The organism is Gymnodinialimonas sp. (genome assembly GCF_059726805.1).
Window position 1 is genome coordinate 3,479,312 of record NZ_AP041059.1, and the last position, 115,343, is coordinate 3,594,654.

94 protein-coding genes and 2 pseudogenes (2 of these 96 running past the window's edge) are annotated in these 115,343 nt (G+C 60.0%); 46 read left to right on the plus strand and 50 right to left on the minus strand.

The genetic code is table 11. From position 1 onward, the window contains the following. From AC6I9R_RS16935 to AC6I9R_RS16975, 9 genes are all read left to right on the plus strand, one after another. A protein-coding gene (locus AC6I9R_RS16935) for an LBP/BPI/CETP family protein (protein WP_461427301.1) crosses the window boundary here: on the plus strand, positions 1–294 show its 3' end. 387 nt of this gene lie to the left of the window's left edge; only the last 294 of its 681 coding nucleotides appear in the window; its start codon lies off the left edge, out of view; it ends in the stop codon at positions 292–294. Positions 295–334: 40 nt separating this feature from the next. Continuing rightward, complete coding sequence (locus AC6I9R_RS16940) at positions 335–892, plus strand: papain-like cysteine protease family protein (RefSeq protein ID WP_461427300.1); 558 nt, start codon at positions 335–337, stop codon at positions 890–892. Next, on the plus strand, positions 889–2,259 hold the full coding sequence (locus AC6I9R_RS16945) for a hypothetical protein (RefSeq protein ID WP_461427299.1): 1,371 nt from the start codon (positions 889–891) through the stop codon (positions 2,257–2,259). The genes AC6I9R_RS16940 and AC6I9R_RS16945 overlap by 4 nt, the downstream gene beginning before the upstream one ends. 14 nt (positions 2,260–2,273) lie before the next feature. After that, positions 2,274–3,626: a hypothetical protein gene (locus AC6I9R_RS16950; RefSeq protein ID WP_461427298.1), complete on the plus strand. Its 1,353-nt coding sequence runs from the start codon at positions 2,274–2,276 to the stop codon at positions 3,624–3,626. A 12-nt stretch (positions 3,627–3,638) separates the two neighbouring features. Continuing rightward, entirely contained in the window at positions 3,639–4,700 is a 1,062-nt protein-coding gene (locus tag AC6I9R_RS16955; RefSeq protein ID WP_461427297.1) for a polyprenyl synthetase family protein, read from the plus strand. A 12-nt stretch (positions 4,701–4,712) separates the two neighbouring features. Next, a complete protein-coding gene (locus AC6I9R_RS16960) occupies positions 4,713–6,356 on the plus strand; it encodes a hypothetical protein (protein WP_461427296.1) in 1,644 nt (547 codons plus the stop codon). Between the two features lie 9 nt (positions 6,357–6,365). Continuing rightward, the gene (locus AC6I9R_RS16965) at positions 6,366–7,064 is read left to right on the plus strand and encodes a JHBP domain-containing protein (protein ID WP_461427295.1); all 699 of its coding nucleotides are present in this window, start codon (positions 6,366–6,368) and stop codon (positions 7,062–7,064) included. A 31-nt stretch (positions 7,065–7,095) separates the two neighbouring features. Beyond that, positions 7,096–7,884, plus strand: a complete 789-nt coding sequence (locus AC6I9R_RS16970) for a hypothetical protein (protein WP_461427294.1) — start codon at positions 7,096–7,098, stop codon at positions 7,882–7,884. A 62-nt stretch (positions 7,885–7,946) separates the two neighbouring features. Next, positions 7,947–11,846, plus strand: coding sequence for a hypothetical protein (locus AC6I9R_RS16975; protein ID WP_461427293.1), 3,900 nt, complete (start codon positions 7,947–7,949; stop codon positions 11,844–11,846). Between the two features lie 72 nt (positions 11,847–11,918). Here the strand turns inward: AC6I9R_RS16975 and AC6I9R_RS16980 are convergent, their stop codons facing one another. From AC6I9R_RS16980 to AC6I9R_RS17035, 12 genes are all read right to left on the minus strand, one after another. After that, a complete protein-coding gene (locus tag AC6I9R_RS16980) occupies positions 11,919–13,595 on the minus strand; it encodes a M14 family metallopeptidase (RefSeq protein WP_461427292.1) in 1,677 nt (558 codons plus the stop codon). A gap of 10 nt (positions 13,596–13,605) precedes the next feature. Next, on the minus strand, positions 13,606–13,959 hold the full coding sequence (locus tag AC6I9R_RS16985; RefSeq protein WP_461427291.1) for a hypothetical protein: 354 nt from the start codon (positions 13,957–13,959) through the stop codon (positions 13,606–13,608). After that, positions 13,956–14,645, minus strand: a complete 690-nt coding sequence (locus AC6I9R_RS16990) for an SDR family NAD(P)-dependent oxidoreductase (RefSeq protein ID WP_461427290.1) — start codon at positions 14,643–14,645, stop codon at positions 13,956–13,958. The genes AC6I9R_RS16985 and AC6I9R_RS16990 overlap by 4 nt, the downstream gene beginning before the upstream one ends. Continuing rightward, positions 14,645–15,727 carry a Gfo/Idh/MocA family protein gene (locus AC6I9R_RS16995; RefSeq protein WP_461427289.1) on the minus strand — a complete coding sequence of 361 codons (1,083 nt, stop codon included), beginning with the start codon at positions 15,725–15,727 and terminating at the stop codon, positions 14,645–14,647. The genes AC6I9R_RS16990 and AC6I9R_RS16995 overlap by 1 nt, the downstream gene beginning before the upstream one ends. Further along, on the minus strand, positions 15,724–16,764 hold the full coding sequence (locus tag AC6I9R_RS17000) for a Gfo/Idh/MocA family protein (RefSeq protein WP_461427288.1): 1,041 nt from the start codon (positions 16,762–16,764) through the stop codon (positions 15,724–15,726). Before AC6I9R_RS17000 ends, AC6I9R_RS16995 begins: the two co-directional genes overlap by 4 nt. Next, positions 16,761–17,690, minus strand: coding sequence for an NAD-dependent epimerase/dehydratase family protein (locus AC6I9R_RS17005; RefSeq protein ID WP_461427287.1), 930 nt, complete (start codon positions 17,688–17,690; stop codon positions 16,761–16,763). Before AC6I9R_RS17005 ends, AC6I9R_RS17000 begins: the two co-directional genes overlap by 4 nt. A gap of 124 nt (positions 17,691–17,814) precedes the next feature. Further along, complete coding sequence (locus AC6I9R_RS17010) at positions 17,815–18,300, minus strand: ureidoglycolate lyase (protein WP_461427286.1); 486 nt, start codon at positions 18,298–18,300, stop codon at positions 17,815–17,817. Beyond that, entirely contained in the window at positions 18,297–19,208 is a 912-nt protein-coding gene (locus AC6I9R_RS17015; RefSeq protein WP_461427285.1) for a polysaccharide deacetylase family protein, read from the minus strand. The genes AC6I9R_RS17010 and AC6I9R_RS17015 overlap by 4 nt, the downstream gene beginning before the upstream one ends. A gap of 15 nt (positions 19,209–19,223) precedes the next feature. Continuing rightward, positions 19,224–20,222: a succinylglutamate desuccinylase/aspartoacylase family protein gene (locus AC6I9R_RS17020; RefSeq protein ID WP_461427284.1), complete on the minus strand. Its 999-nt coding sequence runs from the start codon at positions 20,220–20,222 to the stop codon at positions 19,224–19,226. Then, positions 20,219–20,710 carry a VOC family protein gene (locus tag AC6I9R_RS17025; RefSeq protein ID WP_461427283.1) on the minus strand — a complete coding sequence of 164 codons (492 nt, stop codon included), beginning with the start codon at positions 20,708–20,710 and terminating at the stop codon, positions 20,219–20,221. Before AC6I9R_RS17025 ends, AC6I9R_RS17020 begins: the two co-directional genes overlap by 4 nt. A 10-nt stretch (positions 20,711–20,720) precedes the next feature. Further along, the gene (locus tag AC6I9R_RS17030) at positions 20,721–21,923 is read right to left on the minus strand and encodes a pyridoxal phosphate-dependent aminotransferase (RefSeq protein WP_461427282.1); all 1,203 of its coding nucleotides are present in this window, start codon (positions 21,921–21,923) and stop codon (positions 20,721–20,723) included. 13 nt (positions 21,924–21,936) lie between these two features. Further along, the gene (locus AC6I9R_RS17035) at positions 21,937–23,466 is read right to left on the minus strand and encodes a carboxypeptidase M32 (RefSeq protein WP_461427281.1); all 1,530 of its coding nucleotides are present in this window, start codon (positions 23,464–23,466) and stop codon (positions 21,937–21,939) included. A gap of 217 nt (positions 23,467–23,683) precedes the next feature. On the opposite strand from AC6I9R_RS17035, the gene AC6I9R_RS17040 reads away from it, so the two are divergent. The 8 genes from AC6I9R_RS17040 to AC6I9R_RS17075 are packed head-to-tail and all read left to right on the plus strand — an operon-like array spanning position 23,684 to position 32,890. After that, positions 23,684–24,547, plus strand: a complete 864-nt coding sequence (locus AC6I9R_RS17040; RefSeq protein WP_461427280.1) for a DUF4438 domain-containing protein — start codon at positions 23,684–23,686, stop codon at positions 24,545–24,547. 3 nt (positions 24,548–24,550) lie between these two features. Then, on the plus strand, positions 24,551–25,429 hold the full coding sequence (locus tag AC6I9R_RS17045) for a DUF4438 domain-containing protein (protein ID WP_461427279.1): 879 nt from the start codon (positions 24,551–24,553) through the stop codon (positions 25,427–25,429). A gap of 14 nt (positions 25,430–25,443) precedes the next feature. Next, positions 25,444–26,514 (plus strand): Ldh family oxidoreductase, encoded by a 1,071-nt coding sequence (locus tag AC6I9R_RS17050; RefSeq protein WP_461427278.1) that lies wholly within the window; start codon positions 25,444–25,446, stop codon positions 26,512–26,514. Next, on the plus strand, positions 26,511–27,662 hold the full coding sequence (locus AC6I9R_RS17055) for a M24 family metallopeptidase (protein WP_461427277.1): 1,152 nt from the start codon (positions 26,511–26,513) through the stop codon (positions 27,660–27,662). The genes AC6I9R_RS17050 and AC6I9R_RS17055 overlap by 4 nt, the downstream gene beginning before the upstream one ends. 12 nt (positions 27,663–27,674) lie before the next feature. Next, positions 27,675–28,901 carry an amidohydrolase family protein gene (locus tag AC6I9R_RS17060; protein ID WP_461427276.1) on the plus strand — a complete coding sequence of 409 codons (1,227 nt, stop codon included), beginning with the start codon at positions 27,675–27,677 and terminating at the stop codon, positions 28,899–28,901. Position 28,902: 1 nt separating this feature from the next. Further along, on the plus strand, positions 28,903–30,087 hold the full coding sequence (locus AC6I9R_RS17065) for a pyridoxal phosphate-dependent aminotransferase (RefSeq protein ID WP_461427275.1): 1,185 nt from the start codon (positions 28,903–28,905) through the stop codon (positions 30,085–30,087). Then, positions 30,084–31,505, plus strand: coding sequence for an alpha-amylase family protein (locus AC6I9R_RS17070; protein WP_461427274.1), 1,422 nt, complete (start codon positions 30,084–30,086; stop codon positions 31,503–31,505). Before AC6I9R_RS17065 ends, AC6I9R_RS17070 begins: the two co-directional genes overlap by 4 nt. Continuing rightward, positions 31,502–32,890 carry a dihydroorotase gene (locus tag AC6I9R_RS17075; RefSeq protein WP_461427273.1) on the plus strand — a complete coding sequence of 463 codons (1,389 nt, stop codon included), beginning with the start codon at positions 31,502–31,504 and terminating at the stop codon, positions 32,888–32,890. Before AC6I9R_RS17070 ends, AC6I9R_RS17075 begins: the two co-directional genes overlap by 4 nt. Here AC6I9R_RS17075 and AC6I9R_RS17080 read toward each other — a convergent pair. Further along, a complete protein-coding gene (locus AC6I9R_RS17080) occupies positions 32,887–33,825 on the minus strand; it encodes an ABC transporter permease (protein WP_461427272.1) in 939 nt (312 codons plus the stop codon). The two genes, AC6I9R_RS17075 and AC6I9R_RS17080, sit on opposite strands and share 4 nt — an antisense overlap. Positions 33,826–33,838: 13 nt before the next feature. Further along, positions 33,839–34,813, minus strand: a complete 975-nt coding sequence (locus AC6I9R_RS17085) for an ABC transporter permease (protein ID WP_461427271.1) — start codon at positions 34,811–34,813, stop codon at positions 33,839–33,841. 356 nt (positions 34,814–35,169) lie between these two features. Between AC6I9R_RS17085 and AC6I9R_RS17090 the strand changes: the two genes are divergently transcribed. The 6 genes from AC6I9R_RS17090 (at position 35,170) to AC6I9R_RS17115 (ending at position 43,108) form a co-directional block, all read left to right on the plus strand. Further along, entirely contained in the window at positions 35,170–36,204 is a 1,035-nt protein-coding gene (locus tag AC6I9R_RS17090; protein WP_461427270.1) for an ABC transporter ATP-binding protein, read from the plus strand. Continuing rightward, positions 36,201–37,175 carry an ABC transporter ATP-binding protein gene (locus tag AC6I9R_RS17095; RefSeq protein WP_461427269.1) on the plus strand — a complete coding sequence of 325 codons (975 nt, stop codon included), beginning with the start codon at positions 36,201–36,203 and terminating at the stop codon, positions 37,173–37,175. The genes AC6I9R_RS17090 and AC6I9R_RS17095 overlap by 4 nt, the downstream gene beginning before the upstream one ends. A 352-nt stretch (positions 37,176–37,527) precedes the next feature. Further along, the gene (locus AC6I9R_RS17100; protein ID WP_461427268.1) at positions 37,528–38,223 is read left to right on the plus strand and encodes a GntR family transcriptional regulator; all 696 of its coding nucleotides are present in this window, start codon (positions 37,528–37,530) and stop codon (positions 38,221–38,223) included. Positions 38,224–38,374: 151 nt separating this feature from the next. Further along, positions 38,375–39,907 carry an ABC transporter substrate-binding protein gene (locus AC6I9R_RS17105; RefSeq protein ID WP_461427267.1) on the plus strand — a complete coding sequence of 511 codons (1,533 nt, stop codon included), beginning with the start codon at positions 38,375–38,377 and terminating at the stop codon, positions 39,905–39,907. A 220-nt stretch (positions 39,908–40,127) separates the two neighbouring features. Next, positions 40,128–41,561, plus strand: coding sequence for an aldehyde dehydrogenase family protein (locus AC6I9R_RS17110; RefSeq protein ID WP_461427266.1), 1,434 nt, complete (start codon positions 40,128–40,130; stop codon positions 41,559–41,561). Next, positions 41,558–43,108, plus strand: a complete 1,551-nt coding sequence (locus tag AC6I9R_RS17115; protein WP_461427265.1) for an FAD-dependent monooxygenase — start codon at positions 41,558–41,560, stop codon at positions 43,106–43,108. Before AC6I9R_RS17110 ends, AC6I9R_RS17115 begins: the two co-directional genes overlap by 4 nt. Here the strand turns inward: AC6I9R_RS17115 and AC6I9R_RS17120 are convergent. The 4 genes from AC6I9R_RS17120 to AC6I9R_RS17135 form a co-directional block, all read right to left on the minus strand. Further along, on the minus strand, positions 43,105–44,295 hold the full coding sequence (locus AC6I9R_RS17120) for an OsmC family protein (protein WP_461427264.1): 1,191 nt from the start codon (positions 44,293–44,295) through the stop codon (positions 43,105–43,107). The two genes, AC6I9R_RS17115 and AC6I9R_RS17120, sit on opposite strands and share 4 nt — an antisense overlap. A 27-nt stretch (positions 44,296–44,322) precedes the next feature. After that, positions 44,323–45,627: a TRAP transporter large permease gene (locus AC6I9R_RS17125; RefSeq protein ID WP_461427263.1), complete on the minus strand. Its 1,305-nt coding sequence runs from the start codon at positions 45,625–45,627 to the stop codon at positions 44,323–44,325. Continuing rightward, positions 45,627–46,091, minus strand: coding sequence for a TRAP transporter small permease (locus tag AC6I9R_RS17130; RefSeq protein ID WP_461427262.1), 465 nt, complete (start codon positions 46,089–46,091; stop codon positions 45,627–45,629). Before AC6I9R_RS17130 ends, AC6I9R_RS17125 begins: the two co-directional genes overlap by 1 nt. Positions 46,092–46,163: 72 nt before the next feature. After that, positions 46,164–47,153, minus strand: a complete 990-nt coding sequence (locus AC6I9R_RS17135; RefSeq protein WP_461427261.1) for a TRAP transporter substrate-binding protein — start codon at positions 47,151–47,153, stop codon at positions 46,164–46,166. Between the two features lie 174 nt (positions 47,154–47,327). Between AC6I9R_RS17135 and AC6I9R_RS17140 the strand changes: the two genes are divergently transcribed. Genes AC6I9R_RS17140 through AC6I9R_RS17150 form a run of 3 tightly spaced genes read left to right on the plus strand, consistent with a single transcriptional unit; the run spans position 47,328 to position 49,588 of the window. Continuing rightward, a complete protein-coding gene (locus AC6I9R_RS17140) occupies positions 47,328–48,050 on the plus strand; it encodes a GntR family transcriptional regulator (protein ID WP_461427260.1) in 723 nt (240 codons plus the stop codon). Beyond that, positions 48,038–48,778: an SDR family NAD(P)-dependent oxidoreductase gene (locus tag AC6I9R_RS17145; RefSeq protein WP_461427259.1), complete on the plus strand. Its 741-nt coding sequence runs from the start codon at positions 48,038–48,040 to the stop codon at positions 48,776–48,778. The genes AC6I9R_RS17140 and AC6I9R_RS17145 overlap by 13 nt, the downstream gene beginning before the upstream one ends. 9 nt (positions 48,779–48,787) lie before the next feature. After that, complete coding sequence (locus AC6I9R_RS17150; protein WP_461427258.1) at positions 48,788–49,588, plus strand: nitroreductase family protein; 801 nt, start codon at positions 48,788–48,790, stop codon at positions 49,586–49,588. 87 nt (positions 49,589–49,675) lie between these two features. Here AC6I9R_RS17150 and AC6I9R_RS17155 read toward each other — a convergent pair whose 3' ends face one another. The 7 genes from AC6I9R_RS17155 to AC6I9R_RS17185 all read right to left on the minus strand — a co-directional run bounded on the left by AC6I9R_RS17155 (position 49,676) and on the right by AC6I9R_RS17185 (position 56,174). Next, complete coding sequence (locus AC6I9R_RS17155; RefSeq protein ID WP_461427257.1) at positions 49,676–50,014, minus strand: nitrile hydratase accessory protein; 339 nt, start codon at positions 50,012–50,014, stop codon at positions 49,676–49,678. Beyond that, the gene (gene nthB, locus AC6I9R_RS17160) at positions 50,001–50,660 is read right to left on the minus strand and encodes a nitrile hydratase subunit beta (RefSeq protein ID WP_461427256.1); all 660 of its coding nucleotides are present in this window, start codon (positions 50,658–50,660) and stop codon (positions 50,001–50,003) included. The genes AC6I9R_RS17155 and nthB overlap by 14 nt, the downstream gene beginning before the upstream one ends. A 6-nt stretch (positions 50,661–50,666) precedes the next feature. Beyond that, the gene (gene nthA, locus AC6I9R_RS17165; protein ID WP_461427255.1) at positions 50,667–51,281 is read right to left on the minus strand and encodes a nitrile hydratase subunit alpha; all 615 of its coding nucleotides are present in this window, start codon (positions 51,279–51,281) and stop codon (positions 50,667–50,669) included. A 149-nt stretch (positions 51,282–51,430) separates the two neighbouring features. Next, a complete protein-coding gene (locus AC6I9R_RS17170) occupies positions 51,431–52,105 on the minus strand; it encodes a hypothetical protein (protein WP_461427254.1) in 675 nt (224 codons plus the stop codon). 20 nt (positions 52,106–52,125) lie between these two features. Next, positions 52,126–53,454, minus strand: coding sequence for a cytochrome P450 (locus AC6I9R_RS17175; RefSeq protein WP_461427253.1), 1,329 nt, complete (start codon positions 53,452–53,454; stop codon positions 52,126–52,128). A gap of 75 nt (positions 53,455–53,529) precedes the next feature. Further along, on the minus strand, positions 53,530–55,761 hold the full coding sequence (locus AC6I9R_RS17180) for an MMPL family transporter (protein ID WP_461427252.1): 2,232 nt from the start codon (positions 55,759–55,761) through the stop codon (positions 53,530–53,532). Further along, a complete protein-coding gene (locus AC6I9R_RS17185) occupies positions 55,758–56,174 on the minus strand; it encodes a hypothetical protein (RefSeq protein WP_461427251.1) in 417 nt (138 codons plus the stop codon). The genes AC6I9R_RS17180 and AC6I9R_RS17185 overlap by 4 nt, the downstream gene beginning before the upstream one ends. A gap of 555 nt (positions 56,175–56,729) precedes the next feature. Here AC6I9R_RS17185 and AC6I9R_RS17190 point away from each other — a divergent pair. Continuing rightward, positions 56,730–57,548: a DUF2189 domain-containing protein gene (locus AC6I9R_RS17190; protein WP_461427250.1), complete on the plus strand. Its 819-nt coding sequence runs from the start codon at positions 56,730–56,732 to the stop codon at positions 57,546–57,548. 219 nt (positions 57,549–57,767) lie between these two features. Here AC6I9R_RS17190 and AC6I9R_RS17195 read toward each other — a convergent pair whose 3' ends face one another. Then, a complete protein-coding gene (locus AC6I9R_RS17195; protein ID WP_461427249.1) occupies positions 57,768–58,979 on the minus strand; it encodes a GTP-binding protein in 1,212 nt (403 codons plus the stop codon). Positions 58,980–59,082: 103 nt separating this feature from the next. Here AC6I9R_RS17195 and AC6I9R_RS17200 point away from each other — a divergent pair, with 103 nt between their 5' ends. The 5 genes from AC6I9R_RS17200 (at position 59,083) to AC6I9R_RS17220 (ending at position 68,277) form a co-directional block, all read left to right on the plus strand. Then, positions 59,083–59,517 carry an RrF2 family transcriptional regulator gene (locus tag AC6I9R_RS17200; RefSeq protein WP_461427248.1) on the plus strand — a complete coding sequence of 145 codons (435 nt, stop codon included), beginning with the start codon at positions 59,083–59,085 and terminating at the stop codon, positions 59,515–59,517. A gap of 187 nt (positions 59,518–59,704) precedes the next feature. After that, positions 59,705–60,553, plus strand: coding sequence for an oxygenase MpaB family protein (locus AC6I9R_RS17205; RefSeq protein ID WP_461427247.1), 849 nt, complete (start codon positions 59,705–59,707; stop codon positions 60,551–60,553). Positions 60,554–61,092: 539 nt separating this feature from the next. Continuing rightward, the gene (locus AC6I9R_RS17210; RefSeq protein WP_461427246.1) at positions 61,093–62,913 is read left to right on the plus strand and encodes a trypsin-like serine peptidase; all 1,821 of its coding nucleotides are present in this window, start codon (positions 61,093–61,095) and stop codon (positions 62,911–62,913) included. Beyond that, the gene (locus tag AC6I9R_RS17215) at positions 62,910–66,170 is read left to right on the plus strand and encodes an AAA family ATPase (protein ID WP_461427245.1); all 3,261 of its coding nucleotides are present in this window, start codon (positions 62,910–62,912) and stop codon (positions 66,168–66,170) included. Before AC6I9R_RS17210 ends, AC6I9R_RS17215 begins: the two co-directional genes overlap by 4 nt. Positions 66,171–66,240: 70 nt before the next feature. After that, entirely contained in the window at positions 66,241–68,277 is a 2,037-nt protein-coding gene (locus AC6I9R_RS17220; protein WP_461427244.1) for a DNA/RNA non-specific endonuclease, read from the plus strand. Between the two features lie 297 nt (positions 68,278–68,574). Here AC6I9R_RS17220 and AC6I9R_RS17225 read toward each other — a convergent pair whose 3' ends face one another. After that, a complete protein-coding gene (locus tag AC6I9R_RS17225; RefSeq protein ID WP_461427243.1) occupies positions 68,575–70,014 on the minus strand; it encodes an amidase in 1,440 nt (479 codons plus the stop codon). Between the two features lie 346 nt (positions 70,015–70,360). On the opposite strand from AC6I9R_RS17225, the gene AC6I9R_RS17230 reads away from it, so the two are divergent. From AC6I9R_RS17230 to AC6I9R_RS17250, 5 genes are read left to right on the plus strand one after another with little or no spacing between them, the layout of a single operon-like run. Continuing rightward, a complete protein-coding gene (locus AC6I9R_RS17230) occupies positions 70,361–71,065 on the plus strand; it encodes a GntR family transcriptional regulator (RefSeq protein ID WP_461427242.1) in 705 nt (234 codons plus the stop codon). Next, positions 71,055–71,963: a dihydrodipicolinate synthase family protein gene (locus AC6I9R_RS17235; protein ID WP_461427241.1), complete on the plus strand. Its 909-nt coding sequence runs from the start codon at positions 71,055–71,057 to the stop codon at positions 71,961–71,963. Before AC6I9R_RS17230 ends, AC6I9R_RS17235 begins: the two co-directional genes overlap by 11 nt. Further along, positions 71,960–73,438, plus strand: a complete 1,479-nt coding sequence (locus AC6I9R_RS17240; protein WP_461427240.1) for an aldehyde dehydrogenase — start codon at positions 71,960–71,962, stop codon at positions 73,436–73,438. Before AC6I9R_RS17235 ends, AC6I9R_RS17240 begins: the two co-directional genes overlap by 4 nt. Then, positions 73,435–74,985, plus strand: a complete 1,551-nt coding sequence (locus AC6I9R_RS17245; RefSeq protein ID WP_461427239.1) for a trimethylamine methyltransferase family protein — start codon at positions 73,435–73,437, stop codon at positions 74,983–74,985. Before AC6I9R_RS17240 ends, AC6I9R_RS17245 begins: the two co-directional genes overlap by 4 nt. Position 74,986: 1 nt before the next feature. Beyond that, the gene (locus AC6I9R_RS17250; protein ID WP_461427238.1) at positions 74,987–76,327 is read left to right on the plus strand and encodes an NAD(P)/FAD-dependent oxidoreductase; all 1,341 of its coding nucleotides are present in this window, start codon (positions 74,987–74,989) and stop codon (positions 76,325–76,327) included. Between the two features lie 337 nt (positions 76,328–76,664). Here the strand turns inward: AC6I9R_RS17250 and AC6I9R_RS17255 are convergent, their stop codons facing one another. The 4 genes from AC6I9R_RS17255 to AC6I9R_RS17270 form a co-directional block, all read right to left on the minus strand. Then, positions 76,665–77,165, minus strand: coding sequence for an SRPBCC family protein (locus AC6I9R_RS17255; protein ID WP_461427237.1), 501 nt, complete (start codon positions 77,163–77,165; stop codon positions 76,665–76,667). Positions 77,166–77,250: 85 nt separating this feature from the next. After that, a complete protein-coding gene (locus tag AC6I9R_RS17260) occupies positions 77,251–78,468 on the minus strand; it encodes an RNA polymerase sigma factor (protein WP_461427236.1) in 1,218 nt (405 codons plus the stop codon). Beyond that, a complete protein-coding gene (locus tag AC6I9R_RS17265) occupies positions 78,465–78,818 on the minus strand; it encodes a YciI family protein (protein ID WP_461427235.1) in 354 nt (117 codons plus the stop codon). The genes AC6I9R_RS17260 and AC6I9R_RS17265 overlap by 4 nt, the downstream gene beginning before the upstream one ends. Before the next feature lie 28 nt (positions 78,819–78,846). Then, the gene (locus AC6I9R_RS17270) at positions 78,847–79,359 is read right to left on the minus strand and encodes an SRPBCC family protein (protein WP_461427234.1); all 513 of its coding nucleotides are present in this window, start codon (positions 79,357–79,359) and stop codon (positions 78,847–78,849) included. 600 nt (positions 79,360–79,959) lie between these two features. Between AC6I9R_RS17270 and AC6I9R_RS17275 the strand changes: the two genes are divergently transcribed. The 4 genes from AC6I9R_RS17275 (at position 79,960) to AC6I9R_RS17290 (ending at position 84,166) form a co-directional block, all read left to right on the plus strand. Beyond that, positions 79,960–80,871, plus strand: coding sequence for a sulfotransferase family protein (locus tag AC6I9R_RS17275; RefSeq protein ID WP_461427233.1), 912 nt, complete (start codon positions 79,960–79,962; stop codon positions 80,869–80,871). A 304-nt stretch (positions 80,872–81,175) separates the two neighbouring features. Further along, on the plus strand, positions 81,176–81,865 hold the full coding sequence (locus AC6I9R_RS17280) for an SGNH/GDSL hydrolase family protein (protein ID WP_461427232.1): 690 nt from the start codon (positions 81,176–81,178) through the stop codon (positions 81,863–81,865). Further along, complete coding sequence (locus AC6I9R_RS17285) at positions 81,862–83,703, plus strand: carbamoyltransferase family protein (protein WP_461427231.1); 1,842 nt, start codon at positions 81,862–81,864, stop codon at positions 83,701–83,703. Before AC6I9R_RS17280 ends, AC6I9R_RS17285 begins: the two co-directional genes overlap by 4 nt. Continuing rightward, the gene (locus tag AC6I9R_RS17290) at positions 83,690–84,166 is read left to right on the plus strand and encodes a hypothetical protein (protein ID WP_461427230.1); all 477 of its coding nucleotides are present in this window, start codon (positions 83,690–83,692) and stop codon (positions 84,164–84,166) included. The genes AC6I9R_RS17285 and AC6I9R_RS17290 overlap by 14 nt, the downstream gene beginning before the upstream one ends. 106 nt (positions 84,167–84,272) lie before the next feature. Here AC6I9R_RS17290 and AC6I9R_RS17295 read toward each other — a convergent pair whose 3' ends face one another. The 10 genes and pseudogenes from AC6I9R_RS17295 to AC6I9R_RS17340 form a co-directional block, all read right to left on the minus strand. Then, a complete protein-coding gene (locus AC6I9R_RS17295; protein ID WP_461427229.1) occupies positions 84,273–85,268 on the minus strand; it encodes a hypothetical protein in 996 nt (331 codons plus the stop codon). Further along, on the minus strand, positions 85,265–86,263 hold the full coding sequence (locus tag AC6I9R_RS17300) for a hypothetical protein (RefSeq protein WP_461427228.1): 999 nt from the start codon (positions 86,261–86,263) through the stop codon (positions 85,265–85,267). The genes AC6I9R_RS17295 and AC6I9R_RS17300 overlap by 4 nt, the downstream gene beginning before the upstream one ends. A 736-nt stretch (positions 86,264–86,999) precedes the next feature. Next, on the minus strand, positions 87,000–88,697 hold the full coding sequence (locus tag AC6I9R_RS17305) for an asparagine synthase-related protein (RefSeq protein ID WP_461427227.1): 1,698 nt from the start codon (positions 88,695–88,697) through the stop codon (positions 87,000–87,002). After that, complete coding sequence (locus AC6I9R_RS17310; protein ID WP_497862966.1) at positions 88,697–88,837, minus strand: hypothetical protein; 141 nt, start codon at positions 88,835–88,837, stop codon at positions 88,697–88,699. The genes AC6I9R_RS17305 and AC6I9R_RS17310 overlap by 1 nt, the downstream gene beginning before the upstream one ends. Positions 88,838–89,251: 414 nt before the next feature. Beyond that, the gene (locus tag AC6I9R_RS17315; protein WP_461427226.1) at positions 89,252–89,389 is read right to left on the minus strand and encodes a hypothetical protein; all 138 of its coding nucleotides are present in this window, start codon (positions 89,387–89,389) and stop codon (positions 89,252–89,254) included. 181 nt (positions 89,390–89,570) lie between these two features. After that, positions 89,571–90,011, minus strand: coding sequence for a lasso peptide biosynthesis B2 protein (locus AC6I9R_RS17320; RefSeq protein ID WP_461427225.1), 441 nt, complete (start codon positions 90,009–90,011; stop codon positions 89,571–89,573). Positions 90,012–90,044: 33 nt separating this feature from the next. Continuing rightward, a complete protein-coding gene (locus tag AC6I9R_RS17325) occupies positions 90,045–90,341 on the minus strand; it encodes a hypothetical protein (RefSeq protein ID WP_461427224.1) in 297 nt (98 codons plus the stop codon). A 133-nt stretch (positions 90,342–90,474) separates the two neighbouring features. Continuing rightward, on the minus strand, positions 90,475–90,735 hold the full coding sequence (locus AC6I9R_RS17330) for a PqqD family protein (protein WP_461427223.1): 261 nt from the start codon (positions 90,733–90,735) through the stop codon (positions 90,475–90,477). A 324-nt stretch (positions 90,736–91,059) separates the two neighbouring features. After that, positions 91,060–91,764 (minus strand): annotated as a pseudogene (locus tag AC6I9R_RS17335) (DDE-type integrase/transposase/recombinase). Between the two features lie 183 nt (positions 91,765–91,947). Beyond that, positions 91,948–92,079, minus strand: a complete 132-nt coding sequence (locus AC6I9R_RS17340) for a hypothetical protein (RefSeq protein WP_497862967.1) — start codon at positions 92,077–92,079, stop codon at positions 91,948–91,950. A gap of 98 nt (positions 92,080–92,177) precedes the next feature. Here AC6I9R_RS17340 and AC6I9R_RS17345 point away from each other — a divergent pair, with 98 nt between their 5' ends. The 4 genes from AC6I9R_RS17345 (at position 92,178) to AC6I9R_RS17360 (ending at position 96,130) form a co-directional block, all read left to right on the plus strand. Beyond that, on the plus strand, positions 92,178–93,056 hold the full coding sequence (locus tag AC6I9R_RS17345) for a hypothetical protein (RefSeq protein WP_497862968.1): 879 nt from the start codon (positions 92,178–92,180) through the stop codon (positions 93,054–93,056). A 1-nt stretch (position 93,057) separates the two neighbouring features. Further along, positions 93,058–93,921 carry a sulfotransferase domain-containing protein gene (locus AC6I9R_RS17350; RefSeq protein ID WP_461427220.1) on the plus strand — a complete coding sequence of 288 codons (864 nt, stop codon included), beginning with the start codon at positions 93,058–93,060 and terminating at the stop codon, positions 93,919–93,921. Then, the gene (locus AC6I9R_RS17355) at positions 93,918–94,181 is read left to right on the plus strand and encodes a PqqD family protein (RefSeq protein ID WP_461427219.1); all 264 of its coding nucleotides are present in this window, start codon (positions 93,918–93,920) and stop codon (positions 94,179–94,181) included. Before AC6I9R_RS17350 ends, AC6I9R_RS17355 begins: the two co-directional genes overlap by 4 nt. Before the next feature lie 137 nt (positions 94,182–94,318). Next, positions 94,319–96,130, plus strand: a complete 1,812-nt coding sequence (locus tag AC6I9R_RS17360; RefSeq protein WP_497862969.1) for an asparagine synthase-related protein — start codon at positions 94,319–94,321, stop codon at positions 96,128–96,130. 226 nt (positions 96,131–96,356) lie between these two features. On the opposite strand, the pseudogene AC6I9R_RS17365 reads toward AC6I9R_RS17360, so the two are convergent. The 3 genes and pseudogenes from AC6I9R_RS17365 to AC6I9R_RS17375 form a co-directional block, all read right to left on the minus strand. Further along, positions 96,357–96,716, minus strand: a pseudogene (locus AC6I9R_RS17365) (DDE-type integrase/transposase/recombinase); the annotation flags it as partial. 105 nt (positions 96,717–96,821) lie between these two features. Next, positions 96,822–97,799, minus strand: a complete 978-nt coding sequence (locus tag AC6I9R_RS17370) for a hypothetical protein (RefSeq protein WP_461427217.1) — start codon at positions 97,797–97,799, stop codon at positions 96,822–96,824. Continuing rightward, positions 97,796–98,749, minus strand: coding sequence for a hypothetical protein (locus AC6I9R_RS17375; protein ID WP_461427216.1), 954 nt, complete (start codon positions 98,747–98,749; stop codon positions 97,796–97,798). Before AC6I9R_RS17375 ends, AC6I9R_RS17370 begins: the two co-directional genes overlap by 4 nt. Positions 98,750–98,805: 56 nt before the next feature. On the opposite strand from AC6I9R_RS17375, the gene AC6I9R_RS17380 reads away from it, so the two are divergent. After that, a complete protein-coding gene (locus tag AC6I9R_RS17380) occupies positions 98,806–101,307 on the plus strand; it encodes a hypothetical protein (RefSeq protein WP_461427215.1) in 2,502 nt (833 codons plus the stop codon). A gap of 90 nt (positions 101,308–101,397) precedes the next feature. On the opposite strand, the gene AC6I9R_RS17385 is transcribed toward AC6I9R_RS17380, so the two are convergent. The 6 genes from AC6I9R_RS17385 to AC6I9R_RS17410 all read right to left on the minus strand — a co-directional run. After that, the gene (locus tag AC6I9R_RS17385) at positions 101,398–103,755 is read right to left on the minus strand and encodes a coiled-coil domain-containing protein (protein WP_461427214.1); all 2,358 of its coding nucleotides are present in this window, start codon (positions 103,753–103,755) and stop codon (positions 101,398–101,400) included. A 41-nt stretch (positions 103,756–103,796) separates the two neighbouring features. Continuing rightward, complete coding sequence (locus tag AC6I9R_RS17390) at positions 103,797–107,105, minus strand: hypothetical protein (RefSeq protein WP_461427213.1); 3,309 nt, start codon at positions 107,103–107,105, stop codon at positions 103,797–103,799. Between the two features lies 1 nt (position 107,106). Then, positions 107,107–109,770 carry a penicillin-binding transpeptidase domain-containing protein gene (locus tag AC6I9R_RS17395; RefSeq protein WP_461427212.1) on the minus strand — a complete coding sequence of 888 codons (2,664 nt, stop codon included), beginning with the start codon at positions 109,768–109,770 and terminating at the stop codon, positions 107,107–107,109. A 179-nt stretch (positions 109,771–109,949) separates the two neighbouring features. Beyond that, entirely contained in the window at positions 109,950–111,200 is a 1,251-nt protein-coding gene (locus AC6I9R_RS17400) for a hypothetical protein (RefSeq protein ID WP_461427211.1), read from the minus strand. A gap of 265 nt (positions 111,201–111,465) precedes the next feature. Further along, positions 111,466–112,260 (minus strand): hypothetical protein, encoded by a 795-nt coding sequence (locus tag AC6I9R_RS17405; RefSeq protein WP_461427210.1) that lies wholly within the window; start codon positions 112,258–112,260, stop codon positions 111,466–111,468. Continuing rightward, positions 112,260–115,343, minus strand: the 3' portion of a protein-coding gene (locus tag AC6I9R_RS17410) for a hypothetical protein (RefSeq protein WP_461427209.1). 387 nt of this gene lie beyond the right edge of the window; the window shows 3,084 of its 3,471 coding nt (coding positions 388–3,471); its start codon lies beyond the right edge, outside the window; its stop codon occupies positions 112,260–112,262. The genes AC6I9R_RS17405 and AC6I9R_RS17410 overlap by 1 nt, the downstream gene beginning before the upstream one ends.

A 115,343-nucleotide genomic window follows, 5' to 3' on the forward strand; every position in this document is an offset into this window, starting at 1 on the left:
ACGGTCACGGTCAGCGGTGTCTCGGCCAGTGCGACCGGCACGTTCACCGCCGGGTTGGAAGGATCGAAGATTTGCCTGAACAAGGCGCGTCTGAACCAGCTTTCGATCAACTACACGGGCGCCAAGGTCGATATCGATGGGCTAGGGGTGTTCAACGTCCTGCTGCACCCGATTGAATCGCTGATCCTGGATGCGGCCAAGGGCGCGATCCGAGGGGCCGTCGTGCAGGCGGTGACGCCGGTGATCAACGGCGAGGTGAACTCGGTCCTGCCGATCTGCGGCAGCGTCACCTGAGGGGGCTGCAGGCTGCACCCCCGCACATAGGAGGCACGCCGTGAAGCTTCATGTCGAAAGTGACGGAGCGCGGGTGGCCAGCATTCCCGTTCAGGGCGGGCGGATGCCGTCGATTGCTGCGGACGGCACCGTTAACCTTGGCATCACGCTGCCGCTGCAGGCGCGATCGCATTGGTGTTGGGCCGCGATCGGCAGCACGCTGACAGAGTATTTCGGCGCGCCGCCACTGACCCAGGCGCAAGTCGCTGAGCGGATGACCGGCACGGACGGCGAGGGGTCCAACAAGAACCTGGAGTTGAACCGGGTGCTGGAACGCGTCGGCTGTCATGGTCACTGGAGCCCGGGCCGCCCGACGTTTGATCGGCTGGCCTACGAGATCAACCGAGGCCATCCGCTTGCGGTGCGGATCGAATGGCTGCGCGGTGACGCCCACTACGTGCTTGTCACCGGGTACAACGCGGCGCGGCACGACTTGGAAATCGCGGACTCCCTGCACGGGGCCTCGCGCCAAGCCTACGACGATTTCCCGCGGGGCTACCACAACGGTGGCGGCCTGTGGACCGAGACATTTTGGACCAATTACATGGGTGAAACATGACAGTTGCGGGAATAGTGGCGGGCATAACGGACGTCGGTCTGAACGGGGTACTGGCCGACCTGTTCAAAAATCCAACGGCGCAGCAGAAATTGTTCAACGGCAAGGTGACCAAGGACATCTCCAACCTTGGCAGCGTGACCGCCGAATATGGCGTGTTGGAAGAGCCCGTAGTCACTTTCGTACCACCGACCCAGGCGCAATGGGACGCCGCGCACAAGATCTCGCAGACCACGCCCAAACCCAACATGGACATGTACGGGCTGAGCCTGCCGAAGAACCATTTCAAGATGACCTCGCCAGGGGTGTCGACCCCGCTGGAAGCAACGGGCGCCATCACGGTCTACGGCACCTTCGCCCTGACCAAGGGGACGTTGTCACTGTCGCCCGTCGCGTTGGAGCTTGATGAGAGCGAATTCTCGAACGTGGACAAGTTCATCGTGAACGGGATCATCATTCCTCAGGTCCTGTCGATGGCGCAGAAAATGCTGGACGCGATCCCCCTGCCCGCCTTGCCGGATGTGGGCGGCGTCACGTTCCAGCCGCCGGTCGGGGCGATCATCGCGCAGAAATCCCTGGCGGTGGCGACGAACATGACCTCGGAGGCTGCGCCGTCGCTGGAGGGGTTCACGCCGCCGGACATGACGTTCTACGCCGTTGCGAGCACCGATGTCTTAAACGCCGTGCTCAAGGCTGAGTTGGTCGGCCAACCCTTCGATGAAGAGGACAAAACCGGGCCAGACGCCTGGTACGCGGCGGGCCGCATCAAGGGCAAAGTGCAATCGCTTTCGGTGGAGATTGCGGACGGCGGTGTGAGCGTCTCTGCCGGGCTGACGAACCTCTCGGGTTATGGAGAACTGGGGGGCACCGGTGTTGGTGTGGCCAAAGCGGTGATGTGCCCGATTGGGGCCGCAGCGGACGCGATTGCCAACCCCAAGGATTGGGACAAGGTGATCAGCGCGTTTGACGTCAGCTACAAACCCGATCCGCTTCCGATCCCCGTCAGTTTCAAGATCGCCGAAGGGACCGATCCCGAGACCCAAGAGCCCGCGCAGTTCCTGCGCCTGAGCGTCGGCGAGCTGAAAACCATCCAAGTGGTGGCCGCCCCGAAATGGTCTGGCTCGGTCACAGGAACGGTGCTTGCGCCCGCGGCGGCGGCCTTCATCGACCTGCTGTCGGTGATCTTCAAGGGCAAGATCGTCAATGCGATCCTGAAGAAGAACGCCCAGAACGTGCAGGTCTACATGCTGCCCCCGGTGGAGAAGACCGTGGAAGGCATCACCATCTCGCTGACTGTCCCGAACGGGACGGCGGCCACTCCCTTCGGCACTGCGGCCATCGTGCAGCAGTTCGGCGTCAGCTTTTCATAAGGAACGGGTTCGACATGGCATTGAACGACATTTTCGACACCAAAGAATTCACCGCCGCAATGGCCGCGCAGATCGGGCCGGGCAATGCGCTTCACCTGCACGACTTCGCCGAGTTTCCGCTGTCGCGCAACGTGGCGCTGCCCGAGGACATGCCGTTTGATCTGGGGCATGTGGGGATGGCCTTTCATCAGTTGGCGCTCGGGACCGACACACCTGTCACCGTGCGCCCCGATGGCGATGAAATCGAAGTAGAATTCGGACGTCTGACGCTGAGCGGCGTCTACCGATTGGCGGCAAAGAAGGCGATGAAGCTCGACATGGATACCGCTGGGACGCTTATGGATTTCCCCGAAGACGGGCCCGCCGCCGGTGCCGTCGATGCCGGGCTGACACCGCTGGATCCCGAACAGAACGCCGCGATGCTGGACCAGGCCCGCGCCCAGCGCACCAAGCTGCGCGAGACGCCCAATGGCCAGGCGATGGTTGACGTCTTCAACGAGCACAATGAGGCGTTCAACACCGTCTTCGTCAACAACAGCACGCTGCGCGACCTCTGGCGCGCGGGCGGCGCCACGCAGAACATGGCGGTCGACACCAGCGACGCGGTGAAGAACGACACCGTGGTGAACTCGTCCGAGGCCAAGTACAACAATGGCGTGTCGAATGTGACCTACAACGGCAACGCGTTCGTTCAGCAGATCAACGTCACGCTGGGGGCGATCCTCGAAGAGGGCGACCCCACGGACGAAAACTTCGAACCCGATCCGGACAGCCCTTTCACCAAGGCCGCTCTGGCGGCGCTGACGTTTGGCAACGCGGTGGGGGCCACCGGCAATGACAAGTCTGAAGTCAACGAATTGAATGCGACGGGCATTCACACGAAGGTCCAGACCGGCACAAAGCCACCCGAAGCCTCGTCCGCTCAGCTGGCAAACGCCATCGGACAGGGCCTGGCCCAAGGCGGCGGCGCGGCGGCGGCGGAAGCGCGGGAGCGCAACTGGCCGGTGCTGGATGAAGAGGACCGCGCCCATGTGCGCAAAGTGCTTTACCTGATGACGCGGGAGAAGTTCGAACGCGAAAACGCCCATCCCGAAGCCCTGTGGTCGGGCGCCTGCAGCGCAATCCTGGACGGCGTCACCGCGCGGCTGTCTTATGACAGCCGGGGCGCACTCAAAGCCGATGTCACGCTACCCGCGTTCCTGGTCGATCTGGACGACAGCCGTTGGCACGGTGAGACCGCCGATGTCATCCGCGAGCGCCTGCGTGACATGTATTTTGTCCGTCGCATGATGCAGGAAGGCATCCGCGCCGGGCTGCGTCGCCTGATCGAAGAAAGTGCCACAACGGCCCTTGGCGAAGACCGCTAGGCGCGGACACCCATGTCTGACGTCTATGAAATCGAGGATATCGGTCGCGGCACGCCGTTTTTTGAGGGGGGCCGGCAGGCCAATCCGATCGAAACGGCAACCACGACCCTTCTGAGCGGAGAGGTGCCGCGGTTCCAGCATTTCCTGGAGGAAGCGCTCAGACCGCAAGCCCGCTACCTGACCGAGACCGAGCTTGGCATCTACCAGCGCGGCAAGAAGATCCGCCCGCATCTTCTGATGCTGTCAGCCAAGCTGATCGCGCCCGACGCCCCTTGCAGTGACAAGGTGATCAAGGCTTCGGTTTCCCTAGAGATGCTGCATGTGGCCTCGCTGATCCATGACGACATCATTGATGACGCCTTGTTGCGGCGCGGGCTGCAATCGGTGAATGCATCACGCGGCACCAATGCGGCGATCCTGGTGGGCGATTTGCAGTTCCTTCAAGCGATCCGAAATTTCCTCAGCGCCATCGAGACCGAGCATGAAATGCATCTGGTCGGCTCCGTCCTGGACGCGGCATTCAACATCTGCACCGGCGAGTTGGACGAGATCGCGACCGAGCCCCATTGGGACACCGAGACGCTGATCAAACGCTACTTCAGCGTGATCGAGCGCAAGACCGCGATCATGTTCGGCCTGGCGTGCGAGACCGGCATCGCGCTGGTCGATGGCCGATCCTCGGACGCGCGCCGCCTGGGGTTTTACGGGCGCCGGATTGGGCGGGCGTTTCAGGTGATGGACGACATACTGGACTTCATGCAGTCCGATGAGGCCGCGGGGAAACGCGCGGGCATCGACCTGGAGATGCGACGCCTGACGCTACCCATCATCTTCGCGATGGACGCCCTTGGCCCGGACCACGTGGTCACAAAACACATACATGGCGACAGCGACGAGTTGGACATTTCGCAAGCCTTGGATGCCGTGCGCGAGACCGACGCGATCCCACGCAGCTACGCGATGGCGCGCGAAAGCGCGCTTGAGGCGCTGGATTATCTGGAGCCGTTCCCCCGCTCGCCCGCCCACGACATCCTCTCTGATCTGGCGATGTATATCGTCGACCGCGAATTCTAGAAGGAACGCACCATGGCGCTTTTGCTTTTCATTATGAACACGGCGATGGAATCGGCGAATAAGCCCGGCAGCAAACTGTTCCTGCCCACAAATCTTGCCAACATCAAAGGCGACAACTCGCAAGGCAAGTTGCTGCCACTGGAGGAAGACACGATCACCGTGGGCCCGATCACCGGCTCTACCGGGGGGACGATCACCCAGGCGTTCTCGTCCAACTGGCTGCTGCTGTACAAACCGCCTAACCCCAACCACGAGATTGCGATCCCAGATCCCAGCACACCCTATCCAGTCCTGACGCTTGGCAACATCCCGGGTGAGAAGGTGAGGATCAACGGGTTGAGCAATGTCTACGTCCGCTCTGTCACCCAGACCGGCCAGACGGCGGACAGCGCGACCTTCAAGATCGCCCTGGACTTCGGTTTCTGGAACAGCACCAACGGCGGCACGGGCATTCCGTCCCTGTCGGTTGTCGCGCCCTATTCCATGGCCCAGAAGCTGTGCCTGGCCCCGGCGGGCCAGAGCACTTGTTCCGGCACGGCATCGGTAGACATCAACGGTGACGGCACCGTGGATCTTGATATCTCGAACGCGCAGATCGTCACCGACGCAACGGTCTCTGTGTCCAAGGTCAACGGCAAGCGGATGCTGTCGGTGAGATTGTCCGACCTGACGATTTCCGGCGCAAAGGAAAACACCTCTCCTGTTCTGGATATCAAGGATCTGACCATCGGCGGCAAGGTTTCCAAGTGGCTGAAAGGCGCCTGGAAAGACCTGGCCACCTCCGCGCTTACCTCCCCTGATGCGTCCAGGGCGATCTTTGACAACATTCAGGCCCAGTTGAATTCGGCCAACAATATCAATGCGGTGTCACATCTGATCACGCAGCAATTGCAAGTTGTGATGGACGATCTTCTGGGCAAGGTGGACGGCACCCTGCCGCCCACCATCAACGAGGGCGGGCAAACCCAGGTCGACCTCTACCTGTTTGACCGGGTGTTCTATGCGATGAACACGCCGACCAGCAGCTGGTTCCTGCCGCGCACCCTGTGCAGCATGAGCAACCCCAAGATCGATCCTTATACCGCGGATCAGATCAGCCTTGGCGATCTGACGGTCGAGGGCATCACCTTTTCCAAGGCGCAGTTGACCAACGTCAAGGTGGAGGGCCTGTCCAACCTCGTGGCGCCAGCGAAGACCACCGTATTTGCCCCCGGCTCGATCAGCGTGGATGCCAACCTTGCGGCGCTCCAGCCGCCGCCCAAGCTGGATTGCTGCACGATCCCCGCCACCACGCAGGTTACGGCCAAATTCAGCGCCAATGGGGGCGGCGTTCAGTTGGACGCGGATCTGACGGTCAAGATCACTGCCGCAACGCTGAAGGTTACCGCCGACGCCGAAGGCAACACCACCGAGGAGCTGGACGTGAAGGTTGTCGCCATGAGCGTGGTGCTGGCGGATCTGTCGGATATGACCATCGTCGCCAAGATGCAGACCAACGGCTTCTTCCTGGAGCTGATCAACAAGATCCTCAACGGCGACGACGTGAAGTCCGAGATCCTCAAACAGATCAACGCCGAGCTGACCCATGTCCTGCCGCAGATCTCGCAGGCGGCCACAAACCTGGGCCGCTCCATCATCAAAAACAACGTCTCGTAGGAGAACCCCATGGCTGAAGATCCCGTCGTCAAACTGCTCATCGTGTTCCTCACGACGCCCAGCAGCAACTTCTATCTGTCCAAGCTTCTGGGGCAATCGACCTCGCCCAAGCTGGAGCCGCTGGCAGCGGGCAACATCTCGCTGGGATCACAACCGGTCGCGGGTATTCCCTTCGACATGTCGTTGAGCAACGTGGTGATCACCGGCCTGTCGAGCATCCAGGTGGCCAAGTCCGGCGGCGCGCCGGAGATCTCGGTAAGCGGCAGTCGGGTCGCGTTCACCGCCGAGCACCCCAACACCGAAGCCCCACCCCCCGGGGTGCCGTCGCAGCTGACCCTGGAGGGCAACTTTAAGGCCAGTGGCGCTGGCACCAAGCTGGACGGGACGTTCAAAGTGACCGTGGCCGACCTGACGATCAAAGGCGCATTTGACGCCACATCCAGCAACGGTCAGGCCTCGGGTGTCGTGGTGGATTTCAAGAGCCTTGATCTGAACGTTCCGGCGACAACCCAGAATGTGAAGATCACGTTGGGGCTGAATTCCAACTTCACCGCGTTCATCAATGAAATCCTCAATACGCCCGACATCATCGCGCAGATCATGGGCGCGGTGAAATCCGAACTGAGCTCACCCACCATTCTGTCCGGCCTCAGCCAAGCCGCAACGCAGGGTGCCCGGTCGGCACTTGCGGATTCTCCTTTGGGGTGACCCAGAAAAACGACACGAAAGGATAGCGGCCGTGTGTGATGATGAACCGACGAAGGAAGAGAAGTGGAAGAAGCAGGCGTGGTCCAAATTTAAGGGATTTCAGTTTCTTTGGATTGATCAAGGCGCTTCAAACGCGCTGAAAAGAGTCGATTCCTCGGGGGTCTGTTTTGCCCTGACCCGTGACTACGTCGACTGCTGCCGCACGTCCAAAACCGATGTTAAGGCTTTCACAGATGCCTTCAGAGCGGTCCAGCAAAAGGAAGATCCTGATACTGTTCCAGAGAAATACATCACGTTGCAGGCACAATACGTCGCCGCACTAAAAGCGGACAATCTGGCGGTTGGCGAGCTGTCCGACAAACTGGAAACAGCGGATGACACGACTAAGCCCACGAAGGCCGAACTCGTAGAGCAATTGAAGGCCATCAGACTGCGGAAATTTCGGATGCCAGCGACAGGCTACGGCGTCATCAAGAGTTCTTTGGTGGCGCTGGAGGATTCCATTCGCAACATCAAGGAAGCTGCGGCAGAGGGTCCCGCCTATTTCATGCTCAGTTTCTTCAAGCCAGGGAAAGGCGGACATGTGGTCGGTTTTGAGTACCGGCCGGACCTAACTGTGAACAAGCTTCTGCCGAAGCGCTTTACCTTCATCGACGCCAACCTGGGGCTCTATTTCTTCAAGGATTTCGAACAGATGCTCGACTTCTTTTACCTCGCAGTCTGGACCGAGATTTACAACATGAGAGACTACACCCGTTTCGAAATCGCCATGTTCGACAAAGGCAGTATCGCGCCGGACGAAACAGAAACGACCCAGTGATTGGGTATTGATCAGACTTCCCCATTCCCCCTGCTCCGCAGGCCAGCCGAAACGAGAGTGACATGGATATTCAGACCGTAAGGGACCGCCTTGGACTTGCCGCCGATGGAACTGTGAGCGGCGGCAAGATCACCATTGATGCCACCACGTTGCAGGCGCTGGACCCTGCGGGCGATGTCGCGACGCTCATGAAGGGCTCCTTTAGCGGCAAGGACATCGTGATCAGCGGGGCGGCGGGCAATGCTGCGGGGGCCGCGGACGTTGTGATAACCGGCACGGCAGCCTTCGTACTTGGGACCTATCCGGTCACCCTGACCGTCAGCCTGCCGACCGTGACGCAGGTGCTGCTGGTATTCAGCTTTGACGCCACCGCGACGAAGGATTGGGTGTTCTCGGACAGCTTCAAGTCGCTGCCCACGGTCTTCACTGAAAAGCTGATCGGAGAGACACAGAAATCGCTTCTCGACTACCTTGCGGTCAACAAGGGCGCCTTCGTGGTGGCCTCGGCCAAACCCACGACTGGGGATACGTCGCTGATCGCCGGGATCAATTTCCGCGGCGAGGTCACCGTGAACGCGGTCTTCGGTATCGTGCAGGATGTGGTCGACCAGCTTGGCGGTATTCCGATGTCGGGCACCATCACCCTGCCCGCCGATGATGCCAAATCCCCTGCCCTCGGCGACGGAGAGGTGCCCTGGGCCAGCGGCACGCCTGCGCCGGGGATCGATCTGTGGGTGGATATCGGCAAGTCCTTGAAACTGGGGACGACGGCCACCTTTGCCGTCGATGCGCTGCATATCTACAGCCCCGCGACCAAGAAGTGGCTGGCGGGCAACCCGACCTATCAGCCGATGGTCGCGCTGACAGGCTCGGTCGCTCTGCCGAAACTGGGCCGCACTGTTAACGTTGTCGCCGACATGCCCGTAGGTACCGGAGAGGCCGCGATCGGGCTGACGATGACGCCCCCGACCCTGCCCAGTTTCGCACAACTGGCCGATTTTTTTGGGGCCACCGACGTCAGCGGGACGGTCACCAAGGTGTTCGCAGATGTCGGCCCCTCAAGCGCCGGCAATCCGTTCTCGGACCTGCAGATCATCAAAGCCTCGATGCTCGTGGGCACCAAGAACAAGTTGCCCACTGTGCTGCGGGCCTCCGTTTCGGTCGGGATGCCGAACATGCATTGGGTGCTGTTCGACGAGAACCTGTTTGTGGCCGAAAGCATGTCGGTCTCGCTCACGGTCACCACGCCCTTTGACGGGCCTAAACTGACGCTTGTGGGCGACGGGTTGGTGAAGGTGGCCGGTGTGCCGATTGCGTTGGAAGCGCGGCGCGAGGACGCCCAGGTGTCCGTGGTGGCGAGCCTTGACGACAAGGTGAACCTGCCGATCAACAATCTTGTCGGGACCTATCTGCCGGGGATCACGCCCCCCAGCGATCTGACCATCGACAGCATGATCCTCACGATCCAGCCGGGCAAGCTGTACAGCTTCAGCCTGACCATGGCGCAGGAGCCCAACACCTGGAAGATCGACCTGGGTCCGACCGATATCGAGTTCAAGAACGTCTCGGTCCTGGCGTCGAAAGCAGCGGGCGGCACGGCCAGCGGATCGTTCTCGGCCGAGGCGCAGATCGGTCCGGTGCTTCTGAGCGCTGAGCTGGCAACACCGGGTGATTTCAAGGTGATGGGCACCCTGCCCGAGATCAAATTGAGCCAGATCGTCAACGGGCTGACCCACACGCAGCTGATGGCGCCGGACGGGTTTGATCTGAACTTCACCGACAGCTACGTGCTGATCGACAAGTCCGGCGCAGACTACCGCTTTGGCCTTGGAACCACGATCGAGGAAATCTCGACCCTCGTGTTTGTGGTGCAAAAAGGCGCCCAGGGCTGGGGCTTTGCGGCTGGCCTGAATGTCTCGGTGGCTGACGTGTCCAAGCTGGACGGCGGGGTCGCCCAGACGGTCGCGGACTTCGCCGAGTGGTTCCCGTTCCAGGACTTCACGCTGGCCGTGTCGACTATCACCGACACCTCGTTCAGCTTTCCCGCCGCCAAGACCTTCGGCGATGAGTTCAAGGACGCGCCGAACATCAAGCTGCCGGTGATTTCCAAAGGCATCCAGCCGGGCTTCTACCTTTACACGACAACAAAATTCACCCGCGAGAACAAGATCCTCAAGGCGCTTATCGATGTTCTGCAGATCCCCGAGGCGACAATCCTTCAGGCGATGCTGGCGTATCAAAAGACTGAAGGGTTGCAGTTGGGCGTCGCGCTAGAGACCTATCTGTCGCCGGTGGATAACGTTGCGGACCGGACCTATGCGGGCAAGCTTGGGTACGAAAACACCGCAATCCAGGGCATGATGACCATCGGGGTCGGCGGCTCAAACGGCTTTACGTTTGCGCTCGACGCCAAGCTGAAGACCCTGATCGATACCCATGAGGCCGAGTTCGAGGTCGTGCTGCAAGTGGTAGAGAACGGCATCCTTGTCGCCGGGTCGATGGACACGACGACGCCGCTGCAATTCGGGCCGGTTCAGGTCGGCCAGCTGGGTCTGGCCATCGGCATCACGTGGGAAGCGATCCCGGCCTTCGGCTTCGCCGCCTCGCTTGAGGTGGACGGCGCGTTCGACAGCTCTGTGGCGATCATGCTGGATACAACCAACCCCTCCAACAGCTTGCTGGCCGCATCGCTCAGCGATCTCAGCGTCGACGATGTGATCGTGCATATGCTGCCCGAGGACGTGTCCGCCGACATCCCGAGCGAGATCCGCTCCATCATGGACTCGATTGCAATCCGCGGGTATCCGGACTCCAACTTTGATGTGCCCGCGGCCGACACCGCTGACTTCATCGCGGCGTTGAACAGCTTCGACGGCAAGGTCATCTCAAAGGTGTTTGACAAAGCGGGCAACGTGGCGGGCTTCCCGACCACAAGCGAAGGCATGCAGCTGACGGTTGATCGCAAGAACACCGACGCCCTGAGTCATTGGTACATCACCCAACGCGGCGGCACCCCGTCGAACCCCACCGTAACCCATTGGCAGATCAAGAAAAGCGATGGCACAGTCACCGTCGGCAAAGAGGCGCAATTGTACGTTTCGCCGCCGGGCGGGGCAAGCATCGCCGGGTTGAACTATCCGGAAGGCGTGAAGGTCAGCGGCCAGTTGTCTGTGCTGTTCCTCAAGGTCTCGGCCGAGATTGTGGTGCTTACCGACAAGGGCCTCGTGGTCAACACCGAGATCGGCAGGATCCTTTTGGGCAAGATCTCGGAAGACAATTACATCTTCGCGCTGACCAGTGCGGACGGAAAAAGCGGGCCGCGCTTTTCGTTGGCCACGTTCGAGCAGCCTTCGAAGCCCACCGAGGCAGAACAAAGCCCCCACGTGCTGGTGGACGGCGACATGTCGATCCTCGGGATCAAACGGTCGAGCTTTTTGTCGATCAACAAGGGCGGCGCCCAGGTTGATATCAGCGGCTCTTTGATCCCCGGCATATCGGGGCGCATTGCGGGCACGATTGATGTCCATTCTGGTATTGATCTGCTGGCCGCGTTGGAGGTCGGGATCGGAACGCTCGATTTCGGCTCCCTCGGCAAGTTGAAGATCGAGACCGGCGTGGCCGGACAGGTGGAGATCTGGGCCAACAAGACCTCCATCGGGGCCAGCGTCACCATGGGCTTCAAGCTGGCAGGCAAGGTCTACAACCTGCCCAAGTTCGAGCTGGATCTGAAGTTCCAGGATCTGACGCATTTGGCCAAACTGCTGTTCGACAAGGTTTTCGCGTTCCTCAAACAGCTGTTCACGGACCCCAAGGCATGGGCCAAGATCGCCTCGGATGCGATGGGTTGGGCGACTGACAAGATCGAGGGCGCATTGACAAGCGTGTTCGGCCTGTCACCTGACGAGGCCAAGGCCGTGTTGGCTGTCATCTGCCCGATGTCGTTGGCGGTGACGTCGCTCTGAAGCGCGGGGCGTTGGCTGCGGCCTTGATCGCAATGGAGTGGCTCGGTTGGCTCACTGGAAAGGCGGGTGGCGTTAACCGCCGAGCGTCGCCGTCGTGCGATGCGTGCCGCCCTTCTCGGACGCTGCCGTGACCGTCACCTGTGCGCCGGGGCCGGAGGCCTTGACCAGCCATTCGATCTTCTTCGTCACCGGCGACCACTGCTGGCCCCAGTTGGAATAGGCGTAGCGCCGCTCGTTGCGCCCAGCGAGGTTGCTCAGCGCGACGTGGCCCGGGTTCATCACCAGGTCAGCGTTTACGCAGTCCAACGCCACCGTCACCGGCTTGGCCACCTTGTTCTGGATCGCGACATCCGAAAGGTTTGTCGGCAGGTATCCGTGGTTTGAAACCACTGCCGTGACCTTGTGCAGATCGCCGCCCAAGCCCTCGACCGATACCTCATCCACCAGCACCCGCGGTGCGGCGGCGGCGTGTTTGAGGTTGAACAGCACGTTGTTGTGGCAGATTTCTTCTAGAAGATTTCCGGGCGGATTCCGGTAACTCCAGATGTAGACCATGCCGCCAACTTCTACGGGTCCAAGCTGCGGATGGTCAAACGCGGTCCAGGGGCGGAACCCGTGATCTCCCACGTTCTCCACCACCCAAGTGTGGACCAACCGTTGCGTAGCCGCGTCGCGCGGCCCGAGGTTGTAATACCCTTCTTTCGGCACGCCGGCGGTCCGCTCCAGATCCCACAACTCCGTCCCGAAAGAGATGATCCCCATCTCTTCATAGGTCCAGTCGGTCAGCGTCCCGTGGCGCGCCTTGGACTTGTCGGGCGTGAACTCCTCATAGACCGAGATCGTGGGGTAGCCTGTTAGCCGCTCCCCAACCTCGCCCAGCGCCTTGTAAAGCGACAGGTCCGGCGGGCTCATCTCGCTATCGGGTTGCAGCATCGACGGGCGCAGGATGATACCGCCATGGGTGTGATAGGCGCACATGCCGGTGATATTGGGATGGGACAGGATCACATCGCGCATCCCTGCCGTTTCGGGTTCCGAGAACGGATATTCCCCTGCGCCGTATTCCTGCGGTGTCCAGTTGGTGGGGAAGTTGCGGTTCATGTTGCCGTCTTCCTGCATCTCGATATTGACATGCACGCCGTCGTAGTTGCGGATCATCCCCTCGGGATAAAGGCGGTAGTAGGTACCGCCCTCCTCCCCCGGTTCACGCTGCACCATGATATCCGGGTTCTCATCATCGCACTTCCACTCGCCCTTGGTATCGGGCACGCGCATCTGCACGATGTAGCCATCGCCGGTGATGTCCTGCGGGATCAGGCCTTCGATCCGGTCTTCCCCGGGAAGGAACCGCCCGTTACCGCACCAAGGATGATAGGGCGCGGTCATCGCATTCTCGGCGCCGTCGGGGTTAATGCGGGGAATGATGTAGAAGACCATCTGGTCCACGAGGCGCGTGACTTCCTCATCGCGCCCGTAGTTGTTCAGGAGGTAGGCGCAGGCATATAGCGCGGTGGCGCTGGTCGCATGTTCCTCCGCATGGATCTGCGCGTCGATGTAGAAGCCGGGTTTTTCGAGGGCCGGGCCAGTATCCGGGTTGGTGATCGTCATGAACCAGACATCGCGACCCTGATGGGATTTGGCGATGGAGGTCAGCGTGCAGAGCTTCGGATAGGCCTCCGCCAACGCGTGAAGATGCGCGGTCATCGCGTCATAGGTGTGGTAGGTGTCAAAGGCGATGTTGACGGTCATGTCGGGCTCCTTATGAGCGGCCAAAGTGGTCCGTGATGGCGGCGGCGTGTTTGTCGACGTGGATGTTCTCGTCCGGCGCATGAAGGTTGCAGCCGGGGTTGGCGAAGCCGGTCGGAACGCAGGGGATCCAGACGTGCTTCAGCATCGCGCCCTCGGCGGAGGCGCCATTCACAACCGGCGGGCCATTTTCGGGCTCATGGAGTTCCGTCGGAAGCCCGTCACGGTGGATCATATCGCGGATCCGAGTGCCACACTCGCACAAGCCGATACCCTGCGCGAACACCGAGGGTTGCTGCACGAAGGCTTGCAGATCGGCAACAAAGTCGTCGGCGTGGACGTCGATATAGGCATAGACGTCCTTCATAATGGATATTCCTGCGACAGGTCCCAGGCGTTCAGGCGCTGCCCGGAGAACGCGGGGTCGCGGGTGCTGGCGATATGGGCAAACGCGGGGGCAAGGCGCGTTGGGTCGATCCATTCCGCTTTCAATTCCGGTGGATAGTTCGCCTCCGACATCGGGGTGTGCATCGCCTTGCCGGGCGTGATGGTGCAGCTGATGATGCCATGGGCCTCCCCTTCCAGGGCGAGGCACTTGGAGAACCCTTCCAGCGCATGCTTGGCGGCGCAATAGGCGGTCTCGTCCACGAAGCCCTTGATACCCGATTGCGACGACACGAAAATCAGCGCGCCGCCGGTCTGTTTCATCTTGGGCCAGACGGCTTGCGACAGCTGGAACGCGGCCTGGATACCCACGTCCATCGTCTCCTGGAACGTCTTCAGGCTGACAGCCTCCAACGGCTCGGGCCGCAGGATCGCGGCGTTATGGATCAGCGTGTCGATGGGGCCGTTGAGCTGCGCAATGGCCTCGGTCGTGGCATCTGCATCGGACAGGTCCACCTCAACAAGGGTCCCAATATCGGACGTGTCAGACCGAACCCGGTCCATCAGGATCAACTCGGCGCCCTGGGCGGCTAAAACCCTCGCGGTGGCCGCCCCCAACCCTTGCGCCGCGCCGGTGATCAGGACTCGTTGTCGGGACAAGGGCACCATCAAACCGCGTCCGTCATATCAAGGTCTTCCCACCGACGGCTTTTGGTCGACGCGAACACCGCATCCACCACCATCTGATTGCGCAACCCGTCAACGAAGCTGGCACCCCTTTGTAGTTCACGATCTTCCTTGATTGCCGCGCAAAGCTCTTGCAAGGCGGCCAGGACTGAAACGTTCCAGATGCCCTTGTTCAGGCCGGGCAAGGCGGCGTTGGGGTCTTCGACGCTGATATCATTGAAACTTTCACCAGCCTTTGCGAAGTACAGCTTCTCGTCCGCATTACTCAGCGTGATCGTCCCTTTGGTGCCGAAAACCTGCGTCTCATTCCCCATGTTGGCCGCCGCCACTCCGCTCATGAAGACCTGTGCGAGCGCGCCGGATTGCATTTCCAGCGTCATATGCGACAGGTCATCGGAGGTTGCCGTCCACAGCTCTCCAGTGTGTTTGCAGACCCGATCCGGGACGATGGTCAGGGCCTGCCCGATGACCGAAGCAGGCTCCCCCAACCACCAGCGGAGCATATCAACCTGATGGCTGCCGTTGGCCCCCATCCGCCCGCCCCCCATTGCGGCGTCCGACCACCAATCGCCCTTGGGACGCGAGGCGGGGTTGGCCCAGGACGCGCCGATGTTGGTGATGTTCACATGGCGGATCTCGCCCAGATCGCCGCCGTGGATCAGCTCCGCAATGCGCACGCGGGTGGGGTTGAAGCGCAACTCATGGTCAATCATGTGCAGCCGGTCCGCCTTGCGCGCCGCGTCCAGCATCTGCCGCGCCTCTCCCGCATTCATCGCCGTGGGCTTTTCGCACAGCACAGGCGCGCCCTTGCCGAGCGCCGCGAGCGTCATGGGTGCGTGCATGATCGTGGGCGTCGCAATGCACACCAGATCCAATCGATGCGCGTCCAGCATTTCTTCCCAGTCGTCATAGACCGCCTTGATGCCGTAGGGCGCGGCTGCGGCCTGTGCGCTTTCCATGCGGCTTGACGCCAATGCCACGACCTCCGCATCGTTTATGTGCGCAAAAGCAGGTAGATACGCGTCGCGTGCGAAACTGGCGCCGATGATGCCGACATTGATCATGGGGTCTCCTTTGGGTTTGCAAACGCGCGGATCTCGTCGATCTCGACGGTCGCGCGGCGGTCAGAGGCGCGGATGCAGGCCTCCAACATGAACAGCGATTGCAGGTGGTCGCGGCCGGTGCATTCCGGCGGTGCAGTGCCGCGCAGGGTATCGACAAAGCTGCGCAAAAGCGCTTCGGCGTCGGTGATCCATGCCTCGTGTGGCGGCAAATGGACGGGCGTCAGTTCAGGCGCCCTCCGCTTGGCCCAGGCCAGATCCCCGAACATGGCACGCTGCTCGACGATTCCTTCGGAGCCATCGGTGCGCCATTTGAAGTTCATCGGCTCGTGACCCGCCTGCCAGGTGCCCTGATAGACGACGCTCATCCCGCCCTTGAAGGCGATCAGGGCGGAGACGTTCGTGTCCCCTTGGTACATCGTCCAAGAGGGGTTGAAGGTATGAGCTTGGATGGACGCAGGCTCTGCATCGTAGACGTACCGCATCAGATCGAAGTGGTGGATCGACTGCTCCCACAACATCGGGTGGTCCATCGTCAGCGGGTAAGAGTTCAGCCAGTCCTGAGTGCCATCGCGCCACCGCTCGTAGATGAAGCGGCCGAACTCGGGCGTGCCAATGGCGCCATTTGTCAGCAAGCGCTTCATTTCCTGCGTCACGGCGAGGTAACGGAAGTTGAGCCCGACGATCAAATGCACGCCTGCATCCTCGGCCAATCTCACTAACCGCGCCGCCGTCGCGACGCAATCGGACAGCGGTTTCTCGGCAAGGATCGCAAGGCCCGCTTTGCACGCCGCCTTGATCTGCGCCTCGCGCCTGCCCGGAGGTGTGGCGAGCAGAACCGCATCTGCGTCCGTGTCGATGATCTCGGCGACATCTGCGCCGATGGGCAGATCGGGGAAGGCGCTCGCCGCACGGGCACGGGCAGCAGGATCAGGGTCGCACAGCGCCACGATCTGAAGATCCGGGTTGGCTTGCACCACCTTCAACCAGGTCTGCGCCCGCGCGCCGAGACCCACGATGATCAAGCGCAGCGCGGTCACAAGGCGACCTCCGCCGCGATCAGCGTGTCGAGCGCTTTGTCCATCGCCGTCCATTGGACATGGGCAAGGGCAGGATGATCGCTCGCCATGGGCGGGCGGGTCGACGTCTGGGGCGGCGAGGCAAGGCGAAGCGTGGTGCCGGGCAAACGATCAGCCACGGCACGGGCAAGGGAAAGGTCGCTTGTTACGGGCGGCGATCCGGCGTGCAGGACCGAGGGGCCGTCCCACGAGGCGGAGGTAACAAGTTCGGCAATCGCGTCCGCCAGATCCGGCAACCAGGCCCATTCGCGCATCGCGACGGGCGTTTGGACGGTGATCACCCGGCTCGCGCGTGCCTCGGCAATCATGCGCGACACAAGGCAAAGGAACTGCCTTGTCTCCCGCACCGCCTCATAGGGCCCGAAGATGTTGCCGAGGCGCAAGGATTGCGTGGCAAAGCCGTCTTCCGCCGCAGCCGTCGTAAGCAATTCACCCGCGTGCTTCGCGGCGCAGTAGGTGCAATTGGCGGTGGGTATTGTGGCTTCTGTGAACGTGCCATCCTTCACGGGCGTATCGACCGGCTCGAACACCCCCATCGAGCTGATGAACAGGAAACGCGTCGCCCCGGCCTTGCGGGCATGATCGAGCGTGGCGGTCAGCAGATCCATGTTTCGCCGTATGTGCGCCGCTTGCGAAATCCCGAGCCTTTCCGGAGAAGCCGTGATCGCTGCGCCGTGGATCACGGCTGAAAACGGCCCCGGCGCGCGTGGAAGGACGTCGAGCAAATCCCCTTCGATCCGCTTCATCGCGGCCAAACGCTCGGACGTGGCGGCATCAAAGGCCTTGTCCGTCGCCACAACATCGCACCCGGACCTTTGCAGGGCCAAGGCGATTTCGGAACAGACGAACCCGCCTGCCCCGGTGACGAGGATTGGCGCGCCTGTCATGCCGGGCCTTGCGCCAAGGGTCCCGACAGGCCTGTCGGGCGGGAGCCCTGGGCGCAGAGGAACGAAGAAATCTGGCGTGTGGTCATGGCGGGGGTTCTTTCAGGCTGCATGGGAGGAAGCAGGCTCAAGTGGGATTGATCAGGGTCAGCGGCGCAATTGTTCGGAATTCGTCATCTTGCAAAGGCCCCCCACGCCACATCAGCACGGTGAAGTGGCCCGGGCGGTCCAGCACCGTGGCCCCCAGGTGCCAGACGCCGGGGTTGAAGATCACACCCATCGTGCCGGGCATCAGGAAGGCCAGTGCCTGCTCCGGGCGCGGCGCGCCTCTGTCGTCAGAAGGCATCACCACGACCACGTACCGCGCGACGTCGATGGGAAAGAAGCACTGCGCAGCGTGGGGGTGACGCTCGATCCCGGTGACCTCAATAGGGATGGATTGCGGCAGGACATGATTGACGTGCAGGACCGGCGCGCTGGCATTGGGCCGCTGGTGCAACGTATCGCTGTAGAACTGCCGTTTTCCCGGCGCGCTTGGCGGCATCACGAGATGACCATAGGGCGCGAAGGCGTCCGGGTCAGGGGGCTGAAGCGCGACGGTCTGACCTGTCATCCGGCCGCCCCCGGCGGGACCGTCTTGCGCCAAAAGTCAGCAATCTGATCGCGACCGCAGACCCAGATGTCTGCGTGCTGAGCGATATGGTCCATGAAACGGATCAGCCCCGCCAATCGGCCCGGATGGCCGATGATCCGGCTGTGCAACCCGATGGACATCATCCGCGGTTTGGTCTGCGCTTCCGCGCGCAACACATCGAACCCGTCGATCAGGTAGTCGGAAAAATCGCGCGCAGAAAACACGTCCCCTGACAGGAATTTGGCGTCATTGTTGACCATCGTGTAGGGCACGACGAGATGCGGCGCGCCGCCCACGTCGGTCCAATAGGGCAGGTCATCGTTGTAAGCGTCACTGTCGTAGTCATAGCCACCGTGGGCCGCGATTAGCCCGCGCGTGGCGGTGGAGGCGGAGTAGCGGCAATACCACCCGCGCGGCGCGCGGCCTGTGGTTTTCAACAAGCTTTCATGGGCCATGGCGATGGCTTGCGCCTCCACCTCGGGCGACAGGTGGTAGTGCTCTACCCAGCGGTAGCCGTGGGCACAGATGTCCCAATCGGTGGCGGCAATAGCCGCCGCGACATCGGGTGTGCGTTCCAGGGCAAGGGCGCTGGCGAAGATGGTCAGGGGAAGGTCTCGCGCGCGAAAGAGGTCGTGAATGCGCCAGAATCCAACGCGGCTTCCATATTCATACATCGATTCCGCGGCCAGATCCCGCGCGCCCTGGGGCACGCGCGAGGCCCGCACCTCGCTCAGCGCGCTCTCGGACCGGCCATCGCCATCGCCGATGGAGTATTCCGAGCCCTCTTCGACATTCAGCACGAAATTCACGGCCAGGCCCGCGCCGTTCGGCCACCGAATATTGGGCGGATTGGCCCCATATCCCGCCAGGTCACGCAAGCGATTCATGCCCTGGCCCCTGCTTCAGTCACGGGGACCCTCCACCTTGTTGAAGAAGCAGCACCAGTCGCCTCGGTTCACATTGGGCAACGCGCGCAGGCCAAAAAACATACCATCGGCGGGCGCGTGCAACGCGCCAACCTCATCCCCGAAGATGTTGATAATGCGGGCAATCTTGGTGCCCTTTTTCATCATCGTCAGGAAATCGACCTCTGGTTCCGGCAGGAAGATGCCGGAGGCTGGAGCTAGAAGCGCCTCTTGCTGGCCGATGGTGGCGTCACTCGGGTAGGTCGCCTGCCCGTCGAGCATGTCATAGTGGTAGCAGATGTTGAGGATGGATTTCGCCAACTCCTCCCCCACATAGCGGAACCGCTCAGGCGAGGTGTAGCTGCGCCCGCCAAGTTCCACGGTGATGCCCACTTTGCCTGCGTTGTTCATCGCGGCCATCGGGCTGCCGGCCTTGGTGAAGTTGGACATGATACAGCCCCAACCCTCTCCCATGGCCTTGGCAAGCTCCACGCTTTCAGGGCGTTCATCCACGAAGATCGCCTTGTCGAGGAAACTGTGCGCACCGCCGGAATGGATAGAGATCTCCAGATCGGCCGCATCCTTCATCGCCTGCCAATGGGCGTCCGCGACCCGGTCACTGAAATAGCCATCGGGCTTGCCCGGGTAGATGCGGTTCATGTCGTAGGTGAAGGTATCGAGCGGGTTGCCCCGCTCAGCGGCAGAGAATGCCAGCGGGTTGACACAAGGCACCATGACGACGGCGCCGCGCAGCTTGGCGGGGTCGATCTGCTTGGCGGCGAGCGCGCAGGCCAGCGGGCCCTCGGGCTCATCCCCGTGGATCGCGGCGTTGACCCAGAACGTGGGCCCCGCCCCTGCCCCATTGATCACCACAACTGGGATGTCGACCTTCACGCCGCCTGCCAGATCGCCTGCCGGGATCGCGCCGCGCACGGCCTCTCCCGGGGCTGCCGTCGCGGTGCCGACGGTAACGCTTTCTCCTGCCAAGGTGCTCATACCGCCTCCGCCGCGCTGTCTTCCCAGGCCTTCAGCTGCTCGGGCGTGTAGACCTGCATGAACTCGATCTCGATCCCGCCCGCGTCATTGTCGAGGAAGGCGACCCAGCCTTCGGGATGGGCGTGGGATCCGTAAACACCGCAGGCCTGGCAGATCCTAAGTTCTGCCCCCTGCGATTTCGCGTGGGCCAGCGCGTCGTCGATGTTATCGACTTCGTAGCAGATGTGGTGCAGCCCCTCGGCGCCGCGCTCCTTGATCCACGTCGCGAAGCGGCCGTTCGGGTCGGTGGATTGGCAAAGCTGGTATTCGATCCCGCCCAGATAGAACAACGCGACCTTGTTGCCGGACTTCTTGAAGTGCGTGATTTCAGTGTCTTTGGGGACATGCAGGAACTGCGCATAGGCGCCCAGAGCTTTCTCGGCATCGTTCACCGCAAAGGCCATGTGCTTGATGCTTTTGATGTTCGGGTTGTCTGATTTCACGCTCATGTCAGGGTCCTCATTCAGCGGGCTGTTTGTGCTCGGCGCGGAAGCTTTCGACGACAGCGGCCATGCGTTGCATGGCGATCTCGATCCGGTCCACGGGTTGCGTCATCGACATGCGCACGAAGTCATCGGTGTGATCGCCGTAGATCGTGCCGGGGTACATCATGACCTGCCCCTCGGCCAAAAGACGTTCGCAAAACGCGCCGGCGGTGATCCCGAGCCCTAGGGACGCCACATTGGCATAAACGTAGAAGGCGCCCTGCGGCTCAGCATAGCCCATGCCCATGGCATCGAGGCCCTTGCAAATCGCTGTGCGGCGGGCGTCGTAGGTCTGGCGCATCTCCTCCACGCAATCCTGGCTGCCGGTCATCGCGGCCAGGGCGGCGTGTTGCGACACGGCGGCGGTGGAAATGGCGAAGGCATGATTGACCTCGGACATCGGCATGATCAGGTCGCGCGGACCTGCCAGGTAGCCGATGCGCCAGCCGGTCATCGCGTAAGCCTTGGAAAATCCGCTCAGCGTGATCGTCCGGTCCTTCATCCCAGGCAAGGAGGCCACGGGAAGAACGGTGTTGTTGCCGAAGGTCAGGCGCGCATAGATCTCGTCCGAGATCACGATCAGGTCGTGCTTCTTAGCTACCTCAGCGATGCGACGGACCTCGTCGGGCGGTGTGACGGTGCCCGTTGGGTTGTTGGGGTTGATCAACACGAGGATTTTGGAGCGTGGCGTGACATGCGCCTCCACCATCTCGGCGGTCAGCGTGAAATTCGTCTCCATCGTCATGGGGACCTTTACGACGACGGAATCCGTCATCTCGGCGGCTTGGCCGTAGGGGTTGTAGCCCGGACAGGGCACGATGATCTCATCACCGGGGTTCAGCAGCGATAGCGCGATGATGAACATGCCCTGCTGCCCGCCCGGGGTGATCATGATCTCATCGGCGGCATAATCGGCCCCGCCATAGGCCCGGATGTTATCGGCAATCGCCTCGCGCAACGGAAGGATCCCAAGGGGGTGCGTGTAATGCGTCGCGCCGTTGGCCAAGGCCTCTTGACCCGCCTTGATGATGTGATCCGGCGTATCCAGGTCCGGGTCGCCCCGGCCCAGTTTGATCACGTCGTCCAGGCCCTCGGCGATATCGAGCATCTTGGTGATCAATGCGCCGTCAGACAGTTTGACCCGTTTGGCAAGGCGTGCGGAGTTGGGGGTGGTCATGGACGTCTCCGCTTCAGTTCAGGGCATAAACGCTGGAGTATTTCTCGGTGAGATAGGCGATATAGGGCTCGGGATCGAGCGTGCGGCCCGTCGCCTTTTCCAGCAGTTCATCGCGCGAGAAGCGGCGCCCGTGTTGGGCGACGTTGTCCGTCAGCCACTCCCGCAAGGGCGTGTAGTCGCCGCCGTCCAGCGCGGTCTGGATCGAGGGGTTCGCACCCGTGGCCGTGTCGAACAACTGCGCCGCCATGATGTTGCCGATGGTGTAGTTGCAGAACGTCCCGATCTGGCCCGATGACCAGTGGACGTCCTGCAGGACACCCTGCTTGCCGTCATCGGGCACGTCGACGCCCAGATAGTCCTTCATCGTGGCGTTCCACGCCTCGGGCAAATCCGCCACGTCGAGGGAGCCGTCGACCATCTTGGCCTCTAATTCGCAGCGCACCATGACGTGGAAGTCATAGGTCAGCTCATCTGCTTCGACCCGGACAAAGGATGGCTTGGAGCGGTTAATCGCGCGGTAGAACTCTTCCACGCTCACGTCATCCAGCACGCCGGGATAGGCCGCGCGAATGTCGTCCATATGATTGTTCCAGAACGCGCGCGAGCGGCCTACGTGGTTTTCCCACAGGCGCGACTGGCTTTCATGGGCGCCGAAACTGACTCCACCCACGGCATAGAGGCTGACAAGATCCGTGGCCAAGGGCGTGCGCGTATAGGCCGGGTCAACGCCCTGCTCATACATCGCATGGCCCGCCTCATGCAGGGCGCCGAACAGCGACATCGGCATGTAGTTCTTGTTGACCCGCGTGGTGATACGCACGTCGTTTCGGGTGAAGGACACTTCGAACGGATGCACCGTGGTGTCGAGCCGCCCGCGGTCCGTGTCGTAGCCGATCTTCTTGGCCATATCGAGCGCGAAGGCCATTTGGCCATCGACCGGGTAGTCGCGATAGAGGAAGTCCGAGCGGGGCTCTTCCGCCTCCCCGATCGCGCGGATCAGGGGGATCATCCCCTCGCGCAAACGCGCAAATAGCGTGGCAAGGCCCGCGGTCGTTGTGCCCGGCTCAAACCGGTACATCAGCGCATCATAGGGGTGGTCGGTGTAGCCGATGGCCTGCGCCATCTCGCGGTTGATATCGACCATCGTCGTCAGCGCCGGCGCAAAGATGGAGAAGTCGGCCTTTTCGCGCGCCTCGGCCCAGATCTCATGGGCCGAAGCCCCAAGCTCCGTCTTCCGGTGCAGAAGATCCGTGGGGATCTTTTCGTGGTACTCAATCGCCCCACGCACCTGCGCCACGATGCGGGCCTCCGGGCTGTCCTCGGGCTTTCCAGCCACCTCAGCGCTTGCCCCGTCCAGCGCACGCTTCATCTCATCGGAGCAGAGCAGATTGCGCGCGGCGACCGCCAAAGTTGCCAATTGCTTGGACCGCGTCTCTGCCCCGCCCTTGGGCATCATCGTGCGCGCGTCCCACGAAAGGACCGAGCCTGCATTGAGGAAATCGTTCACTCGCCCCGTTACTTCGATCAATCCAGCATAGCTCATCTATGGGCGTTCTCCGCGCTATTGGGCGTGCGGACCGGCGCGGTTTTCAGCAAACCATCGGGGTCTACGCAGGGTGCTTGACTATCCATTTCGCTCGTGTATCCCATTTGGACAAGCGCAATGTCGACAATATACTGATGGCAAGGAAGCCCTCGGGAGTCAAACCAAAACATTGCCTTGGTCTAGCTGCCTCTGCCCGCAAAGGACGCGCTGCGAAATGCCCAGTTTGAACACCAATGAAGCTGCCTTGGTCGAAATGGCCGTCTCGGGCGTGATCACGACGCCCGCGGTGCGTCCTGGCCAGTATATTCCGCATCCCGACGGCACGGCGACGGTGCTGCCGGGCATGTATGGCATCACCTACAACGTGCGCTGTGGTGACCGTGCTTTCGGGTGGGCGGGCGACCATGTGGAGCCGGGCGTGTCCATCGACGACGACGCCAATTCGGGCCGCCACCATGCGCTCCATTACCTCAATTGCATTGGGAATGAGGCGATGGTGACTTCCGGTATGGCCGCAGGCGCGCGCGGGATTGTGGTGGGCGAACACGCCCGCATTCTGGTGCAGTTCGACCCCGATGCCCATGAGATGATGGCGCCAGGCGACCGTATTCAGGTGATGACCAAGGGACAGGGATTGGCGCTAACCGATTACCCCGGTGTCGCGCTCAAGAAGATGAGCCCGCGCCTGTTCCACGCCATGGGGATCACGGAAAACGGCGGTCGCCTCCATGTGAAAGTCGCGATGGAATTACCGATCCGGATCATGGGATCTGGGGCCGAGCTGAACTCGGAATACGTCGACCAGGACCTGATGTCGGGCGACCGCGCCTTGATGGCAGAGTTTGGCATAGACCAGATGCGCCTCGGCGATCTGATCGCCATTCGCCACGCCGACCACCATTGGGGCCGGTCGTATCGCAAGGATGCGGTCTCGATCTGCCTGTGCATCCACGGCGACAGTGTCATGACGGGCCACGGCCCCGGCATCCTGACCCTGATGACCGCGCGCGGTGGAGAGATCGACTTCACCGTCGATCCCGCCGCCAACATCGCCCAACTTCTCGATCTCGGAGCCTGATCCATGAGCATCCAAACCAACGCCGCCGATATCGTCACCGTCTCGGTCATGGGCCAGGTCGCAAACCCCTCCCTGTCGGGCCTGCCCGCCGAGCCCTACCGGCTGGACGCCGACGGCAAGGCCTTCCTGTGGCCCACCTTCGGCGGAATCGTCTACAACGTCACCGTGGGCGACAGCGCGTTTGGATGGGCGGGCGACTGCATCCACCCTTCGGTGTCTATCGTGCACCCCGACGCCAACAAGAACCGAGGCCTCAACGTCTTTGCCTGCGTCGGCAACGAGGCGATGATCTGTTCCGGCGCCGCCAAGGGCGCGCGGGGCGTGGTGACGGGCAAATCCGGGCGGTTCTCGGATCAAGTAATCGTGCATTTCGATATGGAAACGCGCCGCAAAATTGCCGTCGATGACCAGATCCTGGTGAAAAGCGAAGGCGTTGGCTTGACCGTGCCCGACCATCCGGACGTAGCGTTCAAATCCCTGTCGCCCGCTTTGTTCGACGCACTCCCCAAGCACAGCGACGGGGACGTCCTGAAAATGGGCGTCGTCGCCACGGTCCCCCCGCATTTCGTGGGGGCGGGGGCGGGCCTGACGTCCGAGGGCGGCTCGCTCCACATCCAATCCACGGACCGCGCGGCGCTGGCGGAACACGGGTTGGACCAGCTCCGCCTGGGCGATGTGGTCGCCATCCAGGACACCGACAGCCGCTACAACCACGGCTACCTGCGTGGCGCGATGAGCATCGGGATCGTCGGCCAAACCGATGGCCCCCGCGCCGGATATGGCCCCGGCATGACCGTGGTAATGACGGCCCCCGCTGGTCAATTGGGCTGCTTCGGGGCGCCGGGCACGAACATCGCAGACATCTTGGGCCTCAAGGCATGACCCAAGCCATTCCCATGACCAACGTTGACCGGGCGCAACTGCGCGCGTTCGTCTCCGAAGGGTTCGAAGCGCTTGGCCTGACAACGGAAGACGCGGGCATTTTTGCGGACGCGCTGATCTTTTCGGAACTGCGGTTTCACCCCGGCCAAGGGCAAGGCGTCGCGCGCCTGCGCCGCTATCAGGAGCGGATCGGCAACGGTGAGGTGAACCCGCGCGCCGGGTGGTCGGTGATCAAGGAAAGCCCGGCCTTGGCGCTGGTGGATGCCCACAACGGGATTGGCACAGTTGCCGCGTCCAAGGCGATGGATCTGGCGATCACGAAAGCCAAGGAAAGCGGGATCGGCACCGTCATCGTGCGCAATTCCACCCACTATGGCTCCAGCGCCGTCCATGCCTGCCGCGCGTTGGACGCCGGGTGCATTGGCATTGCTTTCACCAACGCGGGCCCCGAAATGGCGCCTTGGGGCGGGCGTGAAGGCGTGACCGGCACCAACCCCTGGTCCATCGCAGCCCCGTCTGATCAGGGCTTCCCAACGGTGCTCGACATCGCGATCACGACGGCGGGCAAGGGCATGATGAACTGGCTGATCCGCGAGGGGAAGAAGATGCCCCTCGACTGGGCGATCACGCCGGAGGGGCACGAGACGGATGATCCCGCCGCCGCGTTGAAAGGCCCGCTTCTGGGGATCGGCGGGCACAAGGGCTATGGCCTCGCCTTCATGACGGAGGCCTTGACCGGCGTGCTGTCGGGCGGTGGCTTTGGGCTGACGCCTTATTCGGATCCGAACAAGCTGGACGTAAGCCATTACTTCCAAGCCATCGACATCTCTTGGTTCATGGAGCCCGATGCCTACGCCGCGCGCATGGGGGAATTCGTACAGATGGCCAAAACCCGCGCCCTGCGCCCCGGCTTTGACGAGATCCTTGTCCCCGGCGAGCAGGAGGCGCGCCGGACGGCCACCAAGGCAGAGGACGGCGTACCCATAGATGATGTGGTGCTGGCCGATATGCAGGCGCTGGGGCGAGAGTTGAACCTGAAGACCTCGCTTGACGCGCTCGGCCCCTACACTGGCGACACCCTTTGAAACCGCTAGGCGCCGCCTTCCACGCCCGCGCGCGCGGCAGGCTCCGCGCCCGGGCACAGGCGGCGGGGCTCGACGGGTTACTCCTGCTGCGCGCGCCTAACCTGGCCTATGCGACCGGGCTCTTTCTGTCGGCGAACGAGCGACCGATGGGCGTCTGGCTGCCGGTCGATGGCGACCTGATCCTGATGCTGCCAGGGTTGGAGCGAGAGAACGCCGAGGGCACCGGCATGACGGACTTCCGGTTCTATGAAGAATTCCCCGGAGAGGTCCCGGCGGTGTTGTGGATGCTGGATCAGATCGGGCAAAAACGCATCGCCATCGATGCGTTGGATGCGGCACTGCTGGACGGCGCGCGTGAAAAGCTGACACGCCTTGACCTGACTGATCACGCCATGCTGGCGCGCACGATCAAGGAACCGGAAGAGATCGCATTAACCGTTGAGGCCGCGCGCTTCGCTGATCTTTTCCTGAGCCGCCTCCACGCCGTCGCCAGCGACATCATCGCTGTCGGGGGCACCGAAGCAGACCTCATGGCCGATGCAATGACCCACGCGAAAGGCGCGCTTTTCGCCAAGCACAAGGCCGCGTTCGCGGGCACGCCGATGGGCATCACAGCCTCCGTCCATTCCGGCCCGCGCGCAGCCCTGCCCCACGGCGCGGTGCTTGAGCGGACCCCGCAACCGGGCGAGACGCTGATCGCGGGGATCGGTGCCAGCCTGGGCGGGTATCATGCGGAAAGCGGTGTGACCTTTATCGTGGGCGAGATCAGCGCCGAACAACGTCGCATAATGCACGCCATGCAAGCCTGCAACGATGCCGCCGTCGCAGCGCTTGCCGATCGCACCACTTGCACACAAGCCAATGACGCCGCGTTGGACGCCCTGCGCGCCGCGGGCCTTGGCGACACCATACGCCACCGCATCGGCCACGGCATGGGCCTGGAAGGGCACGAGGCCCCATGGCTTGCCCCGGGCGATCCGACACGGATCCAGACCCATATGGTCTTCTCCAATGAGCCCGGAGTCTATCGCCCGGGCCTGGATGGATATCGCACCATCAACACCATGATCGTGACGGAAGACGGGGTCGATATCCCCTCCACATTCCAAGCCAAGACACCCATCGCCGACCGAACCATCGCCATTTGAGGAGCCTGAGAGATGCCCGAACCCGCCGCCTGGAAGTACCAGAAAATCACCAAGCCGATGTTCGAGGCAAAGGCCGTAGACTGCGTGTATCTTGGCCGTGTCATTACCTGCGTCGGGGATGAGGTAATCGAGGACGGGTTCGTACACCTCAAGGACGGCAAGATCGCTGCCGTGGGCGCGCGGGGCGATGCGCCAGCGGGCGTTGAGACCGTGGACACCCAAGGCAAGACCCTGATGCCGGGCATGATGAACAGCCACGCGCATCTGTCGTGGGACGGGATCCACGAGCTGTCGCAGCAGTCCATGTTCGACCCGCCCGAAATCCGCGCCTACAAAGCGGCGGGCAACATGCTGAAATCACTCCGCGCGGGTATCACCCTGGTTCGGGACCTCGGCGTTCATGACGCCAACCTGTTCACCAAGCAGGCCGTGGCCCAGGGCATCTTTCCGGGGCCGCGCCTGCTGGTGTCGGGCGAAAGTATCATCCAGACTGGCGGGCATACCTATTGGGTGTGCCGCGAAGCCTCCGGCGCCGATGAGATGCGCCGCGCCGTGCGCGATCAGGTCAAGGGCGGAGCCGATCTGATCAAGATTATGGCCTGCCATGACACGCTGGAATTCACCGATGACGAACTGCACGCCGTCATCGACGAGGCCCACCGCAACCGTCTGCCGATCACCGCCCATGCTACCTACAACGACTGCATCGCGCGGGTGGCGGAGTTTGGCGTGGATTGCGTAGAACATGGCGGTTCAATGACCGATGAAACCATCCAGCTATTACTCGACAAGAAGCTGCCCGTCGTCACGACATTCTCGGCCCTCGTCATCCAGGCAAACGAAGAGATCGCGCGCGCCTTCGGGATCCCGGAATGGAAGATTGAAGAGCGTACGAGGGCCGTCGCCGACAAGTCACGCTTCGATGGTTTGGTGCGCGCCGCCAAGGCGGGCGTGCCGATTGTCTTTGGCACCGACGCTGGCAGCCCGGCGGTAGAGCATGACAGCATCGTGCCCGAACTTGGGTTCATGGTGGAGGTGGGCGTCTGCCCCGACAACCTTGATGCCTTGCGCGCCATTACGGCGCGGGCGGCGGCTCTGAACGGGTTCGGAGACACGCTCGGCACGCTGGAGGCCGGGAAACTCGCCGACATGATCGTTGTCGATGGCAAGCCGGACCAGGACCTTACCGCGCTTGAAAAGGTCGAGATGACGTTCATTGACGGCAAAAGGATGCACTGACATGACCTCAGTTTTGCTGCAACGCACCGCGCCGCGCATCGTCGAAGAAGACGGTGCGTTCCGCACCAAGATGCTGGAGATCGCCAGCGGGTTGGACAATGTCATCGCTCTCGGGCGCGGTGACCCGGATTTCCACACCCCCGCCCATGTAGTCGCGGCCGCCAAGGCCGCGCTCGACGACAACCAGCACCATTACACCGGGCCGACTGGCCTGCCGCCATTGCGCCAAGCGATCTGCGACAACCTGAAGGCGGAATACGGGCTGGATTACACCGCCGATGAGATCATCGTCACCGCAGGCGTGCAGGAAAGCATCATGCTGTGCATGTTAGGGCTGGTGCAGCCGGGGGATGAGGTACTGATCACCTCACCCCGCTTCACCACCTATGACACCGCCGTGCAGCTGTGCGGCGGCGTGCCGATCCCGGTCCCGACGTATCAGAAGGACGACTTCGCCCTAGATGTCGCCGAGATTGAGGCGCGCATCACCCCCAAGACGCGCATGTTCGTGCTGGTGTCCCCCAATAACCCCACGGGCGCCGTGACACCGCCCGAGGTCATCCGCCAGATCGCCGATCTGGCGATCAAGCACGATATCCTCGTGATCGCGGATGAGATCTATGCCGCGCTGATCTATCCGCCCCATGAGCATCTGTCGCTGGCCACGCTACCCGGCATGAAAGAGCGCACGATCACGCTCAACGGGTTTTCCAAGACCTATGCCATGACCGGCTGGCGCGTGGGCTACATGGCGGCGCCCGCGGACTTCGTCGACAAGCTGACCGAGCCGCGCCATACCCTGTCGATCAACACCTGCACCGTGTCGCAACACGCCGCCCTCGCGGCCCTCACCGGCCCCCAGGACGAGATGCAGGCGACCTTCAAAGCCTATGCCGAGCGGCGCGACTACCTGATGGGGGCCTTGACCGATGCGGGGCTGTCCTACGGCGCACCGGGCGGGGCCTTCTACATCTACACCAACATCAGCGCGACGGGCATGAAGGCCAAACCTTTCTGCGAGACCCTGCTGCGTGAGACCGGTGTGATGGTCTTCCCCGGCGACATGTTTGGCGAGCCCGACAGCGACTTCATCCGCATCAGCTACCTGCAACCGCTTCCCGTGATCAAAGAAGCGATGCGCAGGATCAAGGGTTTCATCGCCGTCCATAAAGGAGCCGCCGCATGACACCTGACCCCAGTGAGAAGTTCGTCGGCATCCAGGTCTCTCCCATCAGCTTCATTGATGAGGGTGTAGATGTGGTGCTGGACACGCTCAAGGACCGTGTTGGCGTCAACGTCCTGATGCTTGGCACCGTGTCCTGGCTTGGGCTGAAAACCGGGCGCAGCATCGCGCACGAGCTGGACGGCTGGCCCGATCACGGCGTGCCGGAACCCTTCACCATGAAGGGCGGGGCGTACTTCAACCCCGATCCGCGATACTATTCCAAGACGCTGATCAAGGATTTCCGTGCCACGGACAAAGAGATGGAGGGGATCGACATCCTCGATCTGGTCATCCCCGAGGCCCATAGACGCGACATGAAAGTCTATGTCGAGCTGATGGAGCCGTTCTTCAAATACGCGGGCCATGGATCGGCCAGCGCTGTGGATATCCCCAATCTCGCGTCCTGTATGGAGGTGGATGTGTTTGGCGTCCGCAAGGACGAACCCAGCACGTCAAACCCCGATTACCGCAACTGGATGCATGCGATCATCGAAGATCAGGTGCGCAACTATGACATCGACGGGATCATGTGGTGCAACGAACGAAACTCGCCCCTCGATCAGATGATGCAGGGCCAGGCCCCGGGCGATTTCTCGGAGGCCAGTCGCGCCGAGGCGCTCGCGCGCGGCATCGACGTGGAGGCCTGCCGCCGCGCCTGCATCGCGATGTATGATTTCATGCAGGAGGCGCTGGGGGGAAAGGAATTCGACGACGGCGCGTTCATCACCTTTGTCCGCACCCTCTTGGCGCACCCCGAGGTGTTGATCTGGGAACGGTTCTGGCTGGAGCGCAACAAGGACCTCGACCGGGAGCTTTACGGGCTGGTGAAATGGTGCAAGCCCGACCTGCCCTTCGGCCTGAACGTCTGGAACCGCAATCATTTCAACCTGTTCCGCCGCGCACAATGGCCGTGGGACGAACAGACGATGTACGCCGATTGGGTCAAACCAATCACCTACCAGCATCAAAGCGGAGAGATCTGGCACAAGGAATTCGGGTTCTTCGCCCGTACGATCCTGCGGGATTTCGACCCTGCCGTGGCGATGAAAGTCATGGACGGGATTTTGGGCATTCAAGGCTCGGATCTGGACCGCGTAGTGCAGGACGGCCTTGACCCCGACACCTATGTCTTTGGCCAGTGTGAGGCCGCGTTGACGGGGGTTCACGGCAAGGCGAAGGTCTTCATGGGGCTCGGCATTGACGCACCGCGCGTCCGCCCCGATCAGGCGAAATGCACGCCCGATATCGCTTATCGCTCGGTCATGGCGACCTACCGCGCGGGCGGGCACGGCGTGGTTTTGTCGCCCAACTATGCCTCGATGAAGCTGACCAATCTGGACGGTGTGGCCAAGGCGCTGACTGAGTTGGGCCTGAAATGAGCGGGCTTGATACGCTGATTTCGGGCGGCGAGGTCCTGCTCCCCGACGGTTTGCACCGCGTTGATCTGGGCTTGTCGGGTGGCAAAGTGGCGGGCGCCTACGCGCCGGGCACGGCACCCGAAGCATCCGAGGTCATCGATGCGCAGGGAAAGACAGTGCTTCCCGGCATTGTCGACATCCACTTCCACGTCCGCGCACCGGCCTACCCCGAGCGCGGCACAGTCCTGTCGGAGACCCGCGCAGCGGCGGCGGGCGGCGTGACGACATTGTTCGAGATGCCGATCTCCAAACCCTGTTGCTCCACACCGAAAGAGCTTACGCGGCGACGCAATCATTTCAGCGAGAACGCCGTGATCGACTTCGCCCTCTACGCCGCGCCAGGCGATCTGACCGAGGCCAGTCGCGACAAGATGATGGAGATCGGCTGCATCGCGTGGAAGATTTTCACCACGCCGTCGCCGCCCGGCCGTGCCGACGAATTCGAGGGACTGGCTTTCCCCGATGAGGCCGACCAACTGCACGCCTTACATCTGCTTGCAGAAACGGGCCTGCCCATCGTCGTCCACGCCGAAAGCGCGCAACTGCTGGCGCATTTTGGGGGCGCGGCGCGGACGCTCGACCCTGCAAACGCTGCCACGCACAACCTGTCCCGCCCCGCGATCTGCGAGTCGGTGGCTGTCGCCAAACTGCTGACCATGAACATGAGCGCGCAGGCCAAACTGCACATCGCCCATGTGACCAACGCCCAGACGGTCGATGTGCTGCGGGCTTTCGCGGGCACCTCGGACTTCACCGCCGAGACCTGCCCACAGTACCTGTTTGCCACCGAAGATGACGTCGCCAAAGCGGGCATCTACGCCAAAGTTAATCCCCCGATCCGCTTCCAGTCGGATCAGGACGCGTTGTGGCAGGCGATTGAAGATGGGGTGATCAACTACGTCACGACAGACCATGCGCCATTTGCGAAAGCTGAAAAACAAGCGGCTGAGGGTGATTTCCCCGGTGCCCCGCCGGGCGTGCCGGGGATCGAGTTCATCGTGCCTGCGATGCTGGACACGGTGGGAAATGGCCGCCTGACGCTCAAACATGCCCACGACTTGATGTGCGCCAATGGCGCGCGACGCTATGGGCTCTACCCATTCAAAGGCGCGCTGTTGCCGGGGAGTGCGGCGGATGTGACGCTTGTGGATCTGAACGGCGAGACGACCTTCTCGCCCGACACAATGCACACCCATGCGCGCGAAGTCGCGCATTTGTTCTATGGCCGCCGCCTCAAGGGCAAGATCACGCGCACATTGGTTGCTGGCCAGACAGTCTTCCAAGACGACGAGGTCACGGGGCCCCAGGGCGCGGGTCGCTACATCACGCCCGACTATGCGCCCTAGCCGTTTTCCTTCAGGCGCGGATCAAGGAAGTCGCGCAGCCAATCGCCGATGATGTTGAAGGCGAGGACCGTGAACACGATGGCGAGGCCGGGAAAGATCGCCATCCACCACTTGTTTGACAGCAGGTGATCCCGACTTTCCGACAACATGCTGCCCCATGTGGGCACGTCCGGCGGCACGCCGAGGCCCAGGAAGGACAGTGCGGCCTCTGACAGGATCACACCCGCCACGTTGAACGACGCGATGACCGTCAGTGGCGCGATGATGTTGGGCAGGATAGTGCGGAATAGGATGGAGAACGTGCTGTCGCCCATCGCACGCGCGGCTTCGACGTATTCCTTTTCGCGCAGACTGAGCGTTTGGGCCCGGACAATTCGGGCATAGGTGATCCATTGCCCGATCCCCAGCACAAGGATGATGTTAACCAATCCCGGCCCCAATACGACGAGGAACATGATCGCGAGCAGGATGAAGGGAAACGCGAGTTGGATATCGCCCAGGCGCATGATCACATCGTCGATCCAGCCGCCGTAGTAGCCCGAGACCAGGCCCGCGACCGTTCCTATGGTGCCACCCACGACAATGGCGGCAACGCCCACCAGCAACGAGACCCGCGCACCGTAGAGAAGGCGTGATAAAACATCCCGGCCAAGCTGATCTGACCCGAGCCAATACGTCAGATCGCCCGCGCCTTCCGCCCCCGGCTCTAGCAGGCGCATCATGATGTTTTGGCGGTTCGGATCAAAGGGTGCGAGCCAAGGCCCGAAGATCGCCACGAAGGTGACGATCAACAGGATTAACATGCCCACCAGCGCCCACCGGCTGGTGATCATGCTTTGGAACGCGCGTCGCAGCTCCTTTCGACGGTAAGAGCTTGCCATGCCTTGGGCGGCTTGGGTGGCTGCAGAGCTTGGGGGAGGTGTGGTGTCAGCCATCTCGCGCGCGCCCCTACAGTTTCACGCGCGGATCAAGCCGCGCATAGATCAGATCGACGATCAGGTTCAGCAGAATGAAGATCACCGCCAGCAAGATGACCGAGGCTTGCACAACGGGAATGTCGCGCTGGTTGATCGCGTTGAAGACCAGGCGGCCAATGCCGGGGTAGGAGAAGACCGTTTCAACCACCACGACGCCGCCCAGAAGAAAGCCGAACTCCAACCCGATCATCGTGACCACCGGCAACCAGGCGTTGCGCATGGCGTGGTTCACGACGACGCGCGTCTCGGAAATGCCTTTGGAGCGCGCGGTGCGCACGTAGTCCTGTTGCAGCACTTCCAGCATCGACGACCGCACAAGGCGGGCATTGCGCGCCAGCGTGTAGGTGCCCACCGCCAACGCAGGCAGGACCATATGGTGGATGGTGCCGGGAAGATTGCCGAACGCCTCTCGAAACTCGCCCTCAAAAAGCGGCTCCAGAAACGGTACGTTGCCTGATATCGGGAACCACCCCAGATAGAGGCCAAAGAACAGGAACATCATGATTCCCATCCAGAAATTCGGGATCGACTGGCCCAGCATCGCGAGCGTCATGATGCCGCCATCCACAGGTTTGCCGCGTTTGAGGGCAGCGTAGATGCCCAGCGGGATCGACAGACCAATGGCCAGAACGAGCGAGAAGAACGTCAGCTCGATCGTGGCGGGCATCGCCTCCAACACCACCTCCATGGCGGGCTGGCGGTAGCTGAGTGAATTGCCGAAATCACCCTGTAGAACGTTCCAGATATAACTGAGATACTGAATGTGCAGCGGCCTGTCGAAGCCCAACGCAATGCGCGCGGCCTCGATCTCTTCGGTGCTGGCATTCTCGGAAACGAACAAATACGTCGGATCGCCGCCGATCTGTAGCGACACGAAGCTGATCAGCGTGACGCCGATCAGAACGATGATGCTTTGCAGCAGGCGTCGGGCAAGGAACGTCCACATGTCAGCGCGCCTCCCCGTTTGCAATGGAGTCGCCGTATGCGATCATTGCGCAAATTATCATCACACCGGGGCGAACGACGTCGGCGCCATCGTCGCAAAGGGCATTTTCCAAGTGGCCTGTCCGGGATGCTTGACAATCAATTCGATGTTCTCCCAAAGTGGATTATAGATTGTCGACAGTAGAACAATCAAACCATGCAGATGCCAATGCGTCAAGCGCGCAAATCGGGCGGCGGGACGCCAACGGGGGCATAGATCTGCCACGCACGACCAAGGGGCGGCGGTGATGAAAAACCTAGCAGAACGCGCATGGACGTGGGCAGGTGTTGGCGTACACCCCGGCAAGGACCTCCGCCATGCCAAGTGACGCGCAGGATCCACCCAACGGCACGCCCTTGCTGGAAGTCCGCGACCTTCAAACGACGTTCGACATCAGCAAAACCCTATCCGTGCGCGCCGTCGATGGCGTCAGTTTTGACGTCCATGCAGGTGAGACGCTGGCGATTGTGGGCGAAAGTGGATCCGGCAAATCTGTAACCAGCCTGTCGATCATGGGGCTGCTGCCAAAGGACGTCGGACGGGTCTCGGGCGGCAGCATCAAGTTGTATGGGCGCGAGATTACGACCCTGAGCGACACAGAGATGCGCGAAATTCGTGGCAAAGAGATCGGGATGATCTTTCAAGAGCCGATGACAAGCCTCAACCCCGTCCATACCGTCGGACAGCAGATCGCTGAAATGGTCATTCGCCATGAGGGCCTGTCCAACGCCAAGGCGCGCTCCCGCGCCATCGAGATGCTGGACCTTGTCGGCATCCCCGAGCCCAACACCCGCGTCGACAATTACCCCCATGAGATGTCCGGCGGCATGCGTCAACGGGCGATGATCGCCATGGCGCTGGCCTGCGAGCCACGCATCCTGATCGCGGATGAGCCGACGACAGCGCTGGACGTCACCATTCAAGCGCAGATGCTGGAGCTGATGGCCGACCTGCAGAAAAAACTGGGTATGGCGATCATTTTCATCACCCACGATCTGGGGGTGGTGGCCGAAGTCGCCGACCGCGTCGTCGTGATGTACGCCGCTCAAGTCGTGGAAACCGCAAGCGTCGAAGACATCTTCCGCAATCCGCGCATGCCCTATACCGCTGGCCTGATGAACTCGATCCCGCGGCTCGGATCTTCCGTCAACAAGACGCGCCTCGAAGCGATCCCCGGCACGGTGCCCGCGTTGACCAGCCTGCCGCAAGGCTGCCGCTTCAATCCCCGTTGTGCTCACGCGACCGAGGTCTGTACCGCCGCCACGCCCGCCCTGGAAGCTGCCGCTGACGGTCATTTCATCCGTTGCAGCCGCTGGAGGGACCTCAACCTTTCTGAGAGGCGCGCGTCATGAGCGCCCCGACCCCGCTGTTGCAGATCGAGAACCTGCGCAAGTTCTTCCCCATCCATGGCGGTGTGCTGCAGCGGGTGGTCAACAACGTGAAGGCCGTCGACGATATCTCGTTCACGATCAACGCCGGCGAAGTCGTGGGGCTGGTCGGGGAAAGCGGCTCGGGCAAGACCACTGTGGGGCGGACACTGCTGCGGCTGGAACAGGCGACAAGCGGCGGGGTGCGTTTTGACGGAACCGATGTGATGGGCCTGAACGCCACGGACATGCGCGCCTATCGCAAACGGATGCAGATCATCTTCCAGGACCCCTTCGCCAGCCTTAACCCGCGCAGCAAAGTGCGCGATATCCTGACCCATCCTCTGCGCCTTCATAAGATCGGCACGCCATCCGAGCACGAAGATCGTGCCGCCGGGTTGCTGGAAAAGGTCGGCCTGTCACGCGAACACCTTGATCGTTTCCCCCACGAGTTCTCCGGCGGTCAGAGGCAACGGATCGGAATCGCGCGAGCCCTGGCGGTGGAGCCCGAGTTCATCGTGGCGGATGAACCTGTGTCAGCGCTCGACGTGTCGATCCAGGCGCAAGTGATCAACTTGCTGGAAGACCTGAAGACGGATCTCAACCTCACCATGCTGTTCATTGCCCATGACCTCGGCGTAGTGGAGCATATCTGCGACCGGGTGATCGTCATGTATCTGGGCCGTGTGATGGAAATCGCGACGGTGGCCGACCTCTACGCGCGCCCCAATCACCCCTATACCAAGGCGCTGCTGTCAGCGGTGCCCATTCCAGAGCCAGGCAAACGCCGCGACCGCGTGATCCTGAAAGGGGACATCCCCAGCCCGATCAACCCGCCCTCGGGCTGTGTCTTCCGCACCCGGTGCCCTATCTCCACGCCCGAGTGTGCGCAGGTGATCCCCGAGCTTAAATCGGTGGGCGACGATCACACCAGCGCGTGCATCCACACGACATAGCAGCCGCGCAACGCGAATTTCGCGCCTAGGCCCTCGCCTAAAAATCCAGCGATTTCCGCACCCCGCGTCAGGCTTGCCTGGTCCCTCCCCATGAATCCTTGACAAGGCTTTAACCCCTGCCTCATTGTCCACTTATGGATTGTCGACAACACACAACCTCCAGACGACCCATTCCGGGGCCCTCAATTGTCACGGATTGTATCCAATCGACCTGCGCCTTGCTGATTGCAGTTGCGCCAACCTTCAACGGTTCCCTTAAGTATCGCCAATTTCCTGTCGGGCGTGTTTTTGACACGTCTTCCGCTGCTGCGGCCCGGCAGGCAAAGCGTGATTGCCTAAGAGGACCACTACCATGACGACAGCTAAGGCGGCCTTTGCCGCTCCCATGCCCCACGACATGCAACCGATCGAGAATGTGCCCCTGAGGGTGCAGGTCGCCGACAGATTGCGCAGCGCCATCCTGAGCGGACGGTTGAAGCCCGGCACCGGATTGGTAGAGACGGCCCTGGCCGAGCAAATGAACGTGTCCCGCGCGCCCATCCGAGAGGCGATCCAGATCCTGGAGAACGACGGCCTGGTTGAGACCATCGCCTACAAAGGCAAGCGTGTGAAGCCATTGACGGCCCGCGAAGTGGAAGAGACCTATTCCCTTCGCGAAGTGTTTGAAGTCATGGCCGTGCACCGGATCCTGGAGAACGGCGCGCCCCTCGATGCCCTCCGCACCCATTGTGACGAGATGACCGCAGCCGCCGAAGCGGATGACTTTGCGGGCCTTGTTGCTGCCGACGAAGCCTTCCACCACGCGCTGATCCGTCTGGCTGATCATGACCTTCTGCTGGCGTCCTGGAAAAGCCTTTACCTGCGCATCCATCAGATCATGGCCCTGCGCAACCGCGACGAACGCAACCTGTCAGAGGTCGCAAGCAACCACCCGCCCATTGTCCAGGCCCTGGCCGATGGCGATGCGGAGCGGGCCATCAAGCTGATCTCTGACCACACCCGCATCCTGGCCGCCTTTGACCCGGCGTCCATTGTTGAAGCTCTGTAGCCGACGAAGACGTACATAGCGCGCCTGCCGCCGATTGGATGACTTCGGGGTTACGATAACCCGGACTGAAAACACGATACGACAAAATCAAACACAGTCCCCGAAGACCATCCAACAGGTGAAAGGAAAGCTAATGCCAAGACTACACCACATGCTTGCAGCCAGCGCTGCCAGCCTTGCTTTGACGGCGGGGGCCTATGCGCAAGCCGATGACACGATTGTCGTCGGGCTCAGCGCCGACATCACGACGCTTGACCCTGCTCCGATCTCATCGCGCGACAACTCCAACATCGCGCGCCACCTTTTTGGGACCTTGTTCACAATGGACGGCGACGGCGTGGCGCAGCCCGACCTCGCCAACAATCTTGAGATCACCGAAGATGGCTTGGGCTATATCTATACGCTCAACGAGGGGTTGACGTGCCATGACGGGGAAGCGCTGACCGCCGAAGACGCCGCCTATTCGTTCAACCGCGCGGCTGATCCGGAAAACGCTTTCACCGGCAATACGCCGGGTTTCGTCTTCAGCTCCATCGATTTCCAAAGCGCGGAGGCGTTGGATGAGTTGCGCGTGCAGGTCAACATCGGCGCGCCGAACCCGATTGCCTTCGGTCTGATTGCCGAAGTGATGATCCATTGCATGGACAGCTATGAGGCGATGACGCTGGACGAGGCTGCCAGCAACCCCATCGGGTCGGGCCCCTACCGCCTGACCGAATGGCGCCGTGGATCTGAAGTGCGCATGGAAGCCGTTGAAGGCGCCGATGTCGGCGTGCAGAACATCATCTGGCGGATCATTCCCGAGGCCTCCACCCGCTCGGCCGAGCTGATGGCGGGCAACGTGGACATCATCACCAACGTGGCGCCCGATCAGATGGACGTCATCAACGCGTCCGGCGTGGCCGAAGTGAACCCCATTCAGGGAACGCGGCGGATGTACGTGGGCTTCAACCTGTCCGAGACGATGGCGCAAGAGCCCGGTGGCGACGCGATCCAGGATCCCGCCGTGCGCCGCGCGCTGCAATACGCGGTCAACGTACCTGCGATCTGCAGCCAGCTTCTGAACTTCGAGTGTGAGCGGATGACCGGCATCGTGAACCCGCCCAACGCCAACCAGAGCCTGGAGCCCTATCCCTACGATCCGGAAGAAGCCGAGCGCCTTCTGGATGAGGCCGGTTGGCCCCGGGGTGACGATGGCATTCGCTTCTCCATCGCGTTCCAGGCTGGTCAGGGCCGTTACCTAAACGACGCAAACGTCGTGCAGGCAATCGCCCAGATGCTGGGGGATGTGGGTCTGGATGTGGATCTGCAGATCATGGAATGGTCCAGCGTCTACATCCCAATCATCCGGGAGCGGAACGCAGGCCCGCTCTACTTCATCGGATCGGGTGGCGCCCTCTGGAGCCCGCTTTACGACATGACCGACTTGGCCGCTGTCGACTCGGGCACCAACTACACCCACTGGGATGACCCACGCTGGTTCGACCGTTGGGCAGACATCGCGGCGGCCGAGACCGAGGAGGAAACCCGCCAGATCGTGGATGAGATGCTTCAGGTCTTCTACGACGATGGCCCCTGGCTCCACCTCTACTTCCAGCCGGACTTCTACGGCGTCAGCAACCGCGTGAACTGGACCCCGCGTCCGGATGAAAAGGTCTACCTGTTCGACGCGACCCTGAACTGAGCTGCTCCCGCACGGCACATTGAGTGACCTGGAAGGGCGTCGGATCTTACGATTCGGCGCCCTTTGTTCGTCCCAGTATAATGCGCTGTATCGCTTCCGCACGAAGCACCGCGTGTAACTCTCGCTGCCGTGGCTAGTTCCTCCTTTGGACGCCACGAAGAACCCCCAAGGGTGGACGTGGCCCGCGCCTTGAGCAAGACTATCCACACGGGGGGCATCCATGGGAAACTTGGCAAAGCACTACATTGCAGGCGTTTGGCGTGACGATGGCGGCCCTCCTGTCACAAGCCTCAATCCCGCCGACGGCACGTCCGTTGGCACCTATGTGCCGGGCAACGCCACACTTGCGCAAGAAGCTACATCCGCCGCACGCGCCGCATTCGAAGAAGGCACCTGGGCCGCATCCCCGCGCCTGCGCGCGACGGTCCTTCTGGAATTCGCAGATCGCCTGAGCGCCGCGAAGGACGAGATCGCAGATCTTGTGGTGGCCGAGAACGGCAAACTGCGAGCCGAGGCCATCGGCGAGACGATGGCCGGCATCTCCGAAAGCCGGTACTACGCGGGCCTTGCGCGTAACATTCGCGGGTCGATGCAGGAAATGATGCCCGGCCAGATGTCCCTGTTCCACCGCGAGGCCGCGGGCGTGGCGGGGATCATCGTGCCCTGGAACGCGCCAGTGACACTTCTGGTCCGCTCTCTCGCGCCCGCCTTGGCAGCGGGCTGCACGGCGGTCCTGAAACCCGCCGCCCAGACCCCTTTGGTCCATGCCCGCATCATGCAATGCTTGGCAGAGTGCCCGTCCTTGCCCGCCGGGGTGGTGAATTCCATCAATGAGAATGGGATCGAGGTGGGGCAAACCATGGTCGCCTCGCCCGACATTGATGTCATCAGTTTCACCGGCTCTAGCGCCACCGGCCGCAAGATCATGGAAGGCGCGGCCAGCACCCTGAAACGCGTGGGGTTGGAGTTGGGCGGCAAGGCCCCCTCGGTTCTGTTCGAGGATGCCGACCTGGACCTGGCCGTGGCGCAACTGACCCATGGATCCTTGGCAATCGCCGGGCAGATGTGCGCTGCCGCCGCGCGGTTTCTGGTCCACGACAGCATCGCGGAAGACTTCGCGGCGCGCATGACGAACGCCCTGAAGGCGGTGCGCGTTGGTCCCGGCGCGGACCCCACCAGCCAGATGGGGGCATTGATCGACACTGCCAATCAGGCGCGCCTGATGCGGCTGATCGAACAGGCGGGCGATGAAGGCCGGATGCTGCTGAAGGGCGGCGCGCTCGATAGTGGGGCCTTCCTGACGCCAACCCTCTTTGGCATCGACGATGTCACGTCATCCCTTGTGCAAGAAGAGCTGTTTGGCCCCATCATCTCGCTAGAGACATTCGCGGATGAGGCGGAAGCCATCGCGAAGGCCAACGCCACGGTCTACGGTTTGGCAGCCTCCGTCTTCACCCGCGACCACGCCCGCGCCATGCGCATGTCCCGCGCGATCCGCGCTGGCACGGTCTGGATCAACGCCCATCTGCGGCTTTTCGCAGAAGCCGAAACTGGCGGGTACGGGCAATCCGGACTGGGTCGCCTGCACGGGCCAGAGGGCCTAAGCGACTTCCTGGAGACCAAGCACATCTTCATGGAACAGGGCACGATATGACGAACTTTGACGTTGTCATCGTCGGCGGCGGTCCGGTTGGCATGGGCCTTGCGATTGAATTGGGGCAGCGCGGGGTGCGCGTTGCGGTCGTCGAGCGATATGCGCAGCCGCAGCGCGTGCCGAAAGGCCAGAACCTGACGCAACGGACACTCGAAAGCATGGACGCCTGGGGGTGTGAGCCCGCCCTGCGCGCCGCCCGCGTCGTTCCGCGCGGCGTTGCCAACGGCGGGCTTGTGACCTACGGCGCACTGCTCAGCGACTACCACTACGATTGGTTCCCGCGCGAGAAAGTCCAGCCATTTTACGGCCAAACGCTCGACCGCTTGCCGCAATATGAGACCGAGGCCGTTTTGCGCGCCCGCGCCGCAGAGATCCCCGAGATTACAACGCTTTATGGATGGTCCTTCGCGGCTTTGTCGCAAGACGAGGGCAGCGTGACAATTGAGATTAAGGAGCATCGCGGGGCCGCCACCCAGACCCTGACCGCGCGATACGCCGTCGGCTGCGACGGCAGCCGTTCCGCGTTTCGGGACGCCGCCGGGATCACCCAGACGATGTCAGACCACGACAGGCGCATGGCGCTTTTGGTGTTCAACTCGACTGAGCTGCACGACCTTCTGGGGGAGCGCTATGCCGAGAAGTCTTTTTACAACGCCATCAGCCCGGACCTGAACGGCTATTGGCTGTTTCTGGGTCGTGTGGATCTGGGCCGCGAGTGGTTCTTCCACGCACCGGTGCCAGACGGCACGACGGAAGACAGCTTCGACGCCGAAGCGTTCATGCACCGCGCCGTCGGTTGCGCGTTCGATCTTGAGGTCACGCACAAGGGGTTTTGGGATCTCCGGGTGGCACTCGCCGATACCTACTCCAAAGGTCGGGCGTTCGTGGCGGGCGACGCCGCCCATTCGCACCCGCCCTATGGCGGCTACGGGATCAACACCGGGTTTGAGGATGCGCGCAACCTCGGCTGGAAGCTGGCCGCTGTCTTGGAGGGTCAGGCCGATCCGGCGCTGCTTGACAGCTACGACGCTGAACGCCGCCCCGTCTTCGCATCGACCGCGCGTGATTTCATCGAAAAGTTCATCGAGGAAGACCGCGCGTTTCTTGAGGCCTATGCGCCCGAGCGCGACGAAGAGGCGTTTCGCAAGGCATGGTTCGCACGGCCCGAAGGCGCGTCCGAGATTGTGAGCTTCGAGCCAAACTACGAGGGATCGCCCATTGTTGCGGGCGACGGTCAACCAAGTGCCAAGGGCGATCACCGGTTCGAGGCCCGCGCGGGCCACCACCTAGCACCCCGCGCCCTGTCAGATGGGCGCACGACCTATCAGGCCTTGGGCGACGGCTTCACTGTGTTTGCCTTCGACGCGCCGGACATCGCCCGCGCAATGGCGGATCTACCCGTGACCGTCGTCACCGATAGCGACGCGGGCGAGCGGCGCGACTACGGCGCCCGCGCAATTCTTGTGCGGCCCGATGGCTTTGTGGCTTGGGCCGGGGACAGCTGCGACGACCCCACCGCCGTTTTGAGGATGGCCATGGGCGGCTAGACCCGCGTGATCTTCAGCTTGGTCTTCAGGTCCGTGCGGCAGAACGCATGCAGGAAACACGTCCGCTCGGACACATCCAACATGTCGCGGGCGATGGCGTCGCTTTCGCCCGTGATCAGATGCACGTGGGTTTCAATCGGGTCGGCGGTGCCCGCCTGCCCCGTCCCGCCCGAGGCGCCCCCAAGAGAGAAATGCGCATCCTGCACGATGGAATAGCGCGGCAAATCCAGCTTCTCCATCGAGGCCATGCGCCCGAACTGCGTCATGAAACAAAAGCCAATCCCGGCAGAGATGAAGCTGACGGCATCCGGCGCCCTGCCCTGCCCACCCGCCCCCGGCGCCTCATCACTGAGGAACCGGAAGATGCTGCCGTGGGGGCTATAGAGACGCTGCTCGATCACCTTCACGCCGTCCTCGCGCAGGGTGCAGATCGCACCGGGGTTAAGCGTTCGGTCCTGCTCATCGGTGAGGCTCGTTGCCGCCCCGGCGGTGCCGCCCTGCACGGCCTTCTTGGGTGTCATGCCGAGCCTTTCGATCAGAACCTCTTCGGTCGCAGCAGCCACCGGATCAGCGCCCGAGGGATCGGGCACGGGCGCATCGTCCAATTGCTCCGCCTCGGCCGTTCTCACCGGATCACCATTCTTGGTGAGCGTGAACAGGCTTGGCAGCTTCCCCCGCATCAAGCCGTTCAGGGGCGAGGCGTGGACGGCGTTGGCCAGCAGTTCCGACAGCGCGGCGTCGTCCAGATCGCACTCTACCTCCACTTCCAGCTCCACCGGCAGGGCGCCGCCCGTCATCGTGCGGTTCCGCATGGAGCCCTTCATCGTGTAGAAATTGTCCTGGATGATCCGCAGCTTGCGCAGCTGGGCCCCCTGCTGCGCGGCGAGCGCCGTGATCTCGTTCATGTAGCTGGAGATCATGCCCGTCGTCAGGAACGCCAACGGGCATGGGGCCTCATCGTAGCCGTTCAGATACGCCCCCTCATCGGACACCAGCCGCCACATCAGACCGCTGCGCGCAGAGATCACCAAGGCCTCTTTCTGGAAGCCCGACAGCGACCGCACCCAACACCGAACCGCATCGCCTTTGCGATTTTCCGGCGCTGTTAGGCCCACGTCGCCTGCATTGGCGACCTTGAAGAAAGGCGTGATGCCACTGGCGGCGATGATGTTTTCACCCAGGTGCATGGGAGGACTCCTTATCAGAACGCGCCGCTAACCGAACATCGTCTCGGGTAGGAACAGCGCGATTTGCGGGAATAAAACGATGGCGATCACCGCGAACAGCATGGCGAACCAGAAGGGCCAGATGCCGCGGAATATGGTGTTGAGCGGCACCCCCGGCGCAATGCCCTTGACGACGAAAACGTTAACGCCCACCGGCGGGGAGATGAGACCCATTTCCAGGCAAATCACCATCAGAACACCGAACCAGATCATGTCGATGCCGAGCGGCTCGATGATCGGCTGGACCAACGGCACCGTTAGGACCAGGATCGCGAAGCCGTCCATGAACATGCCCAGGACAATGAAGATCAGCAGGAACATCAGGACGACCTGAATGCCGGTAAATCCCTGCGCCTCGACCCAGAGGGACAGATCGTAGGTCACACCGGAAAACCCGATGAAGCTTTTGAAGACGAAGGCGCCAAAGAGGATCAGGAAGACGGTTCCAGTGGACTTCAGGGTGCTGGTGAAGACGTCCACCAGATTGGCGCGGGTCAGCTGACCCCGGAAGTAGGTGATGACGAACGCGAGCGCCGCGCCGACGCCTGCCGCTTCGACAGCAGAGAAGACACCCAAGTAAATGCCGCCGATGGTGATCACGATGATGCTGACGATGGCGGACGCGCGGCCCATGGCCCGGAACCGCTGCGGCAAGGGAACGGCCTCGGCCATGCTGGGGGCTTTTTCGGGGTTGCGCAGCACAACGATCCAGATCGCGATAATGAACAGCGTCGTCAGCATCAGGCCCGGGATCACGCCCGCCATGAACAACTGTCCGATGCTTTCCTCGGTCAAGATCGCGTAGATCACGAAGCCCGCCGAGGGCGGGATCAGGATGCCGAGAGTACCGCCCGCCGCAATCGCGCCGGTCGCCAAGCCGTTGTCGTATTTGTAGCGCTGCATTTCCGGCAGGCTGACACGGCCCATCGTCAAGGCGGCGGCCAGCGAGGACCCCGACAGGGCCGAGAAGCCCGCGCAGCCCACAATCGTCGCGGACGCGAGCCCGCCTTTGAGGTGGCCCAACCAGGCATGGGCGGCCGAATAGAGGTCCCGGCTCATGCCCGAGACGCCCACAAGGTTCCCCATCAGAACGAACAGGGGAATGATGGTCAGCGGGTAGTTTGACGCTTCATTGAAGATTTCACCCGCCAGCTTCGGGATCGCGGCACGTTGGCGGATCACGTAGATCCCGACAAACCCCACAAGCATCAAAGAGATGCCCACTGGCATACGGATGACCAGCAGCGCAAACAGCGCAATGAAGCCAAAGAGGGCGATCAGGCTCCCGTCCATCAGTCAGGCAACTCGTTGGGATCATCGCCGTCGAAATGGGCCAGACCTACGATCAATTGCAGCAAGACCTGCAGGGCGAAGAGGCCCATCATGGCCGAGAGGAAGTAGTAGAACGGTGCGTGCTCAATCGCCATGTTGCTGGTCAAGCACGCCCGCGCGGCCCCGCACGCTTTTGAGGCCAGCGCATAGCTCGCCAGGGCAAGTATGCCGAAAGACAGCAGCCGCATCAAAGCGTCGGTGAAGCGTGTGACCCTTCGGCCTGCGACCATGCTGATCACGTTGACCGACACATGGGCGCCCTGCCGCGCCCCATAGCAAACCGACGCCCCCGCCACGATGATCAGTGTCATGGTCGAGATATCGCTGATCCCGAAAATCGGGTTATTCAAGGCGTAGCGCCAGATCACCGCAATCAGCGTGATCATCATCAGGGCGAAGACCGCAATCGCCCCGACGACGGCCACCAGCCCGGTCAATCGACCGAGCTGGCGATCGGCCCACGCAAGGGCCTTTGGCGTTTCGCGCGACACGCGGGCTCAGCCGTCGGACATCATCAGGTCCATGACCTCGCCCATTGTCATGGGGCCTGCGTCCTGCGCCCGCGTTTCTTCCAGCAAGTCGGCGATGGCCGCGTTCCAACGCTCGCGCTCTTCCTCGGGGATGTCGATCAGCTCAACGCCTGCCTCTTCGGCCATCTGCAACCCGCGCATACCCGCGCGGTCATAGAACTCTCCGCCCGAGATTGAGATCGCGTCACTCGCCGCGGCGTCGATCCAGCCCTGTTGTTCTTCTGTCATGCCGTCATAAACCTCTCGGTTCATCAGCAACACGAAGGCGGACCCGGAGCCCGGGAACCAGGTCGTCACGTAGTTGGCGGGTTCATGGAGGTTGAACGACGGAATGGCGGACGGGCCGACTGCAATGGCGTCGATCACGCCGTTGGTGAGGTTCTGGTTGATCACGGTGACGGGTTGCGCGACGGCAGAGGCGCCCAGCGCTTCGGCAAACGGGCCATCCTGGCTGGCGGTAACGCGGACCAGCAGCCCTTCCAGGTCTTCCAGGGTCCGCACGGCCACGTCGCGGGTGATCAGAACCGGCGGCGCATTGGCCCAGATTGCCAGAACTTCTGCATCATATTCCTGCTCCAACACCTCGCGGGCGCGCAACAGGGCCGCCGTGCAGTCGGCAGCACTTTCACAGACGCCAGGCATCGTGATGGCGTTGGTCATCGGAAAGACTTCGCCGGTATAGCCCGGCAGGGCGAAGGCGATGTCGGCCACGCCATCCAACAGGATGCCGTACTGGCGCGGTGGGGCCGAATTCAACGCACCGGCGGGGTACATTTGCACCGTCAACTCGCCGCCCGAGACTTCTGCCAAGGCCTCCGCGAAGGGTGTGAAGACGGCGGCGTTCATCGGATGGCCCGGTCCCATGAAATACGCAAGGCTCAGTTCTTCGGCCTGTGCTGTCGGGGCAACCGTTGCAAGCGTCATTGCGGCGGCAGTGAGCATTCCTAATCTGTGCATATTGAGTTCTCCCTATAGGTGGCATCGCGTGCTTCCGGCCACCTCCTCCCAAAGGAACCGGTGCGACACCCTGCCCTAGTAGAGGCCAACTTCGTATACAAAGGGAAGCAAAAAATTGCACTTTCGGGGTTCTTGTCGGTCGACAGGCGTCATTTCGTATCCGATACTGCGGATATGGCATCCAGCGTCGAACATGTTCTTGCAGTCCTACGTCGGCAGATTCTAAGCGGCGATCGCCCGCCGGCTGAGAAGATTTCAGAGGCTGCGATTGCCGCTGAACTGGGGGTCTCGCGCACGCCCGCGCGCACCGCTCTGGCAGCACTTGAGGCCGAGGGCCTGATCGAAAAGCGGCAGGGGCGCGGCTATACGATCCGGTCCATCTCGACGGCTGATGTCGAGAAGTCCATCTCCGTCCGCGCGGCCTTGGAAGCCTTGGCGGCGGGCACCATGGCGCAAACCGGCATGAGCGATGAGGTGGAGGCGCGGCTGCGCCGCTCCATCCGGATGTCGGAGGAGATGTTGGCCGCCAACGGGCCCGTCGCCTCGCATCTGGAAATCTATCAAGAGGCCAACATTCTGTTCCATGAGACGATCATGAAGGGCTGCGGCAATGACCTGATCGCCCACACGTTTGAGCGCATTGCCATGCTGCCCCTGACTTCGCTTGGCTCGCTGATGTTCAAAGCAACGGACCCGAAACGAGAGAGGATGCGCCTGACCGTCGGTCATTCCCAACATGTCATCATTTTCGACGCGCTGAAGAAACGCGACGTCGCGCGTGCCGAGGCCATGATGCGCGAACATAGCCATGCGGCCCTCAACTATAGCGATCTATTCGTGAAGCCCGACACCCTGGCCGAGGCGCCTTCATCACCCGAGATGGCATGGGACGACTGAGCGGCAAGAACGCGGTCGTCACAGGGGGCGCCAAGGGATTGGGGTTGGAGTTTACGCGCGCACTGATTGCCGAAGGCGCGCGGGTTTTGGTCGCCGACATTGCCGATGGGCACAGTGCAGAGGCGGTAGGCGCGATGGTCATGCAAGCCGATATCTCACGCACCGAAGATACGTTGCGCGTGGCGAAAACGGCGCAGGAAAGCTTCGGCACCATCGACATTCTGATCAACAACGCAGCGCTCTATGCCAGCCTGCCCATGGCGCGTTACGACGAGATTGATCCCGGCCTGTTCGACGAGGTGATGCAGACCAACATCGGGGGCACTTGGCGGATGATCCGCGCCATCGGGCCGTTGATGGAGGCGCAAGGGGCCGGAAAGATCGTCAACATCACCTCGGGCACAGTGATGAAAGGCATGCCAGGCATAGCGCATTACGTGGCCTCCAAGGGCGCGCTGACCGCTCTGACCCGGACGCTGTCGCGTGAAATGGGGCCGCGGGGCGTCTGCGTCAACTCGCTGGCGCCGGGCCTGACGCTATCGTCCAGCATCCTTGAGAACGCAGAACATGCGGCCGCGACGCGGGACCGGGTCTTGGCCTCTCGCGCGTTGAAACGCGATGGCCTGCCCGAAGATCTGATCGGGGCCCTGGTTTTCCTATGCTCTGACGAAAGCAACTTCGTGACTGGCCAAACCCTCGCGGTGGATGGCGGGTCCGTGAACACTTGAGAGGCCAAGATGACTAACACCGACACCACCCCCGCCGTCGATCTGGACCTCGCAGAGGCCGAGATCGACCTGCCGGAAATCGGCGATACCACACGCTACGAGGCCTTGATGCAGGTGATCCGCAACCGGGTCACGGTGCGGAAGTTCGACGCCGATTACGTCGTGCCAGATGAGCATTATGAGATGATCCTGGAAGCCGCGCGCCACGGTCCTTCCGGCGCAAACGCTCAACCGTGGCAATACATCATCGTGCGCGATCAAGAGGCGAAGCAGCAGATCACTGATTACTTCGTCGCCGAACAGCGGTTCCGCGCGAAAGCCAAGATGAAGTTCCCAACCCCGGATTATCGCGGCCTCGCGACGGCGCCCGGGTTCATTGTGGTCTGCTCGGATATGCGTTGGGTCGATGCCTTCCCGGTTCTCAACGACGGCTCGGACCTTGACCGCATGTACTGCGAGAACGCCGAGCGGATCTTGCTGCAATCCGTGGCGGCCTCGACGATGTCCGCCCATCTTGCCGCCGCCGCGCTGGGGTATAACGTCTGGTGGGTCACCGCCATCGGCCAGGAAGAGGCGCAGAAGGCGCTGCGCCCGCTTTTGGGCATCCCGGAAGAGATCGCCGTGCTGGACATCTTTCTATTCGGCCCGCCCGCGCAGAAGCCCTACAAACGCTGGCGGCGATCCTCGGACGAAATCATGCATTGGGACGGGTATGATCGAAAGCACTTCATGTCAGACGATGATTTGCGCGATTGGATCAAGACGCGCCGCCACCGCGTCATGTATCGCGATGCCTCCAAAATCGATTGATCGCAGTAGCGCCATTCGTGGATAGCGTATTGTGCTTGCAAAGGTGCGGGGCTCGCCAAGGGGGTACCCTCCATTTGGCGGGCGGGCTTAACCCTCAGGGTCGTTGTCGAGGCTAATGGCGGTCCCATGGGGCGTTGCGCGCGCGGCGCGCTGCCAGGCGGCGGCTTTTTCCGCCAGTTGGTCTGCATCCGTAACCTGCGTTGAGACCAGGATGGCCTCCAACGCTGCCGCCCATCGCATGTAGTAGTCAGACCCATCCTGGGCTGCATCGGGGGCGTGGAGCTGGCCTGACAGCTCGTCTGCCCAGTCAGACCAGGCCAGGTTTCCGGCCTCATTCAGCGCAACCGTCAAGGCAAAGACCTGCGCCTGCCACGGTGCGTCGAATGCGCCGTCGTCCGGACGCTCTAGGCCTTCAAGCCGGTTCAAGGTAGCTCTCCCAGGCGTCGATGGTGCAGCTTAACCCGGCCTCCGCATCCGCCCCCCAAAGGTCGCGCCCTTCGAATACCACGGTGTAGAGCCATTGCGGCTGCTCACCTTCGCCGTGGGCGTTGGTATCGGGAAAAACATGCATCCCCCGGCTGGCTTCGATGACACCCACCTTGTCGCGCGCGTAGGCTGGCAAGCGCGTGTGACCGGCAGGATGCGCCCGACATGTGCGCACGCGCTGACCCGCGCTGAATTTCGCGGGCTGCGTCGACGGACGAAGGGATGGCCCGCCCGAGGCGAGGACACCCGGCATCGCCGCGCCCGTGACCTTCTTGTCAGGCCGCTTGGCGGGCGTCAGGGCGCGGCCCTGCGCCAGTTCGTCCTCCGTCACTTCGCCGTGCTTCTTGAGCAGCGCCGTTAGGCCTTCAAGCCAGATCTCGTAGTATGACAGGCTGTAGTAGGCCTGTGGCGACAGGCTTTCACGGGCATGGCGGCCCTCGTCAATCGACCAATGGCCCAGCCCGTTTGTCGCAATCGTCAGGCCCAGAACGCGGGCCTCCCAATCATGGTGAAAGATGGGCTCATCGGCTTCGGGGGCGATAGGCCCGAAGTTCATCTTGCCGCCAAGGTCCTGTGGCCCATCCATGGCGCGCTATGCCCCCGACGCAGGGCGCGGTGCGCCTGTGCCGATCATGCTGTCGCGCGTCACCAGGGCGGCCAGGGCGTCCTCGTCCCAACCGTCGGTACCCTCCGGTCGCATCGGGATCACCAGATACCTCAGCTCTGCGGTGGAATCCCAGACCCGGATCTTGGTCGTCTCAGGCAATTCCAGCCCAAACTCCGCCATGACGGCACGCGGCTCGTACACAACCCGAGACCTGTAGGGTGGGGATTTGTACCAGACCGGAGGCAACCCAAGGACCGTCCAGGGATAGCAAGAACACAGAGTGCAGACGACGATGTTGTGCTGCTCGGGCGAGTTGAACACGGCATTCATATGTTCACCCTGACGCCCGGCGAACCCCAGCGAGGCAATCGCCGCTGTTGCATCCTCCACCAACCAGTCCCGGAACGCGGGATCGACCCAGGATCTCGCGACGACGCGTGCGCCGTTCTGGGGGCCGACCTTGTGGGCGTAGGTCTCGATCACGGCATCGACGGCTGCCGGGTCGACCAGACCTTTCTCCACCAGGATGGTTTCAAGCGCGCGAACCTTGGCCTCAATATCGCTCAGGTCGTTGTCGTGGTGGTCGTGGCCGTCATGCACTTGCGAAGGTTTCCTTGGCAGCGTCGGTGGCGGGAGCTTTCAACAATTCTATTGCCAGTACAACGTACATGTTGGTGCGCAAGTGTCGATACGCACCCTCTAATCCGATTGCTCCCCGTCACGTCCGAAGAGCAAACCGCGCCGCCATTCTACCCATGCCGCGGTTGAGCGTTAGCCACCGCTTCGGCGTAACCCGTTCGGCGCCAACGTTGGAACACCGGAAGCCATATGGGTTTCAGCACATATAGCCCAACCCGGTACAGCTTCAGGATCATACGGCGCCAACCCGTTTGCCGGGCGTGCTGTTCGGCCACGTGATCCAGCGCGGCCTCGAAGAAAGCCTTGTCGGAAATCTCCCCGAAAATTTTCATTCGGACCGCCTGCTCGGACGCATGCGCGTCGATCCGGTCGCCAAGGTCTTGGTCGGCCATGTTCATTGCCTGCCCCAGATCGCCGTGGGTATGCGCCCTTGCACCGACGGATATCAGGATCAGATGGGCAGAAATCGGCGACCTGATAGACTGGCGGCGGGCCAACCTGTGATAGGTCCGCCAATATGTGGCGATGCTATCCAAGGGCTGGCTCAACCGATCAAGAACATGATCTTTGTAAAGATCCAGAAAGTGGCAGATAACGCGGTAGGCGTATTCGCTGTCGGCACTCTCGGACAGGCGCGCAAGCCAGCGCCGCGTCGTACAAAGGTACAATCCGGCAAAGAGATGGTGGATGTGATGGGGATGGGTGGGTTCCAGCGCGCGGAAGTCATCGGCAATTTTGCTGAGCTCTCGTTCTGCCAGCTCGGCTTTGGTCTTCCAGAAATCCACGTCGATGAATGCCGCGTCTGTCACAGGCGCTCGGCCTCGATCCAGACGCCCCCCTTTGGTCGCAGGGACATCGCCGTCCGCGGCACGGGCGCTTTGCCTGGCGTCGCGGTGAAACGAAACCGCGTCAAAAACTCTGACAAGACGACCTGCATTTCGACCATGGCAAAAGTCTTTCCGATGCAACCACGCGCGCCGGTCGAAAAGGGAAGGAAGGCGCGGCGTGGCGCGTTCTCGGAAAGAAAACGTTCGGGGTTGAACCTGTCGGGGTCATGCCAATGCACGGGACTGCGGTGCATGGCGTAAACCGGCACGATCATGAAGCTGCCTCCCGTGACAGGGCAACCGCCCACCCGATCCGCGTCACGTGCGTCGCGCAGCAGGATCGGCACAACCGGATAGAGGCGCATGGCTTCCTCGATGACGGCCCTCACGAAAGGAGCCTCACCATCGGGCGAGGCCCGGCGTTCCAACACCTCGGCCCGGGCACGATCCTGTGCCTCAGGATGCGTGGCCAAGAGGTAAATTGCCCAGGATAAGGCGGTGGCAGGCGGCTCGTGCCCGGCCACGACCATCATCATGAGATTGCCAAGCATCTGCTGCTTGGACATCACGCGCCCCGTCGCAGGGTCCTTGGCCCCCAGAAGATGCTGCAAGAGATCATCATGATTGGCGGATGTCGTCGCGGCGCGTGCATTGATCTGCGCCGAGAGGTCCTGCTTCAACGCCGTCAAAGACCCAGCGCCGCGTTTTTTCAAACATGCCGCAAGGATGATGGGCAGGTTGAAGACATCGGACGGTGTGACGCGCAAAGTCGCGTCGCTAAAGGCGTCCATCGCGCGCCGCAATGCCGGCAGATCAGGCGGATCATAGCTCTCACAGGCGGTTTGAAGGCTGGCGCGCAGGGTGATGTTTTCCAGGAAGCGGGCGGCGTCGAACCTCAGGAATTTCTGCGCGGGCAGTTTGGCGGCCTCGTGCGCGACAAGATCCTTGAACAACGGAATGTGGTCTTTGCACCGCTTGGCGCTGTACATCGCCAAGACTGAACGCCGCTGCCATTGGTGGGTTTGGTCGTCTGCCACAAACAGACTATCGCGCATCGCGGGGCCCATGACGCTGTGGATGACCTTGGATCGCGGGTAGTTCGCGCCGTTGGTTGCCAGCACGTACTCCAACTCATCGGGGCCGGAAACGGAATGCCACTTCCAGATCCGCCGACCGGACATGATGGGGACGGACAACAGCTCGGCGGGAATGACAGTGGCGGGATCCCGGGCCGCCTTACGAAGCAGAGAGAACACGCCTGACACGCCATAGCTGAGTTCGACTTTTGGTGGGTAGGTGTCGGTCATGGCGCCGTGCCCCATGCGGATGGCGACGGCAGGGCAGCCGTTGCGCCGCATTTGGGCGGCAGAGTATCGTTGCACCTATGCATCGCGCGGCGCTTTCCGCTGCACCATGCGCGCCAACAGCCGATCCATGAAAACGGCCGTGGGCGCGATCACCGTCAACGTGAGAACGAACGCCGCCGCCAAGGCAAGGATCACTTCGCGGCCAATCCCGCGCAGGGCTGGCATGCTTGAGGCTTGGGTGACGAGGAGCGTCACCATGAGGATCAGGCTGGTCACAAGGACCGCCCCGCCGGTGCGGGCAAGGGCATCCGTCCAAGCCAAGGACGAGATCCGCCCGTTTGTATTCGGACCGCGTGCGACGTTGACCAGATGAATGCCGTCATCAATGGCAATGCCGACCGCAATGATCAACGCCACGATCAGGCCGTAACTGACGGCCCCCGACCATGCGGCGCTGCCGACAAGCACGACAAGGGAACTGAGTAGGACTGACAGGCCGACGGCAATACCAGCGGCCAAGCTACGGGACAAAACGGTGACGAGACCGGCGGCCAAGCCGATGCTGAGGAATAGACCCGTGCGCAATCGCTCTATGTCGCCTAACGCCGTCGTGGCGACAATTGTCGAAGCGCCGGAGATCTGCGCTCCCTCGCCGCCCGGCAGGGCTGCCAGAGCCGTCCGCATCTGCGCTACCCGGGCCAGGGATTGCGTGCCCGTCTCTTCCCACCCATGACTTACGACCAGAAGCATTCGGTCGCCATCCGCCGACAGATCTGGTGCATTTTCCGGCAGTTGCGCGGCGAGTGCGTCGGACAAACGCGCGCGGGACCATACGGTGCCCCCTTCCGATGCGCCCTCCAACGCCTCCTGCCATGCCCTCAACCGGGCCTGGTTTGCGGGATCCAACGGCCCGCTTGTGTTGGCCACCGGCATGGCGACAAGGACCGAAAGGCTCCCGGAAAAGAACCTTTCCATGTCCATCTCTGCCGCGCGAGCTTGGGATGAGCGTGGCAAGTAGTCGGACGGTAAATGCTCGGAAGGCAACTGGCTAGCTGCCCCCAGCAAGACGATGCCCGCCCCCGCCGCACTCGCGAAAATCAACGGGCCACGCGACAGGGTCTTTGCGGCAATGGAGCAGAACAACGATTGGAATCGCGCCGAATTGAAACGCGTCGTCCCGAGGCCATTGCTGGCCAGTAGCAGGCACAGCAGAGGCGCCAGCGTGATAACCGCAAGCCAGGCCAAAATGACCGCCGCCACACCCAGCCAAGCAACGCCCACCATGCCACCGCCGGCCATGGCCAAAGACCCAAAGGCAAGCGCCGTGGTCATTGAGGTCAGGGCGGTCGCCGGCCCGACCGCATGCACGACCGTCGCGATTGAAGCGCGCAGCGGCTCCCCCTCCGCAAGTCTTTTGGACAGGGGGACGATCAGGTGAATGGCATCGGCGAAGGCGATAATCGAGGCAAGAAGCGGAAGGACAATGGTTATCGAATTGAGCGCTTGGCCCGTCATCGCGGCAAACCCGGCGGTCCAGATCATGGCGACCGGGCTGATGATGTTGGTGATCAGCACCGCCCGAAAGTCGGCAAAGACCAAAAGGCCCATCGACCAGCCGACAAGGGTCGACAAGGCGATCATACGGACCATGTCGCGCAACAGCGTTTCGGAAATCTCATGTTGCACGATGCTCGCCCCGGCCATCTGAGTGCTGAGGGGGGAGTTTTCGACCAAACCAGAGATCCGCTCGATCATGTTTTCGGTGAAATCGGCGTCACCTGTCCGGTCCTGATCCAGAACAATGGCAATGCGCGATACCGGCCCGTCCGGGTTCAAGAAGGCGGCCACGTCTGGCCGCTCTGCCGCAAGCGAATGTAGGTCATCGACACTTGCCAGGACATTCGCTGTGGCGATCAGCGGTTGCGTTCCACCGCCGTCACGGGCCTCACGCAATGCAAACAGGGATTGGACGTCGGCAACCCCCGGCGTCAGCCTCAGGTTGAGGACCAACTGACGTTGATCGTGCAACCAATCCTCAATCGCGCCGTCCGTATCGGGCGGATCAGCCAGGATATAGATGTGCGGCATGGCAAGCGCGAAATCACTGCGCAAGGTCTCATAGTCTCGCCAAACGGCGCTTTGGCGATCTGTCTGGCCCAGGATATCGCCCTGAAACCGCAAACCGGGCAGTGCGGCAACCAGCACGAGCGTCAAGGCCACGACTAGCGCGCCCGCAGTCTTTGGCCGCGCAAGGGCGAACAGTCCAAGGCGTTCCAGTCCCAGCCCCATGCCGATACGCGCGGTCATTCGCGCCCGTACCGGATGTTCAGCGCGGTCAAGGCACCGCGCGTGATCCGCATCGTCATCTCGTTCGATCCGTTGAAGGTGACCCGCAAGCGATAACGCAACGCATCGCCGCGGCTTGGGTGAATGCCCTCAAGCTCTAGGATCGTTTCTGTTTCCGTCGCGGTCGCGCTGATCAGACGGGGCTCGGGCTCTTGGTCTGAGGCCAGCAGCGGCCCTGAGAGCTGCCCGCCGCGACAGGTGAGGTGCCCGGAAACTTCACGGGTCTCATTCGCCGTGGCACAAAGGCCCCGCGTCACAATGTGGCCGGCTTCCGGGGACGAGAAGATGATCCGGCAGGCGACTGTTTCCAGCGCCGCGTCCTGGTCCTCCTGCACGTTTCCTTCGCCGTACCATTGGCCAACAAAGCGGCTCATTCCGTCCACGGTGCAACCCTGCGCTTGCGGAGCGAGCGTACAGAAAACCACCAAACCGACGCCACAGAATGCCTGCCTTTGGACCGAAAGAATTTGGCGAAGGGAGTGCATTGCGTCGGGGCTTTTGGTTGCCAATGAAATGAATCAATAGATTGAACCTATCACTTTGATGGGTGTTTCCGAAACAAAATCGATGGAGGGAGGTCTTGGCCAACACGCCGCGACCCCTTGGCGACCGCGCAAGACCCGGGACGGCGACCTTCGAAGCGGCGCTCGTATCTACGGATCAGGGACGGCGCTTGGGCGGAAAATCAGGAGGTCTCTGCGTCGCCAATGGCACTTTGCCACCACGGGAAGCGCCCGAGGCGGCAGCCCCCGCATCTCCAAAAATCGGCCGCGATGCGCAATTACCCTCTGAAAACCAAGGTTTACGCAGGCCACTTGTCCTAATGTCCGACCTGTTCCAGACTAATGTGGTGAGATGATGTGCCTGCCGCACCGCTACGCCTGTTACAGTCAGCTGTGCGCCGCACTGTGCTTTGGGGGGAGTTTGTCATGACAACCAAAACCGCCGGATCGACACCGCCGGGAAACGGCATTTCGCAGCACGAGGCGATGCCCAGGGTCAACAAAGTAACGCCGGAAGATATCAAAGCCTCCCTGAAGGCTGGCTTCTCGGACTTCCTTGCGCGTCCGCTGATGAGCGGCTTTTTCGGCCTGTTCTATGCGGTCTTCGGGATCCTGTTTGTTTGGTGCCTGGTCTGGCTCGGCGAAATCTGGATGATCATTCCCGCCGTTGTGGCGTTTCCATTGGTCGCCCCATTCGCCGCGGCGGGGCTTTATGAAATGTCGCGCCGGATGCAAAAGGACGAGGCGTTCGGGTGGCGTGAAATCCTCACGGTGATGGCCAATCAGCGCAAGCGTGAACTGGGATGGATGGCCTTCGTTACCCTGTTCATTTTCTGGGTGTGGAGCTACCAGGTCCGGCTTTGGCTGGCCGTCATCCTGCAGGACGCGTCGTTCTCCAGCCTTGATGGGTTCTTGAACGCCGTATTCTTCACACCGGAAGGCTGGACCTTCCTGGCAGTCGGCACCGGCGTCGGCGCAATTCTTTCGGCTGTGATGTTCTCAGTGACCGTGGTGTCCATGCCCCTGTTGCTTGACCGGGAAACCAACTTCGTCTCAGCAATTGTGACGTCGGTCCGCGTCGTTGCAGAGAACCCCGTGGTCATGCTCACCTGGGCCGCGATCATTTCTGTCACCATGCTGTTGTCCCTGGTGCCTGCGTTCCTGGGTTTGATCTTCACCCTGCCGATCCTTGGCCATACAACGTGGCACCTTTATCAGCGGGCCGTGGCACCGTTGGAGATGTGAGTCGCCGAAGCTTGCGAAGAGGTGGCGGGTGACGTCTTAGAGGCTGCCGCCCTTGTCGATCTTAAAACAGTAGGGTTTTCACTCCGAATAGGTGTAGGTTGCGGACCTAAGTTTCCGGAAACGTTTGAATTCAGTGTTCGCCACAGGACGTCCCTCGAATTCATCCGTCAGCCACGCCCGCATCAATTGCCGCACCGCTGATCGTCTGCCATGCGGACTTCATGCTGCTTGATCCGCCCGACGCCAGATCGGGAACGGGTCCGGGTAGTCGGGTAAGTCATCGGGCCCGGACGTCGCCACAGCAGCCACCAAACAGGCATCCAACCGAGCCCTCAACGCTGGCCAATCAATACCTGCACCGATGAAAACGATCTCCTGGCGCCTATCGCCCCAAGGCTCTTGCCAATGGGCGTTCATGTAGGCCCGGGCGCTATCGTGATCTGGCCTGCGTTCTTCCGGAACCGTTGCCCACCAGTTGCCGAGGGGTGTGACGCTGGAAAGGGACCCGGCCAGGGAGAACTCGGCCACCCAGTCGGGGCGTGTCGATATCCAGAAATGACCTTTGGCGCGGATCACGCCGGGCAAGTCGCCGTTCAAAACGGCCAGGATCTTCTCAGGCACAAACGGCAGCCGCGCCCGGTAGACGAAGGAGGCGACGCCGTATTCTTCCGTCTCCGGCGTATGATCTGCAAAACCGTACAGCTCTTTGGCCCACATCGGGTATTCATGGGCCTTCTCGAAGTCAAACATGCCCGTATCAAGGATCGCCTCTGCCGCGACCTGCGATTGATTGGTCTCGATGATCTCGGCGTCAGCGTTCAAGCTACGGATGATCTTGCGGGCGGCGTCCACGCGTTCTAGCCCGGCGTCACTGACCTTGTTCAAAATCACCACATCGGCAAATTCGATCTGATCGGTCAGCAGGTGGACAAGGGTCCGTTCATCCTCTTCGCCCATGGTTTCGCCCCGATCCCGCAGGAAGTCATGGGACGAAAAGTCTTTCAAAAGGTTCACCGCATCAACGACAGTTACCATCGTGTCGAGCCGTGCAACATCAGACAAGCTCTCCCCTTCCTCATCGCGGAAGTCGAAGGTCGCTGCCACCGGAAGCGGCTCTGATATGCCAGTGCTCTCGATCAACAGGTAGTCAAACCGCCCCTCAGCCGCCAACCTGCGCACTTCGTCCAACAGGTCATCGCGCAGCGTGCAACAAATGCAGCCGTTCGACATCTCGACCAGGGTTTCGTCGGTCCGGCTCAACTCGGTATCGGCCCGAACAAGGTCGGCATCGATGTTGACCTCGGACATGTCGTTGACGATCACGGCAACCCGGCGACCCTCTCGATTGTTGAGCACACGGTTCAGCAGGGTGGTCTTACCCGCCCCCAGAAAACCGGAAAGCACTGTGACGGGAAGGCGTTGATCTGGCATATTGGCGCTCCATGGCATACGTCTCAGATCACGCAACTTACTCAGTTACGAAATACATGCAACTCTCAATGTTACATCATAACGCTATTGAGCAGATTTCCACATGAAGCGTAACAGCCGCCTTTCCCTCGCATTACACACGCTCAGCCATATGGCGGGCGACCCCGACCGCGTGCGCACATCCGCTGAGATCGCGGAACACGCCGGAACCAATCCCGTGGTGGTGCGCCGTGTGCTTGGTCGCCTGCGAGAATGTGGCCTTCTCTCATCCGAGAAGGGCCATGCCGGAGGCTGGCGCCTCGCCAAACCAGCCCAAAGCATCACGCTTGCGGACGTTTACCTGGCTTTGGATGAGCGGCTTGTCTCAGGGAGCGGCACTGATGCCGAGCCGTCAGATTGCAGTGTGGAAACGGGCCTTCAAGCCCGCGTCGCAGTGGTTCTGGAAGAGATCGAAGAGAGCCTGGTGAGCAAGCTGCGCGAAACGTCAATCGCGGACGTGCATTCCAGTTCGTGCAGCTACTGCAATAGCCAAGCTTAGGGCAGACCACGCTGAACGATTGCCAGCAAGTCGTTGCAGTCGCACGACATTCAGAACGCGACCGTTGCTGCGGGGAGGTGCACGAAACGCCGAAGCCGTTGGCTCCGAGGGCAAGCCGTCCCTTGATCGGAAACCGGTATCGCGACATCCTTCGATCATCGGGCGCGGCCGCCCGGGGAGATCGCTCATGTCACGCTGGTCCGAAGAAATCGAACGGCTTGACCCGTCGACTGACTTTGAACGCATCGTGTTCCTGCTTGGCACCTGCGAGTTCGCTTGGGACATTGAAAAGGCTCTGGAATTCGCGCTTTTTCGGACCTACGGCGTTCCGTCGATCTCCGGTCTCCTGGCCCGTACCGGCGCGTTTCTAGACGACACACGCAAGCGGTACGATGACACCGAACTGCTGTTATCCGAGATCAGCGAGAACGGTCAGGACAGCGCCCGAGGCCGCGCGGCTCTGGATCGCATCAACGCCATGCACGGGCACTACCGCATCTCGAACGACGATATGCTGTATGTCCTGACGACCTTCGTCGTGGAGCCTGTGAAGTGGCTGGAACGCTTTGGGCGCCGTGCGATGAAGGATCGGGAGCGAGAAGCCTGGACAACCTACCATCGCACATTGGGGCGCCGGATGGGCATCGACGCGATCCCTGCGGATTACGAGGCGTTCGACGCCCTCGGTCGCGCCTACGAGAAAGCCCATTTTCGCTACGCCGATAGCAACGCAGAGATCGGGATCGCCACCCGGGACCTTCTGCTTTCCTTTTACCTGCCGAAGATATTGGTGCCGTTTGGGCGACCAGCCGTGCACGCACTTTGCGACCCCCCGCTGCGCGCGGCGATGGGGTTCGCAAGTCCTCCGGTCTGGCTTGAACGGTTGGTTTTTGCAGGTCTTGGGCTCCGAGCCGCCCTTCTGCGCCGCATGCCCGCCCGCCGACGCCCCCGCCTCATCACGGCGCGCAAACGGCCTACATATCCAGCCGGGTACCGCATCACCGAACTGGGTACATTCCCGAAGGGCACGAAATGAGTTTAGGTGACGTTTGGGCCACTGGGCACTTGCCAACGACTGTCACGACGATCCTTGACGCGCATTAGGTCCAGACAAGACGTGGCCGCGTGTTTGGTCCTCATTACACTCAAAAAGCCGAGCGACCCCATAAGATGATTGGCTGCGCGTTGCCTGACTGAGCAACCGAACGGCGTGCGGGACCGAGCGGTGCCGTATGGCTACGGCAAGTTCTTTAGTAGTGGTTTTCGCCCTGGCGGCGCATAAAGCGCCAAAGCGGCAATCCACCAAGTGGCGAAGTCTGGACGAGAACCAACGCAAATCCCAAAAAAATCTACTAGCTCATATGTAGCGGTATTAGCCCTCTAAAGGCGTTGCCTTATTAGGGGGGTGTCGAAAGTCAGCCTCAAATAACTTGAGTGAACACTCATTCTTCTGTTTAAGTATTCACTAGCTTAGCCTCTTACATATCTGGCCCGTCTTGGAAGGGCCTCGCCTTTGACAAGTCTTTTTAAGTTCTTTCACAACGTTCCCACCGTGCATTTTAGGGAAATGAGTGGATGCCTGTAACAGCAGATGAGTTACAAAAACTTCTCGACACCCATATTACTGAGGTTGCTGAGGTATTGCTGAAAGTGCAGGGTTTCGATCCCGCGCCAACGACCCTGAGCGTCCTTAAGGCAAATGTAGAAGTCGTGAACTCTATGCCTGCCTTCGGCGGGAAAACGACGCTGGCCGAGGAATTGAGGATCTTCCTGTCAGAGAGCGAGTTGGAATGGCATTTCATGGCTGAGATGCAGACAGCAACCGAAGAAGAACCTCCCCCTTCGCTGCCCGCTGGAGAGTTCAACGCCCGCGCCCGCGCTGAATTCTTGCAAAAGGCCGACCATGGCTTTCGCTTGTTTGTATTTGACGCAAACGGGTTTTGTGGGGTGGCGACGCTGATCTCCAGCCGGCTGGCGCTGACGGCGTGGCACGTCACACGGCTGAACGTACCTGGTCAAAGACGGTCTGACCTCTCGGTGCGCTTCGCTCACAGTACCACGCTCAACAAGGTACTCGCGCTGCCCGTAGAACTTCCCTGCCACGAATCCCAAGCGGATCGGACGCTCAGTGCGACTGACATTTCCCTTGAAACACTGCGGCAATATCCCGACGCGGCGCTGATGTATCTTGAAAGGCCGATGCTGACGGGTTGCACGTTGCCTCGGCCGACTGTCCCGCTTCCGAAAGGCCTGCATCAAGTGCTACTCCTGCATCAACAAGCGCAGGTGCAGCCCACGCCGGAGGGTACAGGCACGTTTGCGCCGACAGATGCTGCGAATTTGGTGATGGATGCGTCCGAAGATGATCCCGCCCGTTTTTTGTTTGATGTGGCCATGGCTGGGACGTCGCCGGGATCGTCCGGAGCGCCAATTTTTGATCAGAACCACGATTATGTGGGCTTTCATCAGGGTATTCTTAGTGGCCACGGCTTGGCTGTGCCTTATGCCATCTTTGGTGATAAAGATCAGGTCACGGAGGCCATAGATCGCGACCGCAAGCCTCGCTTTGTCTATTCGACAAACGGGACCGTGAACGGAGAACTGGTCATCGGGCGCGAGGACTTTTGCACAGCAGTCCACGACGTGGTGCACCACGAGGTAGCCGCGAAGAACCTGCGGGGCATATGGGTACGGAGGCTTTGGGTGGACGAAACGCCGGGTATGGAATTCACCTACGAGATCCTGCGGCAAATGCTGGCCGAGAACGGGGTTCGCTTTGGCGTGCCGCGTTTTGTTCTTCGTTTGGCCATCAAGGATCTCTACGATGAGATGGCTTTGCAGATTTTGGGTACAAGTGCGCCCAAGCCACGGCAGGGCGTAACCGCCAACCAGACCAGTGAAGGGGCAATGTATAAGGACCAAGCCAAAGCGCTCGTAGCTGCTTTGGTCCGCAAACTTGAAGGGACGGTGGAAAATCCTGCCTGGATCTATTTCGACAACCCACGAGGGGGCCTGTTGGACGGGCCGCAACAACAGTTGGAGATTCTCATACAGGTCCTATTGCACGAACCGTCGCTGCGTTTTGTGTTGGCTGGGGGTGAAACCTACGCATTGCCGCAGCCGCAATCCGATAGTCCGGCGGGTCTGAACCGTCCGGGCATTTGGATTGAACGCATAGGCGATGTGCGTTTGGACAGTTTGATGCATATTGTCGGCGCTATCGACAGCACCTACGGCCTCGGCATGACGCAACCAGAACAGCGCGTCATCGCCGATAGCGCCATGATGGGTCGGCTGGCGCTGCGCGACGCGACGCATTTTCAGGACGCCGCAGAATCGTTGCGGATGAACCTGAGATACAGGATTGATCAAGCTGGACAGGGGGGAGCACCATGATGCGCCCGCTTGACGATACGCTCAAAGAGGGGTTGCAAGCGGCACTGCGCTTTGCAGCAATGCGTCCGACTTTCTCGCCCAAGGATGCGATCAACGCGGCGTCACAAGCTTTGGACGTGTCGCTAACCCGGACGCAATCGGTACAATTGTTGTCAGAGATCCGCGCCAGTTCCCAAGAAAGCGGATCCGAGGCGCCGGGCGAATGGAGCCTGCGCCCCGGTCCACGCCATAAGGTCCTCGACGATCTGGCCGCCGATAGGAGCGCGGGCGCCGGCGATCTCGGGCAAAGCCAGGCTTTCGAAGATTCCGGGTCAGTCGATGGGCTAACGCCGATTGACAAAGCCCTGCGTGGCGTCGGTGAATACGGGTCAGAGGCCATCGACGTAGTGCTTGGCAACCTATCGGATTTGCCAAGTGCTGGCGACCGCGCCCGGCTTCAGGAATTGACTGATGTCCTGGACCGCGCAGGCGCGCAAGCGGAAGGTTATGACAAATTGGTGCGGCTGCGCGGCGCGTTAAACCTGATCGATGCGACCGAGCGCGCCCGCGCCATCCTCGACCGGGAATTTGTCGGGCGCGCGCCGGAACTCAAGCGCATCGCAGACTGGATCGAGGACGGGCAGAGCGACGCGCCAACGCGCGCTTTGTTCATCACGGGGTTGCCGGGCATTGGGAAAAGCTTTCTTTTGGACCGCGCAATGGCGCTTTACCGCCGTGACGCCCAGCGCCCGATAATCATTCATCTCGACTTCGACCGCCGTAGCCTCAACCTCGAGCACGAAGACGACCTGGTTTTCGAGATGTCGCGCCAGCTTGGCGATATGATCCCAAGCAAAGCCAACGAATTGCGTCACCTCAGACTGAAATATGCGGGTATGGGAGAGCCCAACGACTCCACCAGTGCCGGGTTACCGTTCGAGTTGACCGACGCGATGGCCCGAGCGGTGACCGAAGCAAAAACGCACGTAGTTGTCGTCCTCGACACATTGGAGGAGTTGCGCAGCCAAGGGGACCAGCGCATTCGCAGCCTATTTGCGCTGTTCGATCATCTGTTGCGGGCGGGATTTGGGCCAATGCGGGTGCTCGCTGCGGGTCGGGGCGATGCGTTGGACCCTGACAAAGAGAGGATCCAAGGCAAGCCTCTGTCACTTAGCGGGCTAAGCGAAGACGAAGCGCGCGAGCTACTTTCTGAACTGGATGTTGATGAAGAAGCCGTCGACGACATCTTGGCTGCTGCCGAAGAAGACGACCTGCCTGACAGCGCGCGCGTAGACCCGACCGTCGGGCGTTCTCATAACCCCTTGATGCTGCGCCTGGCTGCTCGATCATCCAAAGAGCCTGACTTCGACCCGGGATCGCTTGCCGTCGGCGGAAAAGGCGCGCTGGGGGCGGCCTACCTCTATCGGGCGATCCTGTCGCGTATCGATGACCCCCGACTTGCAGCCCTAGCGCATCCCGGACTGATCCTCCGGCGCATCAACGCGGATTGTCTGCGGGGCATACTGGCCCCGGTCATTTTGCAGGAAAGCATTGAACCGGCTGAGGCGGATCAATTGTGGCGGGACCTGTCCAGCCAGCACTGGCTCGTCGTGCCCGACGGTGTCGATTGGCTTAAGCACGAAACGCAGCTTCGCCGTATTATCCTCCCTGTTCTTTATGCCGAGCAGTCAGATCTTGCCGGCGAGATCGACCGCAAAGCCCGCGATTGGTTTGCGCAGAACGGCGACCCAGAGACCGCCCTTTACCATGCTTTCCAGGCGACGCGAGATCGCGATCCCATGCCTGATTTCACCGCCGAACAAGTCTCTGGATTCTCGCAAGACGACATAGAAGAATTGCCACGGGACGCGGCCATCCGCATCCGTCAAGCGCTTGGGCAACGCTCCGGCGCCGATCTTGATGAAGCCTCCGAAGCCGACCTCGAAACCACCGCGAGTGACCCTGCACAGGGCATGGACCCGCTCGCCATACAAGAGCTGGAAATGACTCTCGAAAAGGGTGATGCTCTGGAAGCTCACGTTGTTTTTTCCGGCAATGCCGGCTTCCCGACGAAGCCTTCGGGCGATCAGCCGGAAGCGCCTGCCATTATCGCGTACTACTGGTTAAGTGGCCAATGGGCGCGCGCAATCGCCCTTCTTCAAACGGTTCCGCAGAAACGCCGTCAGGCCCTTTATGCGGAGTATTCTCATTTCTTTTCGTTGGTGAATGACGAGATCTACGCGGAAACAGCGTTCGCGGACTTGGTGGCACATTTGCGTGCAGACGACGCTTTTAAGGAGCGCGTTTTCGACAACCGCCGCAGAGGCGATCGTTTGGCCCTTGCCGGGGCTTTGGATTTTGCTCTCATCGCCGCCAATTCCGGCCTTGGTAAATCCAGCCGCAGCCAGGCGGACATTCCCCGCGACATTGTCGAGGCGCGGCGGTCCCAAGGGGGGCTACGTGGGAGTAGCGCCGCGCGGCAAGGGCAAGACGTGGCGCAGCGCTACGGGATCGTAAGCGACCCGGAAGCCGCAAATGCCGAGGGGATGCACCACGAGGTTGCCCGTCTCAACCCACTTGCCGGGCGGCTTGGGACCTTGGCGCGGATCGACCATAGCCCGGTGATGGGGCGCTGGCTGACGGGGCTTTATCAAGGTTTGGACGAGCTCCTGCCGCTTCTAGGCTCGGGGGATCGGTTTGATCACTACGCGCGATACCTTGATACCGCGCATGAAGATGGACCCGAGATCCTGGGCGCACTGGGTTTGACCTGTGATTGGGCTTGTGCGTTCACGCTGTTCCATACGGTTCATGACGTCCCGACCCTTGCCCGTGCCGCGGAACGCTGGCGCGTTACGGCGATGGGCTCTTGGCCCTGGCCAAAGGAGAGCCGACCCGAAGGGTGGAGAGAGGCAGGTTGGGCGGAATATGGCGAGACTGACCCCTTGCTGCGGAGACGTCTGGATTGCCTGATGGCGCAGGATGATCCGATAGCCTCCGCCCGCGCGCTGTTGCGACGGATGGCCTTTGCCGCGTTCTATCCCGACCTCGCAGAAGGCCGCGCCCATGGGGCGCGGGTTTTCGCGCGCCGTATCGCAGGGCATCTCGATGCCGTTCCTGAGGCGGTGGCCCGTGATCCTATGACGATTGCCGCGCAACTGAGCCCCAGGATGATGGGACCCGCCGTCACCGCTGCATTTGCCGTATTGGCGGCTGAGATGTCCACAAAGCAGATCGGAGAGTTGCTTTTCGGCGCAACGACGCAGCAGAGGTCATGACTTAATTTCTTTTCCTAGGACCACCGTAACCCAAACCACTTTGAATAACTGATTAGAGGGAGATGGAACCGTGACGACGCAAGCTCACAAGGAAAGTTTGAACCGGCTCGAAATGATGCGGACCTCGGGGCGCATGGCAAGCGCCGAGCGCGCCTTGGGCGGCATGGCGGGGCACCCGATCCTAGAAGAGCTTGGTGTCGACCATCAGACAGCGCTCGCGGGAATGAACGCGTCGGCCACGCAGTTGGAAAGCATGAGAATGCCTGCAACGCGCCTTGAAGCAATTGTCAAAACGGTCACACGGCCCCCGCTGTTGTTTCGCAATGGCAAGGTCGAACAGGTGCCGCTGCCCGACTTTCCGGCAGATATTGGCGACAAGATCGTGCGCAACGAGATCTGGGGACAGTCCGTTGGCCGCGTTGAATTTCTCAACCATCCCATGACGTGGGGCGGCACCGCCTGGGTCGTCAAAAAAGAGACAGGCGGTACCTTCCTTGTCGTGACAAATCGCCATGTCGCCGCCGAAGTCGCCCGGCGCAACGCCAAAGGCGAAGGCGTGTTCATGCGCTCGCCTTTCACCATGGTGCGCTACGGCGCAGAAGTAGACTTCAACGAAGAGGTGGGCGCGCTGCCGAGCGATGCTCGCCTGGCCGTGATCGAGCGCTTCACGTACCTAGCCGACGATCACAGTGCCGATGTCGCTATCGGGCGGGTCAGGGTGTCGGGCGGGATCGCGCTTGAGCCGCTGCCCTTGGCTGATACGGATCCCGAAGTGGAAGAGACCGTCGCAGTCATCGGCTATCCCGCTTTTGACAGTCGCAACGACAAGACCGAGATGGAACAATACTTTAACAGCATCTACAACGTTAAGCGTTTCTCCCCCGGGCAGATGATGTCGACACAACCCGGTGTAACCCTCAGCCATGATTGCACCACGTTGGGCGGCAACTCAGGCTCGCCACTGCTCAGCCTCGACCGTGATGCCGTGGTCGGGGTGCACTTTGCCGGTCAGTATGGCGTGGCCAATAGCGCCGTGCGTGTCAGCACGCTGAAGTCGCTTTTGGCGGGGGAACGCCCAACCCAGATCATGATTGAAGGGGCGTTGGAGGTTGAGCGCACTGACGGCTATCACGAGCCAGCGTTTTTCGAAGGGCGCGCGGGCTATGATCCGAACTTCCTTTCGAGCGCAGTGCCCTTTCCAAAGTTGCCAGATGGCACTTTCACCCTGGCCACGCCGACCGATGCCACACCGCAACGCCCCAACGAGCTTCGCTACACCCACTTCGGCCTTCTCTACGACACCGAGCGGAAGAGCCCGGTCGTCACAGCGGTCAATATCGACGGTGCCAAGTCCATCCGGGTCAAGCGCGGCCGTGATAAGTGGTTCTTCGACAAACGCATCCCCGTGGAAAGCCAATTGGGCAAAGATGACTTCCCGGGCGCGCTCGATCGGGGGCACATGGTGCGCCGGGAGGACCCGAACTGGGGGGATGAGGAAGAGCGCGCCGTTCAAGCCAATTTCGATACGTTCCACTACACCAACGCCTCCCCACAGCACGCCGCGCTGAACCAAAGCAAGAAAACATGGCAGGGGCTTGAGAACCATATCCTCGACAGCACGCGCACCCATGAATTCAAAGCCAGCGTCCTTACCGGGCCCCTCTTCAGCGACGACGACCCGCTCGTTGAGGAGATCGCGCCTGGTTTTTACCTGCCGCTGCAATACTGGAAAGTGGTCGTGATGGATGTCGAGAAGACGGAAGGCGCCGTCGGGCTACACGCTACCGCCTATCTGCTCAGTCAGGGCCAAGCGATCCAAACCTACTTGCAAGACTTGCGCAGTAACGAAGCTGTGGAGGGCTTTGGGATTGAAAGCAGCGAGTTTGCCTTCGGTGCCTACAAAACCTTCCAGATTTCGATCGCGTTCCTCGAAAAGCTCAGCGGTATGGACTTTGGTGATCTGCGCGACGTCGACCCACTTGCCGCCACCAGCGCTGAGATCGAACTCCCCGCGGATCGGCCGCAGTTCATCGAGCTTGAGGCGGTCGACGATGCCGTCCTCGCAGCCCCCAGCGCCGCCCCGCAACCGGAAGGGCCCGAAGACTGAGGGCAGTTCGCCGTTCAGCGCGTGTCATTCGGCACCGAGCAAACGCGAGGTGAGCCCCCGGAAGACGGGCCAAGCTTTAGCGAGCGACGCGGCTAGGGGCTCACCTTGGGTGTAGCCGCAGGGACTGTTCCCATGCCAGCGCAACAAAGATTTGCCTGACATGGCCTAAGGTCTTGTTGCGATGGTGGGCTTGCAAACAAGCCTGAACGGGGTTTCGCAGCGGCGGAGCTTACAATCAAAATGGGCTCAAACCCGCCGTCGATTGCGGCGCGGCATCTAACATTCTACGTAGCCAAACTACGACTGAGGGCCGCCCTGAGCGGACATTTTCCAAAGCGTGCCGCACGCTGGCGGGATCGTCTGCTCAATCGCCTGCATCGCATCCACGATCAAATCTTCCCGCCAACGACGCCCGGCGATCTGCACCCCAATGGGCTGAGGTCCGCCCGGCATTTCAGCGATATGCGTCGGCAGATTGCCTGCTGGCAGTCCCAGGAAATTCATGATGAACGACCAATGTGCGCCGCCCAAAGCATCCCTCACACCTTCTGGCCCTTCCGCGTCGCGCCCAGGGGCGAAGAACGGCTTGAGCAGGAAAGGCGTCAGGACCAGTGGGTAGTCTTCCAAAAAGACCGACCAGGCGCGCGCGTAGTGCGTGCGCTGCGCCAGCGCGGTGAGCAGCTCTTCGCCTTCGTACGGGGGGAACTGCCGGTAGTATTCATCAAAGATCGTGTTCAACTCGGCGGAGCCGTATGTTCTGATATCGGTGCCGAGCAAGGCTTTGACCTCACCCAACAACGCCCGGTAGCCGACTTCTCCGGTCTCTTGCGCAATGGGCGGCTCGACCAATTCGACCCTGTAGCCTGCGTCAGACAGGGCGGACGCGGCTTTGTCCAAAGCTATGGCGACCTCGGGGTGCAAGCCAAAGCCAAAATCATCCCGTGAGACGGCGACGCGAATAGGCCCTTCCAACGGGTTCCCGCGCCAGGGCATGGGAACGTGGAACGGATCTCGTGGGTCAGGCGCAATCAGCGACGGCATCGCAAGATGCAGATCTGCCGCGTGCCGCACGATCAGCCCTTGGACCGACATGGATTGCGCAAGCAAGCCGCGTTCAACCTTTTGGCTCGGGTTGTAGGCGGGCACGCGACCCAACCCTGGTTTGACCGTCACGGCACCATTTGCCGATGCCGGAAATCGTAGCGATCCGCCAATGTCATTGCCATGGGCTAAGGCCCCGATCCCGGCCATGACAGCCGATCCCGCACCGCCTGAGGATCCGCCGGCGGACACATGCCTTCCCCAAGGGTTATGGGTCCGGCCAAAAAGTGGATTGTCGGTGTCGGCCCGAAAGGAAAACTCAGGCGTGTTGGTACGCCCGATCACAACTGCGCCCGCTGCCTTCAAGTTACGGACAATTGGCGCATCGTCAGGTGCGATGAGGTCTTTGAACGCCGCCACGCCGTTGGAAGTGGCATGGCCAGTTTGATCCACGTTGATCTTGATCGTGACGGGCACACCGTGCAGCGGACCCTTGGCACTGGCCCTCGCATCAAGGGCTTCGGCTTCAGCCCTTGCCGTGTCAGCCAGGCTTTCAACCACGGCATTCAGGTCTGGGTTGACCGCCTCCATGCGGGCAATCGCGGCTTCAGTCGCCTCTGTCGCCGTCACATCTCCGGCCCGCGTTGCCTCGGCGATCTGAGTGGCGCTCCATTGCCAAAGAGGGTCTTTGCTCATGAACTGTTTTCCAGGTTAAGGCGCAGATGATTTTGGCAATCCCGTCGTCAGGGATGCAATCCCATCAAGGTCGCCATCTGTCATCGGGCAGGCTGCATTTTGTGCCATGCCTATGTTTGCCCCGTTCTTCATCGCGTGGGCAAGCATGTCTGAGAAGACGTCGGTGCAAGCTGCTCGCAGTTTAGCCGAAACAGCATGGCATCTGTACCCGCAGGTCGCGGCGGGCTGGTTTCGAGGCCGCAATGCGGGCGGCAGACGCCCTTTGCCAGTCCCTTTGGAAGAAGGTCCAGGTGCCATTGACGAATATTGTATTTTCTAAGTATACAAAAAGTATAGGGAGTCACCCATGGCAAAGCACAAGAAAGCGTTCTGCGCCTCAGACCTGCGTTCTCGGATTCTTACACAAGAGATCGCGCCGGGATCTGACCTGGATGAAGCGCGCCTTTCCGAAGAATACGGGATCTCCCGCACGCCGCTGCGCGAAGTTCTGCATCGGCTCGCGGGCGGCGGCTATGTGCGGCTGGAGGAAAACCGGGGCGCAAAGGTCGAGTCGATGGATCTTGCAACCCTGCGGGTCTTTTTTCAGACGGCTCCGCTCATCTATTGCTCGATAGCCCGCCAGGCGGCCGAAAACAGAACCGCGCGGCAGGTTTCCGAGCTTAAAGACATCCAGCAAGGTTTTACCTCCGCCGCAAAGGCGGGCGACGCCAAAGCGGCGGGCCTTCTGAACCACGACTTTCACGAAAAGGTCGGCGACATGGCACAAAACCCGTACCTCTTTGCAGGCCTCAAACGCATGCTGGTGGACCACACCCGTCTTGGCCAGACGTTTTTTGCCCCCCAGTCTGACGTTGATAAAACCCGCGTCGGGAAGTCGATTGACCAGCATGACGCGATGATCTCGGCCATCGAAGCACATGAACCCGCGCTTGCCGCGGATCTGACGTTGCAGCACTGGGGTCTCTCGCGGGATCAGCTGGAAAGATATGTTCGTCCAGATCCCCTGCCCCTCGATGTGATATCAATGAAAGATCGACGCAATGCGCTTTGAAGGCATCTATACGCCCATCGTCACCCCCTATTTTGACAACTTTTCCTGCAACGAAGACGCGCTTGCGCAGACGGTCGAGCATCTGATTGGCGCCGGGGTGCACGGGATAATCGTCGCGGGTTCGACGGGCGAATACTACGCGCAGACCGAGGAAGAGCGTGTCTGGATGATGGGCCGCTGTGCTGAGTTGATCGGAGGCCGGGTCCCGATGATTGTCGGAACCGGTGCCATAAGGACGGAAGACAGCGTCCGGTTTGCCAAAGCGGCAAAAGACGTCGGGGCGGATGCGCTACTGATCGCAACGCCCCCCTACGCCTACCCCACCGGACGGGAGATCGCGCTGCATGCACTTGCGATCGACAGGGCCGCGAATTTGCCCGCAATGCTTTACAATTATCCTGGCCGCATGTCGGTGAACATGGATGAAGAGACGCTCGACCGCGTTGGGCGATCTCCAAATTTCTGCGCGATCAAGGAAAGCTCTGGCGACATCAACCGCGTTCACATGCTGGCGCGGGACTACCCCCATATCGCGCTGAGTTGCGGGATGGACGATCAGGCGCTTGAGTTCTTTGCATGGGGCGCGCGCAGCTGGGTGTGCGCGGGGTCCAACTTCGCGCCTGAAGCGCATATCGCCCTTTACCAAGCCTGCGCCGTGGAGGGCGACTTCACCAAGGGGCGCGCGATCATGTCGGCGATGCTGCCATTGATGAGCGTGCTGGAGCAGGGCGGCAAGTTTGTTCAATGCATCAAATACGGGCTGACGCTGCGCGGCATTGATGCCGGGCCACCGCGCAAGCCGCTTCAGCCCTTGAACAAGGATGACAAGCGCGAGCTGGCCGAAGTGATCCGAACCATGAACACCACGATATCCAACATCACCGGAGAGGCGATATGAGCGATCTTCTGACCCACGCAGAGTATCAGGCGATTGCGCAAGCCCTTGATTTGCCGAGAACCGCTTTCATTGACGGCAAGTACAGGGCAGGCAGCGGGGCCACATTCGAGACAACAAACCCCGCCACCGGAGAGGTGTTGGTTGAGATCAGCGGCTGCGATGCAACGGACGTTGATTTTGCGGTACAGAAGGCGCGCCAAGCATTCGAACAGGGGCACTGGTCCAAAAAACATCCCTCCGCTCGCAAGGACGTGTTGATCCGCCTGTGCAAGCTGATCACCCGCAACCGTCGTGAATTGGCGGTCATGGAAAGCCTTGAAAGCGGCAAGCCCATTTTGGATTGCGAAACGATTGACGTGCCAGAGACGATCCACTGCATCAAATGGCACGCAGAAGCCGTCGATAAGATCTATGATCAGGCAGGACCTACCGGCGATGACGCGATTTCGATGATCGTGCGCGAACCGATTGGTGTTGTGGGCGCCGTGCTGCCCTGGAACTTCCCCTTGATGATGCTCGCGTGGAAGATCGGACCGGCGCTTGCGGCGGGGTGTTCGGTGATCGTCAAGCCGGCAGAACAGACGTCCATGACGGCCCTGCGCGTGGCCGAGCTTGCCCATGAAGCCGGTGTCCCGCGGGGGGTCTTGCAGGTCTTGCCCGGAGACGGCCCGTCTGTCGGTGAACCACTTGGGCTGCACCCGGATGTCGATATGGTCAGCTTCACCGGCTCAACCGAAACCGGCAAAAGGTTCCTGCGTTATGCGGCGGACAGCAACCTCAAGAAGGTTGTGCTGGAATGCGGCGGAAAGAACCCGGCGGTGGTTTTCGACGATGCCGAAAACCTGGATCACGTGGCCGAGCATGTGGTGAACGCAGCCTTTTGGAACGCGGGCCAAAACTGCTCTGCAACCTCGCGCTTGATTGCGCATCAGAAGGTGAAGGGCCCCCTGATGGAGCGGATCAAGGCGCGGATGCGGGATTGGAGAACCGGGGACCCTTTGGACCCAACCAACCACATTGGCGCGCTTATCGACGCCGGACATTGTGACAAGGTCCGCAGTTTTCTCGACCAAGAGGACAAGGGCGAAGGGCCGTTTATCGCGCCCACGATCTACGAAGTCAGCCGCAACGACCCCAAGGCGAAGGACGAGATATTCGGCCCCATCCTGTCGGTCATCACAGCCGCCAGCAATGACGAAGCAATCGAGATTGCGAACCAGACAGACTATGGCCTTGCTGCCAGCGTCTTCACTGCCAATTCCCGCCGCGCCATCCGCGCCGCGCGCGACATCAAGGCGGGCACTGTGACGGTAAATTGTTACGGCGAGGGCGACATCTCAACGCCGTTCGGCGGCTACAAGCAGTCGGGCTTTGGTGGGCGTGACAATGGCATCCACGCCCATGACCAGTTCACTGAGCTCAAGACAATCTGGATCGACCTGACCGATCCGACCGAGGGAGATAACGTCGGATGAGCGTTGAAGCTGTCGGCAAAACCCGCCGAGGCCGGGGCGCGCGCAAAGCGGTGCGTCAAAAGCGCGATCTGACCATGTTGCCCGCCCTAAAGCGCGGCATCCCCTTGGTGGAACCGATGAGCGCCGAACAAGTCGCACGGATCGATGCGGCCTCCCTCGCCATTCTTGAAGATGTGGGCGTGGTGTTCCGTGACCCCATTGCACTGGAAGACTGGAAACGCGCAGGCGCAGATGTGCGCGGCGAAACGGTCCATCTTGATCGTGGCCTTGTGCGCGAATTGATCAGCAGCATCCCGGCAAGCTTCACCTACACCGCCCGCAATCCTGCCAACAACCTGCCGTTTGGCAACGATCATTCGATCTTTGTGCCCATGACAGGCGCGCCCTATTTGCGCGACCAGCAGGATGTACGGCGCAATCCAACACTTGATGACTTGGCGAACTTTCACAAGCTTAGCCACATGCTGCCCGCGATCCATTCTTCGGCGCACCACATCGTGGAACCCTACGATCATCCGATCAGCCAGCGTCATCTCCGCATCACCTACTCGTCGATGAAATACTCCGACAAAACCTTCATGGGCATGACCACCAGCCCCAAGAACGCCGAAGATGTCATGGACATGAGTGCGATCTTGTTTGGCAAAGAATTCATGTTGAACAACCCGGTTGTGACGGGGAACTGCAACGGCAACTCGCCCCTGGTCTGGGACGAAACCATGCTTGGCGCGCTGCGGGCGTTTGCGAAGTACAACCAGCCGGTGTTGTGCTCGCCGTTCGTTCTCGGGGGCGCGAATACGCCCGCCGGTGTGGCCCCGACGGTTGCGCAACTTAACGCGGAAGCGCTGAGCGGTCTCGCCTACACGCAAGTCGTCCAAAAAGGGACACCGGCAATTTACGGCCACTACCTTTCGACTGTCTCGATGAAGTCGGGTGCGCCGATGGCAGGCACCCCAGAGATCAGCCTGATGAACATGATGATCGGGCAAATGGCGCGGTTCTACGATGTGCCTTGGCGCACCTCGAATACGCTGGGTGGGGCCAAGACCTTCGATGCACAAGCGGGCTACGAGAGCGCCAGCACGATGATGGCAGTCCTGATGTCCGGGGCAAATTACATCTGGCATTCCGCTGGATGGAATGAGGCGGGCATGCATTGCTCCATGGCAAAATTCGTTGTGGATGCAGAGCAATGCGCCATGGGGTACCGGATGGCTTCCGGCATCAACTGGGATGATTTTGACGAGGCCTTGCAGGCCGTCCGCGATGTAGGCCCAGGCGGGCATTACCTTGGGCATCCGCACACGCTGGAGAACTTCCAGAAAGCATTCTTCATGCCCGAGATGTTTGACAACAACTCAATCGAGCAATGGCAGGCCGACGGATCGGTCGAGATCAATGAACGCGCCCTGACGCGCGTGCGGGATCTGCTTAACGAGTACGAAGAACCAAAGCTGGACCCAGCAACAGATGAAGCCCTGCTGGACTACATCGCCCGCCGTGAGCGCGAGATACCTGCAGCGGACGCCCTGAACCAGGACCGCTGACATGACGCATATTCAAGTCAGCAAACTCCCTAAAGATCCTGGGCCTGCTGCATGGAATAAGCTGCTTCCCGACCCTCCGGCGGCACAAGTGCTCGAGCGGAAGATGACAGCTGACTGGGTTGTCATCGGTGCGGGCTTTGCGGGGTTGGCCGCAGCACGTCGATTGGCGCAGCTGCGGCCCAGTGATCACATCGTGGTGCTTGAGGCGCAACGCGTTGCGGAAGGTCCGGCGGGCCGCAACTCGGGCTTTATGATCGACCTACCCCATGATCTGTCTTCGGCGGATTATGGCGGCGCGCTCAACCACGATGTCGTCCAAACCGCCGACAACAGGCACGCGATCGAGTTTGCTGCACAAATGGCAGCGGACTTTGGCCTTGGCCCCGACGTTTTTGATCGCTGCGGCAAGATCAACGGGGCTGCGACCGCGAAGGGCGATCAGCATAATCGGCGGCATGCAGCCCATTTGGCCAAGATGGCTGAACCTTATCAGATGCTTGACAAGGCGCAGATGCAGGAAATCACCGGCACGGACTTCTATGTCAGCGGTCTGTTTACGGCGGGCACCGCGATAATCCAGCCCGCCGCATTCGTGCGCGGTGTCGCGGCGGGGATCGCGTCGAACCGCGTTCAGCTGTTCGAGAACAGCCCAGTTACCGCACTGACGCGAAGTGTCGATTGGCAAGTGGAAACCCCGAAAGGCCGCGTCTCAACCCCCCGCGTCATCCTGGCGGTCAACGGACATCTGAATAGCTTCGGCTTCAAGGCCAATCGATTGATGCATGTTTTCACCTATGCCTCCATGACACGCAATTTGACGTCTGAAGAAGTCGAGGCTCTGGGCGGGCGCGACCAGTGGAGCATCACGCCTGCAGACCCGATGGGCACAACCGTCAGGCGCATCACAACCGGGGCAGAAACCCGGATCGTCGTGCGGAACAGGTTCACCTACGACCCTTCCATGGAGGTCACGGATGCCCGCATCAACGCAGTCGCACGCGACCACGACAAAGCCTTTCGCGCGCGCTTTCCAATGCTCGCGAAGACGGAAATGCAATACAGATGGGGCGGACGGCTCTGTCTGAGCCGTAACAATGTGAATGTCGTGGGCGAATTGGAAACAGGTTTGTATTCCGCCTGCTGCCAGAACGGGTTGGGCACAGTACGCGGCACACTCTCGGGCATGTTAGCGGCTGAATTGGCGACAGATACGCCATCCGAACGTCTGGACCGAGCTATTGCTATGCCCGACCCACAGAAACTCCCACCAAGTTTGATTGCCAAAACGGGCGTTAACGCCTTTTTGAAATGGCAAGAGCTGAAAGCAGGCCAAGAGCTGTAGTTCGTGCAGGGTGCTGCCGGAGGAATTCAAAGCAGTGCCCTTTGAGACCGTGACTGTGCCGCTCAATCCTCGCCAGGCAAAAACCTGACTTCGGTTCAACTTGAAATGGATCCTCTCTGAAAGAAAACGGTCTTGGTTAAGGCGGTTGGTAATTGTGCGGTCGACAGAGGCGAATTTCTACAAAGAGTTCATTCTTGTCTATGGCATCACCTATCAAGGCTTGGCATATTTCAAACGTCTACAGAGCCCCCACGCATTGACGCGGCGCTGCAAAAGGCCCTCAACGAAAGAAAGAGGCGAGCCGTTGGCCCGCCTCTCCTCCGCTTGGAGTAACGTCCTACGCAAGCGCCGCGATGTTCTTCAGTCCCAGCTCGTAGGTCTTGCCGAGCATGCGGTCCATGAACAGGCCGAAGATGCGGAAGATGGGGTTGAAGCCCATGTCGGAGGTCACGGTCCATGTCACGCGGCTGCCCGTTGCGGTCGCTTCGGCCTCGATCGTTTGAACCGGCTTGCCCATAGCGCCCAGGTCGATGAGGTGCGTGACGCTGGTGTCAGTCACGGACGTGACAGTCTGCGTGCCCTTGCCTTCCTTGCCTTCGAAGCGGAAGCCCGAACCGACGCCGGATGCCGGGCCGAACGGAGTGATCTTCAGGTCCGGGTCGGTGGTGCAGTAGGGGTTGAAGGTCTGGAAACCTTCCGTGCTGGCAACGCGCGCGATAAGTTCGGCGGGGGCCATGTCAACGTCGGCCTGGCGGGTCACGACGACTTTGCGCGGCAACAGCATTGCGATCAGGGCAACGGCGGCGATCACGGCGAGGATGGTGTAGAGGATGGTCATTTTCTTGTCCCTTGTCTTGGTCATCGGGCCAGGTTGTCTGTCCCTTCTGCCCACGCGACGAACCGCCCCGCCGCCAATCGACACCTCAGGACATTTTTTTTCGCAAATCCGCGATTTTTTGTTCCAGCCACTTTTGGGACGGGGTGTCAGAACACAGCGACAGGGCCTTGGCATAGGCCTCTGCGGCTTCGGCTACGCGGTCAGCGGCGGCTAGGCAATGGGCGCGCACGGCGTGGTAGGGTTGGTAGCTGTCCAAGCCGTCGTAGGCGATGAGATCCAGCATCCGGAGGCCTTGGCCAGGCCCTGCATCCTCGGCCACGACCGCGGCGCGGCTGACCGCAGCCCCGATGGAGGGATAGGCCTGCATCAACCCGTGGTAGAGCTGTGACAGGGCGCGCCAGTCGGTCCTGCCGGTCACGGAGCGGGCGGCATGGACGGATTGAATGGCGGCCTCTAGCTGGAAGCGCCCGGGCATGCCCTTGAGCGAGGCTTGCGTCAGAAGACTTGCTGAGCGGTCGATCAGGGGGCCGTCCCAAAGGTCCACGTCCTGCTCGGGCACAGGCACCAAGACGCCCCCTTGGATCCGTGCGTCGCGCCGGGCTTCGATGAAGCCGATGAGGGCCATGAGGCCAAGCGCCTCGGGGTTGTCCGGGGCAAGCTCTGCAAGGATGCTGGAGAGGAAGAATGCCTCATGGCTGAGGTCGCCGTCGCCCGTCATCCAATCCACGGAATAGGCGCCATAGACGGCCTCCAACACGGCTTCCATCCGTTCCGGGTAGGCCTCGGGCTCAGGGACCACGAAGGGAATGCCCGCCGTCTTGATCTTCTTCTTGGCGCGCACGAGACGCTGCGCCATTGCGCTCGGCGAGACCAGGAAAGCACTCGCGATCTGCTCGGCTTCCAAGCCCAACACGGTCTGCAACATCAGGGGCGTGCGGATGCCCTCGTCGATGGCGGGGTGGGCGCAGACAAACAGCAGCTTGAGCCGTTCGTCCAATTGCGCTTCATCGGGTTCAATCGCCTGTGCGTCTGCCATGTCATTCGCCTCATCTGTGATGACCAGACGGGCATCACGGCGCGCCTGATCGATGCGTCTGTTCTTGGCCGTCGTCAGAAGCCAAGCTTCGGGTTTGTCGGGAATGCCACGCTCGGGCCAGGTCTTGAGGGCCGCGACGAAGGCATCGGCCAGCGCGTCCTCCGCGGCGATGATGTCGCCGGTGCGGCTGGCGAGCATGGCGATCAGTTTGCCATAGGCGGCACGGGCGACATCTTCCGCCCGTGCCTGTGCTTGGGCCTGGCTCACACGCTGCCCATCGCGGAGGCGCGGATTTCCAGCTTGCCGTAGTGGACGTGGGGGCATTTCTCGGCCCAGGCCATCGCCTCGTCCAGGTTCTCGACATCGATGGCAAAATACCCGCCCAGGGTCTCCTTCGTCTCGGCAAAGGGGCCGTCCTGCACCCGCTTCTCACCGCCCGCGAGCGTGACCGTGGTGGCGGTGTCGGCGGGGTGGAGCCAGTCGGTCTCGATAAAGACGCCGGCCTCCTGCAGAGCGCCGATATACTGGCCGTAGATTTCCTTGGACTTGGCCCAGTCCTCTTCGGTCATGCCAGCGGCCATTGCGGGGTCGGAATAGAGAAGAAATGTGTAACGCATTGGTTTGGTTTCCTTGTGAGTGATAAGATTAAGCGGTGACGTCGGCGATGTTGGCAAGCCCAAGCTCAAAGTTCGGGCCGATCATGCCATCCATGAAAAGACCCATGACGCGGAAGACCGGGTTCATCCCCAGGTCCATATCCATGGTCCAGGTCACTTGCGCTCCGCCATCGACCGCCACGGCAGAGATCGCCTGCGTGGGTTGGCCGAGCGGCCCCAGATCAAGATCAAATGTCACCTGGCCGGGCTCAACGGCGGCAACCGTCTGCTGGCCCGCGCCATCGCGGCTTTCGAACGAGAAGCCAGAGCCGACACCGGAGGCCGGGCCAAACATCTCGACCCGCAGGTCCGGATCCAGGTCGCGGTAGGGGTTGAAGTCCTGGTAGCCGGTGTTTGAGGCGGCCAGTGCAATGACGGCCTCCGGCGCCGCGTCGATGGTGGCCGAGCGCTCCACGGTCACGTGGCGGGGCAACGCGAAGGTGGCGGCGGTTGCGACGGCCAATACGCCAGCGGTGGTGAGTGCGATTTTCTTGAAGTTCATGGGTCTGTCCTCTCGTGTCTTTTGCGAAGGGCGTTTTTGCCGCTTCACCCACACGACGGATGGGATTAGGGCCAATCGACAGGCCGGTTGAAAAAAAATGAAAAAAGATTTGGAGCTGGATGTCGGAGCGGGTTTGTTGGGCATTGGCTCGAAAAAGTGCCGAGGCATCCCACACGTCGGTTTGAGCAGAAGCCCATAAATGCAGATTTGCGTCAGGCAGTCATCCTGTTTGCTTCGGGGGTTACGGCCAGGTTGGCGAAATCTTCCGCAACACTCCGACGTGGAACTCGGTTCGATATGGCTGCGAGCATCGCATCGTCCCGATACTGAACATCCGCCACGTTGTGGCAACTCGATAGAATTGGACCAAGAGCCTTCGCCGACTGCATCTTAAGTGGAAGTAATCCTCATTCGACGAGACGGTTTTGAATTCGTTTGCCAGCACCTCTTGCCGAGTTGAGATGTCCTCAGGCGTTAGACAATGGTCGACAGCATTGCTTGCGTTCCAACCGGACACCGACTTACGCTTCACCCTATGCAATTCTTATTCGGCACTCCTCCAAGCGTCATCGAATCCCGTCCTAGCGGACCGAGCGATCGGTGAAAGATACGGCAGCCGCAAACCCATTGGTGGCGGTTGGTGGTCTGGGTGGTTCCGGAACACGCGTTCTTGCCGCCGGTTTGCGTGCTTCGGGAATTCATATCGGGGAACGATTGAACCGTCCCTTGGACAACTTGTGGTTTTCGGTCCTGTTCAAACGTGCGGCATGGACTCAGAACCCGCCCACCTTTGAGGACGTTGCCAAGGCGGCGGATCTCTTTAAGCGCGCGATGACGAGCGGTCTTCGAGGGAACTTGCGCCCGGAAGAGCATGCTTTGTTGATGAGCCTGAGGGCGCAACTTCCCCCTAACGGCCGATGGAAAATCGGTGCCAGCGCATCCGCTGTCGATAGCCTTTTGGACAGCAGTCCGCGACCCCAGGCGGATACCCGGGCTTGGGGTTGGAAGGAGCCGAACACGCATATCTTTCTGCCCCATCTCGCCACCCTGTTTCCGCAGATGCGTTACATCCACGTGGTGCGCGACGGCCTGGACATGGCGTTCAGCAAAAACACCTGGCAAGCGCGTCATTGGGGTCGTCTCTACGGTTTGCCCTACAGATGGTATCGGTCCGCACCGCAACAGCAGTTGCGCTTTTGGCTAGCCGCCAACCGCGCCACTCTCGAATTCGGAAAGACGCATATGCCGGGCCGTTTTCTGGTCGTGCCCTACGAGGATTATTGCGCGCGCCCGGACTGGCATTGGCCCCGCCTGCACGACTTTCTGGAGCTCCCGCCAAACACGAGCCTATCACACGACATCTTGCGCCCAACAAGTATCGGACGCAGTCAGGATCACGATTTAACTTCCTTTCCCCAAGATCTCTTGTCTTCCGCTGCCGCTCTGCAATCTGAACTGAAGGCGTTCCACGCCCCGCCACCGAACGAGGGCAATCCGAACGGGAGACATTGACTGGTTTTGGAGAGCGCTCTTTCCAAAAAGGGTCACGTTCGGTAGTCTTCGACCATCGACCGACAGATCAACTTCCGATAAAACTCGGCATTTCAACACAGTAGCATACATGTTACCTGCATATCCCCGCCGGACCAGGGTCGTTACCAAACCCCGCTTGCTATTCCGCCCGGACCCCGTATTGGGCTGGAGCCTGACGCCCAACCATGCGGTTCGTGTTGGTTTTCGAGATGGTGTTACACAGCATGTCGATGCCGACGGATGGCGTCACATTCCAAGAGGCAGCGTCGCAAAGGGCCCCCGGGTGGCCATCTACGGCTGCTCCTTTACCTATGGGACTGGACTTTCGGATGACGAAACCTTCTGTGCCAGGCTACAACGCGACCTGCCGTCAGTTCGAATTCTTAATCGCGGCATAGGTGGCCACGGAACGGTCCAGAACCTCCTTCAAATGCGTCGGGATATCTCCGCAGGAGCAGTAGATACCGCAGTCTTTGCGATCATCAGCGACCACAGATTCCGCAACATCGCCCACCCCCAACGGATGTCGCAGTATCTTAGCCGAGATTGGTATGACCTTGGCGTGGAACATGTGCCGGTGGCAAAGCTGGACGCTGCGGGCCGTGTTCGGATCGTCTATCCGCCGATCTGGCAATCGGCGTTGCAAGAGTCAGGTTTCCAAGTCTTTTTGCCTGATGACTATATGATAAACGCTGCGACGCTTGCAGTGCTCGACCTGGCGCAACATGCGGGCAAGGCTGCGAACGTGCCCGTTGCTTTCGCCCTGCTTGACGCGCTTGATGCGGATTTCAGTTCTGCTGTTTGCGAGAGGTTTCCCGCAACGCTGAACATCTCTACACCCTATGATACTGCGCACACTTTTTTGCCGCAGGATATCCATCCAAATGTGCGGGCAAACCGGTTGTTCGCGGATCGTCTGGCGCGGCTTGTCACTGACCTGTGCCAAGGTGTGCCCACGGGCCAACCTGCATGACCGCCAACGATTATGTTCTCGGAATATCAGCCTATTTTCACGATTCCGCTGCAGCTTTGGTTCAGGGTGATCGCATTGTCGCCGCCGTCCAAGAGGAGCGCTTTACACGGGAAAAGGCCGATTGGCGTTTTCCTGACCAAGCGATCCGTTACTGTATGTCGCAACTGCCTGAAGGCGCGACCCTCGACGCCGTCGCCTACTACGAAGACCCGGGCATGAAGGTCCAGCGGTTTCTCGACAACGCGCGCTCCCAAATGCCGAGTGGCGCGCGGCTTTGGCCAAGAATGATCGAAACGCTCGCGTGTTTGACGGACGATTTGCCACGGCAACTCAAAGAGGTGGCTGGCGACCAGACCCGCATCGCGTTTGTGCCGCACCATCGATCACACGCGGCCTCGGCGTTCTACCCGTCGCCATTCCAAAACGCGGCCATTCTGGTTCTCGACGGTGTCGGCGAATACGCGACCACGTCACTCTGGTCTGCGGATGCCACCGGGCTGCGATGCCAGTCTGAGCTTCGCTTTCCGCATTCCCTTGGCCTCTTCTACAGCGCGTTCACGCAGTATTGCGGGTTCAAAGTGAACTCGGGCGAATACAAACTCATGGGGCTGGCTCCCTTTGGCGTACCTGAGTTCCGCAGCAAGATCCTGGATGAGTTGATCGACATCAAGGCCGACGGCAGCTTCACCCTCAACATGAGTTACTTCGGTTTCGACAAGGATCTGAGCGCTATCTCGCCGCTGTTCGAAATGCTTTTTGGCCAGCCGCAACGCCGCGACACGTCATCAATTACGCCCTTCTACATGAATATGGCTGCTTCGGCGCAGGCCGTTCTGGAAAAGGTCGTGCTGGCCCTGGCCAAGACCGCCTTGCGCCTCGGCAAGAGCAAATACCTCTGCCTTGCGGGAGGCGTGGCATTGAATTGCGTCGCAAATGGTCGGCTGGTGCGTGAACTTCCCGAGTTGAATGGGTTGTGGGTCCAACCCGCAGCCGGAGACGCGGGAGGTGCGCTTGGGGCGGCCCTTGAGATCGCCCGACCCTCGGCCTCTGTAAGCGCTCGACGCTCAACCAAAGATGGGATGTCTGGTGCGTTTCTTGGCCCACAACACACAGATGCCGATATCCGCAACGCACTAGAGACCGCCGGACTGATGTATGAGAGCCCGGCTGATCCAGGTGCTTATGCCGCGCAAGTAGCTTCAGCCTTGGCAACCGGTCAGATTGTTGGCCATTTTCACGGGCGCATGGAATTCGGACCGCGTGCTTTAGGTAATCGGTCCATCCTGGCCGATCCACGCCACAAAGAAACGCTTGGCCGGGTCAACCGCGCGATCAAGTTTCGCGAAGACTGGCGTCCCTTCGCACCAATGGTATTGGCAGATGAGGCCGATAAAGTGTTCGAGGCCCCCACCGAGAGTCCCTACATGTTGCTGGTCTCCACCCTCAAACCAGAACACCGGGGCGCGGACGGCGTGTCAGAGGCGCGCTCAAAAGGCCATCACACGCCGATGGCATTGCAAAACGCTGTGACCAGTCCGTTCGCTGCTGTGACCCATGTGGATTTCAGCGCTCGTTTACAGACAGTTGACCCATCCGAAGGGTCCAGGGCTGGCGAGATATTGGCGGCATTTCACGACGTCACCGGCTGCCCAATGCTACTCAACACGTCGTTCAACGTCCGTGGAGAGCCTATCGTATGCACGCCGCAGGATGCCATTGATTGTTTTCTCAATACGCATCTGGATCTACTGGCCATTGGCGGATTTCTGGTCCGCCGGTCCTCTCAAGCCGATTGGGTCCACGAAAACATCGGAAGGAAGCACTTTGCCGTCGATTGATCACGCGGAATTTCTGCAACGGATGATGACTATATTGAGCATCGGTGCCCGCGATCCGTCGCCCCCAAAAACTGGCGTCGCGCCGCTGGTCTCCACCCTGGAAGCGGCCGTGAAAGGGGTCGTGGCCAAGACGTCTGGGCCAAGCAAAAGAGCCATCGTGCGCGCCGCCTCCAAGGCCAAGACAGCGCTCCGCAGTAAACAAAAGGCAGCTTGGCGAGCAAACGCGCCGAAGAGCGTTCTTCTACAGCCGTCTGAAACTCAACCGCGTGCTTTTGAAGAAGTTTACGGCCGCGAGGGCCGGTTACTACTCGAATTGGCCGAAAGGGCAAATTCCAACGGTGATCCCAGCATGGCTTGCTTAATCGCTGCGCTCGAAAAGTCGATGCAGGACGGCATGCTGGAGTTGGAAGCCGGGCCGAAACCCGCACCACGCCTGACGCGCTACGTCTATCCGGTCGTTTGACTCGACTCTGTTGGCGAACCGGCTGATCTGCCTGCCAAGGACGAACGGCCCCCTTGGTTATCGGTCTCCTATAATTCTCGCAGAATGGGTTGCGATCATGGGCGCCTTAGGTTGACACGATCTCGCTCAATACCTTTTCGATCTGGTTTTCGAGCGCATTAACTTCATTTGGTAAACACAGGGAAAAGACCTGACATTGCTTGACGACCTGCGCCAACGTCAGAAGATCGCGATGCCGAGATGCGGGCGCATCGACGTAAGGCGCATATGTGTGAGCTGAAAGTGGCACAAGACCGGCCGCGCCCGTCAAACGCTGGAGGTCATACGTTCTCCCTTTCCGGTCTCCTAGAACGACAAGCGCATGAAGTGGCATTGGACGATTGACATGCGAAAATGGGGGAACGGTTAGGTCAACATATCGTTTTTGGTTGAACGAAATGACTGGCCCCGCCACTGCCCGTGGTGATATCGTAAGCTCTGCAATGCTTTGCGGCCAAGCCCTAAGGAAAGGGTAGGCAGGCGGGATGCTCCACGAACCGGCACCAGAGGCTTGAAGGACCCCGATATCGTCGGCGATTACAGCATGTCCGGCGATCGCTGACGTGGCGAGGATCGTAGATTTTCCTGCGCCCTTCCCCCCAAGAAATCCGATGGCGGCACCGTCAACCTCCAAGAACGCGCCGTGCAGGCATGTCAGTTTGAGAAATCGCATCATACTGCCGAGGACTCGTCCGATGAGATAAGCTTCGACATCGACTGCAGGCGTGTTCGGCGCAATCTCGACCAGGATTCTTGGGGGCGCGCCGACCAATGTAAAAACCACGGCACCTTCATCGCTGTGGTGCGAGATACGAATGCCCTCCTGTTTAGCCCAAACGCTGAGATACGGCCGTCCGTCGGCAGTCACCGCATCCGTGCGCATAACTGCATCGTCAGGGATCTCTATTTGGCTAACTTCTTTCGACCAACTGGCCGAAACATGCAGATCGGGCTTTGCGTCTGGCTCTGCTGCGCGCAGGCAGTGTAACTTAACCTCCGACAGAAGGGTGTAGCCATAAGCGGAGTAGGCCCACGGCCCACCAATTTCTGCGGGCTCGCTCATGGTAATGCCCAGGCAGATCGGATTGCATCCGCCCCGGCGGCCATTTTGCGATTGACCGATTCCGACGGGGTGATTGGGATGGGCGGCTCACTGGTTTCGGTCGCCAGAGCTTTTGTGAGATCAAGCAGATATTCGCGAACAGGGTCGCGGAAATTGAGCCGCCGGTAGGCGGTTCGATGGGCTTCCCGGATGCCGCCGAACCTCAGATATCCCGCGGTGGCCCGCAGGTGCTTCAGAACCGGTACGCGGAGAGGGCTGCTCCTGGCCGCCTTTTGCTTCGTGCGACGCACCTCAAAACTTGATCCGCCGATGTGGTGCAGCGACGGAAGCGTAATGTGGCGCGGCCCGTCCAAAAACGCAGTGGCAAGCTTCGCTGTGTCGTATAGTTTCGCCCTCCGTCCGCGATGGACGAGTTCGGTTTGTACTGCTCCAGATAGCTCGGACCAAGTGATGTGTTCGAAACTGACACCATAGGCATCGGTCACCGCCCGCAACGCTTCGCGATCAAAAACCGCGCAATAGGTACAGCCCACCGCCCCGCCTTCGTTGTTGCGGATGTATTCTCCAGTCAGGCTTTGAAGCGGAGGCTGGAAAACCCCGTCCCCGTCTGGCAGCCAGATGGGCTCTGCGGAAAAGACAGCGGGAGCATGGCACAGGGCGTCTGCCAAGGCGGGGGAAAAGGCGCCGGTTGCGATGATGTCAGAATCCATGAAGCAAAAGGGACCTGACGTTGGCACGTCTATCAAAGCATCTAGGATCTCCCCATGGGACCTGCAGGCGGTTTCACTGAGCGACAGCAAAGATAGCCGCGGCGACTGGTTCGCGAAATCTTCCAGCGCGCGCTTCTCCGGCGGCAGGCAGCCATTGTCGATGAGCCGAAACTGAGCGCTATCATGAGCCAAGAGCGATTTGAGGAACGGTAAAAAATACATCACCGTGCCGGCCGTATAGACGATGTTGAAAGTCCAGCGTTCCGTGTCCTCTGGGCACATCATTGTTCGGTCTTGTTCATTAGGTCAGCGCTGGTCCCGGCACCATGGTTGAGCGCGGCATATGTCGTCAAGATTTCCGGCGGGAGAGGGCGTTCCGAGGCGGCCTGTCTTTGGTGGTCAAGAGCGTGTGTCACAAAACGGCGCACGCGCCATGGTGAGGGGCGCAAGCCCAAGTCTTGTGCCATCGCAAGGACTGTACGTCGGTAGGCGACCAGATCTCTCAAATCGTAAGCGACTAGGGGAAATGGGTCCTCACGGTGGGCGGCCAGTAACCGGAGATTGTAGCTCTGCCAAAGATCAAGCCCATCCTCGATCGACATGCCATTGCGCGCTTTCAGCGACGCGGCCACGGCCATTGGGTGTCTAAACGTACCCACAAATCGGACGGGGCCGGGCGCCAACTTCCGCCACGTCGACAACAACAGAAGTATCCGAGGATCCTTAACACCACACGGCCGATTTTCTGAAAGGGCGCAAGCATGGTCGTGTAAGCCAATCCGAAGGGCCGGATGAACCTCGATTTCCTCAGTGGGCGGCTTCGACCAATGCGCGTTTGCGGCCGCGAGAATTCGGTCGTGGAGCGCCACCAGCTCACGGGCCTCAAAGTGCCCCTTCGGATTGTGTCGATTGCGCCACGTCACGTCGCCAAGATGCAGACCACAGGCCCGAAGAGCACCCGCAAGGCACGATGTCCCGCTGCGATGCATGCCAAGGATAAAAACGAAGGGAGGCGGCTGTGTCACGTCGCCTCGGCGATATCGTCGACGCCCTCCAGGAAGCGTGCAATCGTAAGGCCGCGCATCAGAAACACGCTGCGATGCAGCGCTAATTGATCCTCTGGCCGTGCCATCAGATCCCGACCGACGCGTTGCAGCGCAGGCAAATCAAGCGCTTCCTGCGCGATGGGGTTAGCCTTGGCCCGCGCAAGTCGTTCTTCGATCCGATCCCGTTCCGCCACAATCGCAAAAGGCAAATCGCTGGATGGCTGACCCCTGGGGCCTTTGGCGAGAGAAGATGGGGGCAAAAGATCAGAAAACGCCCGGCGGATCAGAAGGCGCTGTTCCCCTTTGCGGGCGAATTGTTCTGGCGGAAGACCAAAGCAAAAATCCATGACCTCACGGTCTAGGGTTGGAACGGCGAGGTCCATCCCGAACGAAGCCGCGATCGCCCGATTGGTGCCTGACATCCCCGACATCATCAATCCATAGATTGCCTTGAAAGGTTGCGGCGCCTCTTGCTGGCGGCGGGCCAAATCGGGGTCCACGGGCGCGTCGGTATAGTGTTCGACAAACCTTGGTTTGATAAGCAACTTGATGTCCGCTGGTATGCCTGTACGGGCCCACCGGACATCGCGAACGGCGTTTATGATCCTGTTCGTTAAGGCGCTGCGCCGCTCTGGCACGCCCATTGTGTTGGCAGACACCGTGAAATTGCCCATATCCCCGGTCACGACGCGCGCGATCCCCAGGCCCTTTGCCGCGTGCAGTATGTTGTAATACCACGCCCAACCCGCGATGGCGTAGTCCGGTTGGCCGCAAGCAGCAAGCATCGCATCCAAAGACGTCAGCGGCGAGACAGGAAACCCCCGTACACGCGATATGTCGATGCCGCCAAAGTGGTCGGACAGAGCCTGTACGCCATCCAGCTCGTCGCGCAGCCTCCCCTTGATCAGCTCGTCTCGGGTTACTTCCGGAGTCCAGGTGATCGCCCGAAGTGTGCGCCCCTGGGTGCGAAGCGTAGGAACTGCGAGCGCTGCGACCGTGCCCGAATCCAGGCCACTGCTCAGCGCAACCGCTGTTGGCGTATTCGGCGTCATGACACGAGCGACCGCCCGACCGTAAACCTCACGAAAAGCGGCAAAGTATTCGGCGTCACTTCGGTAACGGATCTCAGCCACCTCGCGCGGGTCCCAAAGCTTGTGCTGTGCCGGCTCTCGTCCGCGGCGAAAGACGATGGCATGGCCGGGCTGCACAGCCTGTACGCCTGAATAAAGCGTTCGGGCGTCTCGCTTTTGACCAACACCAAACTGAGCCAACGCGGCCAAATCGATGCATTTGGCCACCTGCGCATCTCGGATAAGAGCGACAAGGTCATCTGCCACTTCAAGAGTGTCACCGCGGCGGGTGAAGTAGATGCCCTGGCAACCGATCGCATCACGCCCAGTAACAACGCTACCGGTTCCCGGATCCACGGCGATGTAGGCCCACGCCCCCAGAACGTGCCGTCCCAAATCGGTCCCCCAGCGCTCATATGCGCGGGCGAAAAGAGCAGTTTCAGAAAGGGGCGGTGCTTTCTCCAGCCCGAGCACTCGGCGTAGATCTTCGTGGTTGTCGATCCGTCCCGAAAACAGGCAAAGACCGCCCGATCGCAGAGGTTCCGACGTTCCGGATCGTACGGCAATACGAAGGTCGCGGAGGTCGATGCTGGCAGACAACATCAGAAGACGAGCGCTGGTTTCAGGTCGGAAACCCGAAGTGCGGGAACGTAGGTCAACGAGGAGAGGTACGCCAAGCCTACTGCGGTTGTTGCCATCGAAAGCTCCTGAAAGCGGCATTGATCCGCGACGATGATGGACAAGTCAGCCCTTACCCGGGTCACCAAATACATATCAACGCTGCGATGCCAAAGCGGGGCTAGAACCTGTAAGATGGGATTTCGGCCCCAGAGTACGAGCGCGCCACAAGCCGCCCAGTCCATAGCGCAGTTATTAGAGAACCATGCGCCTACGATCGCTCACTCGAACAGCGGTTTGCTCGTGGCCAAGTACCACCCGCATCGGCGTCACTGAGCTAGCTTCGTTCAAATCCGCTAAGGAGCCGTTTTCGCAAATAGTTAGTGGCTCTTGCGGCGCATTGATAGGCCGCGCATTGGTGGCGGCGTCGTTCAACTCGGTTGTCGTCCGCACTGCGCGCAACTAGAGCAAGCTACGGCAACACAAGCGCGCCACACATCCAAGTGTTCCAGTTTAAACAGATCGTTTGCGGATGCGGTTCACGAGTCCCCGCCGTCTACACCAGGGGAACTGGTTGCTGACTTCGTGTATTCCTCAAGCGAGCCATGGTCGGTCAGGTGAGGCGCCTCATATTCCGCTTTCGCAGACGTGCCGCCGTTGTCGGTCTTCTCAGTCATTGCAGATGTCCTTTCGAATGCCAAACCCTTCCGTGCAACTCTCTTCATTGTCAAGGAACAGCCGTCTCTTTCTTGCGCACGCTCTGGCTTTTGCGCACAGTCGGGTCCGTGATTGTTTGCGGGCATCTCTGCAATCGCTGCCTTGTGTTCTTCCGATCTGTCTAGAAGATACTGGTCCGCGTCACCGGGTCCATTCTGCATCCGTTGCGAAGTCTTCGTCGAACGAGATGAAGCGCTGCACAACTTTCGGCCCGGCATTGACGGGCTTACCTTCGAATTCCACCCAAGCGTGAGCCTTGAGCCCACCGTCCTTCATCATCGCTCCGATCCGCAGGGCGCTGTCAACTCCGTGCCGACGCAAAAGAAGCCAGATCGCCAACGACCGCGACAAACAATTACCACACCAGGGCAACCGCATCTTGACCAAACGCAAGCGCAACCGCGTGTGTTCCACAATCAAAGCGCTGTCGGTGGGGGGCGGGGCCTTGCCTAGCGGAATGCGGCGCAGAATACGGCGAATTCGGGCAAGACCGACCAGCCTGACACCTAAGTGAATGGCCAAGACCAAGGGCACGTCGAGGGCAGCAAGGAAACGTGAAGGAGGATTACGGAGCCTGGGCATAAAGGTTGGTCGGCCTGTCTTTCTGACTGAGTCTCAGTGAAGGAACGTATCGCTATTGTTGAGAAATGGAACGGGCATGCGCGTAGTCGGGACGCGCAATTCAGGTGCAACGTCTGCCGTTTGCCGGGACTGCGGCAGTGCCGTGCGGATTCCGCCGCCACGTTCGTCCAGCCAAGCGCGCGACGCGCGCACCCCGATAAATCCAGCAATGTTGCTCAATTCGGCATCGGATGCTGTGAACAAGTCCTCAAGATCGAGCCCTAGAAAACGTTTCGTTCCGAAAGTCGTTTCAACACTTGCGCCAACGTCCTCATCGCGTTGCCGGATCATCGACGACTCGAGAGGATAACTCAACACCATAGGCGCATGGCTGGCACCGAAATTCTGGAAGTAAGTGCGGATAGGAGCGCGTCCCAACGAGCCGCAAGACCCTGCGCGACCCGTGGTGCTGAAGAGACAAGGTTCAAGGCAAAGCAGCGCCCATCAGCTTGTGCTCCAGCAGTTCCGCCAAGAGCGTCGCAAGATCTGCCCGCAACTGAGCTTCGGAAGTGTCGAACTCCGAAAGAAGTGTCGCAATGACGGCGTCAACATTGGTGTCCTTCGAGACAAGCTGCCAAAATCTGCGGCCGACGCCGCTTAGACTGTAATAGTGTTCCCTAGCAGTGTCCAAGAGAACTACTTCGTCGCCGAGGTCCGACGCGATCACCGCTTTGTTGATCTCCAAGTGCTGTGGTAACGTCAAAATGCGTCTCCTGCCAGATATGATGTGGATAGTTAAGTGACCTTTGCTTGTCCGAACGGGGTCACGGCTGCGCTGGACCGTATTCATTTTGAGCTTCAATCCGCTTTGATAGTCTCACGACGGTCAACGTATGCCTCGCGGTCTGATTATTGTTCAAGAGGGTCTTGTCAGACAAACTCAGGTTGAGTTGGGGCCGGCTGGCATCCTCGAAAGGCCAAGCGCTCGCTACTCAAGTGCTCCAACACCTCGTCACGGTGCCGTCGGACGAATTCGAACCAGTCTCGGCTACGGCAGGGTAGCAGCCGTTTATACGATGCAGAGACCGCGCAATTTGGACAGGGCAGCGCTTGGGTTAAACTCGAAGTTGCAGCGTAAAGTGAGATGCGTTCCTTATTGAAGTGATTGCTTTCGGAGGCGTCAATGGATGCAAACTCACGCAGACTGCGCGTTCTCCGAAACCGAACCAACGCCCCTTCCCTTCGTCAGAACGGCAGGCGCGGATTCTCGGCACTGTTGTTTAATCAGCGGCCAGTTTCTTGCCGCTCTGCGCCACAAAGCACCGTCAGTGCGGCCCAGCAATGGTAAAGTTCATCGGTTACGATAACCCCGTGCTGACTATGCCCAAACACTGTTTTTCAGAAGAATTCTCATGCCACCTTCCTGTTGCGGCGCTTCTTGACGTAGCTTTCTAACGCCGTGCCTTAATGATCGGTGACCCGCCAAAGGTAGCTGCGTTCGTAGTTGACCTCCGCGAACGCCTCGTTCAGTTGCCGCCACCGCTTGCTAGCTTACATCCCTTCGAACCGGCGCTTCATTATCTCCGAGGCGAACGTGGCAACGAACCTCTGCCACCAAAACGGGATGGTCGTATGGCTCACATCGACGCCGCGCTATCGAAGCAAATACTCTGCTTTTCGCAGCGAGAGAAGGAACTCCACGTAACACATCAACACCAAACGGATGATCTCGGGGCTCGTCCTGAAGAAGCAGCAGAGGGGAGCGTTTGGTCACGCAGTCAGGTTACGTAGCTTCCCTGGCCCACTCAAGCTACGTTCCTTTGACAAGGCCATACGAGATCTTCGTCAACAAGCGCTCGAAACGGCATCACGCTGCATCATCACAGGCACGCCGTTCCGGAAAACACCCACTTCCGCTTGCAACTCAACGCAGACGACCCAAACCAGGCCTTGCTCGTCAGCTTTCCGAGCCCATAAAACCGTCGGTTGTCGGACCCATGATGGCGTGCACGTCCTCCATTGATTTGTCGAGATCGATTAGCTCTGGATCCGTCCAGTCCAGCAGCTCGGGGTCTTTGGTATCATCCATCAGGAAGGCTCCAATCTTCATGCGGTTGGCAAGATCTAGCATAGGGGTGCGCGCCTGAAAAGACTGCAGCTGAGGCACCGGATGCGTTCATCTTGCAGATGTCTCTAATCACATTTAGGGCTGATCACATGGTGGCATGCGCGCTTGATATCTTGAACGCCGAAGCGGTCATCAGGCCGGGACGCGTGCCTGACGCGCTTCCCCATGCAGACCTGGTTGCGCCGGTTTTCGAGATTTCCAAGACCGAATTCCTGCTCAAGTTGCGCACCGGGTTGAGGATCCACTACCGGAAGGGTCATGGCGCCACTTTTGAGAAGCCGGACACTGTGTCCGACGCTGAGGTAACGCTTTTTTTCAATGGGTCAGTCTTTGGCGCGATTGCGTGGATGAACGGGTTTGTTCCATTGCACGCCTCTGCGGTCGTTGACGACGGCGCAGTCCATGCTTTCACCGGTGCTTCGGGGACCGGAAAATCGACGCTGGCGGCCGCATTGGGCGCGCGAGGCTTCCCCTTGATGGCCGACGACGTTCTGGTTCTGGATCTGCGCGACCCAGACGTCGTTACATGTCTACCCGGGTTCAAACGCCTGAAGCTGTGGCAGGATGCGCTGGATCTGACGTGCGCAGAAGTAGACGGCAAGGTGCGCGACCAGCTTTCCAAGTTCTACGCGCGCCCCCCCGGCGGAACCGCGCCCATCCCCCTTCCCTTGGCGAAGCTCTACTTCCTGAAAGACCGAAGCGATGCGCCGACCGTTACGCCCATTCAGGGCATTCAGCGTTTCACGCGCGCGAGGTCTGCCTTCTATCGACTTGGGTTTTTGGACGCCATTTCGGACAAGCGTGATCTCTACGGGATTACACAGCGGTTGAGCCAGAGCGTGCCGATGGCGATTTTTGACCGCCCGCGCGGAGAGGCCGTCTTTGACGACGTCGCAAGTCATATCGCCAGCGTCATCCGTAACGGCGACGGTTGGTAGAATGCCGAGCGGAAGGATCGACTGGCTGGCGTCTTATCCCAAGTCTGGCAACACCTGGATGCGGATGTTGCTGGCCAACTACTTCAACGAAACCGACCAACCCCAAGACATCAATGCACCCGGCGTGACGAAAGGGATCGCGTCCTCTCGGATGCGGTTTGATGATTTTCTGGGGATCAACAGCTCGGACCTCACCATGGAAGAGATCAAGAATCTTCAGCCCGAGGTTTACCGGATGATGACTGATGGCGCTGAATGCCACCAATGGATCAAGGTGCATGACGCTCAACTGCGCAACTCCGAGGGGCAGTGGCTCTTTCCGCCGGAGGTGACGGGCGTCGTCGTCTACCTGATCCGCAATCCCCTTGATGTCGTCGTATCCATGGCGTTCCACGATGGTCATCAGGACATTGATCAGTCGATTGCCAAGTTATGCTCCTCGGCCACTGTCTTGGCGGGATTGCCCGATATCCAACTTCCGCAGCAAGTTGGGTGTTGGAGCGAGCATGTCAAAAGCTGGGTTGATCAAGACGATATGCCGGCCCTGGTCGTGCGCTACGAAGACCTTCTGAGCGATACGGCGGCCAAATTCGTGGACGTTCTGGAGTTTGCCAGACCAGACGCGGTGGTCGACCGGGACAAGGTGGCCCAGGCCGTGGCGCACTCAGAGTTTGACCGATTGAGCGCCGCCGAAGGGGAATTCGATTTCCGAGAGAAGCCGCAAAAGGCAGCGAAGTTCTTCCGTAAGGGAGTGTCAGGCGACTGGAGGAATCACCTAAATTCTGCTCAAGTAGCCAAGATTTGCGACGTGAACGGCTCCATGATGGAGCGGTTTGGCTACGCCGACGAGGGGGGCATGCCGTGACGATCGAAAAGGCCGCTGATGCATTCCTTGAAACCGAACTTGATGGTGAACTGGTCTTGCTGAACCTCCAAAACGGTAGCTTTCACGCCATAAAGGACACCGGTCTGGCCATCTGGCGCCTTATTGACGGTCAGAGAGACGCGGTCGCCATCCAGCAGGAAATCGCGAGCCGCTATAACGTCGATGACGAGACGTGCCGCACAAAGGTCAACCAGTTCTTGAAGACGCTGGCCGATGCCGGCTTCGTCAAAGACGCGTAGCGCGGTGGGTCGCCATTTTTATCGGTTTGCATTGTCGCTGGTCCGGAGATCGGCTTGATCCGGCGCAGGCGGACCGTTTTGCAGCGTCTCTCAGCGTTGGGCTGCCACAAAGACTGGCACATCGCAGCATAGGCGGTGTGACCTTTGTAGGGTCAACGTCTGGCGCGACCTACACGCGATCATGGGGGCCCGTCCGCTCACCTGCAGGCGACTATATTTTGTTTACGGGGCGGATCGACAATCGCGACGACCTCTTGAGGTCGTCCCTGTCAGGAAAGGTCAACCCGGCCTGCGATGACGCAACCCTCTACGCATGGTGCCACGCCGAGTTTGGCGACCTGTGTGACCTCAGGCTGATCGGGCAATACGCAGCCATCCTATGGACGCAGGAGCGCAACCAAATCCGATTGGCCCGCAGCCCAATTTCTGGTCCGCCGCTGCATATCTGGCAAGGCGAAGACACGGCCATCATCGCCTCAACGCCCCGCGCCATCTTCGCCACGGGCGAGGTTCGCCAAGAGGTTGATGACCTCAAGATCGCGGATTCCCTCTATCTCAACTACGCCGAGGCAGAGCGCGGGTGGTTCAAGGGCATATCACGTCTTCCGGTCAACACCCGCGCCACCGTGACGGCGACGGGAATGCAAAGCACGCTCTACTATGATCCCTTCGCAAAAGGGCCGGTGCGATTTCCCAAGGATGATGACTACGTGGACGCAGCAAACGCGCTGTTTGACGATGCGACACGCGCTGCGTTGCGCGGGGCCTCCAAGCCCGCCATCGCGTTAAGTGGAGGTTTGGATTCCCAAGCCGTTGCTGCATCTGTACTGAGCCAAATTCCGTCAGACGCGTCGCTCTTCAGCTTCACGTCCGTGCCATGTGAGGCGTGGGACGGTCGTGCAAAGCCAAACAAGTTTGGCGATGAGCGCACCCATGTAGAGGCCTTTGCAGCGATGCAACCAAGGCTGACCACGAACTTCGTGGATGCCGAGGGTCTGAGCTTCGATCATAAGCTGGACGCCATGTTTCTGATGGTCGGCGCGCCGCCGCGCAACGCGATGAACTTGCATTGGATGCACGAAGGAATGAGCCTCGCCAAATCCTCCGGATGCGACGTCGTTCTACACGGAAGCAGCGGCAACGCGACATTCAGCTTCAATGGGAATGGTGCCTTTCCCGGGTGGGCGCTTGGCGGCAACTGGATGACGCTTCTGCGAGAGGTATGGGCAGGCCGTCGCCGCCACAAATCGCTGGCCCACGCGTTTGCGGGGAATGTAATCCGGCCCCTGCTGCCGCATAAGATGGCGACCCAACTGCGGCGTCTGCGCTTTGGAGCGCATGCCAACCCGTTTGATACCTGGTGCCCCCTGAACGCGGAATGGGCAGACGCGATGGAACTTGACGCGCGCGCCGCACAATTAGGGTTCGACGCGCACTTTCTTCAGCCCAGATCAACGCAATCACTCCGTCGCGCCCTATTCAACAACGCCAGCAATGAGGCGGGCGATCTCGTGCAAGCCCTGGAGGCCCTCCACGGCATCCCCATGCGTGACCCCTCCAGCTATCGCCCGCTGGTCGAATTCTGCTTCAACATCCCCGACGATCAATACATTCGCGGCGGTCAATCGCGGTGGCTCGCGCAACGGATGCTCAAGGGGAAACTGCCCGACAAAGTGCTTTCCGAGACCCGCCGGGGACAGCAGACAGCGGATTGGCACGCGAGGCTTTCGCTGCAACTTCCCGCATTGCGCGACGAAGTTGACGCCTTGTCGCGCGATGACGTAATGGCAGAGATGTTGAACCTTCCAAGGCTGCGCCGGATGTTGGAAAACTGGCCGGATGAAACGCCAACCAGCCCGTCAGACCCCAACGCCTCCCTTCACCTCGCCTTGACACGCGCCCTGACGACGGCGCGTTTCATCAAGTACGTCAAAGGTGGAAACAGCTGACGGAGGGCTCAGTGCGAGGCGACTTCCGGCGGCGTGGCTCGCTTGAACGCCGCAAAAGCATCCCGCTCGGCTTGTCCCGTGACGCAATCGTCCCCAACCATCAGCCAGGCATGGAGTTGGATAGCCTCCAAAGGAGAGGGCAGCTTGACCTGGTTGGTCTAGGTTGATTGTTAGTGCATGGTTGCACGTCAGCGTGTATTATTTATCGTAGGGATATCAGCATGTGCGCCGCCTTCTTGTCGCGGCGCTTGGCGACATAGCGTTCCAGCACCTCGCCATCGCGATTGACCGCTCGCCAACGGTAGTGGCGCTCGCCTCTGATTTTCATGAAGACCTCGTCCAATGACATTTCCAGCAGCAGGATTCTAGGTCCCGGCTACGCCATATATCGATCTCTGACGTGAACATCGGACCGCCCCGTTGCCACCGAATCGGACCGTTTCATGGCTGAAATCGATGCCCTAATCATGGAGCAGATCCGCCACGTAGCGAAGCGACAACGGGAACGCGACGTAGAGCATCACGCCCAAGAAGAATGATCTCAGGGCTCCTCTTTTTGATTCTTGAATGAAGATCTTTTGGACATCTAAGGAAGCCACTAGACCGCCCTGCCCTGCTGAAGCCAGTTTCCTCTGAAAATACCGGCGGAAATCAATAGGTCCCTACCCTAATTTCGCAGCCCCCACTCCAATCAGATTATGATCGGTTCAACGCCAACTCGACGCCCACCGCTTTTGATAAACTCTACCTCTGGTTGCGCATCTTTGGCGGTGGGGCTGCCGGAAAGACCCCCGAGGTCAACACTTGCGCCATTGCCATGCAGCACCCAGTCTTTTCTGCTTTGCACAAAATGCAGAGCCTGCCCCATTGACGCTGGTGGCAATCCAAAGTTAATTTGAAAACGTCTCTGACCCCATTCAGGCTCATCCAGACGGGCAAGGCTGGTCGCGAGATCTAGCGCCCAAATGGTTGGAACCTCGGATTTACTGGCCGCAGCAAAGTATTGGGTTTCAAGAGGAAAAAAAGCTTCCGCCTTATTGTGCTGTAGAAAGGACAGCACCGATAGAAGCTCCTTAGTCAACGGAACCTCTCCGAGAGTTCCGATTTCGGGTATATTATCCGCAACATGGTTTATGCCGTGGAGCATATAAGCCTCGACATCCTCATCAACAGAGAACAACAGCGGGTCCACGAATTTGCGCCCTTGGACCGGCGGGTTCGCTCGAAGCTCGTTCCAGCAAAAGCGAAAAAAACCAGCCGGTACAGACCGCCAGTCGCATACACCTTTCAGAAAAAAAAATTGAGCAACTTCAAATACGCGGTCGCTCCCTTCCTCCCCGCTTTGTGAGCGGGTCCTCAAACGCGCCACGAACAAACCTTCTGCAGTTGTTTGAAACTGAAGGGTGCCAACACTTCGCAATGATTGGTCGATGTCTTTCGCGGACAGTTGCGTGTCGCCCCGCATGGCCTTTGTGAGCTTATCAAGTGTTAACCGCTCACCTGATCTGGAGGTGAAGTGCCGAGGAAAGTCGTCGGATTGAGCGATGAACCCATAGGGCCCATCAGGCACCTCTGCGCCGCCCTCAGAAATCACGAATTTCCCAGAAATCCCGCGTTCAACACGGATCTGCGTTCGAGGCACGAATTTCGCTATGTCCGTCTGCGTCAACCTACGATCTCCTTAAGATCAAACATGAACTGTGTCTCATGTTCAAAGGCGGCCCAAAGGAACGGATCACCAACAAGATAAGGCAAGGTTTCGCTGTCGTGCTGGTGCTTCATCCGAATGCCACTTTGATCCTTTTCCAGGGCGTTCGGGTCCACGTTGGCACAGCCAAACTCTCTGTTGAACCCAAATGCTGAAATAGGAGTGATTTTGATATCCAGCTGGTTAAAGCCTGCCTTGCTCATCATGTCCTGTGCCTGCAGCTTCACCCGCCGAAGGCACAGCTTGAGAATTTGCTTTACTGCGTCAGGACGGATCGCAACGTCCAACGCGAGATCCCCAAGATGAAGTAGAAGCACATCAAACATCGTTATGGCAATGATAAGGCGATCAATGTTTGGGCATTTTCCGTCGTCTTTTGCTTTTAGGATTGCCGACAGTTCCTGACGAGGCATTCTAAAAAGTGCGTTGTTGGCAAACCCTGTAGCCGGGACAAAGAAAACGATACCTACCGACTCCTCGATCCAGGATTCGTACTCCGCGCGCGCTGCCGTTGACTCCGGCGACTGATCGGCAAGGTCAGATGTCCTCCCCGTCTCAGACCTCCGGAATATCTCCCCTGGCACGTCCAGTATGGCGAATTCCTCTTTAGCGGGCGCAACACTGTTCCCCGGAACGTTTACATTCAATGCATAATGCGCTTCCAGCGCATCAACCGTCCCCCCAGGTAGGGCGCCGTTCAGTAGCCGACCTTGATCGATCATGTCTTCGGTACTGATCGTTAATGGCATAGGGTTTTCAAATACATCCGGCGTATAGCCACTTGCATTGTTGCGCACCGCATCGAGTAGCTGCGCCAAAGCTACCGTCTTTCCCGAAGACTTGGCGCCCACCATTGTGACTTTCTTCAACAAAATCAGTTCTCGTCCATCTACCCAACGCTGGCTTGCCAAGGTTAGTTACCCTGCATAGGCTCACCGTAGCTGGTATTTGCTGGGGTCGACAACTAATGAATTACGCCGATTTGTCCAAGCACGTCTGGATGCTGTGGGACGGTGCACGCTGTGCCGTAATCGGAGCCAATTTTGACTCGACGACCGGCATCTTAGCCGGAACGCTCTGCGTGGCGCTGGTTCATCGCGAACAAAAGGCGCAGGTAATAGGTGTTTGCTCAGTCGAACCCGATCCAACGCGCCGCAGTCAACTGGGCATGCGCATTGCGACGAGCGCGCTGCGCGCGCAGGACATTGTGGAGATCTTGATATTTGACGGCGACAGCCGTTTCCACCCAATCAAGGTTTTGCGGCTGAATCAGGCTCTGCTGGAAGCCAGCGGTGACCGTGAACGCATATGCGTCTACATTAAAACGACCGCAGGCGACGAACAGAATGTATCTTCAGCGATTTTCGTCACGCCGGATGATTTCCCGGTTGCGGAATGGGATCAGCTCCCGTCGATCTGGGAAATGCGTGCAATTGTCGGTCCGCTTGACGAAGTTGCCGCGCCGACCTTACAGGAAATCGGTCCGGCATCCAAAATTGTTCCTGGCTCACGCGGAACGCTGCACATCAGCCCGACCGCGGGATACGTAAGCACCAATCAAGGTGTTTTCGGCCCAAACCACCCGTCCGGGATCGAAACGGAAGCAGCCAAGGCCCGAATCCGAACCGTCTCCATCAGAGTCAGTGCCGATGACGAAAATACCCTCAAAGACCTGCGATTGATACACGCGCGCAGCCTCGCACGACTTCAAGAGCAGTTGAAAGCAACGCTGGGGCTATCTGATGCAGACTGGCAGGAAATAAACAGTATCGCATTTTATACGTTTATCGAGCTCGCAGCGTCGTTAGTTGGTTCGTTAGACGGAGGTCAGTTCGATCCGACTCAATACGAATCCGATATCGCAGCTGCGAAAGACAACTTCGCAGATGTTGTTCAGAACTCCGTGAGACAGATTATCCTCGATCCTACGCACGAGGGTTTCGACGACTACGCCGTGACAATCCCAAAACCGGAAATTGGTCCGATGGGCTTTGATGAGACCATTGGGATTCCACACGTGTCGGTGGGTGATCTGCTCACTATCGTCGACTTGAGGAAACGACGCATCATCGTTGACGGATCGCCAGCGTCCGATGACGGTCTTGCGACTTTCGAAGTCGGTCTCGAACGAATTGCGCAAACCGCGTCTTCAGATCAGATGGTTGCCGATATGATCCGAAAAATGCGGCATGTGGCGGAGGATGACGACGCGGAAAACGCTTCGCAAGATCTAGACCGAAGCCTCGAAGACTGGCTCGTAAGAACGGGGGCTCCACGGGATGCCGGGCATTTGACGCCAGCTTTCGCTGAAGCGTCGCGGTTTTATGGTGGCAAGGCCTTTGCGTCGATCGAACTTTGGCAGGAGTTTGTGGCCGATCCTGCGCAGGCAATCGCTGCCTGGTCGCTTTTTCGAGGTCATGAACTAGCAAGGCCGACCTGCCAACGAACTAAGGCGGGATCTGACTTGCTGTCCCGGGCTCTCAGCCTTGTTGTTCCAGCTCATGAATTTAACTGGACCGCTGCGGAAATTGATGTGCAGTTGCGGCTGATAGCCGAAATTTGGGCCCTAAAGAATACCAACGAACTGGTCGCCGCTTTGCAATGGCTTCCTGATCTGGCTTTCGAGCGGTCAGCCCATACTCTGTCAGAAGTCGGCGACGCTCTAACGCGCATCAATTCCGCGCAAAGTAAACTAGGCGTAAGACGCAAGGCGCTTGGTGGCTGTTCCGCCGCGCTTCGTGCAATCCTGGAAAACAACACCCGGGAAAAGCTTACTGCCGCAGAGATTCTGTCCGCTGCCACCGAGGCGGAGCAACATCAGCTTGAAATGGCGGAAATCATGCGGACCATTCAAGCGACGAAAGACGATGACGCGTCCAGAAGCGACACAGTAGGCCGGACCGACAAGGGTCCGGCATACGAAATGCTTGAACCCATGTTGACATCGGGTGATGCAGCGAAAGCTGAGAAAGCACAGACCTTGCTTGAGCAACTTGATGCCGCCAATGGTGCACCAGATGTTCAGACCGTCATTGTGGAACTAATCGCGGAGCTATACCCGGACGAGAAAAGGCCAGCACACAAGGAACTATTACAAATCATGTCAGATGCATTTGAACATGATACACCTACAACAGAAAAACTGATTGAACTTGAACGTTTCACAGGGTCGGTTGTTAGAGAAATGCTGCTCCCGGAAATCGTTAAGAAACGCGATGCTATCAAGCGTAAGGTGGCAAGCCTGAGCCTCGAGACCCCGGCAGATAAGGATCTTGGGCGCGCTATCGTAGCAGGTTATGCAGTCTACGAGATGGAGCGGGAGTACCAATCCTGCAGTGCAATTCTTGCAACAATGCAAACGTCATCCGATTGCTACCGTGCCCTTAAAAGATCGTTGAATTCCTGGCCTGCGGATGCTGAGCTGGCGGTGAAATTGGCACGAAAGTCCAGCGCTCAAAGGCTTGATTAGCTTCGGTACATGTAGCCTACAAAACCAACATCATTTTAGTTGGCACCAGACAACTGCAGAAACCCGATTGGTTTACAAGTTTTCTCGCTCTCAGCGGCGACGACGAGAATGCGCGTTCATAATGCGATCGGCCATCGCGTTTGTGGTCGCAACCGGGTTTCGCTGTTGGGGCTGTGTCTGCGGTACGCTCCGCTCTGAATCGTCAGGTTTGTTTTCTGCTAAGCGCGTTTCGCCGGAACCAAGGGCTACAACAGACCGCGTACTTTGCATAGGGCCAGTACGGTCATTTTCCGATGAAGCCGGAAAAATAGCCGGAATAGCCTTGCCCTCATCAGTAACGTTTTCTGCAGCAGGCCCTGCTCGCGCAATCGGCGGAACAGGCTTTACAAGTCCATTTTCCGCCGGAATTTTCACCAAAGCATCCAACTCCAGCAAAAAGTCAGTCGAGAAATCAACTTCGCCAGTATAGCGGTTGATGCGTGTCTTCTTTTCAGCCCTGAACTGGGCAACCAGGCGTTTCATCCGCCCGCGAAGCGCATCTCTGTATTCATCAGCGAAGCTCGCCGGCAAGTATGGCGATCCACTATTGCGATACTGTACTTCGGCCAAAATCGCCTGGACCGCTGCGCGATCTGGCTCGTCGAGCATACGATTCCGCTGATAGTCGCCAGTCCGCGCACGCATGAAATTGTTGATGTAAACTTTCATTCCAAAGAACCAAAGCTCCACAATGAGTGTAAAGACGAGCACAGTATACGTGGGAATGTTTGAACGAAGAGTGAACATTTCAGTATAACGATCAAGTGCCGCGGCTACGCCAGACCTATTGCGCGTGATTTCGGCCACCAGCCTGTCCAATTCGGTCGTTAGGTCGGCCACATCAAATCCGTTAGTCCTCGCCGAAGCGAGGCAGGGATCAATCGCGCCCGTCTTCAGAGTATCAATCGTTTCCGACACTTCGGCGGTCGAGAGCTGCTGCGCTGTGGACCGCAGAACGCTCCGCGCCTGATCAATCGTCTCGCGCCCCGCATCACAGGCCAGCACGACAGCTTCGGAACGTTCCTTGGCCCCCGTGAACATGCCTAAGATCTGGTCCAAATTAGCACCTGTACAATCGATTGATAGCGCTTCGGGCGCAGTATCGGAATTGAAGCCGTCGCCCGAGCGCGCGAGGCCGATCACAGCCCGACATTCATCCCTGAGAGTCGCGAGACCAGCCAGTGTAGGTTGGTCCTGGAACTCGGTAATCGCTGTCTCAAAAGGTTGAAGGGTGCTCCGTGCCAAGGCCTCTTCCTGGTCGTGATCGAAGCCGCTCAACTCATTGCTCGCTGCTTCAAGATCGGCCTCCGCTACGGGCAGTTGCTGTTGGCTGCGCTCGATCAGATCCAGGGTTGTCTCAAGCTCTTCGGTCGCGGATTCGTACTCTGATATCAGGCTCTGAAGCCGAAAATAGTTGGCCAACATGACATCCGTGCACGGCCCGGTGCCAGTATTTCGAGTGTTCCCTCTCAAATTACGCTCTCTGCAGACCTGTTCATCCCCTTCTTCGATAAATTGAGCTTCCAGTTCAACGGCCAGCAGAGGCTGCTCAACCTCTTGCTGCGGACCACATCCGATCCGAAATCGCTCGGGTGGCACAAACCCGGGTTCAAAAGGGTCAGTCGCTGGTTCCGGGCATTCTAGCAGAAAGGCGGCGCGTGTCTGGCTCAGCAGGGTTTGCCAATCTTCGTTAGCAGCGCCATAGGACCTAAGCTCCTCAAGAGCTTGTGCAGCTTCAGTTTCCAGAATGGGTCGACGGGCCTCCAGGTCACGTATCGTCCTCGAAAGCTCTGCGACTCGGTCTTCCAGAGTGTCTTCCAGCGCCACAGCAGCAGTCCGTCGTTCTTCGCGGTTCGATTCAAGACCTGCGATGACGAGGCGCAGTCCCTCGCCCTGCCCCAACTCTTCCGAGATCGTTAGCATCTGAGACCTGTAGGCTGCCACGGAGGGGTTAGCCTCATAGTCACGCGTTGCCCTCTCCAGATCAGCCGTCGCCACCCGTGAGACGAGCGTGTTTATCTCGGCGACGGCATTGATGTCGTCTGAAATCTCATAGCTGTCCAGATTAAGGGAACTATTTGCTTCGTCATACCAGAACCGGAAAGAGAAAAAGGCGATCACCAGCAACGCGACAGACATTGCGAGAGCCCAAGTGATTATTGTCCCAAAGTTCGACTTTCGGGACGTCAGCACGCCTGCAAAACTGACCGAGAGGGCAACAAAGCCCCCGCCAAAAAGCAACGTCAGCATCGCCGCAATGCCAAAGGCGTCGCTCGTACCAGGCGTTGAAAAGAGTTCCAGTGCCCCGCTAAACAGCGCGTTCATAGTCACGCCGAGGCCGGCGAGCGCCACTATCCACAATACAACGAGGACTCCTCGATCTGATTTTGTCATGTCTTCAGGAAACATAGCCAAATTCCACTTCTCGACCTCCAAACGCCGACATCATTCTACTTCAAAGGCACCCAATTAAAACTAACAGTATCCTTTTGCGCTTCAACTACGCGTGCTCCCATCAGAATGGTCAGCGCAGCAGGGATCGCCATGAACAGGTGATGCGATGTGGCCGCCGACAACCACGTCATCGGCTGCCCCATGACTGGAAGCAGCCCCATAGAATTACTCCAGGCTAGGATCCACTGCATCTGATATAGAAGGATCGAGCCCAGCACGAGAACTGCAAGCGCCTTACCCCCCGCTGCCAGCACGGGATCGCGTGGCATCGAGGACAGTGTCCGCACCTCGTCTTCGACTTTGTCAAAGCCCCCCCGCTGCGCAATTGCCATCGGCCATGGAGGCAGGACCAGGCGGTACACCGTGAATAGAGCCAACGCTGTAAACGTAAATTGCACGGCCACCAAAAAAAGCCCCGCGCCAATCCCAAATTCTGCCAGCAGGAACGTTACTGCAAAATCGCTTTCAACGACCGGAATGCAATGCGCTTGCGCGGGCAGCCTGAGGTCAGTAGCGCGGCAGTCCCGTGTCGGTTCGGCCCAGTCGTCGGGCGCGATGGCTTCACAGATTCCCCGTCGCTCAAGGAAACAGGACCCGAACAAAGCGTCACCTGACACGTGGCATTCCATCTGCTCTGTTGCGGCAGGATCAAGGGGGGGGCTTGACGCCGGCCCCGTCTGGCCAAAGACTAGCGCGGGGTGAAAGCCGCAGGGGGCGTGGGCGATTGAGGCCCGCGATCGCATGACCTGAAACCCGAGGTCAGGCAGGTCAACGTTGGCTTCGTACGACTCTGCGGTCGGACCTCCCGGCATAAAAAGATCAACCCAGATCATTAGCCGCTCTTTCACAAGCCGACGCCCAGTCCCGAGCGAGTCCAGCAGTACCTCCATCTGTTCGGTTTCTTCAGCGCTCCATGACCAGCCTGACACGCCAAACGGCTCGACCCGAACGGGCACATCGCGCGAGGCCCACAAAACCGCTGGCAGAGCCAGTGCCAATAAAACAAGTACCGCAATAAAGGGCCGCGATGCATTCGTCCAATTCGCCCAAAACGACGACACCGCTCCGATCCACGCTGCTCTCAACATACCGGGGTACCGCGTCCGCGGACGAAACCTGATCGGCACAAGGGACAAGATGAAATCATCTCCCGCACCTTCGCGCATGATGCGCAGGCCGGTGGCGGTCATCATCAAGGAAATCACAATCAACGACACGCTCACAATGATGATAAGCGGGCTGTAGTCACTCCGCGCAATCGGCACTAGCGGCACAAAAAGGGCCAGACCGACAACAACCGCATAAGCAAGACCACTTAGTCCTGCCCGCTTCTCGTTTAGCTTGCGCTGCGTCACCAGCCACAGCGACAGGATCACTGCAAGACCGACGACGACAACGAACTTACCGAATTCCACTGGCTGGAACCCGTCGAGCCCGTCCTGCGCTCCGATCAGCAGCCATGCTACAAACCCGAGAAGTGTGACGCTAAACAGCCAAAGCAAAGGTGAGAATAGGTTCATCTTGCCGGTGACGTCCGCCCCCAGAGAAATCCGAAACCTTTGAGCCGGGATCACGACCATGACGATCACGAGAAACGGCAACGGCCACAGACCAAAGATCAGGTGCTTTACGAAATACCGTTCTTCACTTGTGTGAAAGCCCCCCGCGCTTAAATGAAACAGCGAAGCCGCGCCAAGGAAAACGATCGCTATGAGTGTGAGCCACAAGCCGCCTGAGAGCCAACTGCCGTCCTGATCCAGCGCCACAAATAGCCCTGCAACAAAAAAGAGCAGCAGATTGCCAATCAGTATTGCCTGCCCGAAGTTTTTGATCTCTAGAGCATCAGCAGAAAAGGGTAGCCAGATCGGTACCAGCAGTAACAACGCAGCGACGACAAAACCTAAGGCAATCGGAATTCCTTCTAGTATTGGTGCCGCCTGCAGACGCCGACGCGTAGCAACGGCGCCAAAAAGAGCAGCACTGCTCACGATCACGAGCCACACAAGCTGTTCTTTAGGATCAAGGTGATGCGTGAAGAAGGACTGGTACAGCCTCTCCATAGGCCGCGGCAGCGCCTCTTCAAAGCTCTCAACCGGCTTGTCCAGGCGCGCTTCAGGACACATGTCGATCCCCTCGGCCTCGGGCGTGCCGCTGGCACAAAAATCGACATCACGCAGGGTGCCGACCCCGTCCTCTGTGACCCGCAGCAGCACGTGCCGCGCCCCCGCATCTCCCTCCAGAACTGCGGCATGATAATGTGTCCGCCCTGCGATAAAGCGCACCACTTCGGCAGCATTTGCCTGATGAGAGTCCCAGGCCTCGTTAAACATGCTCACATCGTTTGTGTAGGTATCCACGTGCAACGGCAGCGCTGTCACTGGCCAATCAAATCGTCGCGCTCCGGCGTGACTGAACACCACCTGCCCGCCTTCTATCCGCCTGAAGGAAACCGCCGCCCCACCTGCGATTTGCGCGACCCTCACATCTGCACGCTCAGTGCCGAGGAACCAGTTAATCGCAATCTCGACCCGCGGATCGGATGAGGGCAGCGCGAACATATTAATCTGCGAGCCTAGGACACAGTCCCGCAATCCGCCCAGTACCGCCACATGCCGCCTTGACGCCTGAAATGCGCTAGTCAACCGTTTCGCTGCCGCGAGCCGTCGCGACCAGCGGTCGAAAAATCCATCCGGTCGCGGCGTGCAGTAGCTCAGGTTGATGTCATTCCGGTTTGCCCAGCCGTTCCCTTGGATCTCATAGTTAGCCACAAGCGCACCGGTCAAAAACGGCTCGTCCGGCGCTACGGGAGTCACGCCAACGTCTTCGGCAAATATCGATACATTAACTGTGTTGTCAGGGCTAACATGCAGCTCTATCACATTCCCTGTAATCGCGATCTGAAGCCGATCCTCCGACTCTATGGCGTTGCCAGGTTCCCGCCATGGAATCGAAACGCGGTCCGATACTCCATTCAGGTTAGCATCTCCGAAAGACAGCCACAGGCGCCGCTGGTCCGTAACCCGCCTCAGCAACACAGCACCACTCACCGGGTCCTGCCGGAAGGCAATGTGATCAAGCGCAGCCGTATCACGGCCCCGCGGTTGGCCAAGCTCCGGCCGCCCGATAACCACTTCGCCCTGCGTCGGAACTTCGATTAGGGTGTCACCGGGCCGCGTGAGATTCGGTGCAACCCGATCTAACTCAGAGATCGTTTCAAAATACCAGAGTAGCAAGATCAGCGTGCCGAATGCGATCACTGCCCCGCGCAGTAACCGCGTTGTCAAGATACGACGCAGTAGTCGCATATCAGGGCATCCCCGCGTTCAGGTCACTTACCAGGTCACCCACAATTCGTGCGCACAAGCCGCTGTCTTGGTTTGTGGGCGCCACGCGGCATGCAATCGAAATACGTTGCGTGATGTTAGAGTTTCCGCCGGGTGCTTCGACATAGCCCACGGTCCATGCAGCCTGCGTTCGCTCCCTGTCAATCACGATCTGGGCGGTGCCCGTCTTAAAATGCGCAAGCCCCTCGTTCAATCCGCCCTGCGCTGCAATCGCAGTGCCCTCCCTGACGGCATTGGCCATACCCTCCCGCAGATGGTTAAGAATCTCGTCGGCAAACCCGCCGCCCCCTTGCCCGGGCAGCAGCGGAACAACAGCGGGCGTTGCGGCTCCCAGGCGGATGCGCAGCTCCAGCGGGACAATGCGGGGCTCAATCACCCGCCCCTCAGCGACCGAGGCCGAAATCGAAGCCATTGCTAGCGGCGTGGCACTCACGGCCTGCCCGATACCGGACAGTGCCAAGTCTAGACGCCGCGGGTTCAGGTCTGCAGGCACATCTCGCACCGCAAGCGTCAAAGGCGAGGGCCGCAATCGCGCAACCGCACTATAATGAGGAGACAGAGCATCAAACACAGACAGCGCCGCTCCTGTGTCAATGTCGCGCCCGAATAGCCGAGCAGCCATCTGCACCATCGCCAGACTATCGGCCGTTTCGCGATGCTCGACCTGGCTACCCGGCAGCAAGAGACTAGAACTGTCCATGTAAAGCGCCAGTCCACCAAAATAGAGGTTGGAGGATCTAGTCATCGCCTCGCAGACACCGCTGCTGTTTCGGCCAAGAGTTTCGCAACGGCCCTGAGCAATCGAGATATACGACGCGTCACCAGCATTTGCGATACAACGCGCAGTGTCGGCACCATTTGACGTCGGCACAGGCAAAACATCACTGCGATTATTCTGCCCAACAGGGCCGTCATGCCTGCATGTTTCGCGGCCGGCCGTCGCGGCCTCAAGATTCGGACTCGCCGCCAGCCCAAGCATCAGCGCGGTACTGCCTTCGCTAATGTTACCAAGTAATAATTCCTCCAGCTGCCTGTCGGACGTGGCCAGCGCCTGCAATGCACCTGCGAGTGATGTCACGATCTTGAATGTCGAACCCGGCGTAGCCGTCCCGTCATGAGCTCGCCATGCACCGGCGGCAAAGGGGCTTCGCGCAGGTGCTGCCGTGTCCAGCGCTATCAGGTCCCACCGCGACAATCCGATGCCCGACCGCGGCAGCGACGCAAATCCCAGAAGCTCACCTGCATCCTCCCCGTCCGCATCCATAACAATCAGGTCAACACGAAGGTCGCCGCAATCTTCGTTCGCGAGGCATGGTACGCGCTCACCGCTGACAACACTCTGTTGAATCAACCGCTGCATTTCCGGTCGAACCGTAAGCGTGAAATCGTCCGGTAGTTCCTGACGGCTCAGCAGCGAGGCGAAAGAGCCTGGGTCGTCGACCCCGAACCCAAGCAAGTCGCCATATCCAAGCCGGAATCCTTCTGCCGTCAGATTGCCGTCTTCATCGAGAATAATCAAACCGTCGATGGCCAATTGGAACGGCGCGCTTCGCCTTGTACCTTCATTTTCGGGGTTCGGGGCCTGGGGTCGCAGCCAGATGATATCGCAGCCAGTTTCAGCCTCACCTTCTGCCGGCAAAGACACACCAGATGGCGCGTCCGAGGTACACGCCAGCCGGATTTGGCCTGAGCCGATCAGGCGTTTGCCCGTCGAGCGCTGCAGAACTCCGGCCTGGATCATCATATCAACCGGAAGCGCACTTGGTCGTGCCTCGAGAGCGAGCGAAAACTCTGCGCCTGCCGGGCCTCTGATAGTCACGCGGTATGCCACGGGCGTCCGATTTCGCGCGCGCGTCGACGCACTAAGCCCCTCACAAAGAGTCTGTATCCCGCTGCGCAGGCTGCACAACCTATCAACCCGCACACGCAGCTCCTGTCCGGCATCATTGAGTAGCACGTCTTCGGTCACATCTCCGGTGTGGACGAACTCGTGTCCGTCGACTATAATCGTCTCGATCTCTGCGATAACCTGCGCCATAAAGGGCCCGGTCCCCAGTTGAGCGTCCGTTGCCAGTTCATGCAACGGAGGGATACCCGAGGCCGTCGCCGGCGAGGAAACCACCCAGTCAGACATCAGTGTCGCAGCGGGGTCCGCCATAAAGACGTAATTGCGCATCGGAATGGCGCTGTCTGGCAGTTCCGCCAATGCCGCGCCGATCCCTGGCAACCGCACGGACCAGTCGGATCGCAAACAATTCGCTGGCGGAAAAAGCGTCCTGACCATGCGCCCGTCGCTGCACTGCACATCCATAGTGTTGCCTGAATTCCGGACGTTGGCTCTGTTGTCCCGCGCCGCAAGCAGCAGCTGTCCGGCGTTAAAAAGGTCGAGTTCAGTACGGACACGCTGCCCCTGATCGGACTGGCAGAATTCGTTAACCATCGCGATCCGCGCATCTTCGGCCGCGCGTAAATCCCCGGGCGTGCCAGCTGGGTCAATCGCTATAGCCAACGTTGCCGCGCTGGCAGGATCTTCGCGCACGATCCTTGTGCAATGCGGGTAGCGGATCGCAAGCTGCGTATTGCTTCGCACTGGCCAGATAATTCCCGCCTCGCGGAATCGCTGCAATAGCTGTGTGTCTAGGTCCGAGACTGCTGGCACAACCGCGTTCTCCATCCAGTGCCGCGTGTCCGAAATCTTACCTATAACCCAGATCGCGCACAGTAAAATTAGCCCGCCAAGACAGACAATCGCCGCAACCGAATAGTATTTCTCCAAAACCCTAAACAAAAAAACCAACCTATCCGTTATGGCAGCGCTAGCAGGAATGGCCCGAGCTTAATAGGGCCCTTTGCTGCGCGCAGCCGTGCAACCAGATCCGGCCCGATCAAGTCCGCGCCGGTGTCTGCTTCGTGCATTGCGTCTGCCAGTCCGATACGCCGGTCGCCGAAATCCACAACCGCAGCTGCGTTTAGCCAATCAACATGATAGCCTTCTTCCGCTGACCATTCCAGCGAATATCTCAGACGTTGGTCAACATCCGGCACCATCAAGTAGCCGAGCGATCCACCGGTCCATGCCGGCCCCAGCTGGACACCGCCTCCGGGGGACGGAGCAAGGCCTGACTTCGCATCTCCGCGGATCTGGTAATCGGTCCAGTCATAGCGATAGGAGCCTTTCCTATCCGACATCCAGACCAGTGACATGGATTTCTCTTGCAGACTGGATTGGCGCAATGTCCGCTCAGGCGTCAACTCGAACCAGACCCGTTTAGCTGGGCGTGCCAGCAAATCGGGCGTAACATCGATCCCGACGATTTCGACTATTTTCTGGTGTTCCGCCTGCACTGGGCGCTTTACATGCAATCGCGAAAACCGCTTGTCGATAACAAGCCTCAATCTCCCCTCCCGCGTATCCCCTTCACCGAAAAAAAGAACCTTCCACTCCGCATCACATAGTTCGGTCGGCCGCACTGGGGTAAACCGCGGGAGCGCTTTACTCCCTTGTCCTAGATACCGATCAATCTTGAATGGAAACTCCGGGTTCTTTGACTTGTCTGCTCGCACAGAAAGGAAACACGAGTAAGAGTGTGGAAAGCCCAGGTCCAGCTCAATCGGACACAGAACGCTGTCCCCCTGGCCGCGCAGAGCAAACCCGACAACCGACTGACCTGAATAGAGTGCACCGGGCTCGCCGTTCAGGAGCACAGGTTCAGTGCGCGACGCTCGCGCTGCACCGTCAATCTGCAACGTCAAGGAGCCAACCGGCACAGAATTAGGGCGTGGCGCGAAGACATGTTCGCCCAGAAAAAGAGACACTGTCTCTTTCGGCAGCGCGGCAGATCCAATACACCGAACACTAATCCCCTTTTCCGGATCAAAAAGACCTTTCAGGTTGTCTTGGAGATGCGCGAGAAGCCTCGTCTCCAGTCCGTCGTGCAACTGCCCATCAAACGGCCCGTCAACGGCACTGGCGCAAATCAGCGAATCCTGCGCAACCTGCCATTGCTGCATACCGGAACGTTCCGCAACCATCTCAGTGCGGGTGTAGTGCCGCATAGCGTGGGCAATGGCGTATCTGTCAGTTCTGCGTCTCCCGCGTGCACCAACCCAGAAGTCAGTCTTAAACCAGCGTTTCAACAAGTTGCCAGTCTCGGGCTCTTGCGGCCCCGAGAACCGATACGTCGCGACCTCCTGAAAAATCTTCGGTCGCCAGATTTCAGAGTCATTCGCGTTTCCGGCAATGCCTGTCAGCTGAACATACGATTTCTTCGGTCGATCAGGCCGTGACACGCGGAACCATTTCATGACTGTGAAGCCCTCATCACCAGAAACTATTCATTGTGAGAACGAGCGGCCGCTGCTGAAGCGCGCCATCAACTCTCCAGCCCGGTGCAACGCAATCTACGACAAGCCCGCTGAGCGGCGCGTCCAGATTGTTTCGTGCATTGCTCCAAACAGAGCGCACGGCCTCGATGCCGCGCAGACCATCGACGTCATCGGCAGTCTGTTCAACGGTCGGTACAGCAACAGACATCGGCCATGCCAATGCGACTGTCACGCCCTCGCGATCAAGCAGATAGCTGACCAGTTGCACAGCTATAGCGTACACAGGGGCAGCCGGATCATGCGGATTATAGGCCTGCATTCTCAAATGCATACGAAACATGTAGTTCAGCTCGCCATTCACAAGCGCCGCCTGCGCGCGATCCTCGTCAGCGATCCAGGTTCTGAGCGTTCGCACCAGACGTTCGTGCCTGTCCTGCGAGGTCGCCTTCCCACCAACAAACCGGGCGTCAGGCGGTGCCGCCTTCGCCATCGTATCTGCAACAACGGTCATAAAGCCGCTCCAGTCTGCGGTCTCTTCAGGCGCAACCGCCTCGTGCCTAGTCAGGTTTGCGCGGATGACATCAACAATATCATTGGGCAGCTTGCCGTCTTCACCCCATCCAGCAAGTTCGCCAAACACACTGCGAAGCTTGGAATTCTGAGCGTTGAGTTCATCAATGCGCCGCTCGCCCGCTCGGGCCCGTCGGCGCCAGACATAGGCAAGCACGGCACACAGCACCAGCGCCGCGCATGCTACAATAGCGAGATACAGCTCGATCGACGTCACCATCACCTGTCCCCCGGCCTGTTCGGCCCGATAAAGTGCGACACCGTTCCGAACTTGTATAACACTCCGCCAAAACGCTTTTCAGTCTGGACCACGAGATTTTCGTGGCTATTGGCAGGTAGCTCTTGAGCGCTCTCATAAATATCAAGCCCAAACATGTCGAACAGCCCCTGGATTTCCGCCAGCGTTATTGCGCTGCCTTCACCCTTCTTGTGCAATCCGGGCTTGGCAAGCGCCAGCTTGAGGTGGCCTTGCGACTTGATTTCAAACTCGTCTCCATCCCCTATCAGACGAGTTCGCTGATCATCGAGGTAGGTCACTTCCATAATCGGCAGGATTCTGTATCCCTGATCGTTGGATCGCGGGATTGCATCTTCCGAAATCACGGCCACCGTATAAATCTGATCTTCGGTCAAAGTCAGCGCGCTTTGCGGGAACGCGCGCGCGCCATGAACAACAACTTCTTTCATTTCATTCGGTTCGAAGGGCTGGGGTGACCGCACATTGCCGCCGCCCAATGAAGAGATAGTATCCAAGACCGCCTGATAGATCGGCGGCCACAAGGCAGTTCGACCCGTAATCACCCATTCGACATCGCGAACGCTAAGGCGTTCTGCCTCTCTTGCCATCATGGCCGGAATACCGACGCCGAGTAGCCGTGCGACCATCGCAGGGTTGCGCGGTGACGGTCGTTTCCATTGCTCGGCATTCTCCGTGTTCACATCATTGTGCGCCAATAGGATGTCGCGCGGGATACGAAGCACAAAGTGACGAGCTTCCGCGTCGTAAACAACATGCGGGGCATCATGAGCGGCCTGTCGGGGTTTGTGGCGGCTCGCGGAGCCGACCTGCGGTGGCAGCAGAATGCCCCTAAGACTCACATTTAGGCTTTGCGGAAGCAAGCTTCCCTCCCAGCGGTAGGGTCCGGGTCTCGTGGCGCTTCGCACGGCATCGCAAAGACTGATTTTTGCATTCTGTATCGCCCGATCAAGCGCGTCGCTGAGGCGGATTTCAGAGCGCGCATAGTCGTCATCTAGCCGCAGGCCGTTAGGGTCGGTCGGGTCCAACTCAGCGTCGAGAGCCTGCAGCGCGATCGACCGCAGCGCGTCGTCCAAGTTATGTCCACCGACACGCTCACCGAAATGAGATTTCACTTCCCAACTCTTTGCAATACCGGCAGAGCCCCAGTCGACGGAGACAATGATCGCGTCAAACGTGCTTGCGCCGATGTCGATGACCGCAAGGTTCGTCGTGCGACCAGCATAGCTTTTGCGGACCTCTTCCGCCACACCCGCATAAATACAGTAGTGCGCTGCCGCGAGAGCCTCCGACACAAAGATCGGCTCACACTTCTCTTCAGCATTACCTTCGGCGATCAGTTGCCGAAAGAAATGTCGGCCTGCATCCTTGAATTCCCGCAATAGTTTCTTGTCGAGTCGCGTGGGATGCGTGATCACCAGATCAAGATTGGAGGCATTCAGTTCATTGAATTCCTTGTAGGTATCGACTCCGCTGGTGCTCACACCACCCAAATACACCTCATCGTGCCCAAGGTCCTTGGACAGAAGCATGGCGCGGGGGATAAGATACACCGCAATTTCGTCAAAAACGTCCCGCAGCAACACATAAAGGTCAATCTCAGAGACCAGGCTCAAACCGTCCTTGGTATGCGCAAATACTTCAGGCGACATCGGCATTTTGCCTTTAGAAAGTAATCGCCTCTTCAGGTCGTTGACAAATGGCAGCTGCTGCTCATGTGCGCCAACCTTCGGCCCCGGCAACGACACGTCGTAGGTTCGGTCAAAATGCGTAAGTCTGTTGCGTATCGCGTCTTCGCTGCCCCCCAGCCGGTCTAAGGTCCCAAGCGACAAGGGATCGGCCTGATTGCGCAGTCCGATATGCGACGAAAGACCAATATCCATAGGCAAAAGCGCGTTCTTTCCAGGAGTGTCCTGATTGTAGTCCGCGAACGGCTGCCCCGCTAGCGAATAGACAAAGTCTCCCAGCGGGACTGTGCCCGATCGCCCAAGCCCGTTTGCACGTCCAAAAGAAAAAGTCGTCGCAGACGCCCCAAGGTCGAGACAGGCCGAAAACTCCTTGGCTATGTCGGGTGCCAGCACCGGAACCGTAATGCGACCACTGTAGGCCTTTTTCGGGTGCACCCCATTTTCAGTGCTTGCCGAAATATCGAAACGCAGTTCCATACCGTTGCGAGCTTCTTTCAGGTCTGCCTTCAAGAGCAGCTCATCTAACCCGAAATCGAAATGGAGCGGGTCAAGCGGTGCTGCCCTCAAAAAAGACTTCTCGACCGCAACTTTCTGCGCCTCTGGGATATCGGCTGCATCGGCAAAGCCGATCGCGGCATGCACGGTCACAGCAGGCATCTCGTGTCGATAGAGCCAGATTGCCAGTCTTACACGCTGCTCTGCAGAGTCACCGTTATCTGCCCGAATTTGAAACGACTGTTCCGAGCGCACCGCCTCAAGGATGTCGCCGGGGAGCATAATGGGCGTCAGCACCTCTTTCGGACCGCTGGGAGACACCGTTGTGCACCCTTCCAGCTGCACCTGAAGGATGTCGCTCTCCTTCTGTATCAATTCAATGCGCTGATCCGCAGCCAAACGTGAAGACGCCTGCCCACCGACCCCGTTGACGCCATCTTCTATCCTCCACTGAAGCCGAAGTACCACACGCCCATCAGTATCCGGACTGAGTTCCGTCATTTTGGCGCGCGCCTCAAACACGTACTCACTGCGCGGCTTCAACTGTATTATTGTTGGCGACGGCGATGTCCGGCTTTTATTGTTGGGAACGACCTCCACGGAAACGTTTTGCGGCTGACTTCCAGTCATCCCTTTCACGTCGTTCGTGCGCGTTAGAAACGCGTCAACGCTCAATTCAGGAACGTTGCGGGTCGGCCCGGTCGGCCCCGAAACCGCATATTGAAGGGGGCTTTCTGGGATCGTGACCTTTAGAAACCCAAGGCTCTTATCTCCACCCCTTAAGATATCCAACTGGTTAACGCGCGTATCTGGCGGTTCAATCGCTTCAAAAACCGGAGCCGGCAATACGGTTGTTACAAAAGA

Bases quoted from the DNA above. Each gene is read 5' to 3' on its own strand.
- AC6I9R_RS16945 (WP_461427299.1), top strand. From the start codon at position 889: ATGACAGTTGCGGGAATAGTGGCGGGCATAACGGACGTCGGTCTGAAC.
- AC6I9R_RS16950 (WP_461427298.1), top strand. From the start codon at position 2,274: ATGGCATTGAACGACATTTTCGACACCAAAGAATTCACCGCCGCAATG.
- AC6I9R_RS16955 (WP_461427297.1), top strand. From the start codon at position 3,639: ATGTCTGACGTCTATGAAATCGAGGATATCGGTCGCGGCACGCCGTTT.
- AC6I9R_RS16960 (WP_461427296.1), top strand. From the start codon at position 4,713: ATGGCGCTTTTGCTTTTCATTATGAACACGGCGATGGAATCGGCGAAT.
- AC6I9R_RS16965 (WP_461427295.1), top strand. From the start codon at position 6,366: ATGGCTGAAGATCCCGTCGTCAAACTGCTCATCGTGTTCCTCACGACG.
- AC6I9R_RS16975 (WP_461427293.1), top strand. From the start codon at position 7,947: ATGGATATTCAGACCGTAAGGGACCGCCTTGGACTTGCCGCCGATGGA.
- AC6I9R_RS16980 (WP_461427292.1), bottom strand. From the start codon at position 13,595: ATGACCGTCAACATCGCCTTTGACACCTACCACACCTATGACGCGATG.
- AC6I9R_RS16985 (WP_461427291.1), bottom strand. From the start codon at position 13,959: ATGAAGGACGTCTATGCCTATATCGACGTCCACGCCGACGACTTTGTT.
- AC6I9R_RS16990 (WP_461427290.1), bottom strand. From the start codon at position 14,645: ATGGTGCCCTTGTCCCGACAACGAGTCCTGATCACCGGCGCGGCGCAA.
- AC6I9R_RS16995 (WP_461427289.1), bottom strand. From the start codon at position 15,727: ATGATCAATGTCGGCATCATCGGCGCCAGTTTCGCACGCGACGCGTAT.
- AC6I9R_RS17005 (WP_461427287.1), bottom strand. From the start codon at position 17,690: ATGACAGGCGCGCCAATCCTCGTCACCGGGGCAGGCGGGTTCGTCTGT.
- AC6I9R_RS17010 (WP_461427286.1), bottom strand. From the start codon at position 18,300: ATGACAGGTCAGACCGTCGCGCTTCAGCCCCCTGACCCGGACGCCTTC.
- AC6I9R_RS17015 (WP_461427285.1), bottom strand. From the start codon at position 19,208: ATGAATCGCTTGCGTGACCTGGCGGGATATGGGGCCAATCCGCCCAAT.
- AC6I9R_RS17020 (WP_461427284.1), bottom strand. From the start codon at position 20,222: ATGAGCACCTTGGCAGGAGAAAGCGTTACCGTCGGCACCGCGACGGCA.
- AC6I9R_RS17025 (WP_461427283.1), bottom strand. From the start codon at position 20,710: ATGAGCGTGAAATCAGACAACCCGAACATCAAAAGCATCAAGCACATG.
- AC6I9R_RS17030 (WP_461427282.1), bottom strand. From the start codon at position 21,923: ATGACCACCCCCAACTCCGCACGCCTTGCCAAACGGGTCAAACTGTCT.
- AC6I9R_RS17035 (WP_461427281.1), bottom strand. From the start codon at position 23,466: ATGAGCTATGCTGGATTGATCGAAGTAACGGGGCGAGTGAACGATTTC.
- AC6I9R_RS17040 (WP_461427280.1), top strand. From the start codon at position 23,684: ATGCCCAGTTTGAACACCAATGAAGCTGCCTTGGTCGAAATGGCCGTC.
- AC6I9R_RS17045 (WP_461427279.1), top strand. From the start codon at position 24,551: ATGAGCATCCAAACCAACGCCGCCGATATCGTCACCGTCTCGGTCATG.
- AC6I9R_RS17050 (WP_461427278.1), top strand. From the start codon at position 25,444: ATGACCAACGTTGACCGGGCGCAACTGCGCGCGTTCGTCTCCGAAGGG.
- AC6I9R_RS17060 (WP_461427276.1), top strand. From the start codon at position 27,675: ATGCCCGAACCCGCCGCCTGGAAGTACCAGAAAATCACCAAGCCGATG.
- AC6I9R_RS17065 (WP_461427275.1), top strand. From the start codon at position 28,903: ATGACCTCAGTTTTGCTGCAACGCACCGCGCCGCGCATCGTCGAAGAA.
- AC6I9R_RS17070 (WP_461427274.1), top strand. From the start codon at position 30,084: ATGACACCTGACCCCAGTGAGAAGTTCGTCGGCATCCAGGTCTCTCCC.
- AC6I9R_RS17075 (WP_461427273.1), top strand. From the start codon at position 31,502: ATGAGCGGGCTTGATACGCTGATTTCGGGCGGCGAGGTCCTGCTCCCC.
- AC6I9R_RS17080 (WP_461427272.1), bottom strand. From the start codon at position 33,825: ATGGCTGACACCACACCTCCCCCAAGCTCTGCAGCCACCCAAGCCGCC.
- AC6I9R_RS17085 (WP_461427271.1), bottom strand. From the start codon at position 34,813: ATGTGGACGTTCCTTGCCCGACGCCTGCTGCAAAGCATCATCGTTCTG.
- AC6I9R_RS17090 (WP_461427270.1), top strand. From the start codon at position 35,170: ATGCCAAGTGACGCGCAGGATCCACCCAACGGCACGCCCTTGCTGGAA.
- AC6I9R_RS17095 (WP_461427269.1), top strand. From the start codon at position 36,201: ATGAGCGCCCCGACCCCGCTGTTGCAGATCGAGAACCTGCGCAAGTTC.
- AC6I9R_RS17100 (WP_461427268.1), top strand. From the start codon at position 37,528: ATGACGACAGCTAAGGCGGCCTTTGCCGCTCCCATGCCCCACGACATG.
- AC6I9R_RS17105 (WP_461427267.1), top strand. From the start codon at position 38,375: ATGCTTGCAGCCAGCGCTGCCAGCCTTGCTTTGACGGCGGGGGCCTAT.
- AC6I9R_RS17110 (WP_461427266.1), top strand. From the start codon at position 40,128: ATGGGAAACTTGGCAAAGCACTACATTGCAGGCGTTTGGCGTGACGAT.
- AC6I9R_RS17115 (WP_461427265.1), top strand. From the start codon at position 41,558: ATGACGAACTTTGACGTTGTCATCGTCGGCGGCGGTCCGGTTGGCATG.
- AC6I9R_RS17120 (WP_461427264.1), bottom strand. From the start codon at position 44,295: ATGCACCTGGGTGAAAACATCATCGCCGCCAGTGGCATCACGCCTTTC.
- AC6I9R_RS17125 (WP_461427263.1), bottom strand. From the start codon at position 45,627: ATGGACGGGAGCCTGATCGCCCTCTTTGGCTTCATTGCGCTGTTTGCG.
- AC6I9R_RS17135 (WP_461427261.1), bottom strand. From the start codon at position 47,153: ATGCACAGATTAGGAATGCTCACTGCCGCCGCAATGACGCTTGCAACG.
- AC6I9R_RS17140 (WP_461427260.1), top strand. From the start codon at position 47,328: ATGGCATCCAGCGTCGAACATGTTCTTGCAGTCCTACGTCGGCAGATT.
- AC6I9R_RS17145 (WP_461427259.1), top strand. From the start codon at position 48,038: ATGGGACGACTGAGCGGCAAGAACGCGGTCGTCACAGGGGGCGCCAAG.
- AC6I9R_RS17150 (WP_461427258.1), top strand. From the start codon at position 48,788: ATGACTAACACCGACACCACCCCCGCCGTCGATCTGGACCTCGCAGAG.
- nthB (WP_461427256.1), bottom strand. From the start codon at position 50,660: ATGGATGGGCCACAGGACCTTGGCGGCAAGATGAACTTCGGGCCTATC.
- AC6I9R_RS17175 (WP_461427253.1), bottom strand. From the start codon at position 53,454: ATGACCGACACCTACCCACCAAAAGTCGAACTCAGCTATGGCGTGTCA.
- AC6I9R_RS17180 (WP_461427252.1), bottom strand. From the start codon at position 55,761: ATGACCGCGCGTATCGGCATGGGGCTGGGACTGGAACGCCTTGGACTG.
- AC6I9R_RS17185 (WP_461427251.1), bottom strand. From the start codon at position 56,174: ATGAGCCGCTTTGTTGGCCAATGGTACGGCGAAGGAAACGTGCAGGAG.
- AC6I9R_RS17190 (WP_461427250.1), top strand. From the start codon at position 56,730: ATGACAACCAAAACCGCCGGATCGACACCGCCGGGAAACGGCATTTCG.
- AC6I9R_RS17195 (WP_461427249.1), bottom strand. From the start codon at position 58,979: ATGCCAGATCAACGCCTTCCCGTCACAGTGCTTTCCGGTTTTCTGGGG.
- AC6I9R_RS17200 (WP_461427248.1), top strand. From the start codon at position 59,083: ATGAAGCGTAACAGCCGCCTTTCCCTCGCATTACACACGCTCAGCCAT.
- AC6I9R_RS17205 (WP_461427247.1), top strand. From the start codon at position 59,705: ATGTCACGCTGGTCCGAAGAAATCGAACGGCTTGACCCGTCGACTGAC.
- AC6I9R_RS17210 (WP_461427246.1), top strand. From the start codon at position 61,093: ATGCCTGTAACAGCAGATGAGTTACAAAAACTTCTCGACACCCATATT.
- AC6I9R_RS17215 (WP_461427245.1), top strand. From the start codon at position 62,910: ATGATGCGCCCGCTTGACGATACGCTCAAAGAGGGGTTGCAAGCGGCA.
- AC6I9R_RS17225 (WP_461427243.1), bottom strand. From the start codon at position 70,014: ATGAGCAAAGACCCTCTTTGGCAATGGAGCGCCACTCAGATCGCCGAG.
- AC6I9R_RS17230 (WP_461427242.1), top strand. From the start codon at position 70,361: ATGGCAAAGCACAAGAAAGCGTTCTGCGCCTCAGACCTGCGTTCTCGG.
- AC6I9R_RS17235 (WP_461427241.1), top strand. From the start codon at position 71,055: ATGCGCTTTGAAGGCATCTATACGCCCATCGTCACCCCCTATTTTGAC.
- AC6I9R_RS17240 (WP_461427240.1), top strand. From the start codon at position 71,960: ATGAGCGATCTTCTGACCCACGCAGAGTATCAGGCGATTGCGCAAGCC.
- AC6I9R_RS17245 (WP_461427239.1), top strand. From the start codon at position 73,435: ATGAGCGTTGAAGCTGTCGGCAAAACCCGCCGAGGCCGGGGCGCGCGC.
- AC6I9R_RS17250 (WP_461427238.1), top strand. From the start codon at position 74,987: ATGACGCATATTCAAGTCAGCAAACTCCCTAAAGATCCTGGGCCTGCT.
- AC6I9R_RS17255 (WP_461427237.1), bottom strand. From the start codon at position 77,165: ATGACCATCCTCTACACCATCCTCGCCGTGATCGCCGCCGTTGCCCTG.
- AC6I9R_RS17265 (WP_461427235.1), bottom strand. From the start codon at position 78,818: ATGCGTTACACATTTCTTCTCTATTCCGACCCCGCAATGGCCGCTGGC.
- AC6I9R_RS17270 (WP_461427234.1), bottom strand. From the start codon at position 79,359: ATGAACTTCAAGAAAATCGCACTCACCACCGCTGGCGTATTGGCCGTC.
- AC6I9R_RS17285 (WP_461427231.1), top strand. From the start codon at position 81,862: ATGACCGCCAACGATTATGTTCTCGGAATATCAGCCTATTTTCACGAT.
- AC6I9R_RS17295 (WP_461427229.1), bottom strand. From the start codon at position 85,268: ATGAGCGAGCCCGCAGAAATTGGTGGGCCGTGGGCCTACTCCGCTTAT.
- AC6I9R_RS17300 (WP_461427228.1), bottom strand. From the start codon at position 86,263: ATGATGTGCCCAGAGGACACGGAACGCTGGACTTTCAACATCGTCTAT.
- AC6I9R_RS17305 (WP_461427227.1), bottom strand. From the start codon at position 88,697: ATGTTGTCTGCCAGCATCGACCTCCGCGACCTTCGTATTGCCGTACGA.
- AC6I9R_RS17315 (WP_461427226.1), bottom strand. From the start codon at position 89,389: ATGACTGAGAAGACCGACAACGGCGGCACGTCTGCGAAAGCGGAATAT.
- AC6I9R_RS17320 (WP_461427225.1), bottom strand. From the start codon at position 90,011: ATGCCCAGGCTCCGTAATCCTCCTTCACGTTTCCTTGCTGCCCTCGAC.
- AC6I9R_RS17325 (WP_461427224.1), bottom strand. From the start codon at position 90,341: ATGATCCGGCAACGCGATGAGGACGTTGGCGCAAGTGTTGAAACGACT.
- AC6I9R_RS17340 (WP_497862967.1), bottom strand. From the start codon at position 92,079: ATGGATGATACCAAAGACCCCGAGCTGCTGGACTGGACGGATCCAGAG.
- AC6I9R_RS17345 (WP_497862968.1), top strand. From the start codon at position 92,178: ATGTCTCTAATCACATTTAGGGCTGATCACATGGTGGCATGCGCGCTT.
- AC6I9R_RS17350 (WP_461427220.1), top strand. From the start codon at position 93,058: ATGCCGAGCGGAAGGATCGACTGGCTGGCGTCTTATCCCAAGTCTGGC.
- AC6I9R_RS17380 (WP_461427215.1), top strand. From the start codon at position 98,806: ATGAATTACGCCGATTTGTCCAAGCACGTCTGGATGCTGTGGGACGGT.
- AC6I9R_RS17385 (WP_461427214.1), bottom strand. From the start codon at position 103,755: ATGTTTCCTGAAGACATGACAAAATCAGATCGAGGAGTCCTCGTTGTA.
- AC6I9R_RS17390 (WP_461427213.1), bottom strand. From the start codon at position 107,105: ATGCGACTACTGCGTCGTATCTTGACAACGCGGTTACTGCGCGGGGCA.
- AC6I9R_RS17400 (WP_461427211.1), bottom strand. From the start codon at position 111,200: ATGCGGCACTACACCCGCACTGAGATGGTTGCGGAACGTTCCGGTATG.
- AC6I9R_RS17405 (WP_461427210.1), bottom strand. From the start codon at position 112,260: ATGGTGACGTCGATCGAGCTGTATCTCGCTATTGTAGCATGCGCGGCG.